This is a genomic window from Paractinoplanes aksuensis (assembly GCF_024137025.1).
In the GTDB taxonomy this organism is placed as follows: Bacteria; Actinomycetota; Actinomycetes; order Mycobacteriales; family Micromonosporaceae; genus Actinoplanes; species Actinoplanes aksuensis.
Genome location: NZ_JAMYJR010000015.1, coordinates 1 through 98,851, shown reverse-complemented (window position 1 = coordinate 98,851; position 98,851 = coordinate 1). Strand labels below are relative to the sequence as shown.

General features: G+C 70.8%; 84 protein-coding genes and 2 tRNA genes. 47 read left to right on the top strand and 39 right to left on the bottom strand.

Translation table 11 applies throughout. The annotated features are described in order from the left end of the window. Positions 1–1,002 (top strand): prolipoprotein diacylglyceryl transferase (locus M1L60_RS15885; RefSeq protein WP_253238188.1); only part of this gene is annotated, 1,002 nt, incomplete at its 5' end. A gap of 369 nt (positions 1,003–1,371) precedes the next feature. Here the strand turns inward: M1L60_RS15885 and M1L60_RS15880 are convergent. Then, on the bottom strand, positions 1,372–3,252 hold the full coding sequence (locus M1L60_RS15880) for a penicillin-binding transpeptidase domain-containing protein (RefSeq protein ID WP_253238187.1): 1,881 nt from the start codon (positions 3,250–3,252) through the stop codon (positions 1,372–1,374). 273 nt (positions 3,253–3,525) lie between these two features. Here M1L60_RS15880 and M1L60_RS15875 point away from each other — a divergent pair, with 273 nt between their 5' ends. Next, positions 3,526–8,457, top strand: a complete 4,932-nt coding sequence (locus M1L60_RS15875; protein WP_253238186.1) for an NAD-glutamate dehydrogenase — start codon at positions 3,526–3,528, stop codon at positions 8,455–8,457. On the opposite strand, the gene M1L60_RS15870 is transcribed toward M1L60_RS15875, so the two are convergent. After that, positions 8,446–8,763 (bottom strand): TetR/AcrR family transcriptional regulator C-terminal domain-containing protein, encoded by a 318-nt coding sequence (locus M1L60_RS15870; protein ID WP_253238185.1) that lies wholly within the window; start codon positions 8,761–8,763, stop codon positions 8,446–8,448. The genes M1L60_RS15875 and M1L60_RS15870 overlap by 12 nt on opposite strands. A gap of 112 nt (positions 8,764–8,875) precedes the next feature. On the opposite strand from M1L60_RS15870, the gene M1L60_RS15865 reads away from it, so the two are divergent. Beyond that, complete coding sequence (locus tag M1L60_RS15865) at positions 8,876–11,017, top strand: heavy metal translocating P-type ATPase (protein ID WP_253238184.1); 2,142 nt, start codon at positions 8,876–8,878, stop codon at positions 11,015–11,017. Between the two features lie 302 nt (positions 11,018–11,319). Here M1L60_RS15865 and M1L60_RS15860 read toward each other — a convergent pair whose 3' ends face one another. The 4 genes from M1L60_RS15860 to M1L60_RS15845 all read right to left on the bottom strand — a co-directional run bounded on the left by M1L60_RS15860 (position 11,320) and on the right by M1L60_RS15845 (position 14,581). After that, positions 11,320–12,024: a TetR/AcrR family transcriptional regulator gene (locus tag M1L60_RS15860; protein WP_253238183.1), complete on the bottom strand. Its 705-nt coding sequence runs from the start codon at positions 12,022–12,024 to the stop codon at positions 11,320–11,322. Then, on the bottom strand, positions 12,005–12,454 hold the full coding sequence (locus M1L60_RS15855) for a thiol-disulfide oxidoreductase DCC family protein (protein WP_253238182.1): 450 nt from the start codon (positions 12,452–12,454) through the stop codon (positions 12,005–12,007). The genes M1L60_RS15860 and M1L60_RS15855 overlap by 20 nt, the downstream gene beginning before the upstream one ends. After that, on the bottom strand, positions 12,451–12,876 hold the full coding sequence (locus M1L60_RS15850) for a hypothetical protein (RefSeq protein ID WP_253238181.1): 426 nt from the start codon (positions 12,874–12,876) through the stop codon (positions 12,451–12,453). The genes M1L60_RS15855 and M1L60_RS15850 overlap by 4 nt, the downstream gene beginning before the upstream one ends. Before the next feature lie 268 nt (positions 12,877–13,144). Then, positions 13,145–14,581 carry a glycoside hydrolase family 3 protein gene (locus M1L60_RS15845; RefSeq protein ID WP_253238180.1) on the bottom strand — a complete coding sequence of 479 codons (1,437 nt, stop codon included), beginning with the start codon at positions 14,579–14,581 and terminating at the stop codon, positions 13,145–13,147. A 131-nt stretch (positions 14,582–14,712) separates the two neighbouring features. Between M1L60_RS15845 and M1L60_RS15840 the strand changes: the two genes are divergently transcribed. The 3 genes from M1L60_RS15840 to M1L60_RS15830 are packed head-to-tail and all read left to right on the top strand — an operon-like array spanning position 14,713 to position 17,631. After that, positions 14,713–15,903: an ROK family transcriptional regulator gene (locus M1L60_RS15840; RefSeq protein ID WP_253238179.1), complete on the top strand. Its 1,191-nt coding sequence runs from the start codon at positions 14,713–14,715 to the stop codon at positions 15,901–15,903. Positions 15,904–15,935: 32 nt separating this feature from the next. Continuing rightward, on the top strand, positions 15,936–16,733 hold the full coding sequence (locus tag M1L60_RS15835; protein ID WP_253238178.1) for an ABC transporter ATP-binding protein: 798 nt from the start codon (positions 15,936–15,938) through the stop codon (positions 16,731–16,733). Between the two features lie 4 nt (positions 16,734–16,737). Further along, complete coding sequence (locus M1L60_RS15830) at positions 16,738–17,631, top strand: ribokinase (protein ID WP_308208491.1); 894 nt, start codon at positions 16,738–16,740, stop codon at positions 17,629–17,631. A gap of 7 nt (positions 17,632–17,638) precedes the next feature. Here the strand turns inward: M1L60_RS15830 and M1L60_RS15825 are convergent, their stop codons facing one another. Genes M1L60_RS15825 through M1L60_RS15810 form a run of 4 tightly spaced genes read right to left on the bottom strand, consistent with a single transcriptional unit; the run spans position 17,639 to position 19,948 of the window. Beyond that, on the bottom strand, positions 17,639–18,523 hold the full coding sequence (locus tag M1L60_RS15825; protein WP_253238177.1) for a methyl-accepting chemotaxis protein: 885 nt from the start codon (positions 18,521–18,523) through the stop codon (positions 17,639–17,641). Beyond that, complete coding sequence (locus M1L60_RS15820) at positions 18,520–19,062, bottom strand: PAS domain-containing protein (protein WP_253238176.1); 543 nt, start codon at positions 19,060–19,062, stop codon at positions 18,520–18,522. The genes M1L60_RS15825 and M1L60_RS15820 overlap by 4 nt, the downstream gene beginning before the upstream one ends. 60 nt (positions 19,063–19,122) lie before the next feature. Continuing rightward, positions 19,123–19,476 carry a DoxX family protein gene (locus M1L60_RS15815; RefSeq protein WP_253238175.1) on the bottom strand — a complete coding sequence of 118 codons (354 nt, stop codon included), beginning with the start codon at positions 19,474–19,476 and terminating at the stop codon, positions 19,123–19,125. Positions 19,477–19,486: 10 nt separating this feature from the next. After that, entirely contained in the window at positions 19,487–19,948 is a 462-nt protein-coding gene (locus tag M1L60_RS15810) for a DUF6232 family protein (protein ID WP_253238174.1), read from the bottom strand. 55 nt (positions 19,949–20,003) lie between these two features. Here M1L60_RS15810 and M1L60_RS15805 point away from each other — a divergent pair, with 55 nt between their 5' ends. The 4 genes from M1L60_RS15805 to M1L60_RS15790 all read left to right on the top strand — a co-directional run bounded on the left by M1L60_RS15805 (position 20,004) and on the right by M1L60_RS15790 (position 24,750). Next, positions 20,004–20,777 (top strand): enoyl-CoA hydratase/isomerase family protein, encoded by a 774-nt coding sequence (locus M1L60_RS15805; protein WP_253238173.1) that lies wholly within the window; start codon positions 20,004–20,006, stop codon positions 20,775–20,777. 39 nt (positions 20,778–20,816) lie between these two features. After that, positions 20,817–21,404, top strand: a complete 588-nt coding sequence (locus M1L60_RS15800) for a hypothetical protein (RefSeq protein ID WP_253238172.1) — start codon at positions 20,817–20,819, stop codon at positions 21,402–21,404. Between the two features lie 26 nt (positions 21,405–21,430). After that, positions 21,431–23,056: an Hsp70 family protein gene (locus tag M1L60_RS15795; protein WP_253238171.1), complete on the top strand. Its 1,626-nt coding sequence runs from the start codon at positions 21,431–21,433 to the stop codon at positions 23,054–23,056. Positions 23,057–23,127: 71 nt separating this feature from the next. Continuing rightward, positions 23,128–24,750, top strand: a complete 1,623-nt coding sequence (locus M1L60_RS15790; RefSeq protein WP_253238170.1) for an acetolactate synthase — start codon at positions 23,128–23,130, stop codon at positions 24,748–24,750. On the opposite strand, the gene M1L60_RS15785 is transcribed toward M1L60_RS15790, so the two are convergent. From M1L60_RS15785 to M1L60_RS15775, 3 genes are read right to left on the bottom strand one after another with little or no spacing between them, the layout of a single operon-like run. After that, on the bottom strand, positions 24,747–25,091 hold the full coding sequence (locus M1L60_RS15785) for a PLDc N-terminal domain-containing protein (RefSeq protein WP_253238169.1): 345 nt from the start codon (positions 25,089–25,091) through the stop codon (positions 24,747–24,749). The genes M1L60_RS15790 and M1L60_RS15785 overlap by 4 nt on opposite strands. Before the next feature lie 38 nt (positions 25,092–25,129). Continuing rightward, complete coding sequence (locus M1L60_RS15780; RefSeq protein ID WP_253238168.1) at positions 25,130–25,444, bottom strand: DUF202 domain-containing protein; 315 nt, start codon at positions 25,442–25,444, stop codon at positions 25,130–25,132. After that, positions 25,441–25,827, bottom strand: a complete 387-nt coding sequence (locus M1L60_RS15775; RefSeq protein ID WP_253238167.1) for a YidH family protein — start codon at positions 25,825–25,827, stop codon at positions 25,441–25,443. The genes M1L60_RS15780 and M1L60_RS15775 overlap by 4 nt, the downstream gene beginning before the upstream one ends. Before the next feature lie 372 nt (positions 25,828–26,199). Here M1L60_RS15775 and M1L60_RS15770 point away from each other — a divergent pair, with 372 nt between their 5' ends. The 6 genes from M1L60_RS15770 (at position 26,200) to ligA (ending at position 34,007) form a co-directional block, all read left to right on the top strand. Beyond that, entirely contained in the window at positions 26,200–26,979 is a 780-nt protein-coding gene (locus M1L60_RS15770) for an electron transfer flavoprotein subunit beta/FixA family protein (RefSeq protein ID WP_253238166.1), read from the top strand. Between the two features lie 14 nt (positions 26,980–26,993). After that, on the top strand, positions 26,994–27,926 hold the full coding sequence (locus M1L60_RS15765; protein ID WP_253238165.1) for an electron transfer flavoprotein subunit alpha/FixB family protein: 933 nt from the start codon (positions 26,994–26,996) through the stop codon (positions 27,924–27,926). Between the two features lie 77 nt (positions 27,927–28,003). Continuing rightward, positions 28,004–29,179, top strand: coding sequence for a cysteine desulfurase family protein (locus M1L60_RS15760; RefSeq protein WP_253238164.1), 1,176 nt, complete (start codon positions 28,004–28,006; stop codon positions 29,177–29,179). Positions 29,180–29,189: 10 nt separating this feature from the next. Beyond that, positions 29,190–30,281, top strand: a complete 1,092-nt coding sequence (gene mnmA / locus M1L60_RS15755) for a tRNA 2-thiouridine(34) synthase MnmA (protein ID WP_253238163.1) — start codon at positions 29,190–29,192, stop codon at positions 30,279–30,281. Next, positions 30,274–31,266, top strand: coding sequence for a methionine synthase (locus M1L60_RS15750; protein WP_253238162.1), 993 nt, complete (start codon positions 30,274–30,276; stop codon positions 31,264–31,266). The genes mnmA and M1L60_RS15750 overlap by 8 nt, the downstream gene beginning before the upstream one ends. Before the next feature lie 206 nt (positions 31,267–31,472). Continuing rightward, complete coding sequence (gene ligA, locus M1L60_RS15745; protein WP_253238161.1) at positions 31,473–34,007, top strand: NAD-dependent DNA ligase LigA; 2,535 nt, start codon at positions 31,473–31,475, stop codon at positions 34,005–34,007. A gap of 4 nt (positions 34,008–34,011) precedes the next feature. Here the strand turns inward: ligA and M1L60_RS15740 are convergent, their stop codons facing one another. Beyond that, positions 34,012–35,985 (bottom strand): putative bifunctional diguanylate cyclase/phosphodiesterase, encoded by a 1,974-nt coding sequence (locus M1L60_RS15740; protein WP_438862112.1) that lies wholly within the window; start codon positions 35,983–35,985, stop codon positions 34,012–34,014. A 612-nt stretch (positions 35,986–36,597) separates the two neighbouring features. Between M1L60_RS15740 and gatC the strand changes: the two genes are divergently transcribed. Both gatC and gatA read left to right on the top strand, forming a co-directional pair. Further along, positions 36,598–36,897: an Asp-tRNA(Asn)/Glu-tRNA(Gln) amidotransferase subunit GatC gene (gene gatC, locus M1L60_RS15735; protein WP_253238160.1), complete on the top strand. Its 300-nt coding sequence runs from the start codon at positions 36,598–36,600 to the stop codon at positions 36,895–36,897. 4 nt (positions 36,898–36,901) lie between these two features. Continuing rightward, a complete protein-coding gene (gene gatA / locus M1L60_RS15730; protein ID WP_253238159.1) occupies positions 36,902–38,365 on the top strand; it encodes an Asp-tRNA(Asn)/Glu-tRNA(Gln) amidotransferase subunit GatA in 1,464 nt (487 codons plus the stop codon). A gap of 6 nt (positions 38,366–38,371) precedes the next feature. On the opposite strand, the gene M1L60_RS15725 is transcribed toward gatA, so the two are convergent. Beyond that, positions 38,372–39,826 carry a M1 family metallopeptidase gene (locus M1L60_RS15725; RefSeq protein WP_253238158.1) on the bottom strand — a complete coding sequence of 485 codons (1,455 nt, stop codon included), beginning with the start codon at positions 39,824–39,826 and terminating at the stop codon, positions 38,372–38,374. Between the two features lie 88 nt (positions 39,827–39,914). Between M1L60_RS15725 and gatB the strand changes: the two genes are divergently transcribed. Beyond that, the gene (gene gatB, locus M1L60_RS15720; RefSeq protein WP_253238157.1) at positions 39,915–41,411 is read left to right on the top strand and encodes an Asp-tRNA(Asn)/Glu-tRNA(Gln) amidotransferase subunit GatB; all 1,497 of its coding nucleotides are present in this window, start codon (positions 39,915–39,917) and stop codon (positions 41,409–41,411) included. Here gatB and M1L60_RS15715 read toward each other — a convergent pair. The 3 genes from M1L60_RS15715 to M1L60_RS15705 are packed head-to-tail and all read right to left on the bottom strand — an operon-like array spanning position 41,408 to position 44,629. Further along, entirely contained in the window at positions 41,408–42,967 is a 1,560-nt protein-coding gene (locus M1L60_RS15715) for a metallophosphoesterase family protein (RefSeq protein WP_253238156.1), read from the bottom strand. The two genes, gatB and M1L60_RS15715, sit on opposite strands and share 4 nt — an antisense overlap. Positions 42,968–43,020: 53 nt before the next feature. Next, positions 43,021–44,202, bottom strand: coding sequence for a PQQ-dependent sugar dehydrogenase (locus tag M1L60_RS15710; RefSeq protein WP_308208490.1), 1,182 nt, complete (start codon positions 44,200–44,202; stop codon positions 43,021–43,023). A 52-nt stretch (positions 44,203–44,254) separates the two neighbouring features. Beyond that, the gene (locus M1L60_RS15705) at positions 44,255–44,629 is read right to left on the bottom strand and encodes a PH domain-containing protein (protein ID WP_253238155.1); all 375 of its coding nucleotides are present in this window, start codon (positions 44,627–44,629) and stop codon (positions 44,255–44,257) included. A 64-nt stretch (positions 44,630–44,693) separates the two neighbouring features. Between M1L60_RS15705 and M1L60_RS15700 the strand changes: the two genes are divergently transcribed. The 3 genes from M1L60_RS15700 (at position 44,694) to M1L60_RS15690 (ending at position 48,804) form a co-directional block, all read left to right on the top strand. Further along, positions 44,694–45,779, top strand: a complete 1,086-nt coding sequence (locus M1L60_RS15700; protein ID WP_253238154.1) for a WD40/YVTN/BNR-like repeat-containing protein — start codon at positions 44,694–44,696, stop codon at positions 45,777–45,779. Continuing rightward, positions 45,779–46,048: a MoaD/ThiS family protein gene (locus M1L60_RS15695; RefSeq protein ID WP_253238153.1), complete on the top strand. Its 270-nt coding sequence runs from the start codon at positions 45,779–45,781 to the stop codon at positions 46,046–46,048. Before M1L60_RS15700 ends, M1L60_RS15695 begins: the two co-directional genes overlap by 1 nt. A 134-nt stretch (positions 46,049–46,182) precedes the next feature. Continuing rightward, a complete protein-coding gene (locus M1L60_RS15690; RefSeq protein WP_253238152.1) occupies positions 46,183–48,804 on the top strand; it encodes a putative bifunctional diguanylate cyclase/phosphodiesterase in 2,622 nt (873 codons plus the stop codon). A gap of 6 nt (positions 48,805–48,810) precedes the next feature. On the opposite strand, the gene M1L60_RS15685 is transcribed toward M1L60_RS15690, so the two are convergent. Then, on the bottom strand, positions 48,811–49,824 hold the full coding sequence (locus tag M1L60_RS15685) for a LacI family DNA-binding transcriptional regulator (protein WP_253238151.1): 1,014 nt from the start codon (positions 49,822–49,824) through the stop codon (positions 48,811–48,813). Between the two features lie 310 nt (positions 49,825–50,134). Between M1L60_RS15685 and M1L60_RS15680 the strand changes: the two genes are divergently transcribed. Genes M1L60_RS15680 through M1L60_RS15665 form a run of 4 tightly spaced genes read left to right on the top strand, consistent with a single transcriptional unit; the run spans position 50,135 to position 55,794 of the window. Then, positions 50,135–51,421 (top strand): ABC transporter substrate-binding protein, encoded by a 1,287-nt coding sequence (locus M1L60_RS15680; protein WP_253238150.1) that lies wholly within the window; start codon positions 50,135–50,137, stop codon positions 51,419–51,421. Positions 51,422–51,477: 56 nt separating this feature from the next. Further along, positions 51,478–52,458 carry a carbohydrate ABC transporter permease gene (locus tag M1L60_RS15675; RefSeq protein WP_253238149.1) on the top strand — a complete coding sequence of 327 codons (981 nt, stop codon included), beginning with the start codon at positions 51,478–51,480 and terminating at the stop codon, positions 52,456–52,458. Continuing rightward, positions 52,455–53,309 carry a carbohydrate ABC transporter permease gene (locus M1L60_RS15670; protein WP_253238148.1) on the top strand — a complete coding sequence of 285 codons (855 nt, stop codon included), beginning with the start codon at positions 52,455–52,457 and terminating at the stop codon, positions 53,307–53,309. The genes M1L60_RS15675 and M1L60_RS15670 overlap by 4 nt, the downstream gene beginning before the upstream one ends. Before the next feature lie 31 nt (positions 53,310–53,340). Then, positions 53,341–55,794: a glycoside hydrolase family 2 protein gene (locus tag M1L60_RS15665; protein ID WP_253238147.1), complete on the top strand. Its 2,454-nt coding sequence runs from the start codon at positions 53,341–53,343 to the stop codon at positions 55,792–55,794. Between the two features lie 163 nt (positions 55,795–55,957). Here M1L60_RS15665 and M1L60_RS15660 read toward each other — a convergent pair whose 3' ends face one another. From M1L60_RS15660 to ilvD, 3 genes are all read right to left on the bottom strand, one after another. Then, positions 55,958–56,323 (bottom strand): bleomycin resistance protein, encoded by a 366-nt coding sequence (locus tag M1L60_RS15660; RefSeq protein ID WP_253238146.1) that lies wholly within the window; start codon positions 56,321–56,323, stop codon positions 55,958–55,960. Positions 56,324–56,327: 4 nt separating this feature from the next. After that, positions 56,328–57,137, bottom strand: coding sequence for an MSCRAMM family protein (locus tag M1L60_RS15655; protein WP_253238145.1), 810 nt, complete (start codon positions 57,135–57,137; stop codon positions 56,328–56,330). 101 nt (positions 57,138–57,238) lie between these two features. Then, on the bottom strand, positions 57,239–59,086 hold the full coding sequence (gene ilvD, locus M1L60_RS15650) for a dihydroxy-acid dehydratase (RefSeq protein ID WP_253238144.1): 1,848 nt from the start codon (positions 59,084–59,086) through the stop codon (positions 57,239–57,241). 149 nt (positions 59,087–59,235) lie between these two features. Between ilvD and M1L60_RS15645 the strand changes: the two genes are divergently transcribed. From M1L60_RS15645 to serA, 6 genes are all read left to right on the top strand, one after another. Beyond that, positions 59,236–61,566 carry a putative bifunctional diguanylate cyclase/phosphodiesterase gene (locus tag M1L60_RS15645; RefSeq protein ID WP_253238143.1) on the top strand — a complete coding sequence of 777 codons (2,331 nt, stop codon included), beginning with the start codon at positions 59,236–59,238 and terminating at the stop codon, positions 61,564–61,566. A gap of 212 nt (positions 61,567–61,778) precedes the next feature. Then, the gene (locus M1L60_RS15640; protein ID WP_253238142.1) at positions 61,779–63,608 is read left to right on the top strand and encodes an acetolactate synthase large subunit; all 1,830 of its coding nucleotides are present in this window, start codon (positions 61,779–61,781) and stop codon (positions 63,606–63,608) included. Then, positions 63,608–64,123, top strand: coding sequence for an acetolactate synthase small subunit (gene ilvN / locus M1L60_RS15635; RefSeq protein ID WP_184955320.1), 516 nt, complete (start codon positions 63,608–63,610; stop codon positions 64,121–64,123). Before M1L60_RS15640 ends, ilvN begins: the two co-directional genes overlap by 1 nt. A 71-nt stretch (positions 64,124–64,194) precedes the next feature. After that, positions 64,195–65,208: a ketol-acid reductoisomerase gene (gene ilvC / locus M1L60_RS15630; RefSeq protein WP_253238141.1), complete on the top strand. Its 1,014-nt coding sequence runs from the start codon at positions 64,195–64,197 to the stop codon at positions 65,206–65,208. A gap of 130 nt (positions 65,209–65,338) precedes the next feature. Next, entirely contained in the window at positions 65,339–66,574 is a 1,236-nt protein-coding gene (gene mpgS, locus M1L60_RS15625) for a mannosyl-3-phosphoglycerate synthase (RefSeq protein WP_256516535.1), read from the top strand. A 69-nt stretch (positions 66,575–66,643) separates the two neighbouring features. Next, positions 66,644–68,248, top strand: coding sequence for a phosphoglycerate dehydrogenase (gene serA / locus M1L60_RS15620; RefSeq protein ID WP_253238139.1), 1,605 nt, complete (start codon positions 66,644–66,646; stop codon positions 68,246–68,248). Here the strand turns inward: serA and M1L60_RS15615 are convergent. Further along, positions 68,235–68,597, bottom strand: coding sequence for a hypothetical protein (locus M1L60_RS15615; protein ID WP_253238138.1), 363 nt, complete (start codon positions 68,595–68,597; stop codon positions 68,235–68,237). The two genes, serA and M1L60_RS15615, sit on opposite strands and share 14 nt — an antisense overlap. A gap of 393 nt (positions 68,598–68,990) precedes the next feature. Between M1L60_RS15615 and M1L60_RS15610 the strand changes: the two genes are divergently transcribed. Continuing rightward, positions 68,991–70,016 (top strand): 3-isopropylmalate dehydrogenase, encoded by a 1,026-nt coding sequence (locus M1L60_RS15610; RefSeq protein ID WP_253238191.1) that lies wholly within the window; start codon positions 68,991–68,993, stop codon positions 70,014–70,016. A gap of 132 nt (positions 70,017–70,148) precedes the next feature. Continuing rightward, on the top strand, positions 70,149–71,246 hold the full coding sequence (locus M1L60_RS15605) for a branched-chain amino acid aminotransferase (protein WP_253238137.1): 1,098 nt from the start codon (positions 70,149–70,151) through the stop codon (positions 71,244–71,246). Here the strand turns inward: M1L60_RS15605 and M1L60_RS15600 are convergent. Both M1L60_RS15600 and M1L60_RS15595 read right to left on the bottom strand, forming a co-directional pair. Further along, entirely contained in the window at positions 71,243–71,590 is a 348-nt protein-coding gene (locus M1L60_RS15600; protein ID WP_253238136.1) for a hypothetical protein, read from the bottom strand. The two genes, M1L60_RS15605 and M1L60_RS15600, sit on opposite strands and share 4 nt — an antisense overlap. A 51-nt stretch (positions 71,591–71,641) precedes the next feature. Next, positions 71,642–72,382 carry a tyrosine-protein phosphatase gene (locus M1L60_RS15595; protein ID WP_253238135.1) on the bottom strand — a complete coding sequence of 247 codons (741 nt, stop codon included), beginning with the start codon at positions 72,380–72,382 and terminating at the stop codon, positions 71,642–71,644. Positions 72,383–72,615: 233 nt separating this feature from the next. On the opposite strand from M1L60_RS15595, the gene cimA reads away from it, so the two are divergent. Together cimA and M1L60_RS15585 are read left to right on the top strand one after the other, a co-directional pair. Next, positions 72,616–74,187 (top strand): citramalate synthase, encoded by a 1,572-nt coding sequence (cimA, locus tag M1L60_RS15590; RefSeq protein WP_253238134.1) that lies wholly within the window; start codon positions 72,616–72,618, stop codon positions 74,185–74,187. Next, entirely contained in the window at positions 74,184–74,558 is a 375-nt protein-coding gene (locus M1L60_RS15585; RefSeq protein WP_253238133.1) for a RidA family protein, read from the top strand. The genes cimA and M1L60_RS15585 overlap by 4 nt, the downstream gene beginning before the upstream one ends. On the opposite strand, the gene thrS is transcribed toward M1L60_RS15585, so the two are convergent. The 6 genes from thrS to M1L60_RS15555 all read right to left on the bottom strand — a co-directional run bounded on the left by thrS (position 74,555) and on the right by M1L60_RS15555 (position 81,387). Continuing rightward, positions 74,555–75,745 (bottom strand): threonine--tRNA ligase, encoded by a 1,191-nt coding sequence (thrS, locus tag M1L60_RS15580; RefSeq protein ID WP_253238132.1) that lies wholly within the window; start codon positions 75,743–75,745, stop codon positions 74,555–74,557. The two genes, M1L60_RS15585 and thrS, sit on opposite strands and share 4 nt — an antisense overlap. A gap of 353 nt (positions 75,746–76,098) precedes the next feature. Beyond that, entirely contained in the window at positions 76,099–76,617 is a 519-nt protein-coding gene (locus M1L60_RS15575; RefSeq protein ID WP_253238131.1) for a GNAT family N-acetyltransferase, read from the bottom strand. Beyond that, the gene (locus M1L60_RS15570; protein WP_253238130.1) at positions 76,614–77,627 is read right to left on the bottom strand and encodes an endonuclease/exonuclease/phosphatase family protein; all 1,014 of its coding nucleotides are present in this window, start codon (positions 77,625–77,627) and stop codon (positions 76,614–76,616) included. The genes M1L60_RS15575 and M1L60_RS15570 overlap by 4 nt, the downstream gene beginning before the upstream one ends. Before the next feature lie 33 nt (positions 77,628–77,660). Then, positions 77,661–78,671, bottom strand: a complete 1,011-nt coding sequence (locus tag M1L60_RS15565) for an endonuclease/exonuclease/phosphatase family protein (RefSeq protein ID WP_253238129.1) — start codon at positions 78,669–78,671, stop codon at positions 77,661–77,663. Between the two features lie 53 nt (positions 78,672–78,724). Beyond that, positions 78,725–80,071, bottom strand: coding sequence for a M16 family metallopeptidase (locus M1L60_RS15560; RefSeq protein ID WP_253238128.1), 1,347 nt, complete (start codon positions 80,069–80,071; stop codon positions 78,725–78,727). Continuing rightward, on the bottom strand, positions 80,068–81,387 hold the full coding sequence (locus tag M1L60_RS15555; RefSeq protein ID WP_253238127.1) for a M16 family metallopeptidase: 1,320 nt from the start codon (positions 81,385–81,387) through the stop codon (positions 80,068–80,070). The genes M1L60_RS15560 and M1L60_RS15555 overlap by 4 nt, the downstream gene beginning before the upstream one ends. 38 nt (positions 81,388–81,425) lie before the next feature. On the opposite strand from M1L60_RS15555, the gene arfB reads away from it, so the two are divergent. Next, complete coding sequence (arfB, locus tag M1L60_RS15550; protein ID WP_253238126.1) at positions 81,426–81,854, top strand: alternative ribosome rescue aminoacyl-tRNA hydrolase ArfB; 429 nt, start codon at positions 81,426–81,428, stop codon at positions 81,852–81,854. Between the two features lie 19 nt (positions 81,855–81,873). Here the strand turns inward: arfB and M1L60_RS15545 are convergent, their stop codons facing one another. After that, on the bottom strand, positions 81,874–82,815 hold the full coding sequence (locus M1L60_RS15545; RefSeq protein WP_253238125.1) for a 3-methyladenine DNA glycosylase: 942 nt from the start codon (positions 82,813–82,815) through the stop codon (positions 81,874–81,876). Positions 82,816–83,048: 233 nt separating this feature from the next. Between M1L60_RS15545 and M1L60_RS15540 the strand changes: the two genes are divergently transcribed. The 4 genes from M1L60_RS15540 to M1L60_RS15525 all read left to right on the top strand — a co-directional run bounded on the left by M1L60_RS15540 (position 83,049) and on the right by M1L60_RS15525 (position 85,872). Next, entirely contained in the window at positions 83,049–83,897 is an 849-nt protein-coding gene (locus M1L60_RS15540; protein WP_253238190.1) for an ABC transporter ATP-binding protein, read from the top strand. Next, positions 83,894–84,736, top strand: a complete 843-nt coding sequence (locus M1L60_RS15535; protein ID WP_253238124.1) for an ABC transporter permease — start codon at positions 83,894–83,896, stop codon at positions 84,734–84,736. The genes M1L60_RS15540 and M1L60_RS15535 overlap by 4 nt, the downstream gene beginning before the upstream one ends. A gap of 32 nt (positions 84,737–84,768) precedes the next feature. Next, the gene (locus M1L60_RS15530) at positions 84,769–84,996 is read left to right on the top strand and encodes a helix-turn-helix transcriptional regulator (RefSeq protein WP_253238189.1); all 228 of its coding nucleotides are present in this window, start codon (positions 84,769–84,771) and stop codon (positions 84,994–84,996) included. 84 nt (positions 84,997–85,080) lie between these two features. Further along, positions 85,081–85,872 carry a fumarylacetoacetate hydrolase family protein gene (locus M1L60_RS15525; protein WP_253238123.1) on the top strand — a complete coding sequence of 264 codons (792 nt, stop codon included), beginning with the start codon at positions 85,081–85,083 and terminating at the stop codon, positions 85,870–85,872. On the opposite strand, the gene M1L60_RS15520 is transcribed toward M1L60_RS15525, so the two are convergent. Next, on the bottom strand, positions 85,843–86,595 hold the full coding sequence (locus tag M1L60_RS15520; RefSeq protein ID WP_253238122.1) for a TetR/AcrR family transcriptional regulator: 753 nt from the start codon (positions 86,593–86,595) through the stop codon (positions 85,843–85,845). The two genes, M1L60_RS15525 and M1L60_RS15520, sit on opposite strands and share 30 nt — an antisense overlap. A gap of 46 nt (positions 86,596–86,641) precedes the next feature. Here M1L60_RS15520 and M1L60_RS15515 point away from each other — a divergent pair, with 46 nt between their 5' ends. The 3 genes from M1L60_RS15515 to M1L60_RS15505 all read left to right on the top strand — a co-directional run bounded on the left by M1L60_RS15515 (position 86,642) and on the right by M1L60_RS15505 (position 87,750). Then, positions 86,642–87,445, top strand: a complete 804-nt coding sequence (locus tag M1L60_RS15515; protein WP_253238121.1) for an SDR family oxidoreductase — start codon at positions 86,642–86,644, stop codon at positions 87,443–87,445. Positions 87,446–87,513: 68 nt separating this feature from the next. Then, positions 87,514–87,585: transfer RNA gene (locus M1L60_RS15510), tRNA-Gln, on the top strand. A gap of 92 nt (positions 87,586–87,677) precedes the next feature. Then, positions 87,678–87,750, top strand: a tRNA-Glu gene (locus tag M1L60_RS15505). 1,227 nt (positions 87,751–88,977) lie between these two features. Here M1L60_RS15505 and M1L60_RS15500 read toward each other — a convergent pair. The 6 genes from M1L60_RS15500 to M1L60_RS15475 form a co-directional block, all read right to left on the bottom strand. Beyond that, positions 88,978–89,655 carry an MBL fold metallo-hydrolase gene (locus M1L60_RS15500; protein WP_253238120.1) on the bottom strand — a complete coding sequence of 226 codons (678 nt, stop codon included), beginning with the start codon at positions 89,653–89,655 and terminating at the stop codon, positions 88,978–88,980. A 96-nt stretch (positions 89,656–89,751) separates the two neighbouring features. Continuing rightward, positions 89,752–90,492, bottom strand: coding sequence for an MBL fold metallo-hydrolase (locus M1L60_RS15495; protein ID WP_253238119.1), 741 nt, complete (start codon positions 90,490–90,492; stop codon positions 89,752–89,754). Beyond that, positions 90,489–91,277: an alpha/beta hydrolase gene (locus tag M1L60_RS15490; protein WP_253238118.1), complete on the bottom strand. Its 789-nt coding sequence runs from the start codon at positions 91,275–91,277 to the stop codon at positions 90,489–90,491. The genes M1L60_RS15495 and M1L60_RS15490 overlap by 4 nt, the downstream gene beginning before the upstream one ends. Continuing rightward, entirely contained in the window at positions 91,274–92,251 is a 978-nt protein-coding gene (locus M1L60_RS15485) for an alpha/beta fold hydrolase (RefSeq protein WP_308208489.1), read from the bottom strand. The genes M1L60_RS15490 and M1L60_RS15485 overlap by 4 nt, the downstream gene beginning before the upstream one ends. Next, positions 92,160–95,003, bottom strand: a complete 2,844-nt coding sequence (locus M1L60_RS15480) for a helix-turn-helix transcriptional regulator (protein ID WP_253238116.1) — start codon at positions 95,001–95,003, stop codon at positions 92,160–92,162. The genes M1L60_RS15485 and M1L60_RS15480 overlap by 92 nt, the downstream gene beginning before the upstream one ends. Before the next feature lie 195 nt (positions 95,004–95,198). Next, positions 95,199–95,885, bottom strand: coding sequence for an IclR family transcriptional regulator (locus tag M1L60_RS15475; protein ID WP_023561932.1), 687 nt, complete (start codon positions 95,883–95,885; stop codon positions 95,199–95,201). 49 nt (positions 95,886–95,934) lie between these two features. Between M1L60_RS15475 and leuC the strand changes: the two genes are divergently transcribed. The 3 genes from leuC to M1L60_RS15460 form a co-directional block, all read left to right on the top strand. Beyond that, the gene (gene leuC, locus M1L60_RS15470) at positions 95,935–97,392 is read left to right on the top strand and encodes a 3-isopropylmalate dehydratase large subunit (protein WP_253238115.1); all 1,458 of its coding nucleotides are present in this window, start codon (positions 95,935–95,937) and stop codon (positions 97,390–97,392) included. A 12-nt stretch (positions 97,393–97,404) separates the two neighbouring features. Further along, the gene (gene leuD / locus M1L60_RS15465; protein WP_253238114.1) at positions 97,405–97,992 is read left to right on the top strand and encodes a 3-isopropylmalate dehydratase small subunit; all 588 of its coding nucleotides are present in this window, start codon (positions 97,405–97,407) and stop codon (positions 97,990–97,992) included. 216 nt (positions 97,993–98,208) lie between these two features. Then, on the top strand, positions 98,209–98,851 hold a 643-nt coding region (locus tag M1L60_RS15460), incomplete at its 3' end, for an HU family DNA-binding protein (RefSeq protein WP_253238113.1).

Here is a 98,851-nt window from a genome sequence, read left to right as displayed (position 1 = left end):
GACCTCGCGCCGGCTGACGCCGAGGCTGCGGAGTCTGCGCCGGTCGACGCCGTGAGTGTGGAGTCCGCGCAGCCCGACGCTGACGGTACGGACCTCGCGCCGGCTGACGCCGAGGGTGCCGAGCCCGCGCAGCCCGACGCCGACGGCGTGGGGATGGCGCACGGTGACGTCGAGGGTGTCGAGTCCGCGCCGGTCGACGCCGAGGGCCTGGAGATCGCGCTTGGTGACGTCGAGGTTGCGGAGATGGCGCACGGTGACGTCGAGGGTGTCGAGCCCACGCCGGCCGACACCGACGGCTTGGAGATCGCGCACGATGACGCCCAGGGCGTGAAGACCGCGCCGGTTGGCTCCGAGGGCCTGGAGCTTGCGCAGACCAATGCGGGCGGGACGGAGTCGGCAGAGGTTGATGCCGACGGTGTGGATTCTGCGTACGCCGATGTCGAGGACGTGGAGTCCGCAACAACTGGCCCCGACGAGGTAGCTGCGCAAGTCGACGCCACGAGTGTTGAGGCTGCCCAGGTTGATGCTGACGGTGTGGAGTTCGCGAGTGGCGTGGATTCTGCGCAGGCCGGCACCGAGGATGCAGCGGCTGCGCAGGCCGACGCCGACGGCGTCCAACTTCCAGCGGCCGGAACCGAGTTGTCGGAGATCGAGAGTGCGGGCAGCGCGCACGCGGAAACCGTGCTCGCGACCGAGGAATCGCAGTCGCTGCAGGACGGCGACGACTCACCCCACGCGGTATGGACCGGTGACGGCGACCCGGCCGACGCGGAGGCGAACCGAGCGTACGCAGAATCCGATGAGGAGCAGCGAGCCGACGAGATCAGGCGGCTAGTGCCGCGCCCGCTCGGTCAGGCCCCGCTGCTCGACTCCGAGCCCCTGCCTGCGACCCGCCCCGGCATGCTGCGCCCCCGAGCCCCCGAAGACCGGGACAGCTTCTCGCTCCCGGTCCAGCGCCCCGCATTCGAGCTCGGCTCGGACGAGCCCGCCGACATCGCCTGACCGATCCCGCTTCTTGGATCTTGACGTCTCACCGCACCGTCCATCCCGAGCCCCCGCCCGCCTCGGGGCGTGGGGCAGGACGTTAGCTGATCCAGCTGAGTGAGCGTGCAGTTGTCCACAGGGCTCGTTGCCGATGCCCGGCCGAACCGAGCTGGGTGGCCAGGCCGCCGGGCCCCTTGAGCGCAGCCGCAGCTGGTGGCCGGGCCGGTTGAGCGCAGCCGTCGCTGATGGCGGGCCCCTTGAGCGCAGCGGCCGCTGACGGGCTTCATCCGACAGTTCGTTGAGCATCCGCCGGGCGCCGGCGGCAACGAGTGGGCCCGGGCGCGGGCGTTCGAGACCGCCTGCGCCCGGCCGCCGGCGCGATGCCGATCAGTTCTTGGCCAGGTTTTGCAGGAAGCGTTTGACCACGGGGACCGCGGCCTCGGAGCCGGCGCCGCCCTTTTCGACCATGACGGCGAAGGCTACGTCGCCCTGGTAGCCGATGAACCAGGAGTGCGTTTCCTCGGTGCCCTCGCTGAATTCGGCGGTGCCGGTTTTGCCGTGGATGGCGCCGCCGGGGACGCCCTTTAGCGCCGTCGCGGTGCCGGCCGTGATGACCTCGCGCATCATCGTGCGCAGGGGCGTCAGGGCCGCTGTGTCCAGTTTGGGGCCGTCGGCGGCGGGGGCGGCGGGGGCCGGGTCGAGCACGAGCCGGGGCTGTTTGAACTGGCCGCGGGCGATGGCTGAGGTGGCGCTGGCCATGGTCAGCGGGCTGACCGCAGTGGCGCCCTGGCCGAAGGTGGCCGCGGCCAACTCGGTCGGGGTGTCGGCGGGGGAGAGTTTGCCGCTGAACGCCTCCACACCCAGGTCCCACTTACCGCCGATGCCCAGCGCTTCCGAGGCCGCGCGCAGGCCGTCCGCGCCCAGTTTGGGGGCCAGGCCGACGAAGGCCGTGTTGCACGACTTGGCGAAGTCGACGTGGAACGGGACCGTGCCCAGTGCCTCGTCGTGCGAGTTCTTGAACTGGCGGCCGGCCACCGCGGCTGTCTTGGGGCAGGCGACGGGGGTGTTGGCCGTGGCCACCTTTTTCTGCAGGATTCCGTATGCCGAGACCGCTTTGAACGTCGAGCCGGGCGCCACCTGGCCGGTCAGGGCGGTGTTGACCGTGCCGCCCTCGGGGCCGTTGGCCACGGCCAGCACCGAGCCGTCGCTCACCTTGATCGCGACCAGCGAGCTGGCCTGCTTCTCGGCGGCCAGGGCCTGGTCGGCGGCGAGCTGGGTCTTGACGTCGAGCGTGGTCTTGACCGGCTTGCCGGCCACCGGGTCGGCCTTGAAGAGTTCGCGGGGAGCCGGCGCCGTGTCCTCGCCGATGTCGGTGCTGCCGCCGTTGATCACCACCGAGACGCCGGCCGTGCCGCGCAGGGCTGTGTCGTACTTCTGCTGGAGGCCGCCGTGGCCGACGGTGTCGCCCTGCACCAGGGTCTGCGGGTTCTTCTCGAGGTCTTCGGCCGTGGCCTCGTCGACCGTGCCGAGCAGCGCGCGGGCGAAGACCCGGCTCGGTGCGAGCGGGCGCTGCTGCTTGTTGAAGACCGTGCCGTCGAGCGCGCGCAGACCCGGGCGGATCTTGTTGTAGTCCGGTTCGCGCAGCGTGATCAGCTCGATGAACGAGATCGGCTCGGCGTTCTTGATGCGGTCGGCCAGGTTGGTCGTGTCGACCGTGACGCCGATCTTCTTGAACTCGGCGGCCAGGCCGGTGCGCAACTTGGCCAGGTCGGTCACCTTCTGCGGCTCGACGCCGACGGTGATCACGGTGCGCGGCGTGACGATGGGTTCGCCGGCCGCGTCGAGGATGCTGGCCCGGGGCGCGGACAGCCGCTTCAGGCCCAGCTTGTCGCCGCTTTCCAGGTCGGGCTGCAGGATCGACGGCTCCCAGATGATCCGCCAGCCGTCGGAGTCGCGCTTGGTCAGGCGGACGTTGGTCGGGTACGACCACTTGACGTCGCCCGGCAGCGTCCAGTCGACCTTGAGCACGCTCACCGCGTCGTCGCCGGTGGTCTTGGGCTCGCCCTCGGCGGTGACGGTGAGCGGCCGCTGGGCCAGGTCGCCGGAGAAGGTCTTGATCTGTTCCAGCACCTCGGGCGCGGCGATCTTGCCGCCATTGGCGCCGACAAATCCGACCTTGCTCAGATCGTTACCGCGCCAGCCGGCCAGGAAGTCGTCGAGCGTGCCGTCGGGGCCGTCGCCCGAACACCCCGCGAGAACACCGGTCATCAGCGCCAATGTGGCCGCTGCGGCGAGCGGGCGGCGCACTGACCGGTACGGACCGCGGTGCATGGGAACCCCTTTCGGCGGGTATCGGGCGGATCGTAGGTGACGGTAGTGAACGAATGCACGTTCTGCTGACCCGTGCCCGGCGGGTCAGGTCGGATCGCCCGCCCAACGGACCGTTCGGACCGCGCCTTCCCTGGGGCGCAGTGCGGCGTTCTAGGCTGTCCTCGACATGTTCGAACCCACAGTGTCGTGGGTGAGGGGAGCGCCAGAGCCATGGCTGTCGCCGACGAGGCCGCATCCGAAACCGATGCCGACCAAGATCTCATCGCCGGACCGGGGCTGGCCCTGACCGGCCGTCTCGGCGCCAGCGCCGAGGAGGGTGAGCTCGACGAGACGCTCCCCAACGGGGAACGGCTGATCGCCCAGGCCGTCGAGGTGGCCGGGGACGATCACGCCACCGCCCAGCTCGTGGGGCGCTTCTGGCGGTTCGCGCCGGACGAGGAACTGGTGGGGCTGACCCCACAAGAGATGCACGACGCCGCGATCAGCCACCGCGAGCTGGCCGCGACCCGGCTGCCGGGTGAGCTCAAGCTGGCCCTCTCGGGGCCGACCGGGTCGGAGTGCCACAGCATCCTGCAGATCGTCACCGACGACATGCCGTTCCTGGTCGACTCGGTGATCGCCCTGCTCTCCGCGCACCAGCAGCAGGTCCACCTGCTGGTGCACCCGTTGATCGTGGTGCGCCGGGAACCGCTGGGCGCACTGGGCGAGCTCGCCGCCGATGTCGAGCCCGACGACGCGATCGAGGGCGACCTGGTCGAGAGCTGGATCCGGATCGAGATCGACCCGATCCGCAACGGCGAGGCCCGCGAGCAGCTGCTCAACGAGGTGCGGCGGGTGCTGACCGACGTGCGCGACGCGGTCGAGGACTGGCAGCGCATGCGCCAGCGGGCGCTGGTGATCGCCGACGAGCTGGCCGCCCACCGCGGCTCCGAGCGCCGGTTGCCGGTGCCCGACAAGGACGTCACCGACTCGATCGAGCTGCTCAAGTGGCTCGCCCATGACCACTTCACGTTCCTCGGTTACCGCGAGTACCGCCTGGACGGGGACGTGCTGACCGGCGTACACGGAACCGGTCTGGGCATTTTGCGGGGGGACAGCAAGCCTCGCAAGCTGGCCACGATGACCGACGAGGCGTTCCAGCGCGCGCTCGAGAAGCGGCTGCTGGTGATCACCAAGGCCAATTCGCGGGCCACCGTGCACCGGTCGGCCTATCTGGACTACATCGGCGTCAAGCTGTTCGACGAGGCGGGCGAGGTGATCGGCGAGCGCCGGTTCCTGGGTCTGTTCAGCTCGTCGGCCTATCGCACCAGCGTGCGCGAGCTGCCGGTGGTCCGGCGCAAGGTGCGCGAGGTGCTCGACCGGTCCGGCCTGTCGCCGCGCGGGCACTCCGGCAAAGACCTGTTGCAGATCCTCGAGACGTACCCGAGGGACGAGCTCTTCCAGATCAAGACCGATGACCTGTACGAGGCGGTGATCGGCGTCCTGCGGATGGCCGGGCGCCGCCAGCTGCGGCTTTTCCTGCGGCGCGACGGTTACGGCCGGTTCATCTCGTGCCTGATCTACCTGCCGCGCGACCGCTTCACCACCGGCAACCGGCTGCGCATGCAAGAGATTCTGCTGCGCGAGCTCAACGGCGTCGGCGTCGACTACACGACCCGGGTCACCGAGCGCATGCTGGCCAGAGTCCACTTCATCGTGCGTACGGATCCGGCCGACCCGCCCGGTTCGGTCGACCCCAACGCGCTGGCCGAGATGCTGGCCGACGCCACCCGCATGTGGGACGACGACTTCCAGCTGGTGCTCGAGCGCAAGCTGGGCGAGGAGTCGGCGCGCGACCTGTTCGCCCGCTACTCGACCGCGTACCCGGAAAGCTACAAGGACGGTCACACGCCGTACGAGGGAATGCAGGACCTGGCCAAGCTCGAGCTGCTCGAGGAGGAGGGGCAGCTCGAGATGCACCTCTACCGCAAGCGCCGCCTCACCCACGACGGCTCGGCCGAGCCCGACGACCACGACGTGCGGTTCAAGGTCTACCGGTACGGCGAGCCGATGCTGCTGTCGGCGGTGCTGCCGGTGCTGCACTCGCTCGGTGTGCAGGTGGTCGACGAGCGGCCGTACGAGATCCGCCGCAGCGACGGTCAGATCTACCTGTACGACTTCGGGCTGCAACCACCGGAATCGCACCGTGAGCTGGCCGAGGTGCGCCCGCAGGTCGAGAACGCCTTCGCCGCCGCCTGGCGGGGTGAGGCCGAGGTCGACGGGTTCAACGAGCTCGTGCTGCGGGCCGGGCTCACCTGGCGGCAGGTCGTGGTGCTGCGGGCGTACGCCAAATATCAGCGCCAGACCGGGTCGGTGTTCTCGCAGCGTTACCTCGAATCGACGTTCATCGCCTATCCCGAGATCGCACGCCTGCTGGTCAGCCTGTTCGAGACCCGGTTCTCGCCCCGCCTCGAGGCCGGCGAGACCGAACGCGGGCGGCTGGCCGACGAGCTGGTCGAGCGGATAACCGGCCTGCTCGACGACGTCGAGAGCCTGGATCAGGACAGGATCCTGCGCTCGTACCTGACGTTGATCCAGGCCACCCTGCGCACCAGCTTCTTCCAGCGCGGGGCGGACGGGCGGCCCAAGTCGTACGTGGCCTTCAAGCTCGACCCGCAGGCCATCCCCGACCTGCCGCAGCCGCGCCCGAAGTACGAGATCTTCGTCTACTCGCCGCGCTTCGAGGGCGTCCACCTGCGCTTCGGCGCCGTGGCCCGGGGCGGGCTGCGCTGGTCCGACCGGCGCGAGGACTTCCGTACGGAAATTCTGGGTCTGGTCAAGGCGCAAGAGGTCAAGAACGCGGTGATCGTGCCGGTCGGCGCCAAGGGCGGCTTCGTGCTCAAGCAGAAGCCGGGCGACCGCGACGAGGCGGTGGAGTGCTACCAGCGCTTCATCACGGCGCTGCTCGACGTCACCGACAACATCCTCAGCGGCAAGATCGTGCCGCCGCGCGACGTCGTACGGCACGACGGCGACGACCCTTACCTGGTGGTCGCGGCGGACAAGGGGACGGCGACGTTCAGCGACATCGCCAACCAGATCTCGGTCAGCAAGGACTTCTGGCTCGGCGACGCGTTCGCCAGCGGCGGCTCGGCCGGCTACGACCACAAAAAGATGGGCATCACCGCCCGCGGCGCGTGGGAGTCGGTCAAGAAGCACTTCCGCGACCTGGGCGTCGACACCCAGTCCGAGGACTTCACGGTGGTCGGCGTGGGCGACATGTCGGGCGACGTGTTCGGCAACGGCATGCTGCTCAGCCGGCACATCCGGCTGGTCGCGGCGTTCGACCACCGGCACATCTTCCTCGACCCGACGCCCGACGCGGCCACCTCGTACGCGGAGCGGCGCCGGCTGTTCGAGCTGCCCCGGTCGTCGTGGGACGACTACGACCGGTCGCTGCTCAGCGCCGGGGGCGGGATCTATCCGCGTACGGCGAAGTCGATCCCGGTGTCGCCGGAGGTTCGCGCGGCGCTGGATCTGGGCCCGGCGACCACGGTCAGCCCGGTCGACCTGATGCGGGCGATCCTCGGGGCCCCGGTCGACCTGCTGTTCAACGGCGGCATCGGCACCTACGTGAAGGCGTCCACCGAGACCCACGCCGAGGTGGGCGACAAGGCCAGCGACGCGATCCGGCTCAACGGCGCCCAGCTGCGGTGCCGGGTGGTCGGGGAGGGCGGCAACCTCGGGCTCACCCAGCGCGGGCGCATCGAGTTCGCGCTGGCCGGCGGGCGCGTGTTCACCGACTTCATCGACAACTCGGCCGGGGTCGACTGCTCCGACCATGAGGTCAACATCAAGATCCTGCTCGGCGGCATGGTGGCCGACGGCGAGATGACGCTGCCCGAGCGCGACGAACTGCTGGCCGCGATGACCGACGAGGTGGCCGCGCTCGTCCTGCGCGACAACTACGAGCAGGCCACGGCGCTGGGCAACGCGCGGGCCCAGGCCCACTCGCTGCTGCCGGTGCACCGGCGGATGCTCAACGATCTGGAAGAGAGCGGCCGCCTCAACCGGGAGCTCGAGGCGCTGCCGACCGACGCCGAACTGGCCGCCCGGTACGAGGCGGGCAACGGGCTCACCGCTCCCGAGTTCGCGGTCCTGCTGGCGTACGTCAAGATCAGTCTCGAACGTGAGGTGCTCGCGGACGAGATCGTGGACGAGGCGTGGACGACCGAGGTGCTGTCCCGCTACTTCCCGACGCCGCTGCGCGAACGGTGCGCGGGCCGCATGATCGGCCACCGGCTGCGGCGCGAGATCATCTCGACGGCCCTGGTCAATGAGGTGGTCAACCGGGGCGGCACGTCGTTCGTCTTCCGCGCGATGGAAGAGAGCGGCGCGTCGGCGGCCGACGTGATCCGGGCCTACACGGTGATCCGTGAGGCGTACGGGCTGGCCGGCATCTGGGCCGAGGCCGAGCGCCTCGACAACCGGGTGCCGACCGAGGCCCAGACGCTGGTCTTCCTGGAGTCGCGGCGACTGCTCGACCGGGCCGTGCGCTGGCTGGTCAGCACCCGGCGCTCGCCGATCGACGTGGCGGCCGAGATCGGCAAGCTGCGCGAGGGCGTGCAGTCGCTGCTCCCGCAGTTGCCGTCGGTGCTGCTGGGCGCCGAGCGCCGGTCGATGGACGAGCACATCGCCACCATGGTCGACAAGGGCGTGCCGATGGAGCAGGCCGAGCGGGTCACCTGGTGCAACTACGGCTTCGGCCTGCTCGACATCCTCGAGACGGGCGCGCTGACCGAGAAGGCGCCGCTCGAGGTGGCGAACGTCTACTTCGCCTTGTCCGAGCGCTTCCACATCGACCAGCTGTTGTCGCACATCTCCCGCCTGCCGCGCGGCGACCGGTGGCAGACCCTGGCCCGCATGGCACTGCGGTACGACCTGTACGCCGCGCTGGCCGCGCTGACGGCCGAGGTGCTGCAGTCGACCCCGTCCGACGCCTCGGCCGACGAACGGGTCTCCGAGTGGGAACGGGTCAACGCGGCGTCGATCGCCCGCGCCGCCAACGCGATGGGCGACGTGGCCGACACCCCGGCCGAGCTGGCCGCCCTCTCGGTGCTGCTGCGTCAGATCCGTACGTTGGTGAAGACCTCAGCCGCCTGAGTTCCGCTTCACAAAGGGGGTCGCCGGGACCTGCTCGGTGCCGGCGACCAGCCCCATCTTCAGGACCGCCTCGGTGCCGGCGACCAGCACGCGGAGGCCGTGTGCGTAGGCCTCGTCCGGCTCGCGATAACCGCCGGTGTCGCGCAGGGCCGCGAGCAGGGTCGGCAGATTCGGCCGGGCGGCCTGTTCGGCCTCGCTCGGGGGTCCGATGACGGACTGCTCCTGCAGCACGAAGCTGTTGGTGTAGTCGCTGACGGTCATGATCGTGGTCAGCGCCTGGGCCGGCGTGAAGCCCAGCGTGACCATGGCGCTGCCCCGCCAGGGTCACACCGCCGAGCGGACCGCGCCGGCCCAGGTCGCCGCCGTTATCGCCACCTTCGTGGGAAGTGGGTACCCCCAAGGGGTATAGGGTAGGGACATGGAGCGGGTGATCGAGCTCGAGATCGGTGGGATGACGTGCGCCGCGTGCGCCAATCGCATCGAGAAGAAGCTGAACCGGATGGACGGCGTCACCGCGACGGTGAACTACGCGACCGAGAAAGCCCGCGCCACCGTGCCCGCCGCGCTCGCCGCGGCCGACCTCATCGCGGTGGTCGAGAAGACCGGCTACACCGCGGCCGAGCCGACCCCCGAGCCCGAGGCGGCCGCGCCGGGCAAGCGGGACGCGCTGCTGGACCGGTTGCTGGTCTCGGCCGTGCTCAGCGTGCCGGTCATCGTGCTGGCGATGGTGCCGGCCTGGCAGTTCGACTACTGGCAGTGGCTGTCGCTGACCCTGGCCGCCCCGGTCGTCGTCTACGGCGGGTGGACGTTCCACCGGGCCGCGTTCGTCAACCTGCGGCACGGCGCGGCCACCATGGACACGCTCGTCTCGATGGGCACGCTGGCCGCCTTCGGCTGGTCGGTGTGGGCGCTGTTCCTGGGTGACGCGGGCATACCGGGAATGACCCACCCGTTCTCGCTCACCGGCACGCAGGGCGACGCGATCTATCTCGAGGCGGCGGCCGGCGTCACCACGTTCCTCCTGGCCGGGCGCTATCTGGAGGCGCGGGCCAAGCGGCACGCCGGTGACGCCCTGCGGTCGCTGCTCTCGCTCGGGGCCAAGCACGTCACCGTGCTCGAGGACGGCGCCGAGCGGGTCGTGCCGGCCGCCGATCTCAGGCCGGGGGCGCTTTTTCTCGTACGACCGGGGGAGAAGGTCGCTACCGACGGTGTGGTCGTGGAGGGGTCGTCGGCCCTGGACGTCAGCCTGCTGACCGGCGAGTCGGTGCCGGTGGAGGTGCGGCCGGGCGATCCGGTCACCGGGGCCACGATCAACGCGGGCGGCCGGTTGGTCGTGCGGGCGACCCGGGTCGGCGCCGACACGCAACTGGCCCAGATGGCCCGGCTGGTCGAAGAGGCGCAGAACGGCAAGGCGGCGGTGCAGCGCCTGGCCGACCGCATCTCCGGCGTCTTCGTGCCGGTGGTGATCGCGCTGGCGATCGGGACGCTCGGCTACTGGCTCGGCACCGGGCGGGGGGCGACGGCCGCCTTCACCGCCGCGGTGGCCCTACTGATCATTGCCTGCCCCTGTGCTCTGGGCCTGGCCACGCCGACAGCGCTGCTGGTCGGCACCGGGCGCGGGGCCCAGCTGGGCATCCTGATCCGCGGGGTGCAGGCGCTGGAGTCCACCCGCAAGGTCGACACGATCGTGCTCGACAAGACGGGCACGGTGACGACCGGCCGGATGTCCGTGTCGTCGGTCGTCCCGGCCGGCGCCGACCTGTCCGAGGCGGATCTGCTGCGCCTGGCCGGGGCGGTCGAGGCCGCGTCCGAGCACCCGATCGGCCGGGCCGTCGCCGAGGCGGCCCCGAAGCCGCTGCCGGCCGTCGCCGACTTCCGGGCCACGGCCGGTGTCGGCGTGCACGGAACGGTCGAGGGCCGGCGGATCGCGGTGGCGGCCGGAGCGCCGGAGGGGGTGGACGACGCGGCGACCTGGGTCGCGGTCAGCGAGGACGGCGTCCCGCTGGGGTGGATCGCGCTGGCCGACACCGTGCGACCGACCAGCGCCGCCGCCGTGGCCGGGTTGCGCCGGCTGGGGCTGACGCCGATGCTGGTCACCGGTGATTCACCGGCGGTGGCGGCGCACGTCGCGGCCGAGGTCGGGATCACCGAGGTCGAGGCCGGGGTGCTGCCGGCCGGCAAGGTCGACTTGGTCAAGCAGTTGCAGGCGCGGGGGCGGTCGGTGGCGATGGTCGGCGACGGCGTCAACGACGCGGCCGCGCTGGCCCAGGCCGACCTCGGGCTGGCCATGGGCGCGGGCACCGACGTGGCCATCCAGGCGTCGGACCTCACGCTCGTCCGCGGTGACCTGACGGCGGCGGTGGACGCGGTCCGGCTGTCGCGCCGCACGCTCGGGATCATCCGCGGCAATCTGTTCTGGGCCTTCGCGTACAACGTGGCGGGTCTGCCCCTGGCCGCGGCCGGCCTGCTCAACCCCATGATCGCGGGGGCCGCCATGGCCTTCAGCTCGGTCTTCGTGGTGCTGAACAGCCTGCGCCTGCGTGGCTTCCAGGCGGCGTGAACGCAGCGTGAGCCGGGTCGCGGCGGATTGCTCCCGAAATCCCAGTGCCGCGCCCGGCTCACTGTCTGCGTCGCGAGGACTCGATCTGGTCCCGAAGGCCGAGTCGATTCGCGACGTCCCCAGACCCACCTGCGGACATGACGCTACGTGCCGGCAGGCGGACCCGGGAAGATTCCGGTGAGCGAATTAGCCGTTCGGACAGCACGGAATGGGCGACAGATCCGGCTTTTTATGGACACCAAGGCATAAAGTAGGGCAGCTGATTACTCACCGTGAAGTTGACCAAGCATTACTGACAGTGATCAATCGTCCCGGCGGACCGACTCGATCAGCGCCAGCACCTGCCGCAGCGCCGGCCGCAGCACCCGCAGCCGCGACAGCGAGACCAGCCGGTCGATCAGCGGCACGGCCCCGTCGATCAGGCGCCGCGTGCGCCGCTGCCCGGGCGACTTGTCGTACACCCAGAAGAGAATGACCCCCATCCACCCGAGCCACAGCAGCTCGGGCAGCTCCTTGCGCAGTTCGGGGTCGAGCTTGGCGGTCGACCCGTCCACCACCTCGCGGAAGATCGCGATAGCCGCTTCGCGGGCCGGTGACGACTCCCGCGAGAACGGGCTGAGCGGCGACGACGGCTCGGCCGCCGACTTGAAGAAGGTCGCCGCGAACGAGTGGTACGGCTCGTTGACGTCGATGCCGGCGTGCAGCACCCCGCGCAGCCGGGGCGCGAGCTCTTTCTCATCGGCCAGCACCGGCTCGGCCGCGACCCGGTGGGCCACCTGGTTCCGGTCGTAGAACCCCTGGATCAGGTGTTCCTTCGAGTCGAAGTAGTAGTACGCGTTGCCGACCGCGACCCCCGCCTCTTTCGCGATGGCCCGCATGGTCGTCTCGGTGTACCCCCGCTCGCGGAACAGCCGGAGCGCCGTCTCGAGAATCAGCTGCCGCGTCTGCTCGCCGCGAGCCCGTCGGGGCTTCCCGGACTCGGCGGGATCATCGGCAGCGGTCGTCACACCCGTCACCGTAGTACGCCGGGCTGTTGTCGAAGTCCACCGACCGCGTACGCGCCCGGACCGCCGACGCCGCCGCGATGAACCGCCGAGCCGTGGGCAGGAGTGCCGGCGTACTCATCCGCTCCGCCGTCGCGCGGTAGTCGGCGAGCGCCCACAGGCACGCCACCCACGCCCCGTCGCCGATCCACACCGAACCGTCGTCCCCGATCACCGTCACGTCCCGCAGCGTCGCCGCGTGGTCGAGCCCTGGAAATCGCTGCCGGGCTTCTTCGGAGCCAGCAGGCACAAATTCCAGCGGTACGAGTTGAGCCCGGCCCGACAGCCACCGCCGGGCCGCCCGGCAGATCGGGCAACCCGCGTCGTACAGGACGGTCAAGCGGGCGAGGGCCCGGCCGCCCCCTCGTTCGGCCGGGCCCTGGTTCTCGGTCATGCCCGCGCCGGAGGCGGCGGCTGCTGCGGGTGGAACGGCAGCCGGCCGGCGGGCGGCAGGGGCGGTACGGGCTGCTGCTGGCGCAGGCGTCCGCGCCGGTAGCGGCCGAGGAAGAAGACGTTCAGGAAGTGCAGGACGCCCAGCACGAGCAGGACGAGACCGACTTTGCTCGAGAGCGTCTCCAGCGCCTCACTGGTATCGGTGATCGTCTGGTTCGACCGCATGGTGACCGTCACGTAGCCGAGGTTGAGCAGGTAGAAGCCCATCACCAGCAGTTGGTTGATCGCCTTGGCCAGCCGCTCGTCAGCGAACACGTCGACCAGGAACACCAGCCCGTTGCGCGACAGTGTGGTCGCCACCCAGATGGTGAGCCCGACGCTGACGACCAGATACACCAGGTACATCCACACCTTCGGGTCCATCGGACCACCTTTCTCGAACGCGTTCAACTTTGCTGCCTCAGCGTAAGCCTCGAAGTTGAACGTGTTCAAGTAGTGTGACGAAGCAGCCATCGCGCCAAGATCAAGAAGTTGTTCGCGGGGTGCCACCGCCTCCCCCGCCCACCCAAGGGACGTGGGGGAAGGTAGTCGAATTTGAGGGCGCGGGGCGCTGGTTGTCCACAGGCACCGCGGTGCGCTCGATGAGTTGTGCACAAGGTCGGGAGGCGCCCGTGAGCGCCTCCCGACCTCGCTAGGCGTGGGCCAGACCCAGAGCTTCCGCGGCCGCGCGGCCGTTGGCCCGGCTGGCGCCATGCGTGGTGACGAACGCCCGCACCTGCGCCGGCCGCCACGACGACGGCCAGCCCATCTCGACCACCCCGACCGCGTGCGCCGCGGCCAGCTGCTCGACCAGCGCCCGCGTCTCCGCCTTACGGTGCGTGTGCCGCCCCACGACCACGATCGGCCGGGCGCCCGCACGCGCAGCCAGATCAGCGGCCGACGCGTCAGCGGCGACGATCTCGATCTGCTCGGTTCCGTTGAGGTGCGGCGCCAGGCCCCACGGCACGCGACCTTCGGCGATCGAGAAGCCCGACATCAACTGCACCACCAACGGTGATGCCAGCTCGTCCAAGGAGCCCTCCACCCGCACGGCCCGGCGCGCGGCGGCCAGACCGAGGTCGTCGTCGTAGCTGAGCAGGGTGCGATGCCGGCTCGTCCAGGACGCCAGTTCGGCCGTACGGGAAACCGCTTCTTCGAGCCGGCCGACCGGCACACCCGTGACGATCTCGGCCGCCACCGCCTCGACCAGCGCCTCGTCGACCTTGGCCCCGATGCAGAGCAGGTCGGCCCCGGCGGTCAGCGCCCGCACCGCCGCCTGCGGGATGCCCCCGGCCGCGTCCGCCGCGCCCGCCATCTCGAGCGCGTCGGTCACGATCACGCCCTGGAAGCCGAGCTCTTCGCGCAGCAGCCCCTGCAACGCGGCCCGGCTGAAGGTGGCCGGGTCGTCGCCGGTCAGCGCCGGCACCCGGATGTGGGCCGACATCACGACCTGGGCCGAGTCCGCGATGGCGGCGAACGGCGGCAGGTCGCGGGCCCGCAGCACGTCGAGCGGCACGTCGACCGTGGGCAGCGACAGGTGCGAGTCGGTCACGGTCGCGCCATGGCCGGGGAAGTGCTTGGCGCAGGCGGCGACCCCGGCCGACTGCAGGCCCTCGACGGCGGCGCGGGCGTGCCGGGCCACCAGCGCGGGGTCGGCGCCGAACGAGCGGGTGCCGATGATCGGGTTGTCGTCGGCCGTGTTGACGTCGACGGTGGGGGCCAGGTCGAGGTTGACGCCGGCCGCGACCAGGTCGGCGCCGATGGCCGCGTACACCGCGCGGGTGAGGTTCTCGTCGTCGACGGCGCCGAGGGCGGCGTTGCCGGGGTACGGGCTGCCGGTGCGGTGGGCGAGCCGGGTGACGTCCCCGCCTTCCTCGTCGATCGCGATCAGGGCGTCGTCGCGTCCCTCGCGCAGCCGGGCGGTCAGACGGGCCACCTGCGCCGGGTCGGCGACGTTGGTGCCGAACAGGGTGTGACCGGCCAGTCCCTCGGCCAGCAGGGTCACTGCCCAGTCGGGTGCCGTGGGGCCGGGGAAGGCGGCCAGCAGGGTGCCGAGCGCGAGGCGGCGTAGTCCGGGGTCGATCGTCATGGTGTCCTTCCGGTGACGTAAGTCTGGTCTGTACACCCCGCGAGCTGCCATGATCGCTCGGTGCCGGTCGCCGCGACGGGCGCCGTAATCAAATAGGAAACAATCCTAAATTTATCCTAGGGGATCCTGCCATGGCCTCCACCCGCCTTCCGGGCACACCCCGGCTGCTGCGCGCGCTCAACGACCGCGCGGCGTTGGAACTGCTGCTCAGCCGCGGTCCGCTGACCCGGGCCCAGCTCGGTGAGATGACCGGGTTGAGCAAGGTCACCGCGTCCCAGCTGGTGGAGCGTCTGGAGCAGCGGGGCCTGGTGCGCCGGGTGGGCGAGCAGGCCGGCGGGCGTGGTCCCAATGCCCAGTTGTACGCCGTGACGCCGGGCAGCGCGCACGTGATCGGCGTCGACGTCGGCCCCGATCGGGTGGTCGCGGCCTGCGCCGACATCACCGGTTCGATCATCGGCCGGGTCGAGCAGTCCACGAAAGACACCGACGATCCGGTCGGCGTGGTGCACAACGCGGTGGTCCAGGCGGCCACCGACGCCGGCACCGACATGAGTTCCGTACGCCGGGTCGTGCTCGGCACCCCCGGCCTGGTCGACCCCGAGAGCGGCGAGATCTCGTTCGCCTGGGACCTGCCCCGCTGGCACCGCGGCCTGCTCGACGACCTGCGCCGCGACCTGCACACCCCGGTCGTGTTCGGCAACGACGTCAACATGGCCGCCGTGGCCGAGTCGAGCGCGGGCGCCGCCGCCGGGGTCAAGGATTTCGTGCTGATCTGGGCCGGCCGTGGTGTCGGTCTGGCCAGCGTCATCGACGGCCGCCTGCACCAGGGCCACACTGGCGCGGCCGGTGAGATCGGCTACATGCCGGTGGCCGGGGCCGAGGTGCCGCAGCACCCGGGCCGCAAGTCGGGCAAGGGCGGGGTCAAGGGCGGCTTCCAGAGCATCGCCGGCGCCGACGCGGTCAAGGCGATCGGCAAGAAGTACGGCTTCCGGGGCGTCGAGGCGGCCGATGTCGTGCGCGACGCCGTCGCCGCCGGCCCGGCCGGCGAGCCGGTGCTCGACGAGCTGGCCAACCGGCTGGCCCTGGGCGTGGCCGCGACCTGCGTGATCCTCGACCCGCCACTGGTCGTGCTGGCCGGCGAGGTGTCCCAGGCCGGCGGCCCGGCCCTGGCCGCCCGGGTCGAGAACGAGGTGGCCGCGATCACCCTGGTCAATCCCAAGGTCGTGATCACCGGGGTCGAGGCCGAGCCGGTGCTGCACGGCGCGTTGCACACCGCGCTCGACGCCGTACGCGATGAGGTGTTCGGGTCGACCACCGCCTGAGAAGCCGCCGGGCTGCGTGGTTGGATGGACGCGTGCGAAAGCCCGACGACGACACAGTCATTGCCTTCGACCAGGTCAGCGTGATCCGGAGCGGAAGCCACCTGGTCCGCGGCCTGTCCTGGCAGGTCGAGCTGGACGAACGCTGGGTGGTCCTGGGCCCCAACGGCGCCGGCAAGACCACCCTGCTCAACCTGGCCTCGGGCCGGCTCCACCCGTCGCGCGGCACGGCCTGGGTGCTCGGCGAGCGCCTCGGCCGCACCGACATCAACGAGCTGCGGACCCGGATCGGGCTGGCCACCGGCCAGTTCGCCGAGCGGGTGCCGGCGGGCGAGCGGGTGCTCGACGTCGTGGTCACCGCGGCCTGGTCGGTGGTGGGGCGCTGGCGCGAGTCGTACGACCCGCAGGACGAACTGCGCGCCCGCCGGCTGCTCGACCAGCTCGGCATGGGCCCGCTGGCCGAGCGCGACTTCACCACGCTGAGCGAGGGCGAGCGCAAGCGCACCCTGATCGCCCGGGCCCTGATGACCGACCCCGAGCTGATGCTGCTCGACGAGCCCGGGGCCGGGCTCGACCTGGGCGGCCGGGAAGACCTGATCGCCCGGCTGACCGAGCTCGCCCTCGACCCCGACTCGCCGGCCATGGTGCTGGTCACCCATCACGTCGAGGAGATCCCGCCCGGCTTCACCCACGGCCTGCTGCTGCGCGAGGGCACGATCGTCGCGGCCGGCCTGCTGGGCGAGGTGATGACGGCCGAGAACCTGTCCAAGACGTTCGGCCTGTCGCTGGTTGTCGACCGGTTCGGCGACCGCTACGCGGCCCGGGCGGCCTGAGCCCGTGGCGCCGCGCATCGTGGTCGCCGGCAGCGCCAACATGGACCTGGTCGGCCTGGCCCCGAAGCTGCCCCGGCCGGGCGAGACCGTGCTCGGTGACGAGTTCGTGATGATGGCCGGCGGCAAGGGGGCCAACCAGGCCATCGCCGCGGCCCGGGCCGGCGGGCAGACCGTCTTCCTGGGGGCGATCGGCTCGGACGCGTTCGGGGTCAACCTGAACGCCCGGCTCAACGGGGCCGGTGTCGACATGCGGCACGTGCGCACCAGCTACGGCCCGTCCGGCGTGGCCGTCATCATGGTCGACCGCGCCGGGGAGAACTCGATCCTGGTCGCGCCGGGCGCCAACAACACGTTCGTCGGCCTGACCGAGGCCGAGCAGGCCGAGATCGCCGCCGGTGACGTGCTGCTGTGCCAGCAAGAGATCCCGGCCGAGACGGTGGTGGCGGCGGCCCGGGCGGCCCGCGCCGGCGGCACCCGGGTGGTCCTCAACGCGGCCCCGGCCCGTGAGCTGCCCGGCGAGCTGTTGCCGAACATCGACCTGCTGGTCGTCAACGAGGTCGAGGCGCTGATGGTGACCGGCGGCGACACCATCGACGTGCCCGAGCTGCTCTCGCTGGTGCCGCGGGTGGTGCTCACGCTGGGCGGCAGCGGTTCGCGCTACGTCGACCGGGACGGCCGCGACGAGACCGTGCCCGCCTTCCGGGTCGAGGTCACCGACACCACCGCGGCCGGCGACGCCTTCACCGGGGCGCTGGCCGTGGCCTGGGGCGAGGGGCGCGACCTGGTCGAGGCCGTGCGCTGGGCCAACGCGGCCGGGGCGGCCTGCGTACGCCGGGTCGGCGCCTCGAACGCGCTGCCCACCCGCGACGAGATCGACGAGGTCTACCGGGCCGGTTAGGCCGGGCTCAAGCGCGGGCCGTGGTGACGAACCGGTTGACCTCGGACCGCAGCACCTCGGCGAGCTGGGAGAGCCCGGCCATGCCGTGCGCGCTGCCCCCGTCGACGGCGGCCGCGATGCCGTTCACCAGCCCGCTCATCTCGCGGATGCTGTTGGTGACCGTCTCGAGCACGGCCACGGCGTCCGCGGCCACCTCCTGCACGGTGTTGACCTGGCCCATGATCTCGTCGCTGGACGAGCTGGTCTCGGCGGCCAGCGTCTTGACCTCGCCCGCGACCACGCTGAAGCCGCGGCCCGCGTCGCCGGCCCGGGCCGCCTCGATGGTCGCGTTCAACGCGAGCAGGCGGGTCTGCTTGGCCACCTGATTGATCAGATCCACCGCCGTACGGATCTGGTCGGACGCGGTGCGCAGCGACGTCACCGTGGCCAGGCCGCGCTCGGCCTCGGTCACCGCCTCGCGGGCGAAGTCGGCCAGGCTGTTGGTCGACGCGCCCATCTCGGTGGCCGCCGTGGCCACCTGCTCCGAGACGGTCAGCACGGCCGACTCCAGCTCGTCGGCCAGTGCCACCCGGGCCTGGGCGGCCTCGGCGACCCGGGCCGCGGTCTCGCTCATGGCCACGATGGACGCCGAGATCTGCTCGGCTGCCGACCGGAACGCGCCGGACAGGCCGCGGGTCAGGATCCGCCGGTGGAACCGCCCCTCGGCGGCGGCGGCCGAGGCGGCGCCGGCCTCGCGCACGAACGCGTCGCTCATGTCGAGCAGGCTGTTGAGCGCGGTGCGGGCGGCGATCGCCTCCTCAGTGTCGCCGATCGAGGGCAGGCGGGCCTCCAGGTCGCCCGCGGTGGCGCGGCGGCAGACCTCGGTGATGGTGGCCAGGACGGCGTCGGTCACCAGCGCGCTCCGCTGGTCAGGGCCCAGATGAACTCGTCGTACGTGCGGCCGCCGAGCTCGCTCTGCAGCGCCTGCCAACCGGCCTCGACCGCGGCCGGCTTCGAGGTGTGCTGCTGCTCGGCCGTGCGGATGCGCTCGTACAGCCGGCGGACCTCGGCCACCACGGCCGGTTCGGGCAGCCGCCGATTGGAGTGATAGCCGACCAGCTTGCCGTCGGCCGAGAACGACGGCGTGACGTGCGCATAGACCCAGTAGTGGGCGCCGTCGGCCGCCATGTTCACGACGTACGCGAAGATCTCCTCGCGCCGCCCCAGGGTCTCCCAGAGCAGCTTGAACACGGCGCGCGGCATGTCGGGGTGCCGGATGATGTTGTGCGGCTGCCCGATCGCCTCCTCCTCGGTGAGCGCGGACGTGCGCAGGAAGACCTCGTTGGCGTACGTCAGGATGCCGCGCGGATCGGTCTTGGTGACGATGATCTCGTCGGGACCGAAGGTGCGCTCGACCCCGGTGGGCCGCTGGGCGGTGGTCGTCGTTCTCATGGTGATTCGATATTCACCGAAGATTGACCAGCTTGGCGGCGGTTCCCGAAATTCTGACAATCAGCGGGCCACGCGGCGGGCCCAGAGCACCAGCGGCACCTGCAGCGGGAGCCGCCCGAAGGCGATCGCGCGCCGGACCGGGGCGGCGTGCCGCGCGTCCACGGCCATCTTGATGTTGGCCGGGAAGACGGCGACGAAGAGCCCGGCCGCGGCCAGAGCGCCGGCCCGCCGGGTGCGCGGATGGGCGATGGCGGCGGCGCAGGCGAGTTCGGCCGCGCCGCTCAGGTAGGTGTAGGTGCGGCGCCGCCCCGGCAGCGAGCGCGGGACGATCGAGTCGAACGGGCGCGGCACGGCGAAATGCAGCACGCCCATCGTGGCGAGCATCCCGGCCAGGGCGGCAGTGTCCTTCTTCATCCGCACGATGTTACCGACGGGTAGCTGGTTCCAGGGCGCGTTGCAGAGCCCGGTAGATGCGGCCGAACCGGGCCGCGTCGGGGGTGCTCAGCAGCAGCAGGTCGCCGGTGGGGGTGCGGGCCCAGATCTCGCGCACCCGGCTGCCGCGGTCGTAGGACCGGTCGACCCGTTCCAGCAGCACGTCGGCCAGCGGGACGACACCCAGGCCGACCAGCACGCCGCCGCCGATCAGGGCGATCGTGGTGCTGGTGGAGGCGTCGATGACCAGGGCCACCGCGACGGCCAGCAGGCCGATCACGAGCGGGGTGAGGATGGCGAAACCGACCGCGCCGCGCCCGGCGATCGTGCCCCAGGAGCGCCGGCCACGCGTGTGCCACACCTGGATCAGGTCGTCCAGGCGCAGGTCGCGGCCGTTGATCCGGACGCCGGTGGAGCTGATCGACACCTCGGGATCCCGGTAGTACGTGGTCACGCCCTCAGTTTTACCCGTCGTAGGCTGACCTGAACCAACACTCAGGGAGGCGTGCGTGGGCGCATTCGTGACGCTCGAGACCACCGACGGCATCGGCACGATCCGGCTGGATCGGCCCCCGATGAACGCGCTCAACACTCAACTGCAGGAGGAACTGCGCGCGGCGGCCCATGCCGCCACCGTGGACGAGCAGGTCAAGGCCGTCATCGTGTACGGCGGCGAGAAGGTCTTCGCGGCCGGCGCCGACATCACGGAGTTCACCCAGGTCGGCTATCCCGAGATGGCGGTGCGGGCGGCCGCGCTCTCCAGCGCGTTCGACGCCGTGGCCCGCATCCCCAAGCCGGTCGTGGCCGCGATCACCGGGTACGCCCTGGGCGGCGGGTGCGAGCTGGCCCTGGCCTGCGACTGGCGCGTGGTGGCGGACGACGCCAAGCTCGGTCAGCCCGAGATCAAGCTCGGCATCATCCCGGGCGCGGGCGGCACCCAGCGGCTGGCCCGGCTGATCGGCCCGGCCCGGGCCAAAGACCTGATCTTCTCGGGCCGGATGGTCGACGCCGACGAGGCGCTGCGCATCGGCCTGGCCGACCGGGTGGCGCCCGCGGCCGACGTGTTGGCGACGGCGCTGGCGCTCGTCAAGCCGTACGTAACCGGTCCGTCCCTGGCCCTGCGGGCGGCCAAGCTGGCCGTCGACGGCGGGCTCAACACCGATCTGGCCTCCGGTCTCGCGCTCGAGTCGCAACTGTTCGCCGGTCTGTTCGCCACCGACGACCGGATCGAGGGCACCACGGCGTTTGTGGAGAAGCGTAAGCCCACATTTACAGGGCGTTAGCTCTCGACCACATCGACCGCTTGCCATAAAGTCCGACGGGTGGAACCGGTTCCGGTCACGCGCACGGTGCGACGCACTGTGCGCATGGCCGTGGCGCTGGTCGTGGGCCAGGCGGTGCTGTGCGCGCTGATCGGCTGGCTGACCCTGGGCCAGTCCCGGTCCGAGCCGGCCCGCTCCCCGGGCGCGGCGGTCGACCAGCTGGCGGCGCCCCCGCCGGCCGACCCGGCCACGCCCTCGGCCCGCACGGTGATCGCCCCGACCACCCAGGCCCGCGAGCCCGTGCCGGCCACCAGCCGTCCCGCTCCCCGCAAGAAGAAGCGGTCGCCGGCCGCCCCCGAACGGCCCGCCACCACCACCGCTCCGACGACCCGCGCGCCGCAACCGATCAGCGTGCCGCCCGACCCACCCGCGCTCGTGCCGCCCGCGCCCCCGCCTTCGCCCCCGCCTTCGCCTTCGCCCTCTTCCGCCCTTCCGTCGTCGCCTTCGCCCAGTGCCGGATTGGTGCGCGACCCGGTGCGGGTGGGGGACGAATGCCGTCCCACGGGTGCTTACGGGCGAACCGCCGAGGGGGTGCTGGTGCGCTGCGTGCGGGAGTGGAGGCACCCACCGCGCTGGAAGATCGTCTGACAACAGCGACCCCCTAGACTCAGGGGATGGCCATCGACCAAGGTGAGCCGAAGCGGCACGCCCTCGGCGTGGACTTCGGCACCTCGAACACCGTCGCGGTGGCGCGCTGGCCCGACGGCCGCGCGCGCCCGATCCTGGTCGACGGATCGCCGCTGCTGCCCTCGGCCGTCTTCGCCGAGTCCGACGGCACGCTGGTCGTGGGTCGCGACGCCGTGCACAGCGCCCGCATCGACCCGGTGCGCTTCGAGCCCAACCCCAAGCGCCGCATCGACGACGGCCTGGTGCTGCTGGGCGAGCAGGAGTTCCCGGTCGTCGAGCTGATCGCCGCCGTGCTGGCCCGGGTGGCCGAGGAATGGCACCGGGCGGTCGGCCCGGTCACTCCCGACGTCACCCTGACCTGCCCCGCGACCTGGGGCGCGACCCGCCGCTCGCTGCTGGCCGAGGCCGCCGCCCGGGCCGGGCTGACCGGGGCCCGGCTGGTCGCCGAGCCGGTCGCCGCGGCCACCTACTTCGCCGAGGTGCTGGGTCGCGACGTGCCGATCGGTTCGGTCGTCGTGGTGCACGACTTCGGCGCCGGCACGTTCGACGCCAGCGTGGTGGCCCGCACCGCCTCCGGCTTCGAGGTGATGGCGGTCGACGGCCGCGACGACATCGGTGGCCTCGACGTGGACGCGGCGATCGTCGAACACCTGCGCACCAGCGACTGGCAGCGGCTGCTCGAGCCGAGCACGGCTCAGGAACGCCGGGCCCAGCGCCAGCTCTGGGAAGAGGTGCGGATAGCGAAAGAACGGCTGTCGCGCGCCCAGTCGGCCGAGTTCGTGGTGCCGCTGCTCGACACCGAGGTCCACCTCACCCGCGACGAGCTCGAGAAGCTGGCCCGGCCCGTGCTCGACCAGACCGTCCGGGTCACCAAGGGCCTGCTCGACTGGGCCGAGCTGCCCGAGGGGCGGCTGGCCGGCGTGTTCCTGGTCGGCGGGGCGAGCCGGATCCCGCTGGTGGCCACCCTGCTGCACCGTGCGCTGGGCGAGGCGCCGGTGGTGATCGAGCAGCCCGAGCTGGTGGTGGCCGAGGGCAGCATCCTGGCCGACGCCGCGATGCTGGCGACCGGGGCGGCCGCGCCCGGCCTCACCTCCGAGCTGCGGCTGGTCTCGACCGGGCGGGCCGAGTCGGCCACCGTACGGGTCCCGGCCGCGTCCGTGCACGTGCCGGGCACCACCGGTCTGCAGCCGGCGGTCGACCCGTGGCCCGACGCCGACCACAGCAGCTGGGTGCCCGACCCGCACGCGACCGTGCCCACCCCGAAACCGGTCTTCCACCCGCCGGTGGCTCCCGCGTCGCCCGGCCCGGTCACCAATCGTTCGGTCACGAACCGCCCGGTCAGCTCGGGACCGATCACCTCGCGGCCGGTCACCCCGCGCCCGGCCCCGTCGACGTACCGGCCCCGGCCGCCGGCCCGGGTCGAGCACGCCGTGCGCCGGCCCAAGCGCACCGGCGGCTTCCTGCGCTTCGTCCAGATCCTGTTCAGCGTGCTGATCATGATCGCCGTGCCGCTGGCCGCGCTGGTGGTCGCGTACGGCTACGGCAACGGCCTGCCGATCCGGACGGACATCGAGAATCTGATCGCCGACCTGGGCGAGCTGCTCGGAATCTGAAGGTCGTTCACCTTTCCCGCGCCGCCGGGTAGCGTGCCGGGGAACCGGCAATGGCGCGAGGGGAGCACGGCATGGCAGAGGTGATCGACGGTCACGGCGGCGAGCTGGCGCTGGCCGCGGCGCGGGCGTTCGGCGTGAACGAGATGTTCACCCTGTCGGGCGGGCACGTGTTCCCGCTCTACGACGCCGCCCACAAGACCGGGTTCCCGATCTACGACGTACGCCATGAGCAGACCGCCGTCTTCGCGGCCGAGGCGGTGGCCAAGCTGCAGCGCCGCCCCGGGCTCGCGGTGCTCACCGCCGGCCCCGGCGTGACCAACGGCATCTCCGGCCTGACCAGCGCGTTCTTCAACGCCTCGCCGGTGCTGGTGCTCGGCGGCCGGGCGCCCGCGTTCCGCTGGGGCTCGGGCAGCCTGCAAGAGTTCGACCACGTGCCGCTGGTCGCCCCGATCACCAAGTACGCGGGCACCGTCACCGACACCGACAACATCGCGGGCGAGGTCCGGGCCGCCCTGACCGCGGCGCTCACCGCCCACCGCGGCCCGGCCTTCCTCGACCTGCCGCTCGAGATCGTCTTCTCGACCGGCGAGGCCGCCACGCCGGGGGCGCCGGCCGTTCCGGTCATCGAGGCCGACCCGGACGAGGTCTCCCGCGCGGCCGGCCTGCTCGCCGCGGCGGCCCGCCCGGTGATCATCGCGGGCTCCGACGTGTGGGGCGGCGACGCGATCGCCGAACTGCGGGCCGCGGCCGAGGCGCTGCAGGTGCCGGTCTTCACCAATGGCATGGGCCGCGGCGCCCTGCCCCCGTCGCATCCGCTGGCCTTCGCCAAGGCCCGCCGGCCCGCGCTCAACGAGGCCGACGTGGTCTGCGTGATCGGCACCCCGCTCGACTTCCGGCTCGGATTCGGTGAGTTCGGCGCGGCTCGGGTCGTGCACATCGTCGACGCCCCCAGCCAGCGCGCGACGCACGTCGAGACGGCCGTGTCACCCGCCGGCGACCTGCGGCGCATCCTGGCCGCGATCGCTGACCACACCGGCGACCGGGCCGACCACACCGAGTGGATCGAAGGGCTGCGGACGGCCGAGGACGCGGGCAAGGCGCGCGACGCCGAGGCGATGGCGGCCGAGACCGACCTGATCAAGCCGGCGCGCATCTACGGCGAGCTGCGCAAGGTGCTCGCGCCGGACGCCGTGACCATCGGCGACGGCGGGGACTTCGTCTCGTACGCGGGAAGGTTCCTCGAACCGGCTCAACCCGGCACCTGGCTCGACCCGGGACCGTACGGATGCCTCGGCACCGGCATGGGCTACGCGATGGGGGCCCGGGTGACCTACCCCGACCGCCAGATCTGCGTGCTCATGGGCGACGGGGCGGCCGGCTTCTCGCTGATGGACGCGGAGTCACTGGTCCGGCAGGGACTTCCGGTGGTCATGGTGGTCGGCAACAACGGCATCTGGGGGCTCGAGAAACACCCCATGCAGGCCATGTACGGCTACGACGTCGCGGCCGACCTGCAGCCGGGTCTGCGCTACGACGACGTGGTCAAGGCGCTGGGCGGCGCGGGCGAGACCGTCGAGAAGGCGGCCGAGATCGGACCGGCCCTCGAGCGCGCTTTCGCCGCCGGGGTGCCCTACCTGGTCAACGTCCTGACCGACCCCGGCGACGCCTACCCCCGCTCGTCGAACCTCGCCTAAGGCTGGTCTTTTTCCTCGTTCTTCAATTCCTTCTCCCACTGGGCGAGCGCCTCGCGCTCGCGGCGGGACTGCTCGGTGTCGACCGAGCGCAGGAAGTCGGGATCGTCGTCCGGCGCCGAGGGGGCTCGGCGCCGGCGCGGCACCGTGCCTTCCTCGGGCGCGGGCAGCGGGCGGCCCCAGAGGAAGTACGCGAGCGGGCCCAGCAGGGGGATGAGAAGGATCACCAGCACCCACACCAGACGCGGCGCGTTGCGGACGCGGGCAGCCGACAAACAGCTGATCAGCGCCAGAACGAAGAGCACCAGCTGCACGGCAGCGAGGAGGATGAACAACCGGACCATGTGGCAATGATGACGCGCGTCGGGCGATCCGGCGACGATCAGAGCATGACAACCAGACTTGCGAGCACGGCGAGAGCGACGGTGATCAACGCGTAGGCCGGAATCGTCCGCCGTCCGGGGTGGGGCGGGTGCTGCCGCAGGGCCCGCGCGCGGCGGTAGGCGATCGCCACCAGGAACGACCAGCCGAGGCTGCTGAGGGCAGCGGTGATCCACTGCACGACGCCGGCGTCCGGGTGGAATGCGGGCCGGGCGGCGAGCAGGCCGACGACCGCGGCCGACAGGGCCGTGCGCCGCCATGCGAACCGGGTCCGCTCGGCCGCCGCGCCGTGGTCGGGCGTCCACTCGACGCTCACTCCACGGCCTGGACGACCACGGCGACGATCATCGCGACGGCGCCCAGGGCGACTGTCACGGCTAGGACGGCCGGGAACTTCGAGCCTGGCAGCTCCTGGCCCAGGCGCATGGCCCGTTCGGTGCGGGCCCAGTGGTCGACCGCGCGCAAGGCGACCAGGCCGCCGAGCACGAGCAGGACGATGGCCATGATCTCGCGCAGGTGGGCGATGGGCAGCGGCGGCAGGAACTGGGCGACGCCGAGCCCGCCCGCGATCAGGGCCAGGCCGGTGCGGATCCAGGCCAGGAACGTGCGCTCGTTGGCCAGCGAGAAGCGGTAGTCCGGCGTACGGCCGACCGTGGGGGTCTTCTCGGGGTCGATCCATTGCCGCAGGCCAGCTAACACGTGTGAATTATTGACCTTCTTGGTCGAATAGGTGCATCCACAGCATGCGGACTTCGTCACTCACGCACGCCTCGCGGGGGCGGCCGCATCGGCAGTAGGGGGAGTCCGAACTCACGCGGCCATGGGTGTTCAGCACAGGCGCGGGTCCGCGTGGTAGACGATGTGAGGCGGACGGAAGCAATCCGTCGGCCACTGGAGTGATTAGGCCGGACATTTCGTACACCTCCCTGTACCGACTGTAGCCAGTGAGCGGCCGGCGCGGGTGAGGTGAGTCACTCTGGGTGGCCGACACGCCTAAGCTACTGACGGGTAACCTGTCGGGAGGCGTCCGGCCGTAAAGGTGCGTTCACAACAGGAGGTCGTAGGAGCGCGATGAATATCGTCGTACTGGTCAAGCAGGTGCCCGACTCCGGTGCCGAGCGTACCCTGAGCCCCTCGGACAACACGGTCGAGCGGGCCTCGGCCAACAACGTCATCAACGAGATGGACGAATACGCCATCGAAGAGGCGTTGAAGATCAAGGAAGCGCACGGCGGCGAGGTCACCGTCCTCACGATGGGCCCGGCCGGCGCGACCGAGTCCATCCGCAAGGCCCTGTCGATGGGCCCCGACAAGGCTGTGCACGTCTCCGACGACGCGCTGCACGGCTCGTGCGCCGTCGCCACCTCCAAGGTGCTGGCCGAGGCGCTCAAGACCCTCAACGCCGACCTGATCATCGCCGGCGCCGAGTCGACCGACGGCCGCGTGCAGGTCATGCCGCACATGCTGGCCGAGCGGCTGGGCATCGCGGCGCTGACCGGCGCCCGCAAGCTCACCGTGGACGGCTCGCAGCTGACTGTCGAGCGGCAGACCGACGAGGGCTACGAGGTCGTCACCGCGGCCACGCCGGCCGTGGTCAGCGTGTGGGACACGATCAACGAGCCGCGGTACCCGTCGTTCAAGGGCATCATGGCCGCCAAGAAGAAGCCGGTGCAGGCCCTGTCGCTGGCCGACCTGGGCGTCTCCGCCGACGAGGTGGGCACGGCCGGCGCGACCAGCCAGGTGGTGGAGTTCTCGCCGCGTCCGCCGCGCTCGGCCGGCACCAAGGTCACCGACGAGGGCGACGGCGGCACGCAGCTGGTCGCGTACCTCGCCACCGAGAAGTTCGTCTGAGCGGGGAGCGGAACATGGCTGAGGTATTTGTTGTCGTCGAGGCCGGCGTCAAGAAGGTCACGCTCGAGATGCTGACCATCGCGCGCGGGCTGGGCGAGGTTTCGGCCGTCGTGTTCGGTGAGGCCGACACGGCCAAGCTCGGTGAGTACGGCGCCTCCAAGGTGTACGTGGCGACGGATTCCGCCATCCAGGATCACCTGGTGGCGCCCAAGGCGGCGGTGATCGCTGACCTCGTCCGCGAGAAGCAGCCGGCCGCGGTCCTGCTGGCCTCCACCCAGGAGGGCAAGGAGATCGCCGGTCGCCTGGCCGTCAAGCTCGACAACGGGCTGCTGACCGACGCGGTCGAGGTGGCCGCCGACGGCACCGCGACCCAGGTCGTGTTCGCCGGTTCGGGCATCGTCAAGTCCAAGGTCACGCGCGGCCTGCCGATCGTGACGATCCGCCCCAACTCGGTCACGCCGGCGCCCGAGGCCGCGACGCCGGCCGTCGAGCAGCTGACGGTGACCGTCAGCGACGCCGACAAGCTGACCAAGGTCGTCGAGCGCGTGGTCGAGCAGAAGGGCTCGCGCCCCGAGCTGACCGAGGCCGGCATCGTCGTCTCCGGCGGTCGTGGCGTCGGCAACGCGGACAACTTCAAGCTGGTCGAGGAGCTGGCCGACCTGCTCGGCGGCGCGGTCGGCGCGTCCCGGGCCGCGGTCGACTCCGGCTTCTACCCGCACCAGTTCCAGGTGGGTCAGACCGGCAAGACCGTCTCCCCGCAGCTGTACGTGGCGCTGGGCATCTCCGGCGCGATCCAGCATCGGGCCGGCATGCAGACCTCGAAGACGATCGTGGCGGTCAACAAGGACGCCGAGGCGCCGATCTTCGAGCTCGCCGACTACGGCGTGGTGGGCGACCTGTTCAAGGTCGTGCCCCAGGCGGCCGACGAGATCCGCAAGCGCAAGTAATTCCGGTCACCGCACGGCCCGGCGCTGAGCGCCGGGCCGTGCTGCGTCCGCGGGGCGAGGCATAAGCTTGGGCACTGATGGCCTACTTGGATCACGCTGCGACCACGCCGATGCTCGACGAGGCGCTGGCGGCATATGTTGCGGCGGCCCGCGAGGTCGGTAACCCGTCGTCCCTGCACGCGGCCGGGCGGCATGCCCGGCGCCTGGTCGAGGAGTCGCGCGAGCGCATCGCGGCCGCCCTCGGCGCCCGTCCGTCCGAGGTGATCTTCACCAGCGGCGGCACCGAGAGCGACAACCTCGCGGTCAAGGGCATCTTCTGGGCCCGGCGGGCCGGCTCGCTCAACCGCAGCCGCGTGGTCGCCTCGTCGGTCGAGCACCACGCCGTGATGGACAGCGCCGACTGGCTCGGCACCCACGAGGGCGCCCAGCTGAGCTGGCTGCCGGTCGATGAGGCGGGCCGGGTCGACCCGGCCTCGCTGGCTTCGCTCCTCGCGTCGTACGCCGAGGAAGTGGCTGTCATCAGCGTGCAGTGGGCCAACAACGAGGTCGGCACGGTGCAGCCGGTGGCCGAACTGGCCCGGTTGGCGGCCGACGCGGGCATCCCCTTCCACACCGACGCGGTGCAGGCCCTGGGTCAGGTGCCGGTCGACTTCGCGGCCAGCGGCGCCGCGGCCATGACGGTCACCGGGCACAAGGTGGGCGGGCCGGTCGGGGTGGGCGCGCTGCTGCTCGGTCGTGACGTGGCCTGCACCCCGTTGCTGCACGGCGGCGGCCAGGAGCGCGATGTGCGCTCGGGCACCCTCGACACCGCCGGGGTGGCGGCCTTCGCCGTGGCGGTCGAGACGACGGTCAAGAGCCAGGCCGCGTACGCCCAGCGGGTCGGCGACCTGCGCGACGAGCTCGTGGCCCGGGTGCGGGCCGCGGTGCCCGACGCGATCCTCAACGGCGACCCGGCCGACCGGCTGCCGGGCAACGCCCACTTCAGCTTCCCGGGTTGCGAAGGCGACGCGTTGTTGCTGCTCCTGGACGCGCAGGGCGTCTGCTGCTCGACCGGCTCGGCCTGCTCGGCCGGGGTCGCCCAGCCCAGCCACGTGCTGGTCGCCATGGGCGCCGACGACGACCGGGCGCGGTCCTCGCTGCGGTTCACGCTCGGGCACACCAGCACTCTCGCCGACGTCGACGAGTTGCTGGCCGCTCTGCCCGGGGCGGTCGAGCGCGCCCGCCGCGCCACCGCCTGGAAAACCCCCCGTTAGGCTTGACCCCATGCGAGTTCTTGCGGCCATGTCGGGCGGGGTCGATTCCGCCGTCGCCGCCGCGCGCGCCCACGCCGCCGGCCACGACGTCACCGGGGTGCACCTGGCGCTGGCCCGTAACCCCCAGACCTTCCGCACCGGTGCGCGCGGCTGCTGCACGCTGGAAGACTCCCGCGACGCCCGCCGCGCCGCCGACGTGATCGGCATCCCCTTCTATGTGTGGGACATGGCCGAGCAGTTCAAGGCCGACGTCGTCGACGACTTCGTCGCCGAGTACGCGGCCGGCCGCACCCCCAACCCGTGCCTGCGCTGCAACGAAAAGATCAAGTTCGAGGCGGTGCTCGACCGGGCTGTCGCGCTCGGCTTCGACGCCGTGGTCACCGGCCACCACGCCCGCCTCGGGGCCGACGGCCTGTTGCGCCGCAGCGTCGACGAGGGCAAGGACCAGTCGTACGTGCTGGCCGTGCTCACCCGCGAGCAGCTCGACCGCGCGGTCTTCCCGCTCGGCGACTCGACCAAGGCCCGGGTCCGCGAAGAGGCGGCCGAGCGCGGTCTGGCCGTGGCCGACAAGCCCGACTCGCACGACATCTGCTTCATCTCCGACGGCGACACCCAGGGCTTCCTGCAGCGGCAGCTCGGCGACGCCCCCGGCGACATCGTCGACGGCCGCACCGGCGAGCGGCTGGGCAGCCACAACGGGGCCTACGGATTCACCGTCGGCCAGCGCAAGGGCCTCGACCTGCGCGTGCCCGCGGCCGACGGCCGCCCCCGCTACGTGCTGTCGATCACCCCGGTCACCAACACGGTCACCGTCGGCCCCCGCGAGGATCTCGAGGTGGGCGTGGTCACCGCGTCCAAGGTCATCTGGCACGGCGAGTCGACCTCCGTCGAATGCGACGTGCAGCTTCGCGCGCACGGCGAGGTCTACCCGGCGACCGTGACGATCGAGGGCGACACGCTCACGGCCCGCCTCACGTCGCCCGCCCGCGGTGTCGCGGCCGGCCAGGCGATCGTGGCCTACCAGCGCTCGGCCGACGGCGATATCGTGCTCGGCTCGGCCACCATCACTGCCTCCGCGCCCCTGGCGACCGCGCGTGCCTGACTTCCCATGGGCGGCGGGCTCGGCCACCGGCATCGGCTCGCTGCCCGGCACCGACATCGCCGAGGCCCAGCGCGTCGTCCTCGGCGAACTGCCCGACCTGCCCCACCTGGCCGAGCTGCCCGCCCGCGGCCCCGGCGCCGACATGATCGGCCGCAGCGCCGGCTTCCTGGTCGAACTGCCGGTCCAGCTGTACGCCGGCCAGTGGCAGGTGGCACCCCGCCCCGGCCAGGACATGCGCCGCACCGCCGACCTGCTCGAACGCGACCTCGACCAGCTCACCGAACAGGGCGAGCACTACGCGGGCCCCCTGAAGATCCAGTCGGCCGGACCGTGGACGCTGGCCGCCGCCCTCAACCTGCAGATCGGCGGCCGCCTGCTGCGCGACGCGGGTGCGGTCCGCGACCTGACCGACTCGCTGGCCGAGGGCCTCCGCCGCCACGTGGACGACGTACGCAAGCGGCTGCCGAGGGCCGAGGTGCTGCTGCAGCTCGACGAGCCGTCGCTCCCGACGATCCTGGCCGGGCGGGTGCCGACCGAGAGCGGGTTCAGTGCGTATCGAGCCGTTCCCGGCCCCGATGCTGCAAGTGCCCTGCGCACGGTGGTCGAGGCCGTGGGCGTGCCGGTGATCGCACACTGCTGCGCGCCGGACATGCCGCTCCAGGTCTTCCGGGACGCTCGGGTGGCCGCGGTCGCTCTCGACCTGTCGCTGGTGAAAGACCTGGACCCGATCGGCGAGGCGCTGGAGGCGGGGACCGGCCTCTTCGCCGGGGCCGCACCGACCACACCGCCGGCCGCGGGCATCGACGGCAAGAAGGTGGCCGAGCGCGTGGCCACGCTGTGGAAGCGGCTGGCCTTCCCGGCCGAGCAACTGCCCCGTCAGGTGGTCATCACCCCGGCCTGCGGCCTGGCCGGCGCCTCGCCTGCCTACGCCCGCACCGCGCTGACCGCCTGCCGCGAAGCCGCCCGCCGCCTCTCCGAGGTCTGACCCCCCACCCCCCACCACAACGCAAGGCCCGCCCTCCCTAGGGGGTCCCCCGCCACTGCACTCGATTTTGGCAAGATCCGCCGATTTCCGCGGACGGCCTGTGGACAACTTCGAACTGTGGACAACGGCCGAACAAGCGCGCCAGCACGGAAAATGTCAGGGGTGGCGACTACCGTTCCTCGTAGTTCTCGAGCACGGAGGTTCCGGTGTCTGACAAGGCTGAGTCCGTTTCCGCTGAGCCCACCCGCGAGCAGGTGGCGGCGGCCGGCGCTGACCCGACGCCTGAGGCGAGCCAGCGCCACGCCGAGCTGAGCGACGAGCTGCGCGGTCACCAATACCGCTACTACGTGCTCGATTCGCCCACGATTTCCGACGCCGAGTTCGACAAGCTGCTGCGTGAGCTCGAGGCGCTCGAAACAGAATTTCCCGCCCTGCGTACGCCGGATTCCCCCACCCAGAACGTCGGCGGCAGCTTCTCCACCCTGTTCACGCCGGTCGAGCACGCCGAGCGCATGCTCTCGCTCGACAACGTCTTCGACGACGACGAGCTGGGCGGCTGGGTCGAGCGCACGCTGCGCGACGCGGGCGGCCCGGTCGAGTTCATCTGCGAGCTCAAGGTCGACGGCCTGGCCATCAACCTGACGTACGAGAACGGGCGGCTGGTCCGCGGGGCCACACGCGGCGACGGCCGCACGGGTGAGGACGTGACGTCCAACGTCCGCACCATCCGCGAGATCCCCGAGCGCCTGACCGGTGACGACCTGCCCGAGCTGCTCGAGGTGCGGGGCGAGATCTACTTCCCGGTGTCCGCGTTCGCCGACCTCAACGCGTCGCTGGTCGAGCAGGGCAAGGCCCCGTTTGCCAACCCGCGCAACGCGGCCGCCGGCAGCCTGCGGCAGAAAGACCCGCGTATCACCGCCTCGCGCGGGCTGCGCATGGTCGTGCACGGCATCGGTGCGCGCAAAGGCTTCATGCCCACCTCGCAGTCACATGCGTACGAGGCGCTGAAGGCGTGGGGCCTGCCCACCAGCTCCCGCTGGAAGCTGGTCGACGACATCGCCGGCGTGCGCGACTACATCGCCTACTACGGCGAGCACCGCCACGACGTCGAGCACGAGATCGACGGCGTCGTCATCAAGATCGATTCGGTTGCCATCCAGGGCCGGTTGGGCTCCACGTCGCGGGCGCCGCGCTGGGCCATCGCCTACAAATACCCGCCCGAAGAGGTCACCACCAAGCTGCTCGACATCGACGTGAACGTGGGCCGCACGGGCCGGGTCACGCCGTTCGCCGTGCTCGAACCGGTGAAGGTGGCCGGGTCGACGGTCGCGCTGGCCACGCTGCACAACGCGCGCGAGGTCGAGCGCAAGGGCGTGTGGATCGGCGACACCATCGTGCTGCGCAAGGCCGGCGACGTGATCCCCGAGGTGCTCGGCCCGGTCATCGACCTGCGCCCCGACGACGCGCACCCGTTCGTGATGCCGGCGCAGTGCCCCGCCTGCGGCACCACGCTGGCGCCGGCCAAAGAGAGCGACATCGACATCCGCTGCCCCAACACGCGGTCGTGTCCCGCGCAGTTGCGCGAGCGGGTCTTCCACCTGGCCGGGCGGGGCGCTTTCGACATCGAGGTGCTGGGCTACAAGGCGGCCCAGGCCCTGCTCGACTCGGGCGTGATCAGCGACGAGGGCGACCTGTTCGCGCTGACCGAGGATCAGCTGCGCCAGTCCCCGTTCTTCGTCAACCAGGACGGCAGCCTGGGCTCCAACGCCGTGAAGCTGCTGGAAAACTTGCAGGCCGTCAAAGACCGCCCACTGTGGCGCGTGCTGGTCGCCCTGTCGATCCGCCACGTCGGCCCGACCGCGGCCCAGGCGCTGGCCCGCCAGTTCGGCTCGATGGCGGCGATCGAGGCCATCGTCGCCGCCCCACCCGGCAGCGCCGAAGAGGCGGCCGCGGTGTCGGCCGCCGCCCTCGACAGCTCGGTGACCGCCACCGCCGCCGACGTCCTGGCCGCCTCCGAAGCCGCAACCGCGGCCGCCTCAGCCACGACCGCCTCAACCAACTCCGCCGCATCTGGTGCGACCGATTCTTCCGACGCCGCTTCCTCGGATGGTGCCGCTTCCGCGCAGGGCCCCGATGCTGCGGGTGTCGCTGATTCCGAGGGCGGTGCTGGTGCTGAGGGCGGCGCTGGTGCCGAGGGCGGTGCTGGTGCTGAGGGCGGTGCTGGTGCTGAGGGCGGTGCTGGTGCCGAGGGCGGCGTTGATGGCGAAGGCGGCGTTGATGGCGAAGGCGGGTCGGGCAAGAAGGCCAAGGCCGCGCCCGACGTGCTGTCCACCGTGGAGGGGGTCGGCCCGACCATCGCGGTCAGCCTGCGCGAGTGGTTCTCGGTCGACTGGCACCGTGACATCGTGCGCAAGTGGCGCGAGGCCGGCCTCAAGATGGCCGACGAGCGGGTCGACGAGGGCCCCCGCCCGCTGGAGGGCCTGACCCTCGTGGTGACCGGCACGCTGTCCACGCACTCCCGTGACCAAGCCACCGAGGCGGTGACCTCGCGCGGCGGCAAGGTGAGTGGCTCGGTCTCGAAGAAGACGGCCTTCGTGGTGGTCGGCGACAACCCCGGCAGCAAGTACGACAAGGCCCTCACCCTCAAGGTCCCCGTGCTCAACGAGGAAGGCTTCGCCGTCCTGCTGTCCGACGGCCCGGATGCGGCCCGAGAGGTGGCCGAGTTCGCCCCCACCGAGTGACGGGTCAGCGGGTGCGGGTGTGCAGGGCGACGGTCGGGCGCACTGGGCGGTAGCGGGAGAGCCAGTCGGCCAGGTCGGGGGCGGGCATCGGGCGGGCGTGGAACCAGCCCTGGGCCGCGTGGCAGCCGGCGTCGGCCAGCAGGCGCCAGGTGCGTTCGTCCTCGACGCCTTCGGCCACGGCGCGCAGGCCCAGCGCCTCGGCCAGGTCGATCACCGAGCGGACGATGGCGGCGTCGCCGCGGTCGGTGGCCATGCCCAGGACGAACGAGCGGTCGATCTTCACCTCGGCCAGGGGCAGGCGGCGCAGATGTTGCAGCGACGAGTAGCCGGTGCCGAAGTCGTCCAGCGAGATGGCGATGCCCATGCGGTCGAGGCGGGTGATCGTGCTCAGCACCCGGTGCGGGTCGGCCATCAGGGCGCTCTCGGTGATCTCGAGCTGGAGCAGGTCGGGCGGCACGGCGTACTCGCTCAGCAGCCCGGCCACCCGGTCGGCGATGTCGCCGGCGTGCAGGTCGCGCACGCTGACGTTGACGGCCGCCCGCAACGGGCGGCCGGCGTCGCGCCACGCGGCCAGCTGGGCCACCACCTCGTGCAGCACCCGGCCGGTGAGCAGACGCATCACGGGAGTCGGCTCGGCCACCCGGATCAGTTCCTCGGGGCCGACCAGCCCGCGCTCGGGGTGCCGCCAGCGCAGCAGCGCCTCTACCCCGACCACCTCGCCGGTCGCGATGGCGATCTGGGGCTGGTAGAAGAGCGTGATCCCGTCGTCGGGCGAGTCCTGGCGCAGCGCGTGCCGCAGGTCGGCCAGCAGCGACAGGCGGTCGGGTGTGTGGTGGGGCGCGTCCGGGCTGTGCAGGGCGACCTGGTCGCCGCGCTGCTTGGCCTCGTACATCGCGGACTCGGCCTCGCGCAGCAGCGTCGCGCCGTCGCCGCCGGGCTCGCGTTGCAGGGCGATGCCGATCGAGGCGGTGACGTCCACGGGCATGCCGTCGAGGGCGAACGGGCTGTTCAGCGCCTCGGCCAGGTGCTCGGCGATGCGGCGGGCGGAGGGTGGTCCGTCGACCCGGGTGGCGAGCACCGCGAACTCGTCGCCACCGAGCCGCACCACCAGGTCGTGGGCCGGCACCACCTCGGCCAGGCGGTGCGCGACCGCGCCCAGCAGACGGTCCCCGGCGCCGTGGCCCAGGGCGTCGTTGACCGTACGGAACCGGTCGAGGTCCAGGACCAGCAGCGCCAGCCGCCGCCCTTTGGCCTGGGACAGCACTGCCGCGTGCAGGGCGCGCCGGTTCGGCAGTCCGGTCAGGGCGTCGAGCCGGGACGCGCGCTCGAACTCGCCGGCTGACCGCACCATCCGGTGTACGGCGTGCAGGGCCAGCAGAACCAGCGGTACGAAGGCCAGCCCGACCTGGGCGGTGGCCAGCACCACCGGTCCGAGCAGCAGCAACGCGCCGGTGGCGAGCACCTCGACCCCGGCCCGGCGCAACCGCCGCGACCGTTGGAGCCGCCGCAGCCGCGGCCCCGGCCGGTCGGCCATGGACCGGGCGACGACCGCCGCCAGCCCGTACCGGGCGACGATCCAGGCGCCGGCCGCGGCCACCGTGAGCAGCGCGTCCCCCCAGTCCGGCCCGGGTTCGATGCGCAACGACACCAACGAGATCACCAGCGACGCCGCGCCGAGCGCCACCGCGTGCTGCACGGCCAGGTGGAGCGTGCGCTGAGCCGAATGCCGCATCCGGACCCCGGCCACCGCGACGGCGATCAGTTGCACCGCCAGCGCCGGACCGTAACCCCAGGCCAGAGCGATCGCGAAGGTGAAGCAGATCGACGGAAGAATGACCGAGGTCGCCCGCCGATTGGTGACCACATAGGGCCGCGCGTCCACGACGACGGCCAGAAACCCCATCAGCCAGTACGCGCTGGGAAGCCCGTCGAAGGCCCCCCGCTGAAACACCCACAGCAGCCCGTCGACCACCCCCACCACCACGACGGTGACCAGCAGCGCCCGCCGTCGACGCCCGGCCTGAACCGTCGCCTCCCGCCGAATTCCGCGAATGCAATTGCCGAGAGGCGAGACCGCATGGTCAGGGCCGGAGCGCGGGTGTGCCGCATCGTTGTCAGGCCAGTCGGGTGGGATCGGGTCGGAGGCGCGATCGCTCGCCGCGGGGTCGCGGGGGCGTGCGGCGTCCATACGACCTCCAGCAGGGCCTCGATCAGGTCGTTCCCACGATAGATCCACATGCGCATTCCGCTGTAAAACAACTTTCCCGTTATCAAATCGGCATAAGCCCACAACCGCTCAATAACCTCGAATTCCCTCGGGGGAGTGATCATCCGGCCCGGGGATTGGGTTTTCGGGCGCAACCACTTACGCAGGTCGCCCGGGTGGGTTTCGCGTTCTGGACGCGTCAGCGGCCAGCGAAGCCCGCCCGGGCCCTCGACGGGAGTTGCGGTCCGGACCACCCACCCCGCCACGACATCCAGCTTTTGATCTTTTGGTACCCGACACCCGCTCCCGGCGGTCGGCTCGGAAGGCGCGCGAAATAGACTCGTCCGGTCAGCGTGAAATCGGGATCCGAGAAAGTGAGTCAAGATGGCCGCCATCTCCCGCGAAGAGGTCGCGCATCTCGCGCGCCTGTCGCGGCTCGCCGTGACCGAGGAGGAACTGGACCGGTTCGCGGGGCAGCTCGACGTGATCCTGCAGTCCGTGGCCCGGGTCGGCGAGGTCGCGGCCGACGACATTCCGCCTACCTCGCATTCCGTGCCGCTGACCAACGTGTACCGCGACGACGTGCCGGTCCCGTGCCTCACGCAGGAAGAGGCGCTTTCGGGTGCCCCCGACGCGTTCGAGGGCCGGTTCCGCGTGCCGCGCATCCTGGACGAGGAGGACTGACGCCGTGTCTGACCTGACGAAGATGTCGGCGGCCCAGCTCGCCAAGGCCATCGCGGGCAAGGAGGCGTCGGCGGTCGAGGTCGCGCAGGCCCACCTCGACCGGATCGACGCCGTCGACGAGCGGGTGCACGCGTTCCTGCACGTCGACCGTGAGGGCGCGTTGGCCGCGGCGGCCAAGGTCGACCGCGGCGAGGTCACCGGCCCGCTGGCCGGTGTGCCGGTGGCCGTGAAGGATGTCATCGCCACCAAGGGCGTGCCGACGACCGCCGCCTCCAAGATCCTTGAGGGCTGGCGCCCGCCGTACGACGCGACGCTCGTCGAGCGGCTGCGCGCGGCCGGCACGGTGATGCTGGGCAAGACCAACATGGACGAGTTCGCGATGGGCTCGTCCACCGAGTACTCCGCGTACGGTGCCACCAACAACCCGTGGGACCTCGGGCGCATCCCGGGCGGCTCGGGTGGTGGCAGCGCCGCGGCCATCGCCGCCTACGAGGCCCCGCTGGCCATCGGCACCGACACCGGCGGCTCGATCCGCCAGCCGGGCGCGGTCACCGGCACGGTCGGGGCCAAGCCGACCTACGGCGGCACCTCGCGCTACGGCCTGATCGCGTTCTCGTCGTCGCTCGACACCCCGGGCCCGTGCGCCCGCAACGTCGAGGACGCGGCGCTGCTGCACGCGGCGATCGCCGGTCACGACCCGCGCGACTCCACCTCGATCCCGCAGCCGGTGCCGGATGTGGTCGGCGCGGCCCGCCTCGGCGCCACCGGCGACCTCACCGGCGTCAAGCTGGGCGTGGTCAAGGAGTTCGCGGGCGACGGTTCCGAGCCGGGCGTGCTCAGCGCGTTCCACGAGTCGCTCGAGGCGCTGGTCAAGCTGGGCGCCGAGATCGTCGAGGTCTCGTGCCCGCACTTCCAGTACGCGCTGCCGGCCTACTACCTGATCGCCCCGAGCGAGGCCTCCTCCAACCTGGCCCGGTTCGACGGCGTGCGCTACGGCCTGCGGGTCGGCGACGACGGCAACCGCTCGCTGGAAGAGGTCATGTCGCTGACCCGTGAGGCCGGCTTCGGCCCCGAGGTCAAGCGGCGCATCATCCTGGGCGCCTACGCGCTGTCCAGCGGCTACTACGACGCCTACTACGGCCAGGCCCAGAAGATCCGCACGCTGATCACGCGGGACTTCGAGTCGGCCTTCGAGCGGGTCGACGTGCTGGTCTCGCCGACCACGCCGTTCGTGGCGTTCCCGTTCGGGTCGCGCACCTCGGACCCGTACCAGATGTACCTGGCCGACCTCTTCACGATCCCGACCAACCTGTACGGCGGTCCGGCGATCTCGGTGCCCTGCGGGCTCTCCGAGGGGCTGCCGGTCGGCTTCCAGGTGATGGCGCCGACGCTGGCCGACGACCGGATGTACCGGGTGGCGGCGGCGCTCGAGTCCACGGTGGGGACCCTCACGCCGCCCGCCCTGTAGCGCGAGTTATGCCGGCCGCGGCGTGGACTTCGAGTCCAGCCAGCTGTTGATCAGCTTGGTGTAGTCGCGGCCGGTCTGCTTGTTGACGAAGGCGGTGAACGAGGCCCGGGTCTGCTGGGTGTTCTTGTTGGACTGCACCCAGGCCCGGCCCAGAGCGAAGAACTTCTCGTCGCCGAGGGCGTCGTTCAGCTCTTTGAGCATGGCCGCCGGGCACAGATAGACGTTGCTCTCGGCGAAGTTGGCCGCCCGCGGCTTACCGGGCGGCCCGAGCCGCTTGCGCAGGTCGGCGTCGGCCCGGCGCAGGTAGTCCTCGAGCTCTTTGTCGCTGTATTTCTCCACGGACTGCGAGTAGAGGAACTGCGCGTACGTCGCCCAGCCCTCGTTGAGCCACAGGTCGGTCCAGGTCGACGGGGTGACCGAGTCGCCGAACCACTGGTGCGCGTACTCGTGCAGTACGTCCTCCTCGAAGTAGGCCCGGTCGAACTTCTTCCCCTTCCCGCCCATGGTGATCATCTGCTGCGTCTCCATGGCCGACTCGGAGTCGACCATGACGGCTCCGCCGGTGGGGAACGGGTAGGGGCCGAAACGCTTCTCGAGGAAGCTGATGAAGGCCGGCGACTTCTTGAGCGAGGGCAGGAACTTCTCGTCCTTGCCGGGGCGGTACCAGTAGGTCAGCGGGATGCCGCGCGCGCCCTTGGCGCTGACCTTCTTGTATTTGCCGACGGCCAGGGTCTGCAGGTAGCTGGCCATCGGGTCGGTGCTGCGGTAGCGGAACGTGTTGCCCTGCTGGGTGACCAGCGAGCCGGCCGCGATGCCGGACCAGCCGGCCGGGACGGTCACCGCGATGTCGTAGAGCGCCTTGTCGGACGGCTGATCGTTCGCCGGGTACCAGGTGTAGGCGCCCCACGGCTCCTGCATCGTCCACAGGCCGCCCTCTTTGGTGATGGTGAGGCCGAGCGGCTCGACGTCGGAGCGGTGCGACGGGATGGGCGTGGTGGTGGGCTTGCCGTGGTAGGCCACGACCAGCGTGACCGGCTTGTCCTTGGTGACGGCGGCCGGGACGACCAGCTTCTCTTTCTGGACGGTGGCCTCGGTGACGGCGCCGTCGACGGTGACCTTGTCGAGCGTGTACGGCTTGAAGTCGAGCTTGAGCTGGGCGGCGTCGGCGGTCGGGCGGATCCGGAGGGTCGCCGTGCCGGTGAGCAGCTTCTTCGGCGGCTGCCACTCGAGTTTCAGGTCGTAGTGCAGGACGTCGAGCGCGGCCGTGCCGTGCTGGGGATAGAGCTTGTCGGCGATCGGCTCGGAGGTGCCGGCCTGCCAGGCCGCGTAGTCGACCGCGGCCGGCGCGGGCGCGGCGCCGGACGGGGGTGTGGAGGAGGTGATCGTGGTGGTGTCGTCGTCACAGCCGGCGATGAGGGTGGCCGCGAGGACGGCGACGACAGCGAGGGGAGCGCGTTGCATGGCGGGGACCGTACCGAAATGATCTTCTGCTGTGGGGGCGGCTGTGGGTCAGCGAAATATCGTCGGCCGCGCCCACTATTCTGGTCCCATGACCACCACCGCGCTGCCCGCATACGACGACGCCGTCGCGCGTTACGAGCCGGTCATCGGCCTCGAGACCCACGTCGAGCTGGGCACGGCCACCAAGATGTTCTGCGGCTGCCGCACCGAGTTCGGCGGCGAGCCGAACACGCAGGTCTGCCCGGTCTGCCTGGGCCTGCCGGGCGCGCTGCCGGTGGCCAACCGGGCCGCGATCGAGGCGACGATCCGCATCGGGCTCGCCCTCAACTGCGACATCGCGTCGTGGTGCCGCATGGCGCGGAAGAACTACTTCTACCCCGACATGCCGAAGAACTTCCAGACCTCGCAGTACGACGAGCCGCTGTGCGTCGAGGGCTACGTCGACGTCGAGGTCGAGGGCAAGGAATACCGCATCGGCATCGAGCGGGTCCACCTCGAGGAAGACACCGGCAAGTCGCTGCACGTCGGCGGCGCGACCGGGCGCATCCACGGCGCCACCGAGTCGCTGGTCGACTACAACCGGGCCGGCATCCCCCTGGTCGAGATCGTCACCAAGCCGGTCCCCGGCATCGGCGCCCTCGCGCCCGAGGTGGCCAAGGCCTACGTGGCCGAGCTGCGCGACATCATCCGCTCGCTCGGCGTGTCCGACGTGCGGATGGAGCAGGGCTCGCTGCGCTGCGACGTCAACACCTCGCTCAACAAGCCGGGCGAGGCGTGGGGCACCCGCACCGAGACCAAGAACGTGAACTCGCTGCGCTCGGTCGAGCGCGCGGTCCGTTCCGAGATCATCCGGCAGTCCGGCCTGCTCGACGAGGGTGTCCGCATCTTCCAGGAGACGCGCCACTTCCAAGAGACGACCGGCGACACCCGGCCCGGCCGCTCGAAGGAAGAGGCGACCGACTACCGCTACTTCCCCGAGCCCGACCTGGTGCCGATCGCGCCCGACCCGGCCTGGGTGGCCGAGCTCAAGGCGGCCCTGCCCGAGCGGCCGAGCGTCAAGCGGGCCCGGCTGGCCGAGGAATGGGGCATCAGCGCGACCGACATGCAGTCGGTGGCCAACGCCGGCGCCGTCGAGCTGATCGAAGAGACGATCGCGGCCGGCTCCTCGCCCGCGGGCGCCCGCAAGTGGTGGATGGGCGAGCTGGCCCGCCGGGCCAACGAGACCGGCGTCGAGCTGTCCGCCGTCGGCGCCACCCCGGCCCAGGTCGCCGCCCTGCAGAAGCTGGTCGACGAGGGCAAGCTCAATGACAAGCTGGCCCGTCAGGTGCTCGAGGGCGTCGTCGCGGGCGAGGGCGACCCGGCCGCCGTCATGAGCGCCCGGGGCCTCGGGGTCGTCAGCGACACCGGCGCGCTGACCGCCGCGGTCGACGAGGCCATCGCGGCCAACCCCGACATCGCGGCCAAGGTGCGCGACGGCAAGGTCGCCGCGGCCGGCGCCCTGGTCGGCGCGGTCATGAAGACCACCCGCGGCCAGGCCGACGCCAAGACGGTCCGCGAACTGATCATCGAGCGGCTGAGCAGCTAGCTGGGCGAGGCCGAGGGGCTGGGCGACGGCTCCTCGGCGCCGACGACGTTGCGCTGCATCTCGACGTTGGACTGGCCGGTGCCGCCCAGCTGGATGTCGTCGTACGCCTTGAGCTGCCGATTCTCGTCGAAGTAGAGGACCGACAGGCTCAGCGGCGTCGGCTCCTCCTTCTCGAGGCCGCGCAGGCCGGCGCCACCGGTGGAGCCTTCGACCATCAGGCGGGTGGCGATCCGGGCCTGGTCGCCGTCGGCCGAGGGCAGCGGGGCGGGGGAGGCCGACGGGGCCGGCGCCGGCTCCGGCAGCAGGCTCACCTCGCGCTGGTGTTTGTGGCCGGCCAGCACCAGCGGCACCACACCGGACAGTGGCGGGGCCATGGCCGGGTCGTGGACCAAGGCGATGTCGACCGGCTTGTCGGAGCCGCGGATCGTGTCGGCCAGCTGGCCGCCGGCCCGCAGCAGCGGGGACTGGGCCGGGTCGTCGGCGTTCTCGGCGGGCGGGGTCTCGCTCTTGTCGGGGGTGAACTCGGGGTCGCCGATGCCGGCGATGGTCAGGCCGTTGACCGTGGTGATCTGGTTGTCGAGCACGACGGCGTTGCGCTGGCGGGCCACCGCGGTCTGGATCGAGGCCGAGTCGTGGTTGCCGCGGACCCAGATGTAAGGGACGCCGACCGAGGGGATCGACGAGGCGTACTGGGTCTCGGCCGTGCTGCCCCAGTCGACCAGGTCGCCGGTGTCGATCACGGCGTCGATCTCGAACGTCTGCACCACGGTGCGGATCAGGCCGTACGCCTGCGGGCTCAGGTGCAGGTCGGAGACGTGCAGCAGGCGCGTGGTGTTGGCCTCGGGCTCGTACACGGGCAGGGACGACACCGTCGTGTAGAGCCGGCTCACGTTGCTGACGATCTGTTGCAGCTGCTCGGAGTAGCGGCCGTAGTTGTCGGCGATCCGGCGCGCGTCACCGACCACGGCCGGCGCGTTGACCAGCAGACCCTCGTAGCGGGGCTCGGCGATCGAGTCGGGCCGCAGCGTGCTGGCGGCCAGCCCGAGGCTGCCCCCGGTCACCACCAGCGAGGTCACACCGGCGATGGCGACCTTGCGGACGTTGCGGAAGATCAGCGCGCTCAGCACCAGGGCGCTGAGCACCGCGATGCCCAGCGTGCGCACGCCGAGCCGGATCACGCCGTTGCGGACGTCGTCGACCGCGTTCTCACCGGCCGAACTGATCGCCGTGGGGTCGTCGATCAGGGCCTCGGTGCGGTTCTGATCGAGCGCGGCCAGGTTGACCTTGAGGTGGATCGGGCCGTCATGGCTGTCGAGGTGCAGCGAGCCCAGCGGAGGCAGGTCGACCTCGGTGCCGCCGAAGATCGACGGGCTGATCGACATCTCGGCCCGGAACGGGCCGACGGCCACGTCGGCGTGCGCGAAGAGCATCGTGCCGATCACCGCGCCGGCCACACTGACCAGGCCGATCATCGCGCCGATGAGGGATCGCCGGGTCCACCGGCTGCGGCGGACGGTGCCGAACCAGCGGCCCGCCGTCGAGGTTATCGAGGTCATCAGCGGCTCACCTGCCCTGCCCGGTCGCCTGTGAAACTCCCACAGTGGCACGCCTAACTGCGACCAGCGCCACCCTCGGAGAAGACCAGCCGAATGATCCGGTCGTCGTCGGGGCCGGGGTCGCCGTCGTCCTCCTGGTTCGAGGTACCGGCCCACAGCGAGCCGTCGGGCGCGGCGGCCAGGCTCCGCAGCCGCCCGTACTCGCCGGTCAGCGCCGCTTGCGGGGTGCCCAGCACCGTGCCGTTGCCGGTCACGGTGAGCAGGTAGACCCGCTGGCCGAGCAGGCACGCGTTGGCCACGGTCTGTTCGAGCACGGCCACGCCGGAGCAGCCGGACTCGGCCGCCGGCCAGCTGAACACCGGATTGGTCAGCTTGGCGTCGCTCCCGGCGCCGTCGGCCTTGGGCCAGCCGTAGTTCTTGCCCTTGGCGATCACGTTGAGCTCGCCCGACTTGGTCTGGCCGCTCTCACTGGCGTACATCCGCTTGGTCTTGTCCCAGGCCAGGCCCTGGACGTTGCGGTGGCCGGAGCTCCAGACCAGGCTGGTTCCGACCGGGTTGCCGGGGGCGGGCTTGCCGGCCACGGTCATCCGCAGGATCTTGCCGCCCAGGCTCTTCGGGTTCTGGGCCTGGGTGCTCTTGGGGGTGCCGTCGCCGGTGCCCGCGTAGAGGAAACCGTCGGGGCCGAAGGCGAGCGCGCCGCCGTTGAAGTCCAGCGAGCGGGGGATGCCGGTCAGGATCGGCTGCACCTTGCCGCCCAGCGTCAGCTTGGCCACGCGGTTGTCGGTGGCCGTGGAGTAATAGACGTAAACGGTCTTGTCGGTCTCGTACTTGGGGGAGACCGCGATGCCCAGCAGGCCGCCGTCGCCCGAGGCCTTCGACTCGGTCAGCCGGTGGACCTGGGTGACGGTGAGCCCCTCGGCGTCGGACTCGGGGCCGACCTTGAGGATGCGGCCGGTGTCGCGCTCGGTGACCAGGCCCGACCCGTCGGGCAGGAAGGCCATGCCCCACGGCACGTCCAGGTCTTTGGCCAGGACGGTGATCGCCACCTCTTGGCTGCCGCCGCTCGGGGCCTCGGCGCCGGCCCCCGCGGACGGCTCGGACGACGGGGTCGGCAGGTTGGGCGGGGCGCCCTGCTGGTCGGGATCGGGCGGGCCGAAGCTGCAGGCCGAGGCGAGCCCCAGCGTGGCGGCGAGCACCAGGGTGGCGCCACGGGCCCGGCGGGAACGCACGATCACTCGACCTCCTCGAGATTCGACGCACCCCAGGGTAGCGAGGCCACCTGGGAAGTCAGTCGGAGTGGCCGATCTGCTGCCCGCCGGCCGCCAGCACCTTGGGCAGGTTGTCGGTGGTGACGGCGGTCAGGCGGATGACGTTGCCGTTGTCGAGCAGGGCCGAGATCTGGCCGCTGCGATCGGGGGCCAGCTCGGTGATCCGCTGCCAGGGCACTGTGGTGTTGCCGAACAGGGCCCGCACCCGCAACCGGTCGGCGTAGACGTCGGTGCCGGCCCGCCAGGCCCAGACGAAGAAGGCGACCGGGATCAGCAGGATCAGCGCCCAGGCCCACGACACGCTGGCGAGCGGAACCCCGCTGACGAACGCGAGGACGGCGGCAACCATGAGGGCGCCGGTCTTGCGGACGCGGAGCAGGGGTTTCGAACGCACGTGCTCATCTTCCCACCCGCGTTGTGCGGCCTTTCTGTCGGACCCGGCGCGCATACTCTTGGCCATGACAGTGCTTCTCGCGATCGGTACGCAGAAAGGCCTGTTCCTGGCGACCGGCGACGACGAACGCCGGTCCTGGCGGGTGGGCCCGGCCCTGTTCCCCGGAACGGCGGTCTACACGATCGGCGTGGATTCCCGCGGCCCCACGCCCCGCCTGCTGGCCGCCGTCGACAACTCCCACTTCGGCCCCAGCGTCGCGGTCAGCGACGACCTCGGCGCCACCTGGCACGAGCCCGAGTCCGCCCCCATCGCCTTCCCCGAGGACGCCGGGGCCGCGGTCGAGCGGGTCTGGCAACTCGTTCCCGGCAGCGCGGCCGAGCCCGGGGTGGTCTACGCGGGCACCCAGCCGTCCGCGCTGTTCCGCTCGGCCGACGGCGGGCGCTCGTTCGAGCTGGTCCGCGGCTTGTGGGAGCACCCGCACCGCCCGCAGTGGGGGGCCGGCTTCGGCGGCCAGGCGATTCATACCATCCTGCCCCACCCCGACGACCCCCGCCGGCTGCTGGTGGCCATGTCAACCGGTGGGGTCTACCGCTCGGCCGACGGCGGGGCCAATTGGTCCCCGGCCAACCAGGGCATCAAGGCGTATTTCTTCCCCGACCCGTGGCCCGAGTTCGGCCAGTGCGTCCACCGGGTGGCCCGGGATGCCGGCGACCCCGAGCAGCTCTACGCCCAGAACCACCACGGCGTCTATCGCTCCACCGACGGCGGCGACAGCTGGCAGTCCATCGCCGACACGCTGCCCTCCGACTTCGGCTTCCCGATCGTGGCCCATCCGCATCGCCCGGGCACGGTGTGGAACTTCCCGCTCACCGCCGACAGCGAGCGCCACCCCACCGAGCTGCGCTGCCGCGTCTACCGCTCGACCGACGCCGGCGACACCTGGCAGCCACAGCACGTGGGTCTGCCCGACGGCCCCTACTACCCGGTCGTGCTGCGCGACGCGATGTGTGCCGACCGCCTCGACCCGGCCGGCGTCTACTTCGGCACCCGGGCCGGCGAGGTCTTCGCCACCAACGACGAGGGCGAGAGCTGGTCGACCGTGGTGACCCATCTGCCCGATGTGTTGTCGGTGCGGGCGGTGGCCGTCTGATGCCGGTGCTGCTGGTGCCGGGGGTGTTGCGAGCCGAGGCCGGCGGCGAGTCCCGGCTCGAGATCACCACGGCCGGCACGCTGGGCGCGGTGCTGACCGAGGTCGGCGAGCGCTGGCCACTGCTCTCGCGGCGCATCCGCGACGAGCGCGGCGCCGTCCGCCGCTACGTCAACATCTTTGTGGACGGCGAGCAGGCGGGCCTGGAGACTCCGGTCGCACCCGGTTCCGAGGTGCAGGTGCTGCCCTCGGTCGCCGGCGGCGCGGTCTGAGGGAGTCCATAGCCGACGCTCCGGACGTGCGCGGGAGCAACACGCAGCCGTAACCTGTTCGAGGGACGCTCGTTCTTCTGCAGAGACCCCGCTCCAACTCCTGATCCGACGAGAATCCGGGAGGATCCGTCGACGTGGCAGTGCCGCCCCCCACGCGCACACACCCCGCCCGGCCCCGAGGCCGGGCCATCTCGCTGAGCGTTCCGGTGGTCGCGGCCCTGGTGCTGCTGACCGGCTCCGCGGGCCTGACCCCGCCCGCGCTCGCGCTGGCCGTGGGCGCCGGCGGTTGCGGCCTCTGGGCCGGCTTCCACCTGGTACGGACAGCGCTCTCGATCCACCAGGCCGACCAGTCCTTCGTGGCCTGCCGCGGGGCCGGCTTCGTCGGCCTGGGCGCGTTCGCCGCCGTGGTCGCGGTGCTGCTCACGTGGCTGTCGCCGCCGGCCGTGGGCGTGTGGGTGACCATCGTCTTCGGCCTGGCCGCGGCCTCCTACGCGATCGGCGCCCTGCTCCTGCCCGGTTCCGGCGCGGGCTGGGTGGTGCATTCCCGGCGCGCCTTCGACGGCCTCGGTCTGGGCGTCAGCCTCGCCTTCGCGGGCTACCTGCTGACCCCGGCCGGCGTGGCCCGGCCCAGCGCCCTGTCGGTGATCGCGATCGGGGCCACCGGCGCCGCCATCGTGCTGGTGGCGATCCTGCGGGGGCGGCTCGCCCGCTGGCCCGCGGTCCGCTGCGGCATCGGGGCGATCCTGGTGCTGACCGGGCTCGGCGCCGTCGCCGTCGGCACCGGCGGGGCCGCCCTGGCCCTGGCCGGGTTGCCGGTCGTGCTCGGTCTGGCCCTGACCGCCGAGGGCGGCTCGCGGCGCGACCTGCCGCCGGCGCCGCTCGAGCCCCGCCACCCCGACCAGTATCTGGCCAGCTATCCGCTGCTCGCCGTGCCGGCCGCGGTCGGCGTCGTGGCCGCGGTGTGGCACCTGGTCGTGGTGCACACGTTCGACCCGACCAGCATCATCCTGGGCATCGCGATGGTGGCCGTGCTGGCCATGCGCGAGCTGCTCGTGGTGCACGACATCCGGCGCTACGCGGGCCAGTTGCAGACGGCCGAGGCCCACTTCCGCTCGCTGGTCGCCGGGGCCACCGACCTCACCCTGGTCCTCGACGACCAGTTGCGGATCACCTGGCAGTCCCCGGCCGCGTCCCGGCTGTTCGGGCTGAACGACGACGAGGTGGTGGGCCGGGTCTTCGCCGAGCTGATCCACCCCGACGACGTCGAGGGCGCGCGCGAGGTGATCGACGCGGTGCTGGCCGGTGAGGGCGCCGACGGGCCGCCCGCGCTGGTCACGGCCCGGCTGCGGGACGGGGCCGAGATGTGGCGGGACACCGAGTCGACGATCTCCGACCAGCGTTCCGTGCCCGAGGTGGCGGCCCTGGTCGTGCACGTGCGCGACATCGGCGAGCGCCGGCATCTGGAGAAGACGCTGCACAAGCTGTCGTCCACCGACCAGCTCACCGGCCTGGCCAACCGGCGGGCGCTGATGCGGGAGCTGCTGGCCCACCGCCGCCGCGCCGGTCAGCCCGGCACCCTGCTGGTGATCGACCTGCACGGCCTGGCCGAGATCAACGACAGCCGGGGCCGCGAGACCGGCGACGCGGTGCTGATCGAGGTCGGCCGCCGCCTGCGCGGCCTGCTCGGCCCGGGCGACCTGCCGGCCCGGCTCGGCGGCGACGAGTTCGCCGTGCTCACGGCCGACGGCGCCGTGCTGGCCTACGCGCTGGCCAGCCGGATCACGGCCGCCGTGGCCGAGCCGTTGCAGCTGCCCGGCTCGATCGTCGAGCTGCACACCAGCATCGGGCTGGCCGAGCTGGCCGGCGGCGAGGACTCCGACGCGGTGCTGCGGCACGCCGACCTGGCCCGCCGCCGGGCCCGCCAGCTCGGCCTGGACCGGGTGGAGTGGTACGACCCCGACGTCGAGATGCAGCTCAACCGGCGGATGGACCTGGAGCGCGAGGTGCTCGGCGCGGCCGACCGGGGCGAGCTCGACCTGGTCTTCCAGCCCGTGGTCGACCTGCGCGACGACCAGCCGGTCGGGGTCGAGGCGCTGCTGCGCTGGCGGCACCCGCAGCTCGGCACGATCCTGCCCCACGAGCTGCTGCCGATCGCCCGGGCCGTGGGCATCTCGGCCGAGCTCGACGAGTGGGTGCTCGACGCGGCCTGCAAACACCTGTCGGCCTGGACAGGCGGCGACAACGGCTTCTGGCTGTCGGTCAACGTGTCACCGCGCGAGCTGCTGACGGCCCGTTTCCCCGACCGGGTGGCCTCGACCCTGCAGCGGTACGGCGTGGCCCCGGAACGCCTGGTCGTCGAGGTGGCCGAGGCCTGGATCGCCGAGGATGTGCCGGCCGTCGTGGCCTCCCTGGCCGGGCTGCGCAAACTCGGCGTACGGGCCGCCCTCGACGACTTCGGCGCGGGCCAGGCCTCGCTGTCCCACCTGCGCCGGCTGCCGGTCGACATGCTCAAGCTGCACTCGTCGCTGGCCAACGCGTCACCCGAGTCCGCACCCGTCAGCGGTCCCGCGGTGATCGACGTCGTGGTCAGCCTGGGCCGTCGCCTCGGTCTCGAGATCGTGGCCAAGGGTCTCGAGTCGCGCGAGCAGTGCGAACGCGCGGCCAAGGCCGGTTGCCTCTACGGTCAGGGTTTCGTGCTGGGCCGCCCGGCCCCGGCCGAGCGCATCGAGGCGTACATCGAAAGTCACCGCGGCTAGAAAGCGCTAGCGGGGCGGGGCGGTGCTGCCGCGAGGGGTGAGGTGGGCCGTGCCCGCCTCGACGTTGCTGACCTGCTTGCCGTCGATCGCGGCCAGCAGCTCGCGGGCGGCGTGGGCGCCGTATTCGGCGATGTCGCGCGACAGGGCGGTCAGCGGCGGGTGCACGAGGCTGCACAGTGGCGAGTCGTCCCAGGCCACGATGGACAGATCACCGGGGACGGCCAGGCCCATCTCTTGCGCCACGGCCAGGCCGGCCACGGCCATCACGTCGTTGTCGTAGATGACCGCGGTGGGCCGGTCGGCCCCGATCAGCAGCCGGCGGGTGGCCCGGCCGCCCTCCTCGCCGGTGTAGTCGGACGGCATGGTCACGGCCTCGTTGAGCCCGAGCGCGGTGCAGACCTCTTCGAAGGCCCGGGTGCGGGTCTGGGTGTGCAGCAGGTCGGGCAGGCCGCCGACCCGGGCGATGCGGCGGTGGCCCAGCGCCACCAGGTAGCGCACCGTCTCGGTGATGGCGCCGGCGTCGTCCGACCAGACCTGGGCGATCTTGCCGGTGTCGCCCGGCCCGCCGATGACCACGGCGGGCAGCTGCAGCTGTTGCAGCACGGGGATGCGGACGTCGTTCTCGCGCAGGTCGGTGACGATCACGCCGTCGATGCGGCGCTCGCCCCACCAGCGGCGGTAGACCTCGATCTCTTGCTCGGGGGTGGCCACGACCTGCAGCGTCAGGGCGTACGAGCGGGCCGCCAGCTCGGCCTCGAAGCCGCTGATCAGTCCCATGAAGAACGGCTCGATGCTGAGTATGCGGGCCGGCCGGGCCAGGGTGAGCCCGACGGCGCGGGCGCTGGCCCCGGAGAGCGCACGGGCGGCGCTGTTCGGGTTGAAGCCGATCTCCTGGGCGATGGCCACGATGCGCTGACGGGTCGCCTCGGAGACGCCGGGCTGGCCGTTCAGCGCGTACGACACCGCGCCCTTCGACACACCAGCCCGCCGTGCGATGTCGGCGATCGTGGGCCGCTTCACTCGGTCTCCTCTGTTCCCGCCGAGCCTACCGGCGGAGTTTACCGGCGCCGGAATCGGTAGAGCGCTCTCACGCTGATCTTCGCCGAGGTGAACGATCGGCGACGGCCTGAATTGATCGGTTAAGTGTTGGCGGACACACCGCACTTTGTAAACAGTCCTGCCCCATAAAGTCCGGATCATCCCGCTTAAAGAGTACTGACAACGATGACAGATCAACCTCGTAACACGGTATTGACAGTCATGGACCCCCGTCATAGCGTCTCCACAACTTATCCGGTTCAGTAAATTCTTTCCGCCTTGGAGGCGTGTAATGAGAAGGACTGTGCGGGCGGCGGTCGCCGGTGTGGCGGCGACCCTTTTGATCGCGGGCTGCAGCGGGCAGAGCCTCGAGGGCAAGGAAGACAGCGGCAACGGCGCGGCCGGCGAGCAGATCACGCTCAAGGTCAACTTCTGGGGCGACATGGGTCTCGACGCGCTCAAGGCCAAGTACGAGAAGGAACACCCGAACATCAAGATCGTGCTGAACACGGGTGAGTTCAACGCCCAGCACGAGGACCTGCAGAAGAAGCTCGTGGCCGGCTCGGGCGCCCCGGACATCTCGGCCGTCGACGAGGGCTTCATCGTCCAGTTCCGCAACCAGTCCGACAAGTTCGTCAACCTGCTCGACAAGGGCGGCGCCGAGTTCGAGTCGAAGTACCTGGACTGGAAGTGGAAGGCCGCGATGTCGGCCGACGGCAAGCAGATCGGTCTCGGCACCGACGTCGGCGGCCTGGCCATGTGCTACCGCAGCGACCTGTTCGAGAAGGCCGGCCTGCCCAAGGACCGCGAGGCCGTCTCCAAGCTGTGGACGAACTGGGACGACTTCATCAAGGTGGGCCAGCAGTACGTGGCCAAGACCGGCAAGAAGTTCGTCGACTCCGGCACCAACATGTTCAACCCCGTGCTGGCCCAGCAGCCGGTCGGCTTCTACAACGACCAGGAGCAGCTGGTCATGGACGGCGGCCCCAAGGTCGCGTTCGACACCAGCATGAAGGCCATCGACGCCGGCATCTCGGCCAACCTGGTCAGCTTCCAGGCCAACTGGAACACCGGCTTCAAGAAGGACCAGTTCGCCGTCCTGGCCTGCCCGGCCTGGATGCTCGGCCACATCCAGGAGACCGCGCCCGACCAGAAGGGCAAGTGGGACATCGCCGCGATCCCCGGCGGCGGCGGCAACTGGGGCGGTTCGTGGTGGACCATCCCGTCGCAGGGCAAGAACATCGACGCCGCGGCCGACTTCGTGAAGTGGATGGTCCAGCCCGAGCAGCAGATCGAGGTCTTCAAGACCGTCGGCAACCTGCCGTCGCAGCCCGCCCTCTACAAGGACCCGGCTGTGCTCGACTACAAGAAGGAGTTCATGAGCAACGCGCCCACCGGCCAGATCTTCGCCGCCACCGCGGAGAGCCTGAAGCCGCAGTACCTGGGCAAGAAGAACGGCCCGACGCGGGTCGCCGTCGAGAACGTGATCCGGCGCGTGCAGCAGGGCGGGCTCAAGTCGGACGCCGCCTGGGCCGAGGCGGTCAAGCAGGCCGAGAAGGTCGCCAAGACCGGTAAGTAGTTCCGACGACGACGGCGGGGCGGCGTGGGCCGCCCCGCCTTCCCCTAGGAGTGGCCGTGTCCCTCACCGAGCTCCGCCCGGCGTCGCATCGGCAAAGTCCGCCGCCGGCCCCGGGCAAGACCAAGCACTGGCTCTACCGGTTCGACACCAAGACCATCCCGTACATCTTCATCTCCCCGTTCTTCATCCTGTTCGCGATCTTCGGGGTCTTCCCGCTGATCTTCAACGGCATCGTCGCGCTGCGGAACTGGCGGCTCGACGACCCGACGCTCACCGGCTGGGCCGGCCTGGCCAACTTCGAACGGCTGCTGAGCGACGAGGACTTCTGGAACTCGCTGGGCAACACGTTCGGCATCTTCATCCTCTCGACGGTGCCGCAGCTGCTGGCCGCGCTGATCATCGCCAACCTGCTCAACCGCCGGCTGCGCGGCAACACGTTCTGGCGGATCGGCATCCTGCTGCCGTACCTGACCCCGGTGGTCGCCTCGACCCTGGTCTTCGCGATCTTCTTCGCCCGCGACAACGGCCTGGCCAACTGGTTCCTGTCGCTGGTCGGCTTCGGCCAGGAGACCCCGCTCGACTGGCGGGCCCAGAAGTGGAGCGCCTGGATCGCGATCGCCACGATGGTCAACTGGAAGTGGATCGGCTACAACGCGCTGCTCTACCTGTCGGCGATGCAGTCCATTCCCAAGGACGTGTACGAGGCCGCAGCGGTCGACGGCGCGAGCCCGTGGCGACAGCTGTGGCAGATCACCGTACCCATGATCCAACCGGTCGTGGTGTTCACCGTGATCCTGTCGACGATCGGGGGGCTGCAGCTGTTCAACGAGCCGATGATGTTCGACGAGAACCCGCAGTCGGCCGACGGCGGCACCGACCACCAGTTCCAGACCATCGCGCAGCTGATCTACAAGGTCGGCTGGAAGGACCTCGACCTGGGGTACGCAGCCTCGATGTCCTGGGCGCTGTTCCTGATCATCCTGGTCGTGGCCGGGATCAACTTCGCGCTCACCCGGCGCATCGGAGGTGACCGGTGAAGACGTACGTGAACCGGGCCCCGCAGGACACGCGCGGCACCTGGGCCACCTACCTGGGTCTGTCGATCGTCCTGCTCTTCTCGGCCTTCCCGGTGTACTGGATGTTCGTCATCTCGACGAGCACCGACGAGGCGGTCGCGGCCTCGCCCCCGGCGCTGATCCCCGGCGCCCAGTTCCTGATCAACGCGCAGGAGGTCTTCACCCTCAACGAGGTCTACTTCGCGGCCTCGCTGATCAACAGCGTGCTGGTGTCGACCGTCATCACCGCGGCCACGCTGTTCTTCTGCTCGCTGGCCGGGTTCGCGTTCGCCAAGCTGCGCTTCAAGGGCCGCAACGCGCTCATGGTCGTGGTCATCCTGACCCTGACCGTGCCCAACCAGCTCGGCATCGTCGCGCTCTACATCGTGATGGGCAAGCTCGGCTGGAACGGCACCCTGCTCGCGGTCATCGCCCCCGGGCTGGTCAGCGCGTTCGGCGTCTTCTACATGCGGCAGTTCATCGCCCACGCGGTGCCCGACGAGCTGGTCGAGTCGGCCCGCATCGACGGCGCGCTGACCATGCGCGTCTACTGGAACATCGTGCTGCCGGCCATCCGCCCGGCGCTCGCGGTGCTGGGCCTGCTCACCTTCGTGATGGCCTGGAACGACTTCCAGTGGCCGCTCATCCAGCTCAACGGGACCGACTTCCCGACGTCGATGGTGGCCCTGTCCGACCTGGCCAGCGGCAACTACGTGATCTACCGGCGGGTGCTGGCGGGCGCGTTCCTGGCGACCGTTCCGCTGATCGTGCTGCTGTTGATCGGCGGGCGGCAGATCGTCCGAGGGATCATGGAAGGCGCCGTCAAGTCCTGACCGGGGACCGGCGTGGCGACGAAGGAGAACAGTGAGCTCGTACCAATCGCTCCACGAGGGCTGGACCGTCTCGGGAGCCGACGTCAGCGGCCTCCCGGCCACCGTGCCCGGCTGTGTGCACACCGACCTGCTCCGGGCCGGTCGCATCGAAGATCCGTACCTGGACGAGAACGAGACCGGGCTCGCGTGGATCGGCCGGACCGAATGGCTGTACGAGACCACCTTCACCGCCACGCCGGGCCGGCGCACCGATCTGGTCTGCGCCGGCCTCGACACCATCACCGAGATCGAGCTGAACGGTTCGCTGGTCGGCGAGACGGCCAACATGCACCGCGGCTACCGCTTCGACGTCGGCCCGCTGCTGCGCGACGGCACCAACTCGTTGAAGGTCAAGTTCAAGAGCGCCTACGCGTACGCCGAGGGGCAGCAGCAGCGGCTGGGTCACCGCCCCAACGCGTACGGGGAACCGTTCAACTTCATCCGTAAGCAGGCCTGCAACTTCGGCTGGGACTGGGGCCCGACCCTGGTCACGGCCGGCATCTGGCAGTCCATCGGCCTCGAGTCGTGGTCGGTGGCCCGGCTGGCCGAGGTCCGCCCTCAGGTGACCGTGGACCGCGGCACCGGCCGGGTCGAACTGCGCGTACGCCTCGACCGCGCGGCCGACGAGCCGGTCGTGATCACGGCCGAGGTCGCCGGCCGGCGCGCCCAGGCCACCGTCGACGGCATCGAGGCCCTGCTCATCCTCACCGTCGACGACCCCGACCGCTGGTGGCCGCGCGGCTTCGGCGACCAGACCCGCTACGACCTCGACGTGACCCTGGCCGCGGCCGACGGCACTGTCCTGGACACCTGGAACCGCAAGATCGGCTTCCGCAGCGTCCGCGTCGACACCGCCGACGACGGTTACACCATGATCGTCAACGACGTGCCGGTCTTCGTCCGCGGCATCAACTGGATCCCCGACGACGTGTTCGCCGACCGGGTCACCCGCGACCGCCTGGCCGCCCGCTTCCGCCAGGCCGCCGAAGCCAACGTCAACTACCTGCGCGTCTGGGGCGGCGGCCGCTACGAGTCGTTCGACTTCTACGACCTGGCCGACGAGATGGGCTTCCTGGTCGGCCAGGACTTCCTGTTCGCCTGCGCCGCCTACCCCGAGGACGAGCCGTTCCGCTCCGAGATCGAGGCCGAGGCCCGGGACAACGTCGTGCGCCTGGCTTCGCACCCCAGCCTGGTCGTCTGGACCGGCAACAACGAGAACCTCTGGGGGTACGAGGACTGGGGCTGGAAGCCCGAGCTCAACGGCCGCTCGTGGGGCTCCGGCTACTACTACGACCTGCTGCCCCGCATCGTCGGCGAGCTCGACCCGACCCGGCCGTACTGGCCCGGCAGCCCGTACTCCGGCTCGCCCGACCGCTACCCGAACGACCCGGCCTACGGCACCACCCACGTGTGGGACGTCTGGAACACCGACGACTACACGAAGTACGCCGCCTACCGTCCCCGCTTCGTCTCCGAGTTCGGCTTCCAGGCGCCGCCTGCGTTCTCGACCCTGCGCCGCTCCATCTCGGACGAACCGCTGGCCCCCGACTCGCCCGGCATGGCCCACCACCAGAAGGCCGGCGGCGGCGACCAGAAGCTCGAACGCGGCCTGGCCAACCACCTGCCGGCCCCGCGCGACTTCGACGACTGGCACTTCCTGACCCAGCTCAACCAGGCCCGCGCGGTGGCGTTCGGCATCGAGCACTTCCGCTCGCTGCGCCCGCTCTGCCAGGGCACGATCATGTGGCAGCTCAACGACTGCTGGCCGGTCACCTCATGGGCCGCTGTCGACGGCGACGGGCGCAAGAAGCCTTTGTGGTACGCGATGAGGGACGCCTACGCCGACCGGCTGCTGACCTTCCAACCGCGTACGGGTGACCCGGTGGAAGCCGGGGGCCCGCTCATCGACGTCGAGCCCGGCGCCGTGGTGCCGCCGCAGGGCGTGCCCACCTTGATCGTGGCCAACGACAGCCGTACGGAATGGGCCGTGTCGACCACCGTGACCCGCCGCACCCTGGCCGGCAAGGTCCTGGCCACGGCCGACCTGACCGCGACGGTGGCCCCCGGCGAGAACGCCACCCTGACCCTGCCTGCCGATCTGGCCAACCCCGGCGACCCCACCACCGAGTTCCTGACGACGGACACTGGCGTGACGTGGTTCTGGTCGCTGGACAAGGACATCCCGTGGCCGGCCCCCGACTACGCGACCGAAGTCAAGCAGGACGGCGATCTTTACCGTGTGACGGTTCGAGCGACGACCCTGCTGCGCTCGCTGACCCTGTTCCCCGACCGCCTCGACCCCGCCGCCGAAACCGACCGCACCGCCGTGACAGTCCTCCCCGGCGAGTCGGTGACGTTCACCGTGCAGTCAGAACACCCGCTGGACGCCGACGCCCTGACGACCCGCCCGGTCCTGCGCTGCGTCAACGACGTCCTCGCACACTGACATCGGCCCTGAAGCGCGGCCCGTGTGATGACGGGCCGCGCTTTCCGTTGTGGACGACTCCGTTTCGCCCCGTTGGCCCCTGTGGATGACGAAATCGGTCCCGGACGAAAACGACGTACGGTCAGACCCCGGGTGGGAGGGGGCTCGGGATGGGGTGGCGGCCTCAAGATTTGAGCGGCGATCCCACGCGGTGCAGAGTGCCGTCCGGGTCGACGTAGGCGAATTCCCGCAAGCCCCACGGAGTGTCGCGCGGTGGATCGAGGGGGCCCACGGCCTCGGTCCACTCGGCGTGCAGGCCGTCGGCGTCGGAGACGTACAGATAAACGCTGGCCGCCGTGCGGGCCGGGTCGTGTTCGTCCCACTCGGTGAGGTGCAGCGACACGTCGCCGCGGTCCACGAAGCCGTACCGCTGCGGGCCGTCCCAGGCCTCGGCCGTGAACCCGAGCCGCCGGTAGCGGGCGAGCGCCGCGTCCAGGTCTCGCACCGGGATGATCGGCACCGCCCGCTTGAACGTGATCTCGTCACTCATGCCGTCAGAGTAGGGCGGAAGCCGCGGCCGGGGTGCCCAGCGTGATGTCGTGGTCGGCGTGGTCGCCGATCAGTTCGACCCGGGTCGCGACCGGGGCATGGCCGCTGGCCGCGACCGTGTAAACGCCCGGCGGCAGGTCGCGCAGCTCGTACCGTCCCTCGGAGTCGGTCGTGGCCGCGCCCGCGACCCGGCCCGTGCGGTCGACCGCGACCACCGACGCCTGGGGGATCGGGTGGCCCGAGCCGGCCGCCCGCACGCTGCCGGTCACCGTGCCGCCCACGGCCAGGGCCAGGTCGACCGGGCCGGAATCGTTGGGGGAGACCGTGCGCGAGGCCGGGCGGGCGTGGTCGGCCGTGGCCGTCAGCGTGTACTCCGGGCCGTCGAGCCCCGGCAGCTGGTAGCGGCCGTCGGGCCCGGCGGTCGTCGTCGCGACCACCTCGCCGCGCTGGTCGGTCAGGGTCAGCGTCGCGCCGGGAAGGCCGCGGCCCCCGCGGTCGGTGACCCGGCCGGTGATCTGGCCCGCGCCGGCCAGCGACAGCACCCGTCTGATCTCACCGGCGGCCACGTTGATGATCGCGGCCGCCGGCTGGTGGCGCTCGGCCGCGCAGATCAGCAGGAACGAGCCGCCGGCGTGCAGCACCATCCGGTAGCTGCCGTCCTCGCCGGTCACCGCCCGGGCCAGTTGCTGCCCGCCGAAGTCGGTGATCGTCAGGGTGGCGCCGGGCAGGGGCAGCCCGCCCGGACCGTCGATGCGACCGCGGACGATCGCTTCGCCGGGGCCGGCCGGATCATCGTCAGGGTTCGAGGCGTTCACCTATCGACCAACGACGCTCCCGCCCGGAAGTTGCCCTCCGGGAACGATCAAGCAGGGGTTTCACGGCGGCTGCCCATCGACCGGCCCTCGATCCAGTAGGCCTATTCGGGGACCCGCCGGTAGGCGCCGTCGCTCGCGCTGGTGGCCATCGACGCGTACGCCCGCAGGGCCGCCGAGACCGGCCGCTGCCGGTCGACCGGGGTGAACGGCTTGGCCCGCCGCTCCTCCTCGTGCCGGCGCTGGGCCAGTTCCTCATCGCTGACGTGCAGCGTGATGCTGCGGCCGGGGATGTCGATGATGATCTCGTCACCGGTCTGGACCAGCGCGATCAGGCCACCGGCGGCCGCCTCGGGCGAGACGTGGCCGATGGAGAGCCCGCTGGTGCCGCCCGAGAAGCGCCCGTCGGTGATCAGCGCGCACGCCTTGCCGAGCCCGCGGCCCTTGAGGAAGCTCGTCGGGTACAGCATCTCCTGCATGCCGGGGCCGCCCTTGGGCCCCTCGTAGCGGATGACCACGACGTCGCCCTCGACGACCTCTTTGCCGAGGATGCCGTCGACCGCCGCGTCCTGCGACTCGAAGACCCGGGCCGAGCCGGTGAACTTCCAGATCGACTCGTCGACGCCGGCCGTCTTGACCACGCAGCCGTCGGGCGCGAGGTTGCCGAACAGGATGGCCAGGCCGCCGTCGACCGTGTACGCGTGGTCGACCGAGCGGATACAGCCCTTCTCGCCGTCGGTGTCGAGCGTCGCCCAGCGGTTCTCGGTCGAGAACGGCTGCGTGGTGCGCACACCACCGGGGGCGGCGTGGAACAGCTCGAGCGCGGCCTCGGACGGCGAACCGCCGCGGACGTCCCACTCGGCCAGCCACGACTCGAGATCGGGGGAGTGCACGGACCGGACGTTCGTCTTGAGCGAGCCACCCCGGTGGAGTTCGCCCAGCAGGGCCGGGATGCCACCGGCCCGGTGCACGTCCTCCATGTGGTACTTCGGGCTGTTCGGGGCGACCTTCGACAGGCACGGCACCCGGCGCGAGATGGCGTCGATGTCGGCCACGCTGAAGTCGAGCTCGGCCTCGCGGGCCGCGGCCAGCAGGTGCAGCACCGTGTTGGTGGAGCCGCCCATGGCCACGTCGAGCGCGACCGCGTTCTCGAACGCGTCCCGGCCGGCGATGCTGCGCGGCAGCACCGACTCGTCGTCGTTCTCGTAGTACTGCTTGGCGATGTCGACGATCAGCGCGCCGGCCTTCTCGAACAGGGCCTTGCGGGAGGCGTGCGTGGCCAGCGTCGAGCCGTTGCCCGGCAGGGCCAGGCCGATCGCCTCGGTCAGGCAGTTCATCGAGTTGGCGGTGAACATGCCGGAGCAGGAGCCGCAGGTCGGGCAGGCCGAGCGCTCGATGGTGTCGAGCTGGGCGTCGGTCACGTTCTCGTTGGCGCTGGCGCTCATCGCGTCGACCAGGTCGAGCTTCTCGTGCACGATGCCCTCGATGGCGACCGTCTTGCCGGCCTCCATCGGGCCGCCGCTGACGAAGACCGTGGGGATGTTGAGCCGCAGCGCGGCGATCAGCATGCCGGGGGTGATCTTGTCGCAGTTCGAGATGCAGACCAGGGCGTCGGCGCAGTGCGCGTTCACCATGTACTCGACCGCGTCGGCGATCAGCTCACGGCTGGGCAGCGAATAGAGCATGCCGCCGTGGCCCATGGCGATGCCGTCGTCGACCGCGATCGTGTTGAACTCGCGCCCGACGCCGCCGGCCTCGGCGATCGACTCGGCGACGAGACCGCCCATGTCCTTGAGGTGCACATGACCCGGTACGAACTGGGTGTAGCTGTTGGCAATCGCCACGATGGGCTTGCCGAAGTCGTCGTCGGTCATCCCGGTGGCGCGCCAGAGGGCACGCGCGCCGGCCATGGTCCGACCGTGGGTCGAGGTCCGGGAACGCAGGTCAGGCATCCCCTCAGTGTGCCACCGCTGTAGGTGCGGTCCGCCAATTGCGTCCGAAAGGCGGGATGGGCTCAGTCTTCAGTCGGGTTCAGGGGTGGCGGCCGGGGTGGTTGGATTGGGGGGTCGTTAAATAGATCGCCATCAGGCAGAGTGTTCCCGTGCAATCACCGTCCGGCATGGAGCTGGCCGGGCTCGCGAGCCTTCTGGTCGCGGTCCCGGCGGTCGCTCTGCTGGGAAATTCCGGCCGCCGTCACACCGGCGCCGCCCGCCGGGCCCATCTCGTGCTCGCGGCCGGCGGTGCGATCGCCACCGGGGCCGCCCTGGCCGGCATGCTCAGTGTGCTGATCACCACCGCCGAGCCGCCGCGGACGACGCTCGGCACGGCGGTCGCGGCCGGCACCGCCATCGGCGTGCTCATCCTGCTGATCGGCACGGCCATGCTGCCGGGCGCGGCCGAGAGCCCCGGCGCGGCCCTCCGGCACCTGCTCGACGGCCTGGTCATCGCGGCCGCGATCTGGTTCGTGGGCTGGGTGCTGATCGCCCGGCCGACCCGGATCCTGGGCGAGGCGACGCCGGTGAAGTGCCCGTCGGTGCTGATCCCGACCGGCCTGGCCGTGATCTCGCTCGGCCTCACCATCGTGCTGGCCCTGCACGCGCACCGGCCGCGCCTGACCACCGTACGGGTGGCGGGCGGGGTGACCTTGGTCGCGATCGCCGCCGTCGCCCTGGCCGGCGGCATCTGCCAGGACAACCACGCTGCCGTGCTGACCGGGGCCCTGCTGCTGCCGGCCGGCCTGTTCGTGGTGGCGCGGGCGGTGAAGGTGGCCGACCGGCCGGTCACGGTGGTGGGCGACGTCACCGACCGCAGCACCGCGTACGCCATCGTCCCGATGGTGGCCATGGTCGGCGCGCTCGGCTACCACCTGGCCCGCGGCGGCTCCTTCGACCTGTACGGCTTCCTGGGCGCCTCGGTCGAGGGCTTCGCGCTGGTCGGCCGGCAATATCTGGCCCTGCGCGACGTCCGCCGCTACACGCTCGAGCTGCGGTCGCGCGAGGCGCACTTCCGCGAGCTGGCCCACACCGACCCGCTGACCGGCCTGGCCAACCGCCGCGGCCTGCAGCGGGCGCTGCGCGAGAACGAGCAGTCGCGGGTGCTGGTCGGCATCGACCTCGACGGGTTCAAGACGGTCAACGACATGCGCGGCCACGACGTCGGCGACGCGGTGCTCAAAGAGGTGGGCCAGCGGCTGCGGCGCAACCTGCTCGACGGTGACGTGGCGGCCCGGCTGGGCGGCGACGAGTTCGCGATCCTCATGCGGGGCACCGCCGACGAGGCCATGCTCACCGCGCACCGGCTGCTGGCCGTGCTGGGCGAGCCGTACGAGGTCGACGGCAACTCGGTCTTCCTGTCGGCCAGCCTGGGCGTGGCCAACACGGGTCCCGACCCGGCCGACACCGGCGACATCATCCGCGACGCCGACCTGGCCCTGCGCTACGCCAAACTGCGCGGCAAGAACCGGGTCGAGCGCTACCAGCAGCGGTACGACGAGCTGCTGCGCCGCCGGGGCACGCTCGAGGCCGAGCTGCGGCACGCGATCGACCGCGAGCAGCTGCGCCTGGTCTTCCAGCCCGTGGTGGCGCTGCCCTCGGTGCGCCCGGTCGGGGCCGAGGCGCTGCTGCGCTGGACCCACCCCACGCTCGGGGCGGTGCGGCCCGACGAGTTCATCCCGGTCGCCGAGGAGTCGGGGCTGATCAACCGGATCGGCGCCTGGGTCCTCGAACAGGCCTGCATCCAGCTCGCCGAGTGGCTGGCGCGCGGCCACGACGTCTGGGTCTCGGTCAACCTCTCGCCCAAGGAGCTGCACGCCGCCGACTACGCGGGGCAGGTGGCCGACGTGCTCGAACGGCACGGTGTGCCGCCGCAGCGGCTGGTGCTCGAGGTGACCGAGCACGCGGTCGCCACCGACATGGAAGAGCTGATCAGCCGGCTGACCGAGCTGCGGGGCACCGGCGTCCGGATCGCCCTCGACGACTTCGGCGCCGGCTATTCGTCGCTGGGGCAGCTGCGTACGCTCCCGGTCGACATCTTGAAGATCGACCACGCCCTGGTGGCCGAGCCCGAGTCCCGTACGGGCATGGCCGCGCCCCTGGTCGACGTGGTGGTCAACATGGGCCACCGGCTGGGCCTCGAGGTGCTGGCCGAGGGGATCGGCACCCCGGCCCAGCGGGCCGTCGTCGAGGAGGCCGGCTGCCGGCTCGGTCAGGGTTCCCTGTTCGGCTGGGGCGTGCCCGCCGAGCACCTCGAGGCCCAGTTGCAGACCCTGCGGCAGAGCCCGGCGCGGCCGCTGCCGGCGCCGCGTTCGGCCCCGCCGGCCGACGCCGCCCCGCGCAGCCAGGTGGTCATGCTCGGGCCCGGTATGCGCCAGCTCAGGGCCCTGCTACCGAGCGATCCGGGCTTCGTCGCTCCCACCGGCGAGGGACCCCAGTGATCAAAATGTGGGATCAGTTGACTCGCGGTTTGAGATGGGGCAAGGTGAGCAGCATGTGCTTCGCGTCCCGAGTACTTATGTGAGCGCACTCCTTCCTCAGAACTGGTGATGGTTTTGAGGGACAGAGTGCGCTAGGTCCCGTGCTGTTGGCACGAGGGCCTTTTTTGTTGCTCAAGTACCGGTCCGCCCAACCCGTAAAGGTATGAAGTGCCATGACGAGACCCACTCCTGAGACCCTCGCCCACCGAGCCAATCCGGCCACTGTCGCGGCGGCCGCCAACCCCGCCCCGGCCGTAGTCGCCCCGGTTCCCACCACGGGCGCCGGCGCGCTCGTGCGGTCGCTCGAGGCGCTCGGGGTCGAGGTCGCGTTCGGCATCCCCGGCGGCACGATCCTGCCGGCGTACGACCCGCTGTTCGACTCCAAGGTGCGGCACATCCTGGTCCGCCACGAGCAGGGCGCGGGCCACGCCGCCACCGGCTACGCGCAGGCCACCGGCAAGGTCGGCGTCTGCATCGCGACCAGCGGGCCGGGTGCGACCAACCTGGTCACCGCGATCGCCGACGCCTACATGGACTCGGTGCCGATCGTCGCCATCACCGGCCAGGTCTCGCGGCCGGCGATCGGCACGGACGCCTTCCAGGAGGCGGACATCCAGGGCATCACGCTCCCCATCACCAAGCACAACTTCCTGGTGCAGACGCCCGAGGAACTGCCCCGGGTGCTGGCCGAGGCGTTCCACCTGGCCGCCACCGGCCGCCCGGGCCCGGTCCTGGTCGACATCCCGAAGGACGTGCAGCAGGCGCAGACCACGTTCTCGTGGCCGCCCGTGCTCGACCTGCCCGGCTACCGGCCGACCCTGCACCCGCACGGCAAGCAGATCCGCGAGGCGGCCCGGCTGATCGCCGGGGCCCGGCGCCCGGTGCTCTACGTGGGCGGCGGCGTGCTCAAGGCCGGCGCCACCGACGGGCTGCGCAAGCTGGCCGAGACCACCGGCATCCCGGTCGTCACGACACTGATGGCGCTGGGCGCGTTCCCCGACTCGCACCCGCAGCACCTGGGCATGCCCGGCATGCACGGCACCGTCCCCGCGGTCTACGCGCTGCAGAAGTCCGACCTGCTGATCACGCTGGGCGCGCGCTTCGACGACCGGGTCACCGGTCAGCTCGCCTCGTTCGCGCCCGACGCCAAGGTCGTGCACGCCGACATCGACCCGGCCGAGATCGGCAAGAACCGGCACGCCGACGTCCCGATCGTCGGCGACGCCCGGCACGTGATCGACGAGCTGATCGCCGCCGTCTCCGCCTCGGCCGAGGGCGCCGGGCAGTACGAGGCCTGGTGGGCCACGCTCAACGAGCTGCGCGAGCGTTACCCGCTGGGCTACGAGGAGCCGACCGACGGCAGCCTGGCCCCGCAGTACGTGATCGAGCGGATCGGCGAGCTGGTCGGGCCCGACGCCATCTACTGCGCCGGTGTCGGTCAGCACCAGATGTGGGCCTCGCAGTTCATCAAGTACGAGAAGCCGGGCACCTGGCTCAACTCGGGCGGCGCGGGCACGATGGGCTACGCCGTCCCGGCCGCGATGGGGGCCAAGGTGGGCCGGCCCGACACCGCGGTGTGGGCGATCGACGGCGACGGCTGCTTCCAGATGACCAACCAGGAGCTGGCGACCTGCGCCCTGGAGGGCATCCCGGTCAAGATCGCCGTCATCAACAACGGCAACCTGGGCATGGTGCGGCAGTGGCAGACCCTGTTCTACGAGGGCCGCTACTCCAACACCGAGCTGGGCACGCACAAGCACCGCATTCCCGACTTCGTGAAGCTGGCCGAGGCGCTCGGCTGCGTCGGCCTGCGGTGTGAGTCCAAGGCCGACGTCGACAAGATCATCAAGCAGGCCATGGAGATCAACGACGCCCCGGTGGTCATCGACTTCACGGTCGGCAAGGACGCCATGGTGTGGCCGATGGTCGCGGCCGGCACCAGCAACGACGAGATCATGTTCGCCCGGGACGTGCGTCCCGAATTCGAAGAGGACGACCTCTGATGAACAAGCACACGCTGTCGGTGCTGGTCGAGAACAAGCCGAGCGTGCTCGCTCGGGTCAGCGGACTGTTCTCCCGGCGCGGCTTCAACATCGACTCGCTGGCGGTGGGCGAGACGGAGAACCCGGACGTCTCCCGCATCACGATCGTGGTCAACGCCGACTCCTCACCCCTGGAGCAGGTGACCAAACAGCTCAACAAGCTGGTGAACGTCCTGAAGATCGTCGAACTGGACCCGCAGCAGTCGGTTCAGCGCGAGCTCCTGCTGGTCAAGGTGCGCGCCGATCGTGCGCAGCGCAGCCAGGTGCTCGAGACGGTCGAGCTGTTCCGGGCGAGGGTGATCGACGTCGCTCCGGACACCCTCACCATCGAGGCGACGGGCAACCCCGACAAACTTGATGCGCTGCTGCGCGACCTCGAGCCGTACGGCATCAAAGAGATGGTCCAGTCGGGCCTGGTCGCCATCGGCCGCGGTTCCCGCTCCATCACGACCGGGCCGGCCCTGCGCGCCGCCTGATTTCAGAAACCGAAGCCCGTCCGACCGCCCCGCCACCGCCCTTAACCGGACTAAAGACTCAAGGATTCAAAATGACCGCGGAAGTTTTCTACGACGACGACGCCGACCTGAGCATCATCCAGGGCAAGAAGGTCGCCGTGATCGGGTACGGCAGCCAGGGCCACGCGCACTCGCTGTCGCTGCGTGACTCGGGCGTCGAGGTGGTCGTGGGCCTCAAGGAGGGCTCGAAGAGCCGGGCCAAGGCCGAGGAGCAGGGCCTCGAGGTCAAGACCCCGGCCGAGGCGTCGGCCTGGGCCGACGTGATCATGCTGCTGGCGCCGGACACCGCGCAGCGCAAGATCTACACCGAGTCGATCGCCCCGAACCTGACCGCCGGCAAGGCGCTCTTCTTCGGCCACGGCCTCAACATCCGGTTCGAGCTCATCAAGCCCCCGGCCGACGTGACCGTGGCCATGGTGGCGCCCAAGGGCCCGGGTCACCTCGTCCGTCGTCAGTACGTGGACGGCAAGGGTGTGCCGTGTCTGGTCGCCGTCGAGCAGGACCCGACCGGCGAGGGCCTCGCGCTCGCGCTGTCGTACGCGAAGGCGATCGGTGGCGCCCGGGCCGGCGTCATCAAGACCACCTTCAAGGAAGAGACCGAGACCGACCTGTTCGGCGAGCAGGCCGTGCTCTGCGGCGGCACCGCGGCGCTCGTCCAGACCGGTTTCGAGGTGCTCACCGAGGCCGGCTACGCGCCTGAGATCGCGTACTTCGAGTGCCTGCACGAGCTCAAGCTGATCGTCGACCTGATGTACGAGGGCGGCATCTCCCGCATGCGCTACAGCGTGTCGGACACCGCCGAGTTCGGTGACTACGTCAGCGGCCCGCGGGTCATCAACGCCGAGACCAAGGCCGAGATGAAGCGGATCCTGGCCGACATCCAGTCCGGCGAGTTCACCCGCCAGCTGATCGAGGACGACGACAACGGCGGCCCGCTGCTCAAGAAGTACCGCGAGCAGGGCGCTCAGCACCCGATCGAGGTCACCGGTCGCAAGCTGCGCGACATGATGAGCTGGGTCGACCGCCCGATCACCGAGACCGCCTGATTTCTCCCGGCCCGCTTTCTCCGGCTGGTGAGCCGGGAAAGCGGGCCGAGTGCTGTTCGGAAACATCGGCGTTACCCACCATTTACCGGTGGCAATTCCGACACGGAATTCCGGCGGGTATTTTTGCGAGATGCGACTGGCTGATTCTTTCCGGAGCGAGCGTTTCGGTGCGGTTCGGATTCACGAGCTCCAGCGGGTGATCGAGCTGGACTCGGGCCTGTCGGCCGGGGCCGGCAGCCGGGTCGTGCCGGCCGAGGCGCTGCACGAGATCGAATCACAAATGGTCATTGTCGTTCCGTGCATGAATGAGACACGGACCGTCATCGAGGGTGTTCTTTCCGGAATTCCGCACGACTGCCTCATCGTCCTGGTGTCGAACAGCGACCGCACCCCGGTCGACCGGTACGAGATCGAGGCGCAGACCGTCGAGCAGTTCTGCCGGCTGGCCGGGCGGTCCGCGATCACGGTGCATCAGAAGGATCCCGGCGTCGCGGCCGCGATGAAGGCAGCCGGCATGCCCGAGCTGATCGACGACGAGGGGCTGGTCCGCAGCGGCAAGGGCGAGGCCATGCTGCTCGGCATGGCGCTGGCCGCGATGACCGGCCGCCGGTACATCGGCTATGTGGACGCCGACAACTACGTGCCCGGCTCCGTCCATGAGTACTGCAAGGTCTACGCGGCCGGGCTGCATCTGGCCGGCTCGCCGTACTCGATGGTCCGGATCTCGTGGCATTCGAAGCCCAAGCTGCGGGACAACCGGCTCTTCTTCAGCCGCAAGGGCCGCAGCTCGCAGATCACCAACGAGTGGCTCAACCGCTTCCTGGCCGAGTACTCCGACTTCGGCACCGAGGTGATCGCCACCGGCAACGCGGGCGAGCACGCGATGACCCTCGACCTGGGGCTCAAGCTGCGTCTGGCCGGCGGGTTCGCGGTCGAGCCGTACGAGTACATGGATCTGTTCGAGCAGTTCGGCGGCGTCCTCGAGAGCACCGACCCCGAGGTGATGGCCAGCTCGGTGCCCGTACTGCAGATCGAGACCCGCAACCCGCACTTCCATGACAACAAGGGCGAGGAACACGTGCAGGGCATGCGGATGCAGGCTCTGAACGTGCTGTATCACTCGCCGGTCACGCTGCCCGTCGTCCGGCAGGCCATCGTCGAGTTCATGGTCGAGCAGGGCGCGCTCGAGGTCGGTCAGGAACCGCCCCGCGAGCGGGTCTATCCGCCGGTCGGCACGCTCGACCTCGACCTGCTGTACGACGCGCTGGACGCCGAGGCGCTCAGTTTCCGCCAGCCCGACGGGCTCGCCCTGGCCGGTCAGCCGCCGGCGCCACCCATCGATCGGGCAACGATCCCGACACGCTGAGCCAGTGACGGACCTCCCGGGGGCCGCCTACGATCGCATTGATCGATAGCGATCCCCCGGGAGGTCCGCGTGCCGTCTGTCGTCCTGATCGCCGAGGAACTGGCTCCGTCCGCCATCGACGTTCTGGCCGGCCATTACGAGGTACGCCAGGTCGACGGCACCGATCGGGCCGCGCTGCTGGCCCAGGTGGCCGGGGCCGACGCGCTCATCGTGCGCAGCGCGACCCAGGTCGACGCCGAGGTGCTGACGGCCGGAACGGGTCTGCGCGTGGTGGCCCGGGCCGGGGTCGGGCTCGACAACGTCGACATCGCCGCCGCCACCGCCCGCGGGGTCCTGGTGGTCAACGCGCCGACCAGCAACATCGTGTCGGCCGCGGAACAGGCGATCGCGTTGCTGCTGGCGACGGCCCGGCACACGGCGACGGCCACCGCCTCGCTCAAGGGTGGCCGGTGGCAGCGGTCGCGCTTCGTCGGGGTCGAGGTGCAGGGCAAGACGGTCGGGGTGGTCGGGCTGGGTCGCATCGGCGTGCTCTTCGCCCAGCGCATGGCCGCCTTCGGCACGCGCCTGATCGCGTACGACCCGTACATCCAGCCCGCCCGGGCCGCGCAATTGGGCGTACGCCTGGTCGGCCTGGACGAATTGCTGCGGGAGTCCGACTTCATCTCGGTGCACCTGCCGCGTACGCCGGAGACGGTGGGTCTGATCGGCGAGAAGGAACTGGGGCTGGTCCGGCCGGGCGTGCGCATCGTCAACGCGGCCCGCGGCGGGCTGATCGACGAGGAAGCGCTGGCGACCGCCCTGCGTGAGGGCCGGGTGGCCGGCGCCGGGCTCGACGTGTTCGTCACCGAGCCGACGACCGAGTCACCCCTGTTCGGCTTCGACAACGTCGTGGTGACCCCGCACCTGGGTGCGTCCACGGCCGAGGCGCAGGACAAGGCGGGGCTGTCGGTGGCCCGCAGCGTCAAGCTCGCGCTCGACGGCGAGTTCGTGCCGGACGCGGTCAACGTGCAGGCCGGCGGCGTGGTCGACGAGGACGTGCGCCCGCTGCTGGCGCTGGCCGAGAAGCTGGGCAAGGTCTTCACCGCGGTGGCCGGACAGGTCGCGGCCAACGTAGCGGTCGAGGTGCGCGGCGAGATCGTGTCGCACGACGTCAAGGTGTTGCGCCTGGCCACGACCAAGGGGCTCTTCGCCTCGGTGGTGGACGAGCGGGTCACGTACGTCAATGCCCCTCAACTCGCGGCCGACCGCGGGGTCGAGGTGGAACTGGTGGTCAGCGACGAGCCGATCGAGCACCACAACCTGGTCACCGTGCGCGGGGCGCTGCCCGACGGCCGCTCGGTCAGCGTGGCCGGCACGGTCACCGTCCACGGCACCCGCGAGACGGCCAAGCTGACCGGTCTCGACGACTTCGACCTCGAACTGAACGCCGATGGGGTGCTGTTGTTCTTCCGCTACAGCGACCGGCCCGGCGTGGTCGGGGCCATCGGCACGGTGCTGGGCGAGGCCGGGGTCAACATCGCCGCCATGCAGGTGGCCCGGCGCGAGGCCGGCGGCGAGGCGCTGATGACGCTGACCGTCGACTCCTCGGTCCCGGCCGACCTGCTCTCGACGGCCGCCGCGGCGATCGGCGCGGAACGCGGCAGCATGGCCGACCTCAGGGTCAGCGGGCCCTGACCGGCGGCGGGTAGACCGTGCCGTCCTGCAGGTCGAGCAGGTCGAGGTTGAGCTCGCCGGCCAGCCGCTCGATCGTCTCGAGCACCACGTCCGGGCAGTTCTCGTCGAGCCGCATCTGGATGTGGTCGGCCGCGGCGTGCAGCGGGGCGTGCGCCCAGGGCGATCCGGGCACCGTGGCCCGCGGCCCCCGGTCGGGATACTCACTGGTCAGGGCGTCATAGAAGGCGACGACGCGCGGATCGGCCGGGCGCTGCGGGTGTTCGCCGCGCGCGCACCGCGCGTTGGCGGCCCGCACGGCGTCCGGCAGGTCCGTCTTGTCCATGGCCCACACCACGAGGTCGAAACTCACCGGCGCATGGTGCCATGTGAGCCGGAACATCCGCGCCGACACGCGGGGGATGTGTCTTGCGCGTCTTTAGTCCGCATCGCTAGCGTTGTGTCCGCCGCGCGGCTCGCCGGTGGGCTCGTCTTCGGGTGACAAGTCTGCCGTCATGCCGTTCCGGCTGCAGTATTCCGGCGGGACCGAGCCACGCGTCCTCGCCGCAACAGCCCCCGTGACCGTTTGCCGCGGTCCGGGGGTTTGTTCGTCCCCGCCTGGGAGAATCAGCCTTCAGGCGGGTTCAGGGCGGTGGCCGGGGTGGTTGGACGGGGTTCAGTGAGTGGGACGGCTGTACCGAAGATCGGGATCGGCGCGCTAGCCTGAGGCCTTCGGACCCGCAGACCTGAGGGAGCAGACGTGAGCGTGGCGCGTATCGCGGTGGTGGCCGGCGACGGCATCGGTACCGAGGTGACGGCGCAGGCTCAGAAGGTGATCGAGGCGGTTCTCCCCGACACCGAGTTCAACGACTACGACCTCGGCGCCCGGTTCTACAACCGCACCGGCGAGGTGCTGCCCTCGGCCATCCAGGAAGAGCTGGCCCGCCACGACGCCATCCTGCTCGGCGCCATCGGCGACCCCAGCGTCCCGCCGGGCGTCCTCGAGCGCGGTCTGCTGCTCAAGCTGCGGTTCGACTTCGACCAGTACGTGAACCTGCGCCCGTCCAAGCTCTGGCCCGGCACCACCAGCCCGCTGGCCGGCGTCAAGCCCGGCGAGATCGACATGGTCGTGGTGCGCGAGGGCGTCGAGGGTCTCTACGTCGGCGCCGGCGGCGTCCTGCACAAGGACACCCCGGCCGAGATCGCGACGGAGGAGAGCCTGAACACCCGGCACGGCGTCGAGCGGGTCATCCGCGACGCCTTCGGCCGGGCCCAGCGCCGCGACCGCCGTCACCTGACGATGGTCCACAAGACGAACGTGCTGACCAAGGCGGGCGGCCTGTGGGCGCGCACCTTCGCCGCCGTCGCGGCCGAGTTCCCCGAGGTCACGACGGAATACCAGCACATCGACGCGGCCAGCATGTTCATGGTCAGCAACCCCCAGCGGTACGACGTGGTCGTGACCGACAACCTCTTCGGTGACATCCTCACCGACATCGCCGCTGCCGTTACCGGCGGCATCGGCATGGCGGCCAGCGGCTCCGTCAACCCGGAGCGCAAGTTCCCGTCGACGTTCGAGCCGGTGCACGGCTCCGCGCCCGACATCGCCGGTCAGGGCATCGCCGACCCGGCGGCCGCCATCCTCTCCGCTTCGCTGCTGCTCGAGCACCTGGGCCACCACGACGAGGCCCGCCGAGTATCCGAGGCGGTCGCGGCCGAGGTCGCGTCCCGCACCGCGGGCGCGCCGCTGCGTACCGCCGAAGTCGGCGACCGCATCGCCGCCGCGCTGTAACAACACAGCGTAGGGGGCCTTTCACCCCGGCACGGTCTGTGGATTGAACGACCGTTCGGGTAGATTCCATGGAGCACTACGGGTGCTCCCACATGCCTCCATTCGTCTTGTCAGAAAGCAGGTCCACTTGTCATGAGCGGTGGTGACAACCTCGAGTTCGAGATCCGTCCGAACCCGGCACCCGTGGGCGACGCGGAGCGCGCAGCTCTGCTGGCCAACCCCGGCTTCGGCCGCATCTTCACCGACCACATGGTCACGATCCGGTACGCCGACGGCAAAGGCTGGTACGAGCCTCGCGTCGAGGCCCGGGCCCCGATCCCGATGGACCCGGCGTCGGCCGTCCTGCACTACGCGCAAGAGATCTTCGAGGGGCTGAAGGCGTACACGCTGCCCGACGGCGGCGTCGCCATGTTCCGGCCCGACGCCAACGCGGCCCGGTTCGCCCAGTCGGCGCAGCGGATGGCCATGCCTCAGCTGCCGGTCGAGACGTTCCTGCGGTCGCTGCACGAGATCATCCGGATCGACCGGTCCTGGCTCCCGACCAGCGACGAGGGCAGCCTCTACCTGCGCCCCTTCGCCTACGCCAGCGAGGTCTTCCTGGGCGTGCGCCCCTCGATGGAATACCTCTACCTGGTCATCGCGTCGCCGGTCGGCCCCTACTTCTCGGGCGGCGTCAAGCCGGTCTCGGTGTGGGTGACCCCCGACTACACCCGGGCCGCGCCCGGCGGCACCGGCGCGGCCAAGTGCGGCGGCAACTACGCGGCCGGGCTGTCGGCCCAGGCCGAGGCGATCGAGAACGGCTGCGACCAGGTCGTCTATCTCGACGCGGTCGAGCGCAAGTACATCGACGAGCTCGGCGGCATGAACGTGTTCTTCGTGCTCGACGACGGCAGCCTGGTGACCCCGCCGCTGACCGGCACGATCCTGCCCGGCATCACCCGCGACTCGGTCATCAAGCTGGCCGAGCGGGCCGGCCGCAAGGTCGAGGAGCGTCCGGTGAGCCTGGCCGAGTGGCAGGAAGGGGCCATGACCGGCCGCATCCGCGAGGCCTTCGCCTGCGGCACCGCGGCCGTCATCACGCCCATCGGCCAGGTCAAGAGCGCCGGCGACGAGTTCCTGGTCGCCGACGGCGGCACCGGTGAGGTCACGGCCGACCTGCGCAAACAGCTCGTCGACATCCAGCGCGGCCGGGCCGAGGACCCGTTCGGCTGGGTCCACCGGGTGAGCTAACCCTCGCGCACGGCCGTCACGAACTCGTCGATCGTCTGCTGGCCGATCGACGAGTCCGAGATCCGCAGGGTCCGCTCGCCCACTGTCATCTCGATCGTGCGCGGCGCCGGGGTGCGACCCACCCACGAGCGCAGCGCCGTCATCATCTGGGTCAGCGACTCGGCCGACCCGCCGAGCGACACCAGAAGCGCGCCCGGCGGGGGCGGACCCGCACTCACCGGTTCCACGGCGTCCACATCGAGCTGCAACAGCTCCGAGCGGACGCCGTGGATCAGGTAGTCGAGCCGCTCCGCGTCGGCTCCGCCCTCAGCAATCCCGATCAGCATCTGCATGGACTCAAGCATGCAGTCTGCATGGCCCGCCCCGGAACTGGCTGACGGATGGCCGACTGGGTCTTACTCCAGCAGGTGACCTCGCATGGACGCGATCTCGGCGTCGGTGAGGCCGATCTCGCGTACGTAGTTGTCGATCGAGCCGTGCAACGCGCGCAGGTCGTCGAGGAACGACAGCATGGCGCCGGGCGGGGAATCCCACATGTGCTGCTTGCCGAGCACGGCCGACGGGTGCTTCTCGAGCAGGTGGGCGGTCAGCGGGGCCATGGCGTTGCTGGTCAGCGCGTAGTCGGCCGCGATGTCGGGGTCGGACACGCCGAGCAGGGCCAGGGTCAGCGCGCAGACCGTGCCTGTACGGTCCTTGCCGGCCATGCAGTGCACGATGACCGGCGCCAGCTGCGGGTCGGCGATGATGCGCAGCGAGGCCAGGATCGCCTCGCGGCCGTCCTCGGCGAAGTTGAGGTAGCGGTCGGCCAGCCAGCGCTCGTGGACCACCTCGTCGGGGTGACCGACCTCTTCCCAATCGACGTGCTCGAGCACGAGGTTGCGGTAGTCGAGGCCGTAGCGCTCGGCCACCCGGCCGTACCGCTCGATCTCGTGGGGCCGGCGCAGGTCGATCACCGTACGCACGCCCAGCTCCTGGAACGCGGCCGCGTCGTCCTCGCCGAGCCGGTGCAGCGCGTCGGCGCGGAAGACCCGCCGCCAGCGGACCGTGCGGCCGTCGAGGCCGGCATAACCGCCCACGTCGCGGAAGTTGTAGGTCGCCGAGAAGCCGAGATTCCGGGGGTACTGTTCGACAGCCACGCAGCCAACGTAGCTGTGATCTTGTGCAAGGTGAAACCCGCTCGGGTGACCCTGTCTCATCTGGTGGATTTACTGTCCCAACAGCGCACACCCGTGGCACACTTCGGAACGTGACCCACTCCGTGCTGATTATTCGCACCTAGCGCGCCGGCTGACTCCACGCCGACGCGCAGACCTCCCGCATCCGCGGGGGGTCTTTTTGTTGGGTCGACATCTTTCGAAGGGAACGCGCCATGGAGTACCAGGTCTTCGACACGACGCTTCGCGACGGCGGGCAGCGGGAGGGGATCAGCTACTCGGTCGCCGACAAGCTGGCGGTCGCGAAGCTGCTGGACGAGTTCGGCGTGGGCTTCATCGAGGGCGGCTGGCCCGGCGCGATGCCCAAGGACACGGAGTTCTTCGCCCGCGCCCGCACCGAGCTCGACCTCAAGAACGCGGTGCTGGTGGCGTTCGGCGCGACCCGCAAGGCCGGCGTCGACGTCGCCACCGACCCGCAGGTCAAGGCCCTGCTCGACGCCGAGACCCCGGTCGTCTGCGTGGTCGCCAAGAGCGACATCCGGCACGTCGAGCGGGCCCTGCGCACCACCGGCGACGAGAACCTGGCCATGGTCCGCGACACCGTGCGACACCTGGTGGCCAACGGCCGTCGCGCCTTCGTCGACTGCGAGCACTTCTTCGACGGCTTCCGCTACGACCCCGAATACACGGCCAGCGTGGTCAAGACCGCGATCGACGCCGGCGCCGAGCGCGTGGTCATGTGCGACACCAACGGCGGCATGCTCCCCTCGATGATCACCAAGGCGATCAACGAAGTGGTCGAGCGCGCCGGCGTCCCCGCCGACCGGCTCGGCATCCACTGCCAGAACGACACCTCGTGCGCGGTGGCCAACACGGTCGCCGCCGTCGAGGCCGGGGTCAAACACTTCCAGTGCACCGCCAACGGCTACGGCGAGCGGCCCGGCAACGCCGACCTGTTCGCCGTCGTCAGCAACCTGCAACTCAAGCTCGGGCTGCCCGTCCTACCGGAAGGCTGCCTGGAGAAGGCGACGCGGGTCTCGACCGCGCTCGCCGAGATCGCCAACATCGCCCCCGACACCCACCAGGCCTACGTCGGGGCCGCGGCATTCGCTCACAAGGCGGGGCTGCACGCGAGCGCGATCAAAGTGGATCCGCTGCTCTACAACCACGTCGACCCGTCGGTGGTGGGCAACGACATGCGGATCCTGGTGACCGAGATGGCCGGCCGGGCCAGCATCGAGCTCAAGAGCCGCGAGCTCGGGATCGACCTGGCCGGCCATCCGGACACGCTCAGCACGGTCACCCAGCGGGTCAAGGACCTGGAGGCCGGCGGCTGGTCGTTCGAGGCCGCCGACGCTTCGTTCGAGCTGCTCGTCCGCGATCAGTTGCTCGGCGGCAAGCTGGCCCGCCCGTTCAGCCTGGAGTCGTACCGGGTGCAGGTCGAGCACCGCGAGGACGGCGCGGTCGTCTCCGAAGCGACGGTCAAGGTCCGCGTACGCGGCGAGCGCGTCATCGCCACGGCCGAGGGCAACGGCCCGGTCAACGCGCTCGACGAGGCCCTGCGGGCCGCCCTCACGCAGCACTATCCGCAGCTCAAGAACTTCGAACTGACCGACTTCAAGGTACGCATCCTCGAAGGCAGCCACGGCACCAACGCGATCACCCGCGTGCTGCTCGAGACCGGCGACGGCGACCGCGACTGGACCACGGTCGGCGTCCACGAGAACATCGTCGAGGCTTCGTGGGTGGCGTTGGTCGACGCCCTCACCTACGGTCTGGCCGAGTGACGAGAATCTTCAGCGGCTCCACCTTCGAGGAGCAGATCGGGTACGCCCGCGCGGTGGTGGCCGGAGAACACGTGTACGTCTCCGGCACCACCGGCTTCGACTACTCGACGATGACCATTCCCTCCGGCGTCGTCGAGCAAGCCGACCAGGCTCTGCGCAACATCGAGGCGGCGCTGCGCGAGGCCGGTTGCACGCTGTCCGACGTCGTGCGGGTCCGCTACCTGCTGCCCGAGCGGGCCGACTTCGAGCCGTGCTGGCCGGTGCTGCGCCAAGCGTTCGGCGAGGTCCGCCCGGCCGCCACCATGATGGTGTGCGGCCTGGCCGACCCTCGGATGCGCATCGAGATCGAAGTCGACGCCCGCCTCCGTTAAGGCCGGGCCTCGTCGGCCAGGAGCGCGACGGCCGCCGCGACCGGCATCGGTTCCCGCTGCCGTCCATCGCGATGCCGGAGGGCCACCAGGCCGTCCGGCGCCTCGCGGCGACCGATCATTCCCGCGTACGGGATTCGGCGCTCGGCACTCGACCGGACGCGCGCCCCGATCGAACCGTCGCGCAGCACCTCGACCCGCAACCCGGCCTCGGTTGCGGCCCGGGCCAGCGCATCCGCCGCCTCGTCCTCATCGGCCGAGACCGGCAGCACGGCCAACTGGACCGGGGCGTACCAGAGCGGGAACGCCCCCTCGTGCACCTCGATCAGATGCGCGAACAACCGCTCCATCGAGCCGACGAGGCTGCGGTGGATCATCACCGGGCGCGATCGGCCGCCCTCCGCGTTCGCGTACCCCAGGTCGAACGCTTCCGGTTGGTGGTAGTCGATCTGGATGGTGGCCAGGGTCCACTCGCGCCCGGCCGGGTCGGCGATCTGCACGTCGATCTTCGGCCCGTAGAACGCGGCCTCGCCCGGCGCCTCGACAAAGTCGAAACCGTCGAGCGCCTCCCGCAACAACCGTTCCGCTACCCGCCAGCTTTCGTCGTTGCCGCCGTACTTCTTCCCCTCACCCCGCAACGACAGCTGGTACGACGAAGGCTCGATCCCGAGTGCCCGGTGGGCCTCCCGCATGAGCCGCAGTACCTCGGCCACCTCGGCCGCCGCCTGCGATTCGGGGCTGAAGACGTGGGCGTCGTTGAGCTGCATCGCGCGTACGCGGGAAAGCCCGCCCACCACGCCCGAGCGCTCGGCCCGGAACATGCCGCCCAGCTCGCCCATCCGCAGCGGCAGGTCGCGGTAGGAGCGCCCGCGCGATTTGTAGATCAGGGCGTGGTGCGGGCAGAGGCTGGGCCGCAGCACCAATTCGTCGCCGCCCATCGGCATCGGCGGGAACATGTCCTCGGCGAAGTTGCGCCAGTGCCCCGACAACTCGAAGAGCTGCCGTTTACCGAGCGCCGGCGAATACACGTGCTGATAACCGTTCCGGTGTTCGAGCTCGTACAGATAGGACTCGACTGCGTGCCGTGCCGCGGCGCCGCCCGGCAGCCAGAACGGCAGTCCCGCGCCGATCAGCGGGTCGGAGTCGAAGAGGTCGAGCTCGCGCCCGAGCTTGCGGTGGTCGATGTGCATCAGAAGTCTCCCGTTCGAGAACGGGCGAGAAACTCCGGGCACACGAGCGGCCCCGGGCATCTCGCCCGAGGCCGTTTCTGCGCCGCGATCAGATCAGCGCGAACAAACGCCGGGACGTCCCGGCGTCGTCGTGCTCAACTGACAGAAGCTCATGTCGTGCAGAGTAGGCCGCGTTCCGCCACCTGGCACTCAGTTTTCAGACGGTCAGCACAAACCAAGATCAGTTACCGCACCGTGCCCGCCCTCCCAAGGGGGAGCCCCCGCTGGTTATTTTCCTGGGATGAAGCCGATCCGGGGCAGCGCCGTGACCGTTCCTGTGGACAGCCGGTGAATGTGGATAACCGGGGCCTGCGCTAGTCGTCGGCGAGGCGCTGGAACAACACGTGGTCGCGCCAAGCGCCCGCGATCCACAGGTAGCGGGGCGCCAAGCCGTAGCGCTGGAACTTGTTGTTCTCGAGCACGCGTTGGGAGCCGATGTTGTTCACCAGCGTGCCGGCCTCGACCCGGTGCAGGCCGAGGTCGGTGAAGGCCAGCCCGACGATCCGGGCCACCGCCGCGGTGGCGACGCCGCGTCCGTTGGCCTCGTGGGCCACCCAGTAGCCGAGCGTGCCGGACAGGAACGGGCCGCGGGCGATGTTCGTCAGCGCGATCCGCCCCAGGATGCGGCCGTTCTCGACGATCGCGTGCGGTAGTGCGGAACCGGACGAGTGTTGGCGCAGCATGTCGGCCAGCACCCGGCGCTGGCCGGCTTCGGTGAAGTACTCGTCGGAGCGGTCGGGGTCCCAGGGGGCCAGGAACTCTCGGTTGGCCCGCAACTGCTCGGCCATCTCGGCCGCGTCGTCGACCGTGAGCAGGCGGGTGGTCACCGTCATGAGGTGGCGGGGACGGTGAGGCCGGCGATGATCGCGCGGTGGTCGCTCTTGGTGATCGGGTGCACGCTCACCTCGCGTACGCCGATCCGCTCGTCGACCAGCACGTGGTCGATCGTCACGGGCGGGATCGGGTCGCCGTCGTAGGGGCCCCACGTGCCGATCAGGCCTTTTCCGGTGGCGTCGGCCGCGTCGCGGTAGCCGTGCGAGATCAGTTCGCGCAGCGGGGCGTGGTCGAGCGTGGCGTTGAAGTCGCCGAGCAAGATCCGCGGTGTCCCGCCGGCGTCGGCGCGTGGCTGGGCCAGCACGTCAGCCCGCCACTGCCCCAGCACCGGCCGTGAATGCGGCGCCAGCGGGTGCGCCGATTCGACGACGACCGGCCCGGCCCCCGGCACCTGCACGGTCGCGTACGCCTGCATGAAGCCCCCACCGTTGCGGCGCGCGCCCGGCGACGTGATCGGGTGGCGCGAGTACAGCCCCGACCCGTCCGCCTTCGGTTCGTCGGCCAGCGACGAGTACGGCAGCAACGCCCCCAGCCCGGCCGCCGCCAGCGCCTCTTTGCCCTCGGTGGTGAACTCTTGCACCGCCAGCACGTCGATGTTGCGCTCGCTCACCAGCTTGACGATCTGCGCCGCGTCGGCCCCGCCGAAGAGCATGTTCGAGGTCATCACGTTGAGCTGCACGCCCAGCGCCGGCCCCTTGTCGCGGCTCGGGATGGCCCGCGGCAGTACCGCCGCCGCCAGCAGGATCGCCACCACCACGGCCACCGCCGCCACCGTCCACCGGCGGGTGGCCAGGGCGAGGATGACCGGCGCCCAGGCCGCGGCCGCGACGTACGGGGTGAAAGCGAACAACTGGATCACCGGGCCCCGTTCCCAGCCACCGAGGCGGATCACGGCCCACACCAGGAACGGCAGGATGAACAGCCAGATCAGCACGGTCAGCGCGGCCTTTCGTCGTCGTCGGGGGCGGCCGACCTCGCGACCGGCGCTCGGCGCGCTCGTGATCGTCATGGCGGCGAGGCTAGCCACCCCACGCCATTCCCACTATGACGCGGTTGGCAACGTGACTGTCGCGACCACGGCCCGGTGATCGCTGCCCTCGACGTCGTGCACCTCGGTGTCCCGTACGCCGATCCGCTTGTCGACCAGGATGTGGTCGAGCGTGACGGGCGGGATCGGCAACCCGGCGTACGGGCCCCAGGTGCCGATCAGGCCGTGGCCGGTGGTCGCGGCGGCGTCGCGGTAGCCGTGGGCGATCAGTTCGCGCAGCGGCTGGTGGTCGAGGGTCGAGTTGAAGTCGCCGAGCAGCATCGTGGGCCCACTGCCCCGGTCGGGGTGGGGGTACGAGTCGAGGTCGGCCCGCCAGGCGTTCTCGGCGCGCAGGGCATAGGGGGCGAGCGGGTGGGCCGATTCGACGAAGACGCCGCCCGCGCCGGGCACCTGAATCGTGGCGTACGCCTGAAGGTTGCCGTCCTGCAGCCCGCCGCCGTCCCCGCGCCGGGAGGCCTGGCCGGTCAGCGGGAACCGTGAGTACAGCCCGGACCCGGTGGTGCCGATCTCGTCGGCCAGCGCGTGATGGGGGAGCAGCGCGTCGATCCCGGCCGCCTGCAACCCGGCCGCCGACTCGGGCGTGAACTCTTGCACGGCCAGGATGGCGACGTCGTTCTCGCGGACCAGCCGCACCACCGCCGCCGGGTCGGCCGCGCCGATGAACATGTTGACCGTCATGACGCTCACCGGGACGCCCGTGGCCGGTCCCTTGTCGCGGTCGGGCAGGGCGCGGGGCAGCACCGCCGCGGCGAACATCACGACGGTGGCGGCGGCGAGGGCCGCGACCAGCCATTTGCGGCTCAGCAGGGCGGCCAGCAGGGGCACGAACGACCACACCGCGGCGTACGGGGTGAAGGCCATCAGCTGCACCAGCGGGCCCTCTTCCCAGCCCAGCAGCCGGACCGCCGCCCACGCGAGGCCCGGCAGGGTCAGCAGCAGGAGAAGCGCGGTGCGCCTCACCCGCCGACCCGGCCGGACCTCGGACGGCGTGGTGGTGATCGTCATGGCGGCCAAACTATCGGTCCTACCTTGCCGCTCTCTGTGAAGATCGCCGTGATTCAGATCTCCGAGTCGACCACGTCGCCGATCTCGGCCGCCACCAGCTCGTCGCGGATGACCGCGGCGTCGCCCTCGATGACCAGCGTGAGCCCGTGCGGTCGCAGGTGGGCCCCGGCCGCGGCGGAGACCTCGGCCAGCGTGGTCTCGAGGTATTGCCGGCGCAGGGTCTCGTAGTAGTCGTCGGGCAGGCCGTGCACGACCAGCGTGCTCAGCGCGCCGACGATCGAGCCCGGCGTCTGCATCTCGACCGAGAGCTGACCGGCCCGCCACGAGCGGGCGACGGCCAGCTCGTCCTCGGTGACGCCGGTCTGCTCGGTGCGGGCGATCTCGCCCAGGGTGTCGACGATCGCGGGCACGGTGACCGCGGTCTGCACGCCCGCCGCCACCTCGAACCGCCCGAAACGCCGGCTCATCGCGTACGACCCCCGGATGCCGTACGTGTAGCCCTTGACCTCGCGGATCAGGTGGTTGAGGCGGGACGTGAAGGCGCCGCCGAGCACGGTGGCGGCCAGCGTCATGGCCACGTAGTCGGGCGTGGCCCGCTCGGGGGCGCGGTGGCCGATGCGCAGCGTCGACTGCACCGAACCGGGCCGGTCGACCAGAATGATCTTGCGTTCGGCCCGCAGCGGCACGCCCAGCGGCGGCTCGACAGCCAGCGGCTCACCCTCGGTGCCGGCGAACGCGGCCTCGCCCAATGCCTTCAGATCGAGGGTGCCGAGGTCACCCGCCACCAGCAGTACGCCCGGCCGGCGCAGCCAAGCCCGGTGGAACGCGAGCACGTCGTCGACCTCGACCGCGGCCACCGAGGCCGGGTCGCCGTGCATCGGGCGGCCGAAGCGCTCGGCCGCGCCGAACAGGTCGGCCCGCAGGGCGGCGTCGGCGCGCGGGCCGGGCTGGGCCCAGTCCATGCGCAGCGCGGTCACCTCGTCGTCGCGCACCCGGTTGACGTCGGCCGGGTCGAGCCGCGGCGTGCGCACCGCCTCGGCCGCCAGCCGCACGGCATCGAGCAGCTGCGGGACGGGTGCCGAGACACCGACCCGGAACGTGTCCCAGTCGACGCCCGGCGACAGCTCGGCCCCGAGGCTCTCCAGCGCGATGGCGTACGCCGCCGAGTCGCGCTCGGCCGTGCCTTCCTCCAGCGATTTGGCCAGCACGGTGGCCGTGCCCTCGCGACCGGCCGACTCCCGGGCCGCGCCCGCGTCGAGCAGCAGCATGGCGCTGGCCAGGGCCTGACCGGGCAGGTGGGCGCCGATCACTGTGCCGCCGGCCACGGTCACCCGCTGCAGGTCGGGGAACGTGTAGGGGCGGGCCTCGCCCGGATCGGGGCGGGTGGCGATGAGCGTCATGCGGATTCCCCGTTCTCGGGCAGGTAGGTGAGCGTGACCCGGGACTCAGGCTTCAGCGCGTACTTGGCGGCGTCGGTCACGTCGTCGGCGGTGACCGCGAGCCACTGCGGCAGGCGGTAACCGGCGACGCCCGGGTCGCCGAACTGCGTCGCGTACCGGCTCAACGTGTCGGCCCGGCCGCCCACCGTGGAGACCTGCCGCCACCACGCGGTGGTCAGCAGCGCCTTGGCCCGCGACAGCTCCTCGGGCGTGACCGGCTCGGTGACCAGGCCGGCGATCACCTCGTTGAGGCCCTCTTCGAGCGTCTCGACCGAGACACCGTCCTTGGCCGTGGCCGTGATGATCAGCGGGGCCGGGGCGTGGGCCAGATCGACACCGTACGAGCCGATGTAGTCGGGCTGGGCGATCCGGGCGCCGTCGGCCAGCCGCTGGTAGAGCCGGCTGCCCCGCCCGTTGCCGAGCACCGCGGCCAGCACGGTGATCGCGTCGTAACCCGCGGTGCCGAACTGGTGGGTGCGGTGGGCCAGATAGAGCCGGGGCGCCGGGACGGCCGCGGTGACCGTCTCGCGGGCGGGCGCGGTGGCCGGGCCGGGCAGATGGGCGCTGGGCGCGGACGGGATCGAGGCCACCGGCTCGAGCCCGCCGAAGTACTTCTCGGCGAGCGCGAACACCTCGGCCGGTGACGCGTCCCCCGCGACGGTCAGCACGGCGTTGTTGGGCGCGTAGTACTGCTGGTGGAAGGCCTTGAACGTGTCCAGGCCGGCCGCGTTCAGGTCTTCCATCGAGCCGATCGTGGCGTGGTGGTACGGGTGGCCCTCCGGGTAGAGCAGGGCCAGCAGGCGCAGCCAGGCGTCGCCGTAGGGCACGTTCTCGTACCGCTGGCGACGCTCGTTCTTGACCACCTCGCGCTGGTTGTCCAGCGTCTCCTGGGTCAGGGCCGGCACCAGCCCGCCCATGCGGTCGGCCTCGAGCCAGAGCGCCAGTTCCAGGTGCTCGGCCGGCATGGTCTCGAAGTAGTTGGTGCGGTCGGGGTTGGTGGTCGCGTTGAGCGAGCCGCCGTTGCCCTGCACCAGCCGCATGTGCTCGGTCTTGGCCACATGCTGCGAGCCCTCGAACATCAGGTGCTCGAAGAGGTGGGCGAAGCCGGTCTGCCCGGCGGGTTCGTGGCGCGAGCCGACGTCGTACCAGAGATTGACGCAGACCACCGGGGCGGTCCTGTCCTCACTGACCACGACGCGGAGGCCGTTGTCGAGGCGCGTGGTTTCGATGGGCCACGGATAGCCGGTCGCGACGACCGGCGCGCTGGGTGACGTCACCCACCCATAGTGCCTTGCGGGCGTGCCAGGATGGGCCCGTGGTGGAGGACATCCGGGTCAATGATCGGCTCATCATTCCCGCGGCCGAGGTGGCGTGGCGCTTCTCCCGCTCCGGCGGGCCCGGTGGTCAGGGTGTGAACACCACCGATTCCCGCGTGGAACTGTCGTGGGATCTCACCGGTTCGGCCCTGCTGCCGGCCGCGCTCAAAGAGCGGGCGGTCGAACGGCTGGGTCACCGCCTGATCCATGGTGTGCTGACCGTCACTGCCTCCGAGCACCGCTCCCAGCTGCGTAATCGCGAGGCGGCGGCGGCCCGGCTGGCCGGGTTGGTGGCTTCGGCCATCGCGGCGCCACCGCGCGTACGCCGGGCCACGCGCCCCTCGAAGGGCTCGGTGGAACGACGGATCGCCGAGAAGAAGCGCCGGGGTGAGACCAAGCGCAACCGCCGCTCCGGCCCCATGGACTGACCGTGGTCGCTCCGGTTGGTCAGCGGTGGTTGAACGGGGCCACGGCCTCGCGGTTCTGAGCGGCGTTCTCGGGGCCCAGCAGCTCTTCGCAGACGCGGATCAGGCGGGCCCGCAGACCGGCCGCCCGGCGGGCGAACTCGCGCTGCCGGGCCACGTACTCGGCCTTGCCCTCGGGGGTTTCGATCTTGACCGGGGGATGGCCGTAGGAGCTCAGGTCGTACGGGCTGGCCTGCATGTCGAGCAGCCGGATGTCGATGGCCAGGGCGAAACAGTCGAGGGCCAGGGCCCCCGGCACGGCCGCGCCCAGCTTCGTCGCCCACTTGTGGACGTCCATGGCCGCGTGCAGGCAGCCCGGCTGGTCGAGGTCGACCTGGGTGGCCCGGGTCGGCTGGAGCCGGTTGAGCCCGACCGCCTCGGGCGTGAAGAAGCGGAACGCGTCGAAGTGGGTGCAGCGGATCGGGTGCTGCTCGACCACGCGGTCGGTCTCGGCCAGGCCCAGACGCAGGGGCAGGGCATGACGGTGCTCGGGATCGCGATAGACCATGGCCCATTCGTGCAATCCGAAGCAGCCCGAGAACACCGGGCGGGACGCTGTCGCGGTGAGCAGGCCGTGGATGTAGCGCACGCTCTCGCCGCGGGCGTGCAGGTAGGCGTCCTGGTCGAGCGCGACCACACCGTCGGGATAGGTCATGTAGAACTTCCACGCCGAGTGCTCGGCCAGGCCGCCGGGCGCGGGGGCGAGCCCGGCGCCGACGCCGGGGTGCCAGCGGCGCAGCACCGAGGGGCGGGTGCCGTAGTAGTCGTACAGAAAATCCTCGATGGCGTGCTTCTCGCCGGTGGCCCGCCGGGCGCGGTGGCCCGCGGTCATCTCGTCGGCCCGCTCGGCATGCGCCCGGGCCAGCGGAATCCAGGTGACCGAGGGCAGCGTCGTGGTGAGCGCCCTCACCTGCTTGATCCCCATGACCTCAGCGTATCCAGCCGAAGCGATCAACACGATCACCGTTAGGCGCTAATGAGAGCGGCGTCGCGCTTCCGGCTGCGGCTGCGTGCCGAATACCTATTTAAGTATGTAGTACACCTGCTACATCGGTTGGTAACGTGCTCCACATGGGAGGAACGACTTTGGCGGGGGCGCTCGAGGCCGGCACGCAGGTGCCGCCCGGCGAGCGAGTCATCGATGTCCGCGACCTGCGGATGCGGTACGGGGCGAAGGACGTCCTGGCCGGTGTCAGTTTCGCCGCGCGCCGGGGCGAGGTGCTGGCGCTGCTCGGGCCCAACGGCGCGGGCAAGACGACCACGATCGAGATTCTCGAGGGCTTCCGCGTACGGTCCTCGGGCGAGGTGAGCGTGCTGGGCGCCGACCCGGCGGGCGCGGGCGAGCCGTGGCGGGCCCGGGTCGGCGTGGTGCTCCAGTCCTGGCGCGACCACGGCAAGTGGCGGGTGGCCGAACTGCTCGGCCACCTCGGCTCGTACTACCGGCGCTACTCCACCGAGGCCAAGCCCCGGCCGTGGCCCGTCGGCGACCTGCTCGACGTGGTCGGCCTGGCCGCCGCGGCCGGCACCCGGGTCAGCCGGCTTTCCGGTGGTCAGCGCCGCCGGCTCGACGTGGCGATCGGCATCGTCGGCCGGCCCGACCTGCTCTTTCTCGACGAGCCGACGGTCGGCTTCGACCCCGAGGCCCGCCGCGAGTTCCACGACCTGGTCCATCGGCTGACTGATGTGGACGACACCACCATCCTGCTCACCACCCACGACCTCGACGAGGCCGAGAAGCTGGCCGACCGCATCCTCATCCTGTCCGGCGGCCGGATCATCGCCGACGGCTCGGCCGACGAGTTGTCGCGGCGGGTGGCCGGCGAGAGCGAGATCCGCTGGACCCGCGACGGCCAGCGGTTCGTGCACTCGGCCGCCAACCCCACGCCGTTCGTCCGCGAACTGCTGCAGCAGCACGGTGACGACGTCACCGAGCTCGAGGTGCGGCGCAACAGCCTCGAAGACACGTACATGCGCCTGGTCCACGACTCCGAGGGGGCCCAGAAATGATCGAGACGCTCCGGGTGGGCATCGCTCGCGGCCTCATCGAGTTCCGCCACACCCTCACCAACGCCCAGGACCTCTGGGGCTACTTCTTCCCGTCGCTGGGGCTGCTCATCGCGCTCTTCTTCATCGAGGACAAGAAGCTGCCCGGCACGAACCTCACGCTGGGGGCCAGCACGTTGCCCAGCTCGATCGGCATGCTGGTGGCCTTCGGCGGCCTGATCACCATCGCGCAATATCTGATCGTCGACCGTGAGGACGGCACGCTGCTGCGGGCCAAGGCCACCCCGCACGGCATGGGCGGCTACCTGATCGGCAAGGTGGTCGGGGTGGGCGGCATGACGCTGGCCTCGATCCTGGTCGTTCTCGTGCCCGGCGCGTTCCTGGTCGACGGCCTGCTGTTCGACTCCGGGGGCCTGCTGACGCTGCTCTGGCTGCTTCCGCTCGCGCTCGTGGCCACCGTGCCCATCGGCGCCGCGATCGGCTCGTTCTTCGACAACCCGCGCAGCTTCGGCCTGGTCATGCTGCCGATCTTCGGGCTCGTGGCCATCTCCGGCATCTTCTATCCGATCACCGGCATGCCGGGCTGGCTGCAGGGTGTCGCGCAGGTCTTCCCGATCTACTGGCTCGGGCTGGGCATGCGGTCGGTGTTCCTGCCCGACGCGTTCGCCGGGGTCGAGCTGACCGACTCGTGGCGGCACTTCGAGACGTTCGGGGTGCTGGCCGTGTGGGCGGTGGCCGGGCTGGCGCTGGCGCCGGTGCTGCTGCGGCGGATGGCCCGGCGCGAATCGGGTTCGGTGGTGGCGGCGCGGCGGGAGCGGGCGATGAACAGTATGGTCCGCTAGTGAGCAGTGAGGTCACCTTCAACCGCATCGCGATGCTGCGCGCGGAACGGGGCATCTCCCGGCGGCAACTCGCCGACGCCCTCGGGGTGCACTACCAGACGGTGGGCTACCTGGAGCGCGGCGAGTTCAGCCCGAGCCTGCACCTCGCCCTGCGGCTGAGCCGGTACTTCGAGGTGCCGGTCGAGGTGATCTTCTCGCTCGACCCGTTCCCGCGGCTGGGCGCGCCCGCCTCTTCGCCCAACGGCGCCGGCTCGGCGTGAGTCTGGTGACGGCCCCGGCCGCTGGGCCGGCATCCGGCGTAGATTTCTGGCCGAGAACCGTAAGCCGTTCAGAGGGGACCAACCGTGCGATTCGCCCGTTTTGTTCATGCCGGAGGGGTGTCCTTCGGTGTCGTCGAGGGTGACGCGTCGGGCCTGACCGTCGCCGAGATCGGATCGCTGCCGTTCGAAGAGGTCCGGTTCACCGGTCAGCGCTGGGCGCTGGCCGACGTCCGCCTGCTCGCCCCGATCTTCTCCAGCAAGGTCATCGGGGTCGGCCGCAACTACGCCGACCACGCCGCCGAGCTCGGCAACGAGGTGCCCAAGGAGCCGCTGATCTTCATCAAGCCCTCCACCTCGGTGATCGGTCCCAACGACGCGATCCGCCTGCCCCCGCAGTCCCAGCAGGTCGAGGAAGAGGCCGAGCTGGCCGTCGTGATCGGCGCCACCGGCGCCCGCCGCGTCGACCGGGCGGGCGCCGAGAAGGCGATCTTCGGCTACACCATCGGCAACGACGTCACCGCCCGCGACCTGCAGCGCAGCGACCCGCAGTGGACCCGGGCCAAGGGCTTCGACTCGTTCTGCCCGATCGGCCCGTGGATCGTCACCGGCCTCGACGTCAGCGACCTCGAGATCCGCTGCGAGGTCGGGCGCAACCCCGACGCCATGGAGGTGCGCCAGATCGGCCGGACCAAGGACATGGTCTTCGACGTGCCCACCCTGGTTTCGTACGTGTCGCACGTCATGACGCTGCTGCCGGGCGACATCATCCTGACCGGCACGCCGGCCGGGGTCAGCGAGATCACGTCGGGCGACACGGTGTCGGTGAGCATCCAGGGCATCGGCGAGCTACGGAACCCGGTCGTCGCCCTCGACTGACTTCTCGATTCCTTGCAGCAACAGGCCCAGGCCGTACTCGTACGCGTCCTGGGCCTGTTCGTCGGCGCCCCGGTCGAAGGCGCCGCCGTTCCAGATCGCGGTCATCGTCGGGTGGGCCTCGACGTCGAACCAGCTCTCCCACAGCTCACCGCGCTGCAGCCACCATTCGTCGGTGCTGAGGCCGGTCGTACGGCGTAACAGCGCACTCTCCGCCTCGTGCCGGGCGGCCGAGGTGACCCAGGTCGCGATCGCCGTCGCCGCCGGGTTCAGCTGCCGCAGCGGCAGGCCGAGCGTGGCCACCGCGGCCAGCACGAACTCCTGCTCGGCGAGCATGCCCGGACCCAGCGGCGGCCGCGCCCGCGAGAGCTCGGCCAGCCACGGATGTGCCCGGTACATGGCGAAGGTGCGCTCGGCGTAGAGCCGCACCCGCTCCCGGAAAGTGCCCTCGCCGCGCAGGTCACGGGCCCAGAAGACCTCGTCGACCATGAGGTCGGCCAATTCGGGGCGCGAGGGGACGTACGTGTAGAGGCTCATGGTGGCCACCGAGAGCTCGGCCGCCACGCGTGCCATGGACGCCGCCTCGAGCCCCTCGGCGTCGGCGATGCGGATGGCCGTGGTGACCACGAGGTCGACGCTGAGCCGGGGTGGCCGTCCCACCGCTTTGCGGGCCTTTATCGAGCGGCGCCAGAGCAGCGGCAGGATCCGGGGGCTGAACTCTTCCATGATTCCGTATACCCTACGGGAACTAGTTTCCTTAGGGGGTACGGGAATGAAGATCTTGGTTACCGGGGCCACCGGCAACGTGGGGCGGATGGTCGTCGACGAATTGCTGGCCCGCGGCGCCACCGACGTGCGGGCGTTGACCGTCTCCATCGAGCGGGCCGGCCTGCCGCCCGAAGTCGAAGCGATGGAGGGTTTCGTCGGCCAGCCGGCCACGCTGCGCCCCGCCCTGACCGGTGTCGACGTGATATACCTCGCGCCGCACATCCCAACAGTCCACGAGGCCTGCGAACTGGCCGCCTCCGCCGGCGTCGGCCGCATCGTCGACCTGGCCGGCGCCAAAGGCGACCACTGGCAACAGATCGAAGACGGCGTCGAAGCCTCCGGAGTGCCCCACACCCACCTCGAACCCGGCGAATTCATGGCCAACGCCACCCTGTGGGCCGCCCAGATCCGCGCCGGCGACGAAGTACGCGACGGCTACGCCGACTCGGCCAACGCGGCCATCGCCCAGGAGGACATCGCCGCCGTCGCCGCCCACGTGATCCTGACCACCGGGCACGAAGGAAAGTCGTACGAGCTCACCGGCCCCGAAACCCTCACCCGCCGCCAAAAGATCGAAGCGATCGGGCGTGCGCTCGGCCGTGAACTGCGCTACACCGAACTGGCCCCCGAGGACGCTGTGGAACAGCTACGCCCCGTGATGGGTGAATACGCCCAGTGGTACCTCGAAGGCGCCGCCATGCTCGTCGAACACCCCCAGGCCGCCGTCCCCACGGTCGCCGACCTGCTGGGCCGACCAGCCACGACGTACGAACAGTGGGCCCGAACCCACGCCGACCTCTTCCGATGAGGTAACCCGATTTGGTTGCCCCCAGGGCGTCAGGTAAAGTTCTCTCTCGGCACGGGAAACCGGGCCAATGGGGTATGGGGTAATTGGCAGCCCGGCTGATTCTGGTTCAGCTAGTCTAGGTTCGAGTCCTGGTACCCCAGCGCTACCACTCCTGCCGGAGGGGCGGCGCTGGACTTCTGATAGAGTTCAGCCCGTCGCAAACGCGAGAGCGGAAGCACAAAAAGCAAGTCCTGGCCCCGTCGTCTAGCGGCCTAGGACGCCGCCCTCTCAAGGCGGTAGCGAGGGTTCGAATCCCTTCGGGGCTACATTCAGGGTGACCCTGTCTGCGGAAAGCGCAGACAGGGTCATTTCGCATTTCCCCTGGGGGCCGAGCCCCCAGACCCCACGTTACGGTGCCTGCGGTGGGTGGGTGGTGGGGCTGGAAGGCCCTTCGGGCACTGTGGTTCGCCTTCGGCATCGGGCGTGGGGTGGCGTGGGGTGGCGTGGCGTGGGGTGGGGTGGGGACTCTTGCCGCCATGCCATGACATCGTGGCTGCGACGTCAAGGTGTGCCGCTGTCGTCGCTATGTCTTTGCATCGAAGTCTTGTCGCGTTGGTCGACGGTCAGAGTTTGTTGCTGACTGGCCACGCTCGTCAGGACGTCATGTCGGGGCATCTGGATGTCCGGTTGAGTCGCATCCTGCAGGTGCTGTCGCGGCATCACCAGATATCGGTTCGTCTGATCAAGACTGGTCATCCCCTCGGTCCTGTTACGCCGGGGGGGCCGTCGAAACGACCACTACTTCCATGCCGCCGCCGACATCGATGCGGTTGACGGGCTGAGCGTCCGTGAGCACAGCACTGCAGAGCCTTTGATTTCTGTCGGCCGACTCCTCATGGGGCTTTCCGCCGCGCATCGAGCCCGCGTCGTTATGGGGCCGGCCATCTGGCATCAAACCCTCGGCTCGGTAGACCGGCGCGGGTTCCGTGACGAGCCGGATGCCAACGAGCGCCACGCGGACCATCTTCATGTCGGCGTCTGATTCGGGCCAGCAGCAGTTACCGACGTCGTCGGTGCACGCCGATGGTCGGGGGTGAATCTGGTCGCCTCTGACATCAACAACCGTCAGCTTCCTTGGCTCTCTCGGTCGGGCCCCGACATTTCTCTTGGAGCCGAGCCCTCAGGCTTTGTGTCACGGTGGCTGATCGGTGGGGTGCGGAAAGCCGTTCGGGCGGTGTGGTTCGCCTGCGGCATCGGTCGCGGAATGGGGAATCGTCACCGTCGCGCCGCCGTGACCGTCACCGCTATGCCATCGTGGCTGACACGGCACACCTGGTGTCGCTCCCCGAACCGAGGGCAGCGGGGTGCCACATGCATGCGGGCAATCAGGTCTTCGTCGGGCAGCGGCAACGCAGCGCGCGACCAGATTCGCGGCGGCCTCATCGAGTCGCTGCTCTGCTGACACCGCAGAGGTTCTCGCGGAGTCGCCCGACCGTTCGGGGCTGGGGGACGTGGGGGAGATCCATTTTCGGCAGGCGCACAACGAGACAAAGCTAGGCGGGGGTCCAGATGGCGTTGTCGTGGGCGAAGTAGATCTGTTTCGGGTCCAGGGCTAGCAGGCGGTTCAGCCATGCGGGCTGGGTGCCCACGGCTGCTTGGTGGCCCAGGACGTCGCTTGTGAAGAGGGTGGCGTTGTCGTGGCTCTGGCCAGCCACGATGATCGTGCCGTCGCGGCGGCGGACGGCCAGGGACTGGTGGCCGGCGGTGTGGCCGGGTGTAGGGATGATGAGGACGCCGGGGGCTATTTCAGCTTCGCCGTCCAGTTCCTCGATCTGGGCTCCGGGGTGATCGACCAGGGCGGGCAGCGTGTGGCTTTCCGCCGCGCGGGCCAGGGCCAGTTCGGGGCGCTGGGCATAGACGGGGCGGCCGGCCAGGTCCGGATTCCCTCCGCAATGATCGAAGTGCAGGTGGCAGTTCATGACCGCGGTGACTTCGGTGACGTCTGAGCCGGCGGCTTTGAGGGCGGCGGCCAAGGGGATCCGCGTGGGCTGGTACCAGGCGTCGACCTCGGGGTTGCCGCCCATGCCGGTGTCGACCAGGATCACGCCGGCCGTGGGGTGGGTGACCACGTAGCCCAGCGTGGGCTCGACCCGGGGGTGGCCGGTGCCGGTCTCTTCGGCTGGGCGCACGAAGTAGCCGTAGTTGACCCGGCGGACGGAGATGTCGTTCACGTCCATCAAGCTATCGCCACCGACCGACAGTTTTTTCTCCTGAGAACGAAACGTGCCGGCGGTCGGACTGACCGCCGACACGTGGGAGCCGGCCGATCACACCTCCGTTGCGAGGCCGGGTTTCAGCCAGATCAGGCGGCCCGGTGGGAAGGCGGCCTCGATCTCGTTGCGGCCCTCGTGGAAGTGTGACCAGCCCTCGTAGTGCACGGGGACGACGGCCCGAGGCTTGACCCGGTCGACCAGAGCAACGGCGTCGCGGCCGGTCATCGTGAAGCGTGCCGGGCCGGTCAGGCCGAACTGGACCTTGCCCAGGTGCAGGATCGCGGTGTCGACGGTGAAGCGGTCGGCCACCTCGAGCATCCCGGGGAAGACGACGGTGTCGCCCGAGATCCAGACCACCGACGGCGAGCCGGGTGGGCGCAGGGCGAAACCCGTTGTCGGGCCGACGATCGGGACGCTCCAGGCGGGGCCGTGACGGGACGGGGTGGCCGTGATCTCGAGGTCGCCGATCGTCGTGGTCTGCCACGGGGCCAGTCCGGTGGCTCCGAGCCGGCGGCCGCCCGCGACCGTCGTCACCACTACAGGAACTGATGGCAGCAGGGCGCGGCCGGCGTCGTCCATATTGTCGGCGTGCTGGTCGTGGGTGAGCAGCACACCGTCGATCCGGCCCAGCGAATCAGCAGACAGAGCCGGGCCCGCCGTCTTGCGTGACGACGTGCCCCAGCCGAACGAGTAGCGCCGGCCGGGGGCGTCGAAGGTCGGATCGACGAGCAGCCGTACGCCGCCCAGCTCGAGCAGCGTCGTCGGGCCGCCGATGTGCGTGATTGTGAGCGTCATTTGCCGTGGGCCAGGGCCCATTCGAGGACGTCGTCGGCGATCTGCTCCCAGCCCTTCTGGGCCGGCAGCAGGTGGGCGTAGCCCTCGTACTCGCGCCGCTCGGTGATGGTGTTGGACTTGTAGTGCTTGGCGTTCGACTCCTGGATGGCCGGCGGCATGATGTGGTCCTCCGAGCCCGAGACGAACAGCAGCGGCGCCCGGTTGTCGTTGTGGTAGTCGACCCACGTGTCCTGGTGGCCGGGTTGGAAGTTGGCCAGCACGCCGCCCCACAGGATGCCACCGCTGGCCGGGATCGCGTAGCGCTCGTACAGCGACCGCGCCTCGTCGTCGGTGAACGTGTTGGTGAAGGCGTACTTCCATTCCTCGAAGGTCAGCGGGATCGCCTTGTGCCGGTTGGCCGGGCTCTTGAGCACGGGGAAGGTCGACTTCAGCTGGGACAGCGGCACCACCCGCACACCCTCGGTCGGGGCCGAGTTCATGGCCACGCCGGCCGAGCCGAACCCGTGGTCGAGCAGGATCTGGGTGAACGCGCCGCCGGCCGAGTGCCCGATGATGACGGGCGGCTCCGGCAGGGCGCGGATGGCTTCCTCGAAGTGGGAGATGATCTGCGGCACGGTCACGTTCACGACCGGCGTCGGGTCGGCGTTGAGCGCCTCGACCTCGACCTCGAAACCGGGGTAGGCGGGCGCGATGACCTGGTGACCCTTGGCCTCGTAGTGCGCCTTCCAGTGCTCCCAGCTGCGCGGGGTCACCCAGAAACCGTGGACCAGAACGATGGGCTTCATGCGTCGAACTCCTTCAGAAAGGCCAGCAGATCGGCTGCGAGTTGTTCTCGGTGGGTGTCGGTGATGCCGTGCGGCGCACCGGGATAGACGGTCAGGCGGGCGTACTTGAGGCGGGCGGCCGAAGCCTGGCCGCCGACGGCGAACGGCACCACCTGGTCGTCGTCGCCGTGGATGATCAGGGCGGGCACGTCGATCGCGTCGAGGTCGGCGCGGAAGTCGGTGCCGCTGAAGGCGGCGATGCACTCGTAGGCGTTGCGGTGCCCGGCCTGCAGCCCTTGCCGCCAGAAGGCGTGCCGGATGCCGGACGACACGTCGGCGCCGGGCCGGTTGTGGCCGAAGAACGGGCCGTCGGCCAGATCCCGGTACTGCTGCGAGCGGTCGGCCAGCGAACCCGCGCGCAGGCTGTCGAAGATCTCGCCGGGCAGCCCGCCCGGGTTGTCGGGCGTCCGCAGCATGAACGGCGGCACCGCGGACACCAGCACCACCTGGGCGATCCGGGCTGTGCCGTGCCGCCCGACATAGCGCGCCACTTCGCCGCCGCCGGTCGAGAAACCGATCAGCGTGACCCGCCACAGATCGAGCGCGTCGATGATCGTGGCCAGATCATCGGCGTACGTGTCCATCTCGTTGCCGGCCCACGTCTGGGTCGACCGGCCGTGCCCGCGGCGGTCGTGCGCGATGGCCCGATAGCCGTGATCGGCCAGGAAGAGCTGTTGCGCCTCCCAGCTGTCCGCGTTGAGCGGCCAGCCATGGCTGAGCACGACCGGACGGCCCGCGCCCCAGTCCTTGTAGAAGATCTCCGCCCCGTCGGCGGTTCTCACGAAGGCCATGCGCCGATCGTTGTGGGAGCGCGTCCATGAGCGCATCCCGTGCGACGCGTAGTCAATCGTGCAAATTCTCGCGGAGCTGCCGGCGCGAGCGGACGCCGAGCTTCCGGTACACCTTGCGCAGGTGGTAATCCACGGTGCTGGCACTCAGATACAGATGGGCCGCGATCTCGGCGTTGGTCCCTCCGGCCCGGGCCAGCCGGGCCACGGCGGCCTCCTGCGGGGTCAGGGCCGTGTCGTTTTCTTGTACGGAATTCTGGACGCGACCGCCGAGGGCGGCGAGCTCACTACGCACCCTCCCGGCGAACGCCTCGGCCCGCTCCGACTCGAACAGCCGCAAGGCCGCCGACAGTTGCTCCCGCGCATCCCCACGCCGCCGCCGGCGTCGCAGCCATTCGCCGTACAGCAAATGGGCCCGCGCCCGATCGCCCACCGCGAGGGTCCCCGACATCAGCTCGATCGCCTCCCGATAATGCGGTTCGGCCGACTCCCCGGCCGCCAGCAACGCCCGGGATCGCGCCAGCAGACCCCGCGCCCACGGCGTCCCGCTCGCCCGCACGGCGACGGCCAGATCGCCGTAGGCCAGCTTGGCGATCCGGCGGTCACCGGCCCGCAGCGCACATTCGACGAGGTCGGGCAGGACCCGGGAGTACAGGCCGGGCGTCCCGAGTTCGACCAGCTTGCTGAGCTGGGCCAGACCGGCCGCGTAGTCACCGCGGCCGACCGCGATCAGCGCGAGGCTCTGCCGCATGATCGAGACCATCGCGCCGAAGCCGAGCGCCTCGGCCGCCGGCAGGATCCCTTGCAGCGCCTCGGGGACGCCGTCGCCGGCCCGCCAGGCCAGCAGCAGCGGGTGCCGCCAGATCTGCTCCTGGTCCTGGGTGGCGCCGATGGACTCCCGGATGCGGCGGCCGGTCGCGTCGTAGCGGTCGGCCTCGGTGAGCCGGCCGAACGACGTCTCGGTCATCGCGGCCAGGAACACGACCAGGTCGAGCATCTGCAGCCCGCCGGTGGCCCGCGCGTGGGCCTCGGCCCGCCGCAGGATCGCCCGGCGGGTGCGGTCGTCCCAGATGAGCGTGCAGAACGTGACACCGAGAACGACGTGCCGCAGCACCTCGGCATCGGGCGCGCGGCCTATCGCCTCGACGGCCCGGCGCAGATGCGGACCGGATTCGGGGTAGCCGCCGTCGAAGAAGCTCGCGTACGCGGCCAGCAGCAGATCCGCCGGCGCGGGGGCCGGACCGTCAGAGCCGGGCTGACCGCCCCACCCCGTTTCCGGGTGGGCGTGCGGGCTCGGACCGGGGCGCTCGTCCGGCGATGGCGTCGGGTGCGGATCATCGGGTGTCGGCCCGGGCGGGCCCGGTCGCGAGAAGTGGCCGAATCCGGCGCGGGCGGCCACGGCGATCTCGCGTTGGGTCGTGCCGTGCAACGCCGACTCGACCGAGATCGAGTGTTCCGCCGCCTGGAGCACTGCTGCCCGGGCCCGGTGCGGCGCCTCCGCTGCGAACGACGAGGCGGCGGCCAGGCACATGGCCGAGGCGCGGCGGGTCGCCTCGGGATCGCCGGTGCTGACGGCGGCGACGGCCCGGATCAGCAATGCCTCGCCGCGGCCGATCGGGCCCAGCGCCGTGTCGTCGGCCGTGTCGAGCAGGGCCAGCGTCCGCACCGGCGAACCGGCTTGCAGGGCGGCGCCGGCCGCGGCCAGCAGCCATCCGGCGCGGGCGTCGGGCGAGCCGGTCAGCTCGGCCGCTCGCACCAGGAACGTGGCGCGGGCGGCGTGCCCGCCGCGGGCGCCGGCCCGGTCGGCCACGCGGGCCAGTTCGGCCGCCGTCTCGTCGTCCGGCCCCATGGCCGCGGTCGCGCGGTGCCAGGCCCGCTGATCGGCGTCCTGCGGGTCGGTGGTCACGCCGGCCAGGGCGAGGTGGGCCCGGCGGCGGTCGGCCGCGGAGGCGCCGTTGTAGACGGCCGAGCGCACCAGCGGATGCCGGAACGATACGTCTCGTCTCACGGAGACGAGACGTATCGTCTCGGCCGGGGCGGCGTCGTCGGGCGAGATCCCCAGGGCGGCGGCCGCGGCGGCCAGCCGGGCCGGATCGCCGCCCGGGTCGGCCGCGGCCAGCAGCAGCCAGATGCGGGTGGCCGCCGGAAGGCCGTTGATGCGGGCCAGATACATCGCTTCCAGACGGCTGCCGATCGGCATCGGGTCGGGCAGCGGGATGCCGCCGGTGAGTTCACCGGTGCTGAGTTCCCGGCCGAGATCGGTCAGCGCCAGCGGATTACCGCCGGTGGCCGCGACGATCGAGCCCGCCACCAACCGGTCGAGCGGCCCGCCGACCACCTCGCCGAGCAGAGCCACCCCGGCCTCGCGACCCAGTCCCGTCAGGTCCAGGGCGGGGATGCCGGTCAGCTCGGGATGATCGGCGCCGCGCAGCCCGAACAGCAGCACCACGCCCTCGGCGTGCAGACGCCGGGCCACAAAAGCCAGAGATCGCAACGATTCCTGGTCGAGCCATTGCACGTCGTCGACCACGCACGTCCGGGGCGCGCCGGCGAGCAGGGTGAGGGCGGCCAGGCTGACCAGATAGAGATCGGGCGGGGCGCCGTCGGCCAGGCCGCACGCGACCTCCAGGGCCACCCGCTGGCCGGCCGGGAGCTGATCGCGTTGCGGCAGCAGCGGAATCAGCAACCGGTGCAGGGCGGCGAACGGGAACGTCGCTTCGGACTCGATGCCACTGAGGCACAGGGCGTCCGGTGTGGCTTCGACCGCGTACGTCAGAAGGGCCGTCTTCCCGACGCCGGCCTCACCCCGCAGGACCAGGCTCGCGCTGCGCCCCCGTCGCGCCCCGGTCAGCAGGGCGTCGATCGTGGCGCACTCGCTCTCCCGCCCGAACAGCCGCACGCCGCGACCCTATCGGCGCCGGAACGCCCGGTCATCAGGCCGGATCGCGGCGTGCAGGCAGGGCCGATTCACGTGCACACAGGGCCGTTCAGTGTGCACGAAGAGCCGATGACTGTGCACAAAAGGCGCCGGGCGCAAGGCAGCACGAAGGACCGGGTCGTCGTCGAATGTCGTACGCGGAAGGGAAGATCGGCCTCAGAGGCCGGAGAGGCGTTGCCCCGCGCGCACCACGGCCATCGCGTGCCGTTCGCCCGGGCGGCGGCCGAGACGCTCTATCGGACCGCTTATCGAGATCGAGGCGATCACCCGGCCCGTCCGGTCGCGGATCGGCGCCGAGACACTGGCCACACCGGGCTCGCGCTCGGCCACGCTCTGGGCCCAGCCCCGGCGGCGCACCTCGGCCAGCGTGCGCCCGGTGAACTTGCAGCGCGGCAGCAGCGGCATGACGGCCTCGGGCGGTTCCCAGGCGAGCAGGATCTGGGCCGCTGAACCGGCCACCATCGGCAGCACCGAGCCGACCGGAACCGTGTCGCGCAGCCCGCTCGCGCGCTCGGCCGCGGCCACACAGATGCGCTCGTCGGCCCGGCGCAAGTACAGCTGGGCGCTTTCCCCGGTCGCGTCCCGCAATGCGGAAAGGAGGGGCTCGGCCGCGGTCAGCAGCACGTCCGGCGCGGCGTTGGCCAGCTCGCCCAGGCGGGGCCCGGGGCGCCAGCGGCCCTGGGTGTCCCGCACCAGCATCCGGTGGATCTCCAAGGCCTGGGCCAGGCGATGTGCGGTCGCCCGGGGAAGCTTCGTACGGTCGACGAGTTCGGCCAGGCTGGCGCCGTCGACACAGGCCGCCAAGATGACGACCGCCTTGTCGAGAACGCCGACACCGCTCATACTGTGTCCCACAAGCCGAAACATACCTCCCAGAATTTAGGATGTCCAGATGGTGGGAGTCACTCCGAGGACCCTGGCCGAAAAGGTCTGGGACGACCACGTCGTGCGTGCTGCCGAGGGTGAGCCTGATCTGCTCTACATCGACCTGCACCTGTTGCACGAGGTGACCAGCCCGCAGGCCTTCGACGGCCTGCGCCTGGCCGGCCGCCCGGTTCGACGCACCGATCTCACGCTCGCGACCGAGGATCACAACACGCCGACCGGTTACGCCGACCCGGCCTTCAACACCAAGCGCGGCGAGCTCTTCACGATCGCCGACACGACCTCGCGGACGCAGATCGAGACCCTGCGGAAGAACTGCGCGGAGTTCGGTGTCCAGATCCGCCCGCTGGGCGACGTCAACCAGGGCATCGTGCACGTCATCGGCCCGCAGTTGGGCCTCACCCAGCCCGGCATGACGATCGTCTGCGGCGACTCGCACACCGCGACCCACGGCGCGTTCGGCGCGCTGGCCTTCGGCATCGGCACCAGCGAGGTCGAGCACGTGCTGGCCACCCAGACGCTGCCGCAGTCCACGCCGAAGACGATGGCGGTCACCGTGGTCGGCGATTTGAACCCGGGCGTGAGCGCCAAGGACCTGATCCTGGCCCTCATCACGCAGACCGGCACCGGCGGCGGCAACGGCCACATCGTCGAGTACCGGGGCGAGGCCATCCGCAAGCTCTCCATGGAGGGCCGGATGACCATCTGCAACATGAGCATCGAGTGGGGCGCCAAGGCCGGCATGATCGCGCCCGACGAGACCACGTTCGCCTACCTCGAGGGCCGCGAGCACGCGCCCAAGGGAGCCGACTGGGACGCCGCCGTGGCGTACTGGAAGACGCTCGTGACCGACGAGGGCGCCGAGTACGACACCGAGATCATCCTCGACGCCGCCTCGATCAGCCCGTTCATCACCTGGGGCACCAACCCGGGCCAGGGCGCGCCGCTCGACAGCGTGGTGCCCGACCCCGAGGAGTTCATCGAGGAGACAGACCGCAGCGCGGCCCGGCGCGCGCTCGACTACATGGCCCTCGAGCCCGGCACCCCGTTCAAAGAGGTTCCGGTCGACGTGGTCTTCGTCGGCTCCTGCACCAACGGGCGCCTGGAGGACCTGCGGGCCGCGGCCGACGTCCTGCGCGGCCACAAGGTGCACGACGACGTCCGCATGATGATCGTGCCGGGGTCGTACAAGGTGCGCGAGGCGGCCGAGGCCGAGGGGCTCGACAAGGTCTTCACCGAGGCCGGCGCCGAGTGGCGTTTCGCGGGCTGTTCCATGTGTCTGGGCATGAACCCCGACACTCTCAGCCCTGGTCAGCGCGCTGCCTCGACCTCCAACCGCAACTTCGAGGGCCGGCAGGGCAAGGGCGGGCGTACACACCTGGTCTCGCCTCAGGTGGCCGCCGCCACCGCCGTCGTGGGCCGTCTCGCCGCCCCGGCCGACCTGGCTGAGTCAGCTAGAGCTTGAGAGGGACCAAAGATGGACAAGTTCGTTACCCACAGCGGCAAAGTGATGCCGTTGCGCCGATCCGATGTGGACACTGATCAGATCATTCCGGCCGTCTATCTGAAGCGGGTCACCCGCACCGGATTCGAGGACGGTCTGTTCAGCGCCTGGCGCGAAGATCCCGGATTCGTGCTCCACAACCCGGCTCACGCGGGCTCCACAATCCTGGTCGCCGGCCCCAATTTCGGCACCGGATCGTCGCGTCAGCACGCCGTCTGGGCACTGCGCGACTGGGGCTTCAAGGTGGTCATCGCGGCCCGCTTCGGGGATATCTTCCGGGGCAACGCCCTCAAGGAAGGGCTACTGCCGGTCCAGCTCGACCAGAAGGCCGTCGAGGCGCTCTGGGATCTGGCCGAAAGCGAGCCCGAAAAGCAGATCACGGTGGACCTCGAGGGCCGCCGAGTGGTCGCCGACGACGCCTCCTGGTCGTTCCCGATCGACGATTTCAGCCGCTGGCGCCTGATGGAGGGCCTCGACGACATCGGACTGACGCTGCGGCACGAGGAATCCATCACCGCGTACGAAAAATCACGTCCCGCGTTCAAGCCGGTGGTCGCCTGAGGCAAAAACCCTAGTCAGAACACGCTTTTTCGCCCCCACCGCATCCCCGGTGGGGGCGAATTCGTTGCAACACAAGGGGTTTTTTGACACGAATGTTTGTGTCCGCTGGTCAGAGGGCATACGGTGCGCGCAGAATGGCTCGCATTGGGCCAATGAGGCTCGGAACGACGGAGAAGACCCCTACGAGCCTCAGTTCTCACGTTCGGGAGGAAAATCGTGAACAAGGCCGAGCTCATCGAGGCGCTCGCAGCCCGACTGGGTGACCGCAAGACGGCTACTGCCGCTCTTGAAGCAGTCATCAGCGAGGTGGAGAACGCAGTCACCAAGGGCGACCGAGTGGCCATCACCGGCTTCGGCGTCTTCGAGAAGCGGGCACGCAATGCGCGGACGGCTCGTAATCCGCGCACCGGCGAGCCGGTGAAAGTGAAGAAAACGTCTGTGCCGGCCTTCAAGCCCGGCACGGCCTTCCGCGAGATGGTGGCCAGCGGCAAGGTCGCCAAGGCCGCCGCCCCGGCCAAGAAGGCCACGGCCACCAAGACGGCTGCGGCCACCAAGGCCACGGCCGCCAAGGCCACCACGGCCGCGAAGGCGACGACCGCTCGGAAGACGGCCGCGACCAAGGCTGCTCCGGCCAAGAGCACTGCCACCAAGGCCACCGCCACCAAGGCCGCTCCGGCGACCAAGACGGCGGCGGCCAAGAAGACGGCCGCGACCAAGGCTGCTCCGGCCAAGACCACTGCCACCAAGGCGACGGCGGCCAAGAAGACCGCTGCCACCAAGAGCACCGCCACCAAGGCCGCTCCGGCGACCAAGACGGCGGCGGCCAAGAAGACGGCCGCGACCAAGGCTGCTCCGGCCA

Excerpts from the sequence above, each read along its gene's own strand:
- thrS (WP_253238132.1), bottom strand. The coding sequence starts at position 75,745 with ATGCACATCGACCACCGCAAGCTCGGGCGCGAGCTCGACCTCTTCGAC.
- M1L60_RS15680 (WP_253238150.1), top strand. The coding sequence starts at position 50,135 with ATGAGAAGGACTGTGCGGGCGGCGGTCGCCGGTGTGGCGGCGACCCTT.
- M1L60_RS15840 (WP_253238179.1), top strand. The coding sequence starts at position 14,713 with ATGGCCTCCACCCGCCTTCCGGGCACACCCCGGCTGCTGCGCGCGCTC.
- M1L60_RS15495 (WP_253238119.1), bottom strand. The coding sequence starts at position 90,492 with ATGACGCTCACAATCACGCACATCGGCGGCCCGACGACGCTGCTCGAG.
- M1L60_RS15875 (WP_253238186.1), top strand. The coding sequence starts at position 3,526 with ATGGCTGTCGCCGACGAGGCCGCATCCGAAACCGATGCCGACCAAGAT.
- M1L60_RS15490 (WP_253238118.1), bottom strand. The coding sequence starts at position 91,277 with ATGAAGCCCATCGTTCTGGTCCACGGTTTCTGGGTGACCCCGCGCAGC.
- M1L60_RS15865 (WP_253238184.1), top strand. The coding sequence starts at position 8,876 with ATGGAGCGGGTGATCGAGCTCGAGATCGGTGGGATGACGTGCGCCGCG.
- M1L60_RS15515 (WP_253238121.1), top strand. The coding sequence starts at position 86,642 with ATGAAGATCTTGGTTACCGGGGCCACCGGCAACGTGGGGCGGATGGTC.
- M1L60_RS15560 (WP_253238128.1), bottom strand. The coding sequence starts at position 80,071 with ATGACGCTCATCGCCACCCGCCCCGATCCGGGCGAGGCCCGCCCCTAC.
- M1L60_RS15475 (WP_023561932.1), bottom strand. The coding sequence starts at position 95,885 with ATGAGCGGTGTCGGCGTTCTCGACAAGGCGGTCGTCATCTTGGCGGCC.
- ilvN (WP_184955320.1), top strand. The coding sequence starts at position 63,608 with ATGAACAAGCACACGCTGTCGGTGCTGGTCGAGAACAAGCCGAGCGTG.
- M1L60_RS15600 (WP_253238136.1), bottom strand. The coding sequence starts at position 71,590 with ATGCTTGAGTCCATGCAGATGCTGATCGGGATTGCTGAGGGCGGAGCC.
- M1L60_RS15845 (WP_253238180.1), bottom strand. The coding sequence starts at position 14,581 with ATGACGATCGACCCCGGACTACGCCGCCTCGCGCTCGGCACCCTGCTG.
- M1L60_RS15870 (WP_253238185.1), bottom strand. The coding sequence starts at position 8,763 with ATGGTCACGCTGGGCTTCACGCCGGCCCAGGCGCTGACCACGATCATG.
- M1L60_RS15605 (WP_253238137.1), top strand. The coding sequence starts at position 70,149 with ATGAGCGGTGGTGACAACCTCGAGTTCGAGATCCGTCCGAACCCGGCA.
- cimA (WP_253238134.1), top strand. The coding sequence starts at position 72,616 with ATGGAGTACCAGGTCTTCGACACGACGCTTCGCGACGGCGGGCAGCGG.
- M1L60_RS15770 (WP_253238166.1), top strand. The coding sequence starts at position 26,200 with ATGAATATCGTCGTACTGGTCAAGCAGGTGCCCGACTCCGGTGCCGAG.
- M1L60_RS15715 (WP_253238156.1), bottom strand. The coding sequence starts at position 42,967 with ATGACCTCGATAACCTCGACGGCGGGCCGCTGGTTCGGCACCGTCCGC.
- M1L60_RS15530 (WP_253238189.1), top strand. The coding sequence starts at position 84,769 with ATGCTGCGCGCGGAACGGGGCATCTCCCGGCGGCAACTCGCCGACGCC.
- M1L60_RS15520 (WP_253238122.1), bottom strand. The coding sequence starts at position 86,595 with ATGGAAGAGTTCAGCCCCCGGATCCTGCCGCTGCTCTGGCGCCGCTCG.
- M1L60_RS15855 (WP_253238182.1), bottom strand. The coding sequence starts at position 12,454 with ATGACCGAGAACCAGGGCCCGGCCGAACGAGGGGGCGGCCGGGCCCTC.
- M1L60_RS15700 (WP_253238154.1), top strand. The coding sequence starts at position 44,694 with ATGACAGTGCTTCTCGCGATCGGTACGCAGAAAGGCCTGTTCCTGGCG.
- gatC (WP_253238160.1), top strand. The coding sequence starts at position 36,598 with ATGGCCGCCATCTCCCGCGAAGAGGTCGCGCATCTCGCGCGCCTGTCG.
- M1L60_RS15575 (WP_253238131.1), bottom strand. The coding sequence starts at position 76,617 with ATGACGGTGACCACCCGCCTGCTCACGGTCGACGACGCGGCCGAGATG.
- M1L60_RS15760 (WP_253238164.1), top strand. The coding sequence starts at position 28,004 with ATGGCCTACTTGGATCACGCTGCGACCACGCCGATGCTCGACGAGGCG.
- M1L60_RS15725 (WP_253238158.1), bottom strand. The coding sequence starts at position 39,826 with ATGCAACGCGCTCCCCTCGCTGTCGTCGCCGTCCTCGCGGCCACCCTC.
- mnmA (WP_253238163.1), top strand. The coding sequence starts at position 29,190 with ATGCGAGTTCTTGCGGCCATGTCGGGCGGGGTCGATTCCGCCGTCGCC.
- ilvC (WP_253238141.1), top strand. The coding sequence starts at position 64,195 with ATGACCGCGGAAGTTTTCTACGACGACGACGCCGACCTGAGCATCATC.
- M1L60_RS15820 (WP_253238176.1), bottom strand. The coding sequence starts at position 19,062 with ATGAGAACGACGACCACCGCCCAGCGGCCCACCGGGGTCGAGCGCACC.
- M1L60_RS15815 (WP_253238175.1), bottom strand. The coding sequence starts at position 19,476 with ATGAAGAAGGACACTGCCGCCCTGGCCGGGATGCTCGCCACGATGGGC.
- M1L60_RS15565 (WP_253238129.1), bottom strand. The coding sequence starts at position 78,671 with ATGACGATCACCACCACGCCGTCCGAGGTCCGGCCGGGTCGGCGGGTG.
- M1L60_RS15880 (WP_253238187.1), bottom strand. The coding sequence starts at position 3,252 with ATGACCGGTGTTCTCGCGGGGTGTTCGGGCGACGGCCCCGACGGCACG.
- mpgS (WP_256516535.1), top strand. The coding sequence starts at position 65,339 with ATGCGACTGGCTGATTCTTTCCGGAGCGAGCGTTTCGGTGCGGTTCGG.
- leuD (WP_253238114.1), top strand. The coding sequence starts at position 97,405 with ATGGACAAGTTCGTTACCCACAGCGGCAAAGTGATGCCGTTGCGCCGA.
- M1L60_RS15535 (WP_253238124.1), top strand. The coding sequence starts at position 83,894 with ATGATCGAGACGCTCCGGGTGGGCATCGCTCGCGGCCTCATCGAGTTC.
- M1L60_RS15660 (WP_253238146.1), bottom strand. The coding sequence starts at position 56,323 with ATGAGTGACGAGATCACGTTCAAGCGGGCGGTGCCGATCATCCCGGTG.
- M1L60_RS15640 (WP_253238142.1), top strand. The coding sequence starts at position 61,779 with ATGACGAGACCCACTCCTGAGACCCTCGCCCACCGAGCCAATCCGGCC.
- M1L60_RS15545 (WP_253238125.1), bottom strand. The coding sequence starts at position 82,815 with ATGGGGATCAAGCAGGTGAGGGCGCTCACCACGACGCTGCCCTCGGTC.
- M1L60_RS15695 (WP_253238153.1), top strand. The coding sequence starts at position 45,779 with ATGCCGGTGCTGCTGGTGCCGGGGGTGTTGCGAGCCGAGGCCGGCGGC.
- M1L60_RS15850 (WP_253238181.1), bottom strand. The coding sequence starts at position 12,876 with ATGGACCCGAAGGTGTGGATGTACCTGGTGTATCTGGTCGTCAGCGTC.
- M1L60_RS15540 (WP_253238190.1), top strand. The coding sequence starts at position 83,049 with ATGCGGTACGGGGCGAAGGACGTCCTGGCCGGTGTCAGTTTCGCCGCG.
- M1L60_RS15795 (WP_253238171.1), top strand. The coding sequence starts at position 21,431 with ATGGCCATCGACCAAGGTGAGCCGAAGCGGCACGCCCTCGGCGTGGAC.
- ilvD (WP_253238144.1), bottom strand. The coding sequence starts at position 59,086 with ATGCCTGACCTGCGTTCCCGGACCTCGACCCACGGTCGGACCATGGCC.
- gatB (WP_253238157.1), top strand. The coding sequence starts at position 39,915 with ATGACCACCACCGCGCTGCCCGCATACGACGACGCCGTCGCGCGTTAC.
- leuC (WP_253238115.1), top strand. The coding sequence starts at position 95,935 with ATGGTGGGAGTCACTCCGAGGACCCTGGCCGAAAAGGTCTGGGACGAC.
- M1L60_RS15570 (WP_253238130.1), bottom strand. The coding sequence starts at position 77,627 with ATGACGATCACGAGCGCGCCGAGCGCCGGTCGCGAGGTCGGCCGCCCC.
- M1L60_RS15785 (WP_253238169.1), bottom strand. The coding sequence starts at position 25,091 with ATGGTCCGGTTGTTCATCCTCCTCGCTGCCGTGCAGCTGGTGCTCTTC.
- M1L60_RS15765 (WP_253238165.1), top strand. The coding sequence starts at position 26,994 with ATGGCTGAGGTATTTGTTGTCGTCGAGGCCGGCGTCAAGAAGGTCACG.
- M1L60_RS15790 (WP_253238170.1), top strand. The coding sequence starts at position 23,128 with ATGGCAGAGGTGATCGACGGTCACGGCGGCGAGCTGGCGCTGGCCGCG.